Here is a 113,058-nt window from a genome sequence, read left to right on the forward strand (position 1 = left end):
CGCAGGCTGCCGGACGCCGGGATTGTTAAGGGGCGGGCGTACGCCCCTTAACGCGTCCGCCTGAACGGGCAACCTGAAACTCCCCACCGCCTGGCGGGCGTAACCCGCTCAGTGTCAGCCCGCTGCAAAGCTGCCCGCTTCCAGGTGGAAGCTACCGCGCAGCCTGCTGCAAGGCGCAAACCTCACCCCCTCCCATGCGCCCGCTTAACCAGTGTCGGAAATACAAACAGCGACTGCCCCACGCCGCGATTGGTCAGCGACCAGATAGCCACTGAGCAGAGCGAACACAGACCGACTATCGCCACCGGATAGAAGCAAGCCCAGAGAAACGAAAACCACGCCTGCTCAAACAGATGATGACGCTGCGCGAACAGAATCGCAGACATACCAAAGAACTCGATGAAGATACGATGGATAACGTAAATCTGCAGTGTATTGCGGCCAACCCAGTTGAGATAGCGCATGCTGAAATGCTGATTCAGCCAGCGGCACGCGGCAATACTGAACAACACAGCCAGTACGCACAGGAACAGACTCTTATCCAGACCGAAAATCACATGAATCCCCGCGACCGCTGCCAGTAGCGCCCAGGGCATCAGATTCTCGCGCCGCCACTCACTCAGGCGCAGCATGGTCTGACTCCAGAACGCACCTAACAGGAAGAACAGGAAATATTGGGCCAGACTCTGGGGACCCCAGAACGGAATCACTTTTTCCACCGCGAGGTAATTCAGCAGGATCGCCACCAATACCAGGGCCAGCTTATATTGACGAAAAACTTTGGCACAGAGGAAATAGAGCCCCAGCCCATACAAATACCATGACGTACTCATGGCCATAAAGGTCAGTTTCAGGAACTCGAATAGTGAACCCGCATAGGCGGCATTGAGATTCTGGGAAATGCGCTGGCCGGTAATTTCAGTAGAGATGCCTATGATGGACCACCACTGAATAAAGCCCCATAGAATATAGAGATAAAAGAGATTGGTAATACGACTGGTAAACACCTGTTTCCAGGGCCGGTTAATAATGCCATTCGTCGCCAGCAATCCTGAAACAAAGAAAAAGGCAGGCATACGCAGCGGCGACAATACCGTATTAAACTGTATCCATATTTCGGCAGGAATCCATCCGGCAGTGAGATATTTCATGGTTCCTTCAAAGCCGGGTAAAACCGTGTGGTACAGGACCACCAGCAATATGCAGGCGCCCTTAAGGGTATCTACCCATAATATCTGGTCTGACTTAGTCTGGCTCATTCAATGACTCCTGCTGTGTAGGTCAGAATGCTGGAATGTAAAAGCGAGGAAAGCAGTTTTGCTTTTATGGTTATCCAGCGATTATTCGCCATTGAGCCGAAGTTGAATGTAGCGAAACTCTTAAAAGCCGTGGAGTGGCCCTGCTGCTACAGTTATTTACCTGACCGAACGTTTCCTTACACTTATTAATTGATGAAGCGATACGCTTATTACCGCCACCTCACTCAAAGAAAACGATAATATTCCCTGATGATCGCTAAAATACAAATAAGAGAAAGTGGCATCAGTAAAAGCCATTTAATATCCGATGAAAAGAAAAGATTTGTCAGATGTGCCAAAAGGTTTAACGGCTAAATAAATAGTTATGATATTGCGCCGCACACTCAGGAAAAAGCAGTCCATTGCTGCGTTAAAACAGGCGTACGGGAGGGATAAAACTGCCTTCCGGAGAAGGCAGTGGAATTACTGATTAAGGAATTTATCGAGGAACTGACGGGTTCGCGGCTGCTGAGGGTTACTGAACAACGCTTTCGCGTCGCCCTGCTCGACAATACGTCCCTGGTCCATAAAAATGGCGCGGTCCGCAACGTCGCGGGCAAAACTCATCTCATGCGTGACGATAACCATGGTACGTTTCTCCTCGGCCAGGGCACGAATGGTGCTGAGCACTTCGCCTACCAGCTCCGGGTCCAGCGCAGAGGTCGGCTCGTCGAACAGAATGACTTCCGGCCGCATCGCCAGTGCACGCGCAATTGCCACGCGCTGCTGCTGTCCTCCTGACAGACGGCGCGGATAGCTCTCCTCCTTACCATTCAGCCCGACCTTCTCCAGCAGAGTGCGGGCACGGGCTATTGCATCCGCTTTCGGCTCGCCTTTAACAATGACCGGCCCTTCAATAATGTTCTCCATCACGGAACGGTGCGGAAACAGATTGAAGTTCTGGAAGACAAAGCCGACCTGCTGACGCAAACGACGCACCTGCTCTTTCTGCTTGCTCTGCGCCAGCGCGGCATCGACAGTAATCTCCCCGACGCGGATGGTGCCGCTATCCGGCACTTCCAGCAGATTAATACTGCGCAGCAGCGTGGTTTTACCTGAGCCGCTGGGGCCGATAATCGCCACCACTTCACCAGCGGCAACATCAAGGTCGATGTCGTGGAGCACCGTCTGGCCGTTAAACGATTTCACCAGCTTTCTGACTTCAATGGCGCTCATTTCGACTCCGAATCCTGACGATTAACATGCTGTTCCAGCCGGTTCTGCAACGCAGACAACACCGTTGCCATCACCCAGTAGATTAGCGAGGCCGCCAGATACATGGTGAAGACTTCCAGCGTGCGTGAGGTGATCAACTGCGCCTGACGGAACAGTTCCGGCACCTGAATGGTCGCTGCCAGCGAGGTATCTTTCACCAGACTGATAAAGCTGTTGCCCAGCGGTGGCAACGCGGTGCGCGCTGCCTGCGGCAGAATGACCCGGCGCAGCGTTTGCCAGCGCGTCATGCCGATACTGGCCGCCGCTTCCCACTGACCGCGTTCAATCGATGAAATCGCGCCGCGCAGTGACTCTGAGGCGTAAGCGGCGGTATTCAGGGAAAGACCAATCATCGCAGAGGGGATCGGATCCAGTTCAATGCCAAACTGCGGCAGGCCGTAATAGATCATAAAAAGCTGGGCGATTAACGGCGTGCCACGGAAAATCGAGACATAGATCCGCGCCAGCCAGCGAACCGGCCAGAAGCGTGACAGACGCATCAGCGCCAGAATAAAGCCCAGCAGCAGACCAAAGAACATCCCGCCGATGCTGAGCTGCAGCGTAAACAGCGCGCCCTTTAATAAAAAAGGTGCTGAATCCAGCACCAGTTGAAGACTTTCCTGCATTATTTCGTCACATCCGCGCCAAACCATTTCTGAGACAGCTTGCTCAGCGAGCCATCTTTCTGCATATCAGCAATAGCCTGGTTGACCGCTTTCAGCAGATCGTCGTTACCTTTACGCATCGCCACGCCCGATTCCTGACGGGAGAACGCATCGCCCGCGACGGCCATGGTGTCACCGGTTTTCTTCACCAGATCCAGCGCGGCCAGACGGTCAACCAGAATCGCATTCAGACGGCCAGAACGCAGATCCTGATATTTGGTCGGGTCATCATCATAGGTACGGATGTCCACGCCCTTCACATTCTCGCGCAGCCACTGCTCGTAGTTAGTGCCCAGACCCACGCCCACTTTCTTACCGGCCAGATCAGCCGGTTTGGTGATGGTGCTGGCGTTGGCTTTCATGGTCAGTGCCTGAATACCGGAGACTGTGTATGGCGTAGAGAAGTCATACTTCTTCTTGCGCTCATCAGAGATAGTGACCTGGTTGATCACCACATCTATGCGCTTCGCGTCGAGTGACGCCAGCATGCCATCCCACTTGGTGGGTTTAAGGCTCGCTTTGACGCCCATGTGCTGCGCCAGCTGTTCCGCGAATTCCACTTCAAAACCGGTCAGCTTGCCCTTTTCATCCTGAAAGCTGAATGGCGGATAAGTGCCTTCCAGCCCCACCAGCAGCGTGCCGCGCTCTTTAATTTTGTTCAGCAGGTTTTCCGCTGCAAAGGTTTTAACGTTGACGCCTGCAATCAGCGCCACAGCCATAACGCCCATCACCATCTGACGACCTGCACGAGAAAAGGACATATTCACCCCATTATTGACAGTATTGTGTGTGTGTTCTTATAAGGGCAGCACCGCGTATCGCTGCCTGTTCAAAATGATAACGCACGGAGTATAAACTGTTTTATTCGCTTGTCTCAGACTGAAGGATGATAAGCAAATAACGCCGGTGCCCCGCCCGTATGAATAAACAGCAACGGACCTTCACGACGGAAACGATTCTGGCTGATGCCATCCAGCAGTCCGGCCATCGCCTTGCCGGTGTAAACCGGATCCAGCAGGATCCCTTCCAGCTGCGCCAGCAGTTTTACCGCCGCCATACCTTCATCATTCGGCTCGCCGTAGCGTGGCGCAAAATAGTCATCCCACAGGGTGATAGATGCCTTAACCTGTACTTCCAGCTTCTCTGCCAGCGACTGACGCAGCCGCTCAACCAGCGGCAGCTGCGCGTCAACCTGACGTGAAACGGTGACGCCCACCAGCTCGGTTTCCGGCAGCAGATGCTCCAGTCCTACCGCCAGTCCGGCATGGGTGCCAGCACTACCGGAAGCAACGATCACGGCGGCGAAATCAACCACGCCTTCGCTCTGATGCGCGATCTCCTGTGCACACTCCACATAGCCTAGTGCACCCAGCGCATTTGAGCCGCCGACCGGCACGATGTAAGGACGAAAGCCCTGGGCTTCCAGCCGGGTTGCCTCTTCAGCCAGCTGTTCGGTGGGATTGTGCAGCGCATCCACCATGATCACTTCAGCATCCATCAGATCCAGTAACAGACGGTTGCCGTTGCTCAGGTAGTTTTCAGCGTGTGTACCGATCGGGTTTTCCAGCAGCGCTACGCACTTCAGGCCAAGCCGGGCAGCGACTGCCGCCGTCTGACGCACATGGTTGGACTGAATAGCGCCCGCAGTCAGTAACACATCGGCACCTTCACGCAGGGCATCGGCCGCCAGAAATTCCAGCTTGCGCAGCTTGTTGCCACCCATCGCGACAGGCGTGAAGTCATCGCGTTTGATGAAAATATCGCGCCCCAGATAATCAGAAAGCCGTGGCAGATGTTCTAACGGCGTCGGTGCGCCCAGCAGTTCAAGACGAGGAAATTGGTGTAACAAATGCAAAGACAATGCGGCCTCCGTTTGGGCACGGGAATTATCCTTACAGTGTTGCAGAAGATGCGAAAAGGATCACCCTGATTCAGGTGTCAGCAGATGCGGTGTGACGGAAGTGCAGGGAAAAAACCAGGAGGAAGAAGCGCCGTGCTCCCCCGCCCCTTTTTCCCGGCTGGCGGGAAAAGAGGATTGTGCCACAGGCACGCGGGGGAACAATCGGTGCAGATCAGGCTTACGCCTGCTGCCAGCCTAAGAACTGATCGTACTTGCGCAGCGCAATGCGGTAATTGTTATTACCGGCATCGGGCAAATCGCTTTCCAGACACTGATGCCAGCTATTTCCTTTAAGCTTTTCAGCCGGGAAATTTTTGGCTTTCAGCATCTCATCCAGTCGACGGAGACGCACCACATACTCACGAATCGTGCTCGGGCTCATCTCTGTCTGTTCAAACAGATACTGTTTAAACGCCATAATGTCGAAGTAATTAGGATGGGTATTGCAAAAAATATCACTACAAAAACGACAAAGCGCGGTCAGCTCGGGCTGAAGTTTCAGCCACAGCTGTTCATCAATCATCTGGTCCATCCGAGCGATGGCCTCTTTATTGATGATCTGGCCACGAAAAACGAGCGCCATTCGATCTAATACCTTGCCACAGTGTGAACAATTGCTCTGGCTGTGTTTATAGTCTTTAAGATAACGACTTAACGGTCTGGCTTTGGTCTTGGCTCCCATTACTGAGTCCCCGGTTTCTTATAATTTTGAATCGCCAGGAACTGATACTGCTAGCGCGCTCCCGCAAGTCGGGCCCGCAGGCGTTTAATCGCCTGACTGTGCAGCTGGCTGACACGGGATTCACCCACATCAAGCACCGCACCAATCTCTTTCAGGTTCAGTTCTTCCTGGTAGTACAGTGTCAGCACCATCTTTTCACGATCGGGTAACGCTTCGATCGCTTCAATGACGCGCTCACGCAGACTCCCTTCAAGCAACTGGTGAAGTGGATTGGCTTCTTCATGGCCTTCCGTCACCAGCTCCGCGCTGTCGCCGTGCTCTTCCCGATACTCGTCGTAGGAGAAAAGTTGACTGTTGTTGGTGTCCAGCAGGATCTGCCGGTACTCCTCCATTGAAACGTTCAGCTGCTGCGCGACTTCCTGCTCGGAAGCAGAACGCCCCAGCGACTGTTCAACTCTGTGCATTGCGCCAGCCACCTCACGTGCGTTACGACGCACGCTGCGTGGTGCCCAGTCCCGACTGCGAAGCTCATCGAGCATTGCGCCACGAATACGCTGCACGGCGTAGGTGGTAAAGGCTGTACCCTGAAGCGCGTCGTAGCGCTCTACGGCATTTAACAGCCCTATCCCACCTGCCTGCAGCAAGTCGTCAAGCTCAACACTTGCCGGCAGGCGAACCTGCAGACGCAACGCTTCATGACGCACCAGCGGCACGTAGCGCTGCCAGAGCGAATGCTTGTCCATCACGCCTTCGGCGGTATAGAAATCGTTCACGTTGACTACCCTGCGTTAATGAAGTTATCGGCATGATTATGCAATTCTGTAGCGTTTTCGATTGACTGAATAGGCGGGGTAAAACGAGGCTATTTCATTTTGTAACGTCAGAGTGCAGATCCTTCTGCACTCATCAGGGAAAATTAACGACGGGCGCGAAGCCGTTGCCGCGTGGCGGGTGGTACGGCGGCCCACAGGCTGCAGACGCGACCATCCAGCTCCTGATACCAGGGCGCGATATGCTGCCGCGCCTCCTCGCCAGGGTGCACCTGAATCTCTCCCGACTCACCATTTATGCTAATCAGTCGGTTAATAAACAATCGCTGTAAATCGCTGCGTAAAAACAGGCCATTATCGATGCTGTTATCGGCCAGAACGCCGTCATCGCCTTCCTGCGTATCGATATGGCAGGCTTCCACCCACGGCCAGTTATGCCGGTCGGTCAGCTCGGTGCCGGTCATCACACAGGCGCCGTAGCGCGCTTTGACACCGGCGCTGAATTCCGCCTGACTGGCGCGTTGCAGCACCCGCGCTTTAACCTGACGCCCCACTTCCGTCCCCGGCATCACCGCCACAGGGACTTTGTGCTGCGGCGTACTCAGCACCACGATGAACTGAATGCGCTGCGACTGCGGAAAGCAGGGATCGGCCTGCGGACTGAAGAGCTGCCAGTAAGCATCATCATCATCCTGATGCATCAGCACCAGTTTATAGCCACGACTGTTCAACAGGTTTTGTGCCGTGGCGGATTGCGGATCGATCATCGCGAAAACCTGGCTGCTGCCCATCACTTTCCACAGGTTTTCGCGCTTCTCGTTCTCGCTGCGACGGAAATAGAGGAAAGAGAGATTCTGCTTCAGGTAGTGCTCAAAGCGACGCAGGTAATTTTTTCGCTCGTTGTCATGGGAGATGAACAGCAGGTCCTCCAGCGGACTGTTACTCTCCTCCTGTGCAAACACCGCACGAATTTTTAGCGTACGCAGGCCCGTTGAGGGACTGAGTAACGCGCGGGCTGTCAGCTCTTTCTCATCAGGGTATTGCAAAGCATAACGCCGGGCGATCTCGTCGAAGGTCAGCCGCTCGCCCGGTAACAGGTCGTAATTGAAGCGCATAGACACTCCACAAAGTGAAAATCAAAATTGATGTTGTTCTGTAGAGAGTTATCGGCAGGCGTGGGGGGAACTGTAACTGACTGAGTGAATCCGGGGATGAGAAAAGCACTCTGTACCTTATGGTCAGAGAACGCGTTAGCGGTATGCTGCCTGATATCACGTATAAGCGCCCCGGAAAGGCTGGTATGAATAATTGCCAGCATTCCGGAGCGCACTCTTCATGACACGACGATGCCAGACCATGACTGGCAGGGAGATATGGCCGATACCATTTAAAACATCGTTATCTCAGCAGGTAAATCAGCGACAGATCGTCATTGACTTTAACCTTATCAATCTCTTCCAGGAACGCTATTACCGACTGCGGAGTATGTTTTGTTATTGAGTGGTAGCTGTAGATGATATTAATCATATCCTCTTCGTTAACAGTTCCAGTCAGCTCAACATTGGCTGCGATTAGTGACTTAAGCAGGAACCATTCTGCCGTCAGAAGATACAAACTCAGTAACGGGCTGCGCGTTTCGTCATTAGGAAAAAACTCATCATAAATGCGGTACTGAATATAGTTACTCATTATCCATGGGCGCTCAGTAAGCCACGGCATGACCTGATTCTGCCAGACGCTGTCCAGTCGGATCATAGACTGACTGACGTCATCGGTTTTAGCCCCTTCAGCCTGAATGTAGATAAGCTTATTGACGTAGTGATTCAGAGTGGAAAAGGCGCGTTTATCTTTCCTGGTGCCTAACCATGACTGCATTCGTAAAAGTAATGACCATTGCAGATTATAGTCGGGCCTGATATCGGCCAGTTGCTGCCTGATTTCGCCCTGAGCCAGGTTGTTGAGCACGTCACAAAAATGATTCTCCATCTGTTCCAGCCAATCCTCGCCCTGGCTGACTCTTTCAGCGCCCAGCAAGAAAGTGGCCAGCGCGTAAAAAGCTTCATCCAGCTTCTCGCCGCTTAGTTTAACCAGATTGAGACACATCAGATTCAGCAGCTTCTTTTGCTGATTGAGCTCTTTGGCTTTGTTAGCTTCAGCCTGTGGTCTGAGGGCCTGCGCAAAGAGCATCGCATCCGGTGCCGCTAATAACTGACGAGTCGCCTCCGGGCAGGAGAGCGCCAGGGTTTTTTGCTGCTCAGTTTTAAAAAATCGGGACTTTCTGGGATAGCTGGCGCAGGTGTCACTCAGAGCGGAGGCGCCCAGGCTGGCGTGTACTTTGCACAATCGGGCTTCATCCATAAAGCCACAGTTGCCCGCTGCGTTAAGTTTCATGACACCCCAACTAGCAAAACTTTTTCGGGTGATATCAATGTTCTCAACAGCCAGGTTCTTTATTTCAATGACAGAGGATTTTAAATAGCGATTAACTGTAGGTTTATCAAGGGTGACATCCCAGCCCTGACAGCAGTGATCACGACACGCACTGCCAATACATTTAAAGGCGCTGACAAAAAGCGGTTCGACGACAACAATATTTTTCATTATTTATCTGCTCTGCAAAGGCACATTGAGAATGCGATTACTGACCAATATAAATGAATATGGAGAGGTTGATTGACTGAGAAACAGTGAAAAAATGGGCTAATCGTACGCATAAAAAAACCCCACCGAAGCGGGGTTTTGAATGGGGTCAGAAGGCGATTAGCCCTGCAGCAGAGACAGAACCTGCTGTGGAACCTGGTTAGCTTTAGCCAACACTGAGTTACCAGCCTGCTGTACGATCTGCGCTTTAGACATGTTTGAAACTTCAGTAGCGTAGTCAGCATCCTGAATACGAGACTGTGCTGCAGACAGGTTAGTGGTGGTGTTGTTCAGGTTAGTTACCGCTGAGTTCAGACGGTTCTGTACTGCACCCAGGCTTGAACGGAAGGTATCGACAGATGCGATAGCTTTGTCCAGCATTGCCAGTGGATCTGCAGACGCTGCACCAGCGAACTGAGCCGTTGGGGTAGCAGTTGACAGTTCAACAGTAACTTTGTTGTCCGTACCAGTTTTGGTGTTGTCATCAGTCAGAGCAGTACCAGCAGTTGTTGCGTAGTTTTTGCCCTGGAAGGTCACATAACCCTGAGCTGCGCCAGTTGAATCTGTACCCACTTTGATCAGCTGATTAGCCTGAGTCGCTGCGGTGGTTAAACCATTGTCGGTATCGGTATACGCAACATCAGCCTTGTTCAGAGTCACTGCACCAGTGGTGTGGTTGATAGAAGCTGCGTAGAAATCGCTGCCGCTCTGTACAACGAACTGTGCTGATGCTGTGCCATCTGCTTTCAGGGTGTTGTGCAGGCTCAGGCTTGATGCATCAACAGTTGAACCGGTAGCGGTGCTCAGTGAAGTGGCAGCAGCTGACAGGTCAACTGCAACAGGTGCAGTTGCAGCAGCACCAGTAATCTGAGTGATAGAATCGCTAACTTTCAGTGAGTTGCCTGCAACTGAGAAGCCGGCCAGACCCAGAGTAGAAGAGTCAATCTTCTTCAGGTCGATGTCGATAGTCTGACCATCGTTAGCGCCAACCTGGATAGACATTTTACCGTCTTTAGCCAGCACGTTCACGCCGTTGAACTGAGTCTGACCCGATACGCGGTCAATTTCGCTCAGACGGGATTTGATTTCGTCCTGGATTGAGGTTTTGTCAGAATCAGAGTTAGTACCGTTCTGAGCCTGTACAGTCAGTTCACGAACACGCTGTAAGTTGTTGTTGATTTCTGACAGTGCGCCTTCAGTAGTCTGCGCAGCAGAGATACCGTCGTTAGCGTTACGGGCAGCCTGAGTCAGGCCCTTGATGTTAGAGGTGAAACGGTTGGCAATTGCCTGACCAGCAGCGTCATCTTTCGCGCTGTTGATACGTAAACCAGAAGACAGACGCTCCATTGAAGTAGACAGAGCTGACTGGTTCTTGTTGATGTTGTTCTGAGTGATCAGCGAGAGGCTGTTGGTATTAATGACTTGGGCCATGATGAATTTTCCTGTTAATCAAGTCTTTCGGTTAAGGTGTGGGCTTCAACCCGCCGGCTTCAGCGCCGTCAAAGTTGTTATCGTCTGCCGTTTAACAACCTTTAGAATTTTTTTAGTACCAGGCGAATTTTTCTGCTTCAACCTGTCACGTTTTAAGTTATCGCCACCCGTCCGAACTTCTTTAGACTTAATTCATTAATTTTCTAGCCGCTGAATTACCCTTCTCTATAGTGCTTATTTACCTCATTACCCTAAGGCAAATACCCTTAAACTTTCCTTATTCAAGGCCGATAACCCAGGTATCAATTTCTCTGTCGACCTTATAAAGGAATTAACATGGCTAGTATAAGCAACCTTGGTGTGGGCTCCGGCCTGCCACTCAGTACCATGCTTGACAGTTTGACCACCGCTGAAAAAGCTGCACTTACACCTATATCTACCCAGCAGTCGGCTTATACGGCCAAACTCAGTGCCTATGCCTCCCTGAAAAGTTCACTGACGACGTTCCAGACCGCGAACACTAAGCTGAACAGTGCAGATCTGTTTACCGCCACCACCGCAAGCAGCAGCTCGACGGCGTTTAGCGCGACCACCTCTGGCAGTACAGTGGCCGGAAAATATTCTATCAGCGTCACACAGCTGGCGCAGGCGCAGGTCCTGACCTCTTCGGTGCAGAGCAGCAACACTGCTGCACTGGGCGACAGCTCTGTGGCCAGCCGCAGCATCGCGATTACCTTAAAAGATGGCACCAGCAAAAGCATAACGCTCTCCAGCGATCAGACCTCGCTGACTGGCATGCGTGATGCGATTAATGGTGCGAATGCAGGCATCACCGCCAGCATCATAAAGGTGTCAGACGGCAGCTTCCGTCTCTCTATGAGCGCCAATAAAACCGGTAGCGATAATGCGGTAGCAAAGATTGCGGTCACCGGCGACAGCACGCTGCAGGGGATTGTGGGTTTTGACGCATCCGCCAGTAGCAATGTGATGACAGAAAGCGTTAAAGCACAGAATGCCGAGCTCACAGTCAACAACGTTGCGATTGAGAACAGTAGCAACCAGATCAGTGATGCACTGGAAGGCATTACCTTAAATCTGACCGCGACGACGGTTGGCGATCAGTCACTGACGATTACCAAAGATACCTCAAAAGCGTCCAGCGCAATCAGCGGCTGGGTAAGTGCTTATAATACGTTACTGGATCAGTTCAATACCCTGACCAAATACACCAAGGTTGATACGAACAGTGGTTCCCAGGACGCCAGTAATGGTGCCCTGCTCGGTGACAGCACATTGCGCACGATTGAAACGCAGCTGAAAAGCATGCTGACCAACGCGCAAAGCTCCTCTTCCTACAAATCGCTGGGTCAGATTGGCATCACCACCGATCCTCAGACCGGTTCATTGGTCATTGATACGACGAAGGTCAGTGCAGCGCTGGATAAAGATGCCGCTGGTGTGAAAGAGATGATCGTGGGTGACGGTAAAACCACCGGTATTACCACCAAAATCGCAACCAACATCACGGGCTGGTTATCGACCAAGGGGATTGTTCAGGCGGCCACCGATGGCGTCAGCAAGACACTGAATACCTTAACTGCGCTCTATAACACCACCAGCGATCGTATTGATGCGGATATCGCACGCTATAAAACACAGTTTACTCAGCTTGATCTGGCCATCAGTAAACTCAACTCGACCAGTACGTATCTGACGCAGCAGTTCGATACGTCAAGTTCTTCAAGTAAATCCTAGGAGTGACCATGTACAGCGCTACAGGCACCAAAGCCTATGCAAAAATTGGCGTAGAAAGCGCCGTCATGAGCGCCACCCAGCAGCAGCTGGTGGGTATGCTGTTCGACGGCGCACTGAGCGCGTTAATCCGCGCCCGCTTGTTTATGCAGGATGGCAATATTGAAGGCAAAGGCAGTTCTATCTCCAAAGCCATCAATATCATTGAAGCAGGCCTGAAAGAGGGCCTGCTTGAAAACAGTGGTGATGAACTGGCAGACAATCTGCTGGATCTTTACAACTACATGACCCGTCGCCTGCTGCATGCCAACCTGCACAATGATGTTGCAGCGGTCGAGGAGGTCGAAGGCCTGCTGCGCAATATTGCGGACGCGTGGAAAGAAGTAGTTCAATCTCACCTGATTCAGGACGCCGTTTAATGACCACTGCACCGCATCTGATTACCGTTTACCAACAGTTACTCGATCTCAGCCAGGGAATGCTGCGTCATGCAGTACAGGGCGAATGGGATGAATTGATCAGCAGGGAGATGGAGTATGTCAGTGCGGTGCAGAACTTAGCCCAATCGACAGAAGCTGTGTCGCCTTCATCGCAGACGCAGGAGCAGTTACGCCCGGTGCTGCGTCGTATACTGGATAACGAAAGCGAAGTAAAACGTCTGCTGCAGGCGCGGATGGATGAGCTGGCCTCGCTGGTAGGTCAGAACACCCGTCAGAAATCGGTCATGTCTGCCTACAGTAGTCAGGGCGGCCTAGTTATGGTGCCGCGCGAAACGCTCTCCTGATCCCCTTCTCTGCTACGCCGCCAGATTTATTTCTCTGCGCGGCGTCTCTTTTCTGCCGCTTACTCCATACTTGATTCTCATCATCCCCTGGAGTGTGGTACATGCAAAACCCAACGTTATTACAGTTTTTCCATTGGTATTACCCGGATGGCAGCAAACTGTGGCCTGAGGTCGCCGATCGTGCAGCCTGGCTCAGCGAAATTGGAATCAGTATGGTGTGGTTACCGCCCTGCTACAAAGGGGGTTCAGGCGGCTATTCAGTCGGTTACGACAGTTACGATTTGTTCGACTTGGGGGAATTTGATCAAAAAGGCGGTGTTGCCACCAAATATGGCGACAAAACGCAATTACTGGCGGCAGCAGAAGCCCTGCGCAGCCACAACGTTGGGGTACTGCTGGATGTGGTGCTGAACCACAAAATGGGCGCTGATGAGAAAGAGGCGATCAGTGTTAACCGCGTCAACCCGGATAACCGTGATGAAATCTACGAAGAGGTTGTCGAGTGCGAAGCCTGGACGAAATTCACCTTTCCGGCCCGTGCCGGGGAATATTCTAAGTTTGTCTGGGATCACAAGTGCTTTAGCGGCGTAGACCACATTGAGAATCCGGACGAAAACGGCGTGTTTAAAATCATCAATGACTATACCGCCGAAGGCTGGAACGATCAGGTCGATAACGAACTGGGTAACTTCGACTATCTGATGGGTGCCAACATCGATTTCCGTAACAATGCGGTCCGGGAAGAGCTGAAATACTGGGCGCGCTGGGTGATGGAACAGGTGCCCTGCACCGGCTTTCGTCTGGATGCGGTAAAACATATTCCGGCCTGGTTTTACAAAGAGTGGATCGAGCATATTCAGGAGGTCGCTGAGGAGCCGATGTTCATCGTCGCAGAATACTGGTCGTTTGAAACTGAGAAGCTGCAGGAGTATGTGCATCAGGTGGAAGGCAAAACCATGCTGTTCGATGCGCCACTGCACATGAACTTCCATCAGGCCTCAACAGCGGGCAGCGCCTACGATATGAGCCAGATTTTTGCCAACTCGCTGGTCGTGGCTGATCCATGGCATGCCGTAACGATCGTGGCTAACCACGACACCCAGCCGCTTCAGTCGCTGGAAGCGCCGGTTGAAGCCTGGTTTAAACCGCTGGCCTATGCACTGATCCTGCTGCGTGAACAGGGCGTACCGACCATTTTCTATCCCGATCTGTTTGGGGCGACCTATGAAGATGAAGGCGGCGACGGCGAGAAACACAAAATTGAAATGCCGGTGATCCCGGAACTGGAAGGGTTAATCCGGGCGCGCCAGCAATATGGCTGGGGCGTACAGACCGACTATTTTGATCATCCTAACTGCGTGGCATTCAGCCGCAGCGGCACCGAAACGCAGCCAGGCTGTGTGGTGATCATGTCAAATGGCGATGCAGGTGAGAAAAGCGTGCCGATGGGTGAAGGTTTTGCCGGTAAGGTCTGGCGCGATCACCTGGGCAACCGTGAAGAGACAATTACCGCCGACGAGCATGGCACAGCAGTCTTTGCCTGTAACGGTGGCAGCGTCAGCGTCTGGGTCATCGCAGAATAAGTTAGCAACAAAATAAGGGATGCAGTAAAAACGAAAACCGCCCCGGCAGACAAGTGCGTTAACGGCACTCTGCCTGTTGGGGCGGTTTTGCTATGGATCGACTGTTATGACTTCGCGTTATTCTCGGTAATCGCCGTGCGCAGCAGTTGCGGTTCGATGTTCTGAATCACGGCGGTTTTTGGCTGCTTTGCCACTTCTTCCAGTGCCTGCTGGCACTCTACTGTCGGACGCGCCACTTTGCGCAGGGTCATCCTGTCGTAGCTCAGCTCGCCATTATCGACCACCAGCGGCATCACCCGCATTTTACGTGTTACATTCACATAATCGCCATTTAATCGGGTCAGTTTGCCCGGCTTCGCGATCACCCGCATCCACTGACGGCAATCCAGCGTGCTGCCATCGGCATTAATGATCAGACTGGCTATCGCCTTGTCGCTGATCAGGCTGCTCTGTGGGCCGACGGTTTGCCAGGTCCCCTGCAGATCAGCAGGTGCCGGTGTCTGCACCGCATTTTCATAATCGTTGATTTGCGCACAACCACTCAATGCCAGCGCGGCAATCAGCATCCACTTTTTCATGTTTAATCCCTAAGATCACGTCAATGGCGGCTACGTTATAATTTTTCCACCGCGTTACGCAAGATATCTGGATGTTAAGAGGCCACGCAGACGATGATTGCGGCGGAACGAAACCCGTAGTGAGGTCTGCATAAAGCATTTTAACCGGAAAATTGTTGGCGAAGCAGGTTCATCTCTTATCTTTGCCACGCCTGACAAGCAGGAGACAACCCGCTACACTGACGCGCTGCAATAGACTTTCAGGAATATGAATATGAAAACGCCAGAAGCTTACTATGCCCAGGCACGCGAGATGTTTTTTACCGCGCATCCAGACTTTCAATCCGCACTTGACGAATTAACTGAAAGCGATGCCCGCGCCGCCAACCTGTCATTGCGCCAATTGCGCGAATGGCATGCCGAACGTATCTATGCGGCCTTTTTGCGCCAGAAGAATCTGGATGGAATGATCTTCTCCATTCAGCTCGCTGAGCCAGATAAAGCGGTGGCGGCTGAAGCGATCGAGACTTATCTCAAATCTCACGCTGAATCATTGGGTATGAGCTGGGAAGAGTTTTGCATTAAAAACGAACTTTAATACGCGCTGCAGAGAAGAGGCCGGTAAAGCACAACGCCTGCCAGCATGAAAGTAGCTGAAGAATGTGTACCCGGTTAAGAGAGTAGTCACTTTTCCGCAGGACTCGGATCATGACCATCCCTGAACGACGCCTGCGCCTGCACTGCCTCTGAAGATGTTGATAAATATCCATCTCCAGAGGCGAATTTTTCCTGCCCTACTCTCTCTCTTCCGTCGCTTTACCCTTCACTTCAACATAACTTGCCACAGCCAGCAGACGATTAATGTGCGTCAGCAGCAGATCAACATCCGATTGCAGAAACCCGGTCGACGATTGCGAAGCGGTAATGATGGCATCCTGCACCGTTTCTGAAATGGTCAGCGAGTTGTCCTGTTTCGCCTGCACCAGCAGCGCTGCAACCAGCAGGGACTGCGCTTCAAGCTGCGCCGTCAACTCTTTTGCATCGACATCCATCTTTGCCAGTTTTAGCAGAATATCTATTACCAGTTGTCGCATCGCGGACCTCCTGAAAAGTAAGCCGTCATTATGTCGTGATGCGTGCGCATTTTTCCAGTTGAAGATCGTGTTTTACACGACATAAAAATTTACGCGAAATCACGCGCCATGCCTTGCCACTGTTTTTATTTACAGTATTATATGTCAGCGATTTTGCCCTGAATGGATTGCCATCATGTTTGTTGAGTTGATTTATGACAAGCGCAACGTTGCCGGTTTACCGGGTGCCCGCGAGATGATTCGTGAGGAGCTGGAAAAGCGGGTGCATCGGGTGTTTCCTGACATTGAAGTTAAGGTCAAGCCGATGGAACGTAACGCGATTGATACTGATTTGAGTAAGAACGATAAAGCGACGGTTGCGCGGATTGTTGAAGAGATGTTCGACGAAGCGGAGATGTGGCTGGTGGCCGATTAATCCTTTAACGGCCACCGCATCAGTTAGCGGGAGATGACTTAGCTCTCCTGCTCGCTGTGATTAATTTCAATCTCGATGTCCTGAATGGCGGCATCCAAATCTTCCAACAGCTTGCCCTGCTTATTCAGCAATGCATCGATTCGGTCGGCGTTCGTCTTATCTTTGTATTCACCGGCGTCAAACGCTAACCAATGGCTGGACAGCGTTTCGGTGTTGGTCTGCGCATAGTGGCGCATCTCTTTTAGCTGAGACGTCACATCACGCAGATAGTCAGTTTTGGTCTTGGTTTCTGTTGAATCGCTCATGCTAAATTTCCTTCTGGTCAGTTATCCAAAGTGGTTAGGCTTAGCGGTTCATCGACCGGCCAATCATCGGGCCTGCATTCAGGTACAAAATGTTGCCCGGAGATTTAAAACTAGTCGATAATAGCGAAGCCGCACTAAGAATAATCGGAAGTTACGGTGTCTGGCCCGGTTTTGCGGACGTCTGGTTGTCTTCAGAAACGACCTCTTTCACTCTACTCAGTGTTTTATCAGCGGTACGATCCGGTATCACATCAAGCTTATGTTGTAATGCTGTGACCTTTTCCGTCAGCACCTCGACCCTTTCATCACGTAGTGCCGCTATTGCCCGGTAATCCGCCCTAATCTCCTCGACTCGTTTGTTTGCGGTATTACTGACATAAAGAAAAATAATCGTCATCAGGATGCAAATCATCGAACAACTGAGAAGAATGCAGCCGAGGATAACTTTACGCCTGTATGATATTGGAGCCCTGGTATTATCAATCATTGCCATTGCTGCGATCCTCCAGAGTTGAGATAAGCCGATCAACTTCATTACGAAATTTGTCGTTTTGATCGGTTTCGGTCATTGCTAGCAAAATCCCTACCGCATTCTTGATTAACCGAAGATCGGTTTCGAGTGTCGAGATTCGCCGCAAATTCCTGTCGTGCCGTTCGCGTAATTCATCGTTTTCCTCCCGTATCAGCAGGTTGCTCTCTTTCAGCAACACCACCTGCTCTTTGTAGCTGGTAATAATTTCGCCGCCCGCTCGGTTACTGGTTACGATTGACGCGATACCCGCCAATAACGGTTTCCAGAACAGTGCTGCTGCGCCTCCACCCAGAACTAACGCTCCCATACTGGTAATCAGACTACTTTCCATGCCATACCCCTTTTTCCGGTTAGGTCGCTGGAACATATTGCGTGCTGAAAAGCCACGTCCTCCGCTTGAAATTTAATTTTACTTAAATACCATGCTTAAGTATACTTAAATCACTTTCAACCAATATGTCAAGCTTATGAAAAACGAAACGCTGGGTGACCGAATCCGCCTCCGACGGAAATCACTGCAATTAACGCAGAAGCAATTGGCACAACAGGTAAAAGTGTCCCATGTAGCGATTTCGCAATGGGAAAAAGAGGAGACGCTTCCGCGCGGTGAGAATCTGCTACGGCTCGCCGAAGCGCTGGGTTGTGCCCCGGCTTTTCTGATAGATGGGGATGGCCCTGTTTTCAGCGAAAGTGCTTATGGCGGTCTTCACCAGATTCCGCTGCTTAATCAGCGTGATGTGACACGATGGCTGACGGATGACAGTTCAGTCAGACACGAATTGCTGATGCACAACGATATGGCGCTTTCACAACAGAGCTTTGCCTTTCGTGTAGAAGAACAGGCAATGATGCCCGCGATTGTGCGGGATGATGTGGTGATCATCGATCCGCAAGTTTCACCCCAGCCTGGCGATAGCGTGCTGGCATTACAGCAGCAGATTGCTCTGATCCGTACCTGGCGGCAACGTAGTAGTGAAGGTGGCGTTACGCAGTTTGAGCTGGCCCCCATTAACATCAACTTTCCTGAATTGCATTCCAGTCGGGAGAACCTGAAGCTAATTGGTACGGTGGTGGAACTGCGCCGCTACCGGCAGTCATAAAAAAACCCGCCAATGCGGGTTAATTTTTTATCGTACAACAGTGCACAGCGTCCGGGTCTGGTAACTACAGGGCGTCGGTGAGTTGATCCACGACCACATTGCCCTGCAGATCGGTCTGCATAATGCGGTAGTTCACTGGCCATGAGCGGCGGGTACTGAGTTTATCGAACAGTGTGACACCGCCTTTTTTAACGCCCTGACGATTAACGATAATCCACTCGGTCACCTCTTCCTGACCACGATTTCTCAGGCTTAGGGAGCGTTGTTCAATTAACTGATCTTCTGCTTCAATCTTTAAATGGTCTCGTAACATATTTTCTATCTCCTGGTAACGGAGGCCACTATATGCTTTTCATTAATCAGTTCAATCGAATTTATTTATCGATGTTTTTATCGACCTGGAATGTGACCTGTCGCAAGCGATATGGCAAGTTTGTCCATTTCTGCATCAGGCATTTCCCGTTAGCATTGAGCTGCTGTACACCAAAACATCAAAAGATAACATGTTCAGTATGAGAGAAACTCCGATTAGCCCGCTTCTGGCGGGCTTTTTTTTGCCTTTAATTCCATGCTAATGCGGGATCTCAGGGCTGGTCTAGACTTAAACGACTGGGACAACAGGAGTGAATTATGTTTAAGCACAATACGAATGAAGAACGTAAGAAAGAAGGTGATGTCAGCAAAGGCCTGCCCGAAGCAGCACCTAACGCCGGTAATGCGTATGAGGAAGATGATCATCCCGCCACCGATGCACCAAAAGACCATGGTGAAGTGCCGCGGAAAAATGATGACAGTCAGGATGATAAAAAAGATCCCTACAAAGCAACCTGAAGGACGAGAGGCGCGCCCGGTGGGCGCGCTGGTCAGCATCAGGATTTAATAAAATCAGTCAGCTGATGCTGATGTGTAACCAGCCACTCAGGAAAATGTTCAGCGGTAATCGGCAATATTTCCATTCTTCTTGGGCGATTCCAGATATCAATGTTGTTCTCAACGCAGCGCCGGATATGATCCGGGTTATTGAATTCAGGACAGTTATGTTCGGTATGTGAAATCGACGCCATTTTTTCACTTATGCGTTCATCGCTCATCACCCATGAAAAATGCCATCCTCCATCCTTAATGACTTTCGTTCGCAAGCCGAGCCATTTCCAGCGCCACCAGCTGTCGCGTATGGGTGTTCCACGGCGCTTAACGTTGCGCAGTAATTCCGGTTGTCCCATGAAAAAGGTTCGTAATGTTTTAAACGTCACCATTTTTGCCAGTGTGGCACAACGCGGTGTACCGTCATTGTTCAATACACGTACATTATATTTAAAATTGAAATATTGCTGGTGCAATGTTGTACAGAGGTGACGATGGCTAAAGGCTTTAATCGCTTCAGGTCGGGGAATTTCATCGACGTCTGACACAATAATAATATCATCATCCTGCGCGCCAGCCAGACCTTGCATAATCTGATTCCGTGCAGTGGATTCATTCTCCCAGGGATCGGTCTCGCCCGCCTTAACCAGAGAGCTATTCGACTGAAAGGCGTGCTGATAAAATACTGGCGCAATATCGTTGACGACATAAATAATTTTATCGCGAAAACGGTCGAATTTCTCAATGTCAAAATTAAGCTTGCATCGGCGTTTACCCGTAAAGGTATAAAGCGATTCAACAATGACAAACCGGTCAACAACATGCTCAAGCGTGTTCAGACGCATTTCAAGCAAAACATCTTCATCGTAGTATAAAAAACAGTCATAAATCATAGTCATCAGAGGCACTTAAGTAGAAAATTTTCATCAGGACAATGGTGTTAATGGCACTTAACAAACGTCGGCATACCTTTTTATAAGGCTGATTTATATGCGTCTGATAGATGCGGTATTTAACTGCGTTAAACTTTCCGTGTTTATTGTAAGCTGGCTAACAATGTAACAGTAGAATAAATTATTGTTGCAGCTAAAAGATATACGATGCTTTATTTATCAGGCCGGATGTTACATTTACTTAGCGACGCTAGCAATATTAAGCGCAAATTTTTGATTGAAAATCAGCGGAACAACTGAGTTCCCGATGTTAGTTGTCGACAAAATAACGCTTATGATTTAGCAGATGAAGAAGATCATTATTGCTCTGAGCCTGACACTGCTGGCGGACATGGATAGTGAACGGGTTGGGCTGCGCCTGTATACGAAAACGGCTTATTTTGATGGTCTTGCCTTACCGGAGTGGCACAGGACCGGAGATTCAATCTGGAGCAGGATAATCCGCTACTTACTGGTTAAAAGCGGTTTAACATGGTGCAGGATAATGAAACAGTAGCCTGGGTTGAAAGGACAAAGTTAAGTCATCATCAAACCAGTGCGACATTTTACTATGACCCAAAAGCACCAGGTGTCATCACTCCATAGTTGCGATAATCACGGGCATTTGCAGTAATAACTCAACTTACTTAGCTGGCTCGCAATCATAGTCACCCCGAATGCGGATCTGACTCTGACTGGAGCGGACGATTTCTGCCCTTAACAACCCTTTGCCATCGCGGTTCGTCTGCTCCATATCCACCATTCCCGGCGCTTTGCTATTTTTGACCCGGATTTTCACCGTTGCGTTGCTGTAGTCACCCTTCTCTCTGGCAAACGTCACTTTCTGGGTTTTTGCCCGTTCACCATTAACTGAAAACCAGCCACTCTTATCCTGCTTAAGGTAAAAGGGTCCGCACTGCATGGCGGCAATGCCGGGAGCTGATAGGCTAATCAACGATGCGATAAGGATAATTATTTTTAGCACTGTGCTGGCGTCCTGCTGATGGGCGATGAGTCGATAGCGCCGAAAAGTGAGGTGCCCGGTGCGTAACGACTAATAATGAACAGTATAGCCAATGACGCCTGCATTGACGTCAGTACAGGGTCATAGGCTTAGCAAAAGGACTGACATTATTGCTGACATTCAAGTCTGCTTATCTTAAGGCAAACAGAAAGATTTAATGCGCAGGTCAGTATAACTAAACCTGCATATTCATGATTTCGCTGTACGCCGACACCAGTTTGTTCCTGACCTGAATTCCCATCTGCATTGAGATTGACGATTTCTGCAGATCGACCATCACATCATTCAATGCGATGCCGGGTTTCCCCATTTCAAAATCCTGCGCCTGGGTGCGTGCGGTAGTCTGCGTCTCGCTGATCTTATCCAGCGCCGCTTTCATGGTCGCGCCGAAATCGATCTGATTGGGTGCTTCACTGCTGCGATTACTGGCCTGCAGTGAGGTCGCCTGTAGCTGCTGCAGTACGCCGTCAATTGCCTGAATGGACATGAACGATACCTTTTAAAGAGGGTGACATTTTTGATGTGAGCAAAAGTTAGCACGTTGTCAATGAGACAAAGCCGCTAAATAACATCAAAAACCCTACCTTATCCAGCCATCGAATTTTGCTTATCACCTAATAATGCCTGGCATTGAAGTGGAAATTTTATCTACGCAGGTCAGGGAGTCTGTTTTGCCATCTCAACTTACCCGGTCAATTACGTCAGGCAGGAAACGGTCATGAATGCGAGTACAGCCGCCACAACAGAACAAGAAAAGAAAGGCTTCGGTGACCTGTTAGCTCGCCTGCGCGCAAATCCGCGTATTCCTTTAGTCATCGCCGCGGCTGCTGTCATAGCAATCGTGATCGCGATGGTGCTCTGGGCGAAACAGCCATCTTATAGCGTCCTTTATAATAACCTCACTGATGAGGATGGCGGTGCCATCGTCACGCAGCTGACGCAGATGAACATTCCCTATCGCTTCGCCGAAAACGGCGGCGCATTAATGGTGCCTGAAGCGAATGTGCATGAGCTGCGTCTGCGTCTGGCTCAGCAGGGTCTGCCGAAAGGCGGCTCGGTAGGCTTCGAGCTGCTGGATAAAGAGAAGTTCGGTATCAGCCAGTTCAGCGAGCAGGTTAACTACCAGCGCGCGCTGGAAGGCGAACTGGCACGCACCATCGAATCGCTGGGCCCGGTCAAAAGTGCCCGTGTTCATCTGGCGATGCCTAAACCCACCTTATTTGTGCGTGAGCAGAAAGCGCCCTCCGCCTCTGTCACCTTAACGCTGCAACCTGGCCGTGCGCTGGACGAAGGTCAGATTCAGGCCATTGCCCACATGGTCTCAAGCAGCGTCGCCGGTTTACCGCCGGGCAACGTGACGGTGGTCGATCAGACCGGACGCCTGCTGACTCGTTCTGATTCTGCCGGTCGCGATCTGAATGACGCGCAGCTGAAATACTCCTCTGAAGTTGAAGCGCGTTACCAGCAACGTATTGAAGCAATCCTGAATCCGATTCTTGGCCAGGGCAATGTGCATGCGCAGGTTACCGCGCAGATTAACTTCGACACTGCCGAGCAGACTGACGAGAAATATCAGCCTAACGCTAATCCGTCGAACTCAGCGATTCGTTCGCGTCAGACCAGCACCAGCGATCAATCAGGCAGCCCTTATCCGGGCGGCGTGCCGGGCGCACTTTCTAACCAGCCGGCGCCAGCCAACACCGCGCCGGTGACGACGCCGAACAACAATGCAGCCAACGGTCAGGCCGCGAATGGTCAGAATAACGCGGCGAACAACGCCAGCCAGACCACCAGCACTGCACCGGCCAGCTCAGGCCCGACGAATTCACGTCGTGATGACACGGTGAACTACGAGCTGGATCGCACTATCCGTCATACAAAGGTTAACGTCGGCGACGTACAGCGCCTGTCGGTTGCGGTGGTGGTGAACTTCCGTGCAGATGATAAAGGCAAAGCCGTTGCGCTGAACGAACAACAACTGAAGCAGATTGAAGACCTGACACGCGAAGCGATGGGCTACTCCCAGAGCCGTGGGGACAGCATTAACGTGGTGAACTCGCAGTTTAACACCACTGAACCTGTGACCACTGATTTGCCATTCTGGCAACAGCAGTCCTTCTTTGATCAGCTGATGGATGCCGGTAAGTGGCTGCTGGTTGCTCTGGTCGCCTTCGTCCTCTACCGCAAGATGGTTCGTCCGCATCTGGTTCGCAAGCAGGCCGCAGAGAAAGCCGCTGCTGAAGCCGTTGCCGCCCGTGCCGCTACTGATCAGCCGCAGGAAGAAGCCTTTAATGTGCAGCTCAGCAAAGATGAGCTGGATCAGGAACGTAAGTCAAACAACCGCATGAGCGCAGAAGTGATGAGTCAACGCATCCGCGACATGTCAGAAAACGATCCGCGCGTCGTCGCGCTGGTAATTCGCGAATGGATGAGTAAAGAGCTATGAGTCTGACCGGAACCGAAAAAAGCGCCATCCTCATGATGACCATTGGTGAAGAGCGTGCTGCGGAAGTTTTCAAACACCTGAATCAGCGCGAGGTGCAGCATCTTAGTGGTGCGATGGCCAATATGCGTCAGGTGTCGCACAAACAGCTGACAGAGGTGCTGCGTGAGTTCGAAGCAGATGCTGAGCAGTTCGCGGCACTGAGCCTTAACTCTAACGAATACCTGCGTTCAGTGCTGACACGTGCACTGGGCGAAGAGCGTGCCTCCAGCCTGCTGGAGGACATTCTCGAAACGCGCGAAACCACCAGCGGTATGGAAACGCTCAACTTTATGGAACCGCAGGCCGCCGCCGACCTTATTCGCGACGAGCATCCACAGATTATCGCGACCATCCTGGTGCACCTCAAGCGTGCCCAGGCAGCGGATATCGTGGCGCTGTTCGACGAACGTCTGCGTCACGATGTGATGCTGCGTATCGCGACATTCGGTGGTGTGCAGCCAGCCGCGCTGGCCGAACTGACCGAAGTACTGAACGGCCTGCTGGATGGCACCAACCTCAAGCGCGCGAAGATGGGCGGCGTGAGAACGGCAGCCGAGATCATCAACCTGATGAAAACGCAGCAGGAAGAGGCCGTTATCGAAGCGGTACGCGACTTCGATGGCGAACTCGCACAGAAAATTATCGACGAGATGTTCCTGTTCGAAAACCTGGTGGCCGTGGACGACCGCAGCATCCAGCGTCTGTTGCAGGAAGTGGAGTCCGAGCAGCTGCTGGTTGCACTGAAAGGTGCCGAACAGCCACTGCGCGAGAAATTCCTCAAAAACATGTCAGCCCGTGCGGCCGATATCCTGCGCGACGATCTGGCCAACCGTGGTCCGGTTCGGATGTCGGCAGTGGAAAACGAACAGAAAGCAATCCTGCTGGTGGTTCGCCGCCTGGCCGAATCTGGCGAGATGGTGATTGGTGGTGGCGAGGAAACGTATGTCTGATGCATTTTCTGCCCGCCCCTGGCAGCTGTGGCAGCCCAATGATTTAGGCCGTTTTGATGAGCCTGAACCGGCGCTGCAGCCAGAAATCTACGACGCTGAAGATGGCGATGGCGTTGATGAGCAGCAACAGCAGCTTGAACGTCTGCAGCAGCAGATGCGGAAAGAGGCACAGAGTCAGGGTTACAACGAAGGTTATCAGCAGGGTGTGACCGAAGGACAGAAAGCGGGCTATGACGCCGGTTTTCAGCAGGGTCTGGCCGATGCCCAGCAGCAGCAGGCGCCACTTCAGGCGCGGATGCAGCAACTGGTAACGGAGTTCCAGAACACGCTGGAATCCCTGGACAGCGTCATCGCTGCCCGTCTGATGCAGCTGGCGCTGGAAGCGGCTCGCTCGGTGATTGGTCAGGCGACCACGGTAGATGGCACCGCCCTGCTGCGCCAGATTCAGGGTTTACTGCAGCAGGAACCAATGTTCAGCGGCAAACCGCAGCTGCGTGTTCACCCGGATGATTTACAACGTATTGAGCAGACCCTGGGTCCGACGCTGGATCTGCATGGCTGGCGTCTGATCGCTGACAGCACCCTGCATCCTGGCGGCTGCAAACTCAGCGCAGAAGATGGCGATCTGGATGCCAGCGTCGCGACGCGCTGGCAGGAACTTTGCCGTCTTGCTGCACCTGGAGAAATTTAATGACCACCCGTCTGAATCGCTGGCTTGGCTCGCTCGACGCCTTTGAGAAACGGATCGCCCAGGTGCAGCCGGTGCGCCGTTATGGCCGCCTGACCCGCGCCACCGGCCTGGTGCTGGAAGCGACCGGCTTACAGCTGCCACTGGGTGCAACCTGTGTGATCGAACGCAACGATGGCAAAACCATCAGTGAAATCGAAAGCGAAGTGGTGGGATTCAACGGGCAGAAACTGCTGATGATGCCACTGGAAGAAGTGGACGGCATTTTACCGGGTGCGCGTGTCTATGCGCGCCAGAACGGTGAGAACCCGCAGGCAGGCAAACAGATGATGCTGGGCCCGGAACTGCTGGGCCGCGTACTTGATGGCAGCGGTCGACCGCTGGATGGCCTGCCGTCGCCGGATACCGGCTATCGCGCACCGCTGAACACCCCGCCGTTTAACCCGCTGCAGCGTACGCCGATTACCGACGTGCTGGATACCGGCGTGCGGGCAATTAACGCCCTGCTGACGGTCGGTCGCGGACAGCGTATGGGCCTGTTCGCCGGTTCGGGCGTGGGTAAAAGCGTCCTGCTCGGCATGATGGCGCGCTATACCAAAGCCGACGTGATCGTGGTCGGTCTGATTGGCGAACGTGGCCGTGAAGTAAAAGATTTTATCGAGAACATTCTCGGTGCTGAAGGCCGTGCGCGTTCAGTGGTTATTGCCGCGCCGGCCGACGTGTCACCGCTGCTGCGTATGCAGGGTGCCGCTTACGCCACCCGCATCGCGGAAGATTTTCGCGACCGCGGCAAGCATGTGTTGCTGATTATGGATTCCCTGACCCGCTACGCCATGGCGCAGCGTGAGATCGCCCTGGCAATCGGTGAACCGCCCGCAACCAAAGGCTATCCGCCTTCCGTATTCGCCAAACTGCCTGCGCTGGTTGAGCGTGCCGGTAACGGCATCGACGGCGGCGGCTCGATCACTGCCTTCTATACCGTACTGACCGAAGGCGACGATCAGCAGGATCCGATTGCGGACTCTGCGCGCGCCATTCTCGACGGCCACATCGTGCTGTCGCGCCGGCTGGGCGAAGCGGGTCACTATCCGGCCATCGATATTGAAGCCTCGATCAGCCGTGCGATGACGCATCTGATCGATGAGAACCACTATGCACAGGTGCGCCAGTTTAAGCAGTTGCTTTCCAGCTTCCAGCGAAACCGCGATCTGGTCAGCGTCGGCGCCTATGCCGCCGGCAGCGATCCGATGCTGGATAAAGCGATCACGCTCTATCCGCAGATGGAAGCTTTCCTGCAACAGGGCATCTTTGAGCGCAGCGATTATGACGACGCCAGCCTGCATCTGCATGCGCTGTTTGGCTAGTCACACGAATTAACACGAGGTAACGGCAATGAAAACTGCAAATGCCATCGATACGCTGCGCGACCTAGCGGAGCAGGATCTCGAACGTGCCGCCATCTACTTAGGCGATATGCGTCGCGGCCAGCACGCCGCTAACGAGCAGCTGACGATGCTGCTCGACTATCAGGATGAGTATCGCAACAAGCTCAACGACGATATGTCATCCGGTATCGCCAGCACCCGCTGGACCAACTATCACCAGTTTATTCAGACGCTGGAAAAAGCGATCGAGCAGCATCGTAACCAGCTCAATAACTGGAATCAGCGGCTGGAACAGGCGCTGATCAACTGGCGCGACAAACAGCAGCGGCTGAACGCTTATCAGACGCTGATAACGCGTGCAGCAGAAAATGCATTACGACAGGAAAACCGTCTCGATCAGAAACGGATGGACGAATTTGCCCAACGGGCCGCATCGAGGAGAGGCGAATGATTACGCTGCCACATATTGCCACGAAAGCGTCGGTTAAAACCGACGCGGAACCATCAGTTTCAACCGATCTTGCAGCGGGTGAAGACGCGCTGCCTAAGGACTTTCTGACTGCGCTGGGAAACCAGCTGCTCGGCCTGGCGAAACAGCATGGGAAAGTGGCGCAATCCGCTGACGCTAAAGCAGAAAAGACTGATGACGCCCGCCCGAAGGCCCCCCTGAATGCACTGATGGCGGCGCTGGATAATCCTGCTGCGCTGACCGCCCTGTTTAAACCGGAAAATATTAAAGCTGGGTCAAAATCAGCCGATGATAAAGACAAGCCGGACGTGGCACCCTTAAGCGCCACTGACATGCAAAATGTGCAGGCGTTGTTCGCCATGTTACCCGGTGCGGTGACACCGACAGCGACACCGTCGACCCCGGTCAGCAGTGAGGCGGGCGAGCTGATTGCCCAGACCGACACCGGCCGGAAAAGTCAGACATCGCTGACGCAACTGCTGAGCAGCGCACAGCCGGGCCACGAAGCAGGTGACGATGAGAAGGCTGAAGTCAGAAGCGACGCACAAAGCAAACCTGCCGTCGCGACTGCCGCCAGCCAGAGCAACACCGCTGCGCAGAGTGCAACAGGCAATGGCCTGACGCTTGATAGCAGTTTTCAGCAGGCACTGAGCAATATGGTTAAGCAGGATGATCAAGCGATCAAAGCCAGCACCAGCGATAGCACGATCAACGCGATGCCCGTTGCCACCGCCAGCAGCCTGCCCGCCGCGGTGACCGCCTCCGCGACCATCAGCACCCCGTCAACGCCAACGCTGAACTCACAGCTGGGCAGCGACGAGTGGCAACAGGCGCTGAGTCAGCAGATTGTGATGTTCACGCGTAACGGCCAGCAGAACGCGGAATTGCGTTTACATCCGGCAGACCTTGGCGCTATCCAGATCAGCCTGAAACTGGATAACGACCAGGCACAAATTAATCTGGTTTCCGGCCATAGCCACGTCAGAGCGGCACTGGAAGCCGCAATACCGCAGCTGCGCAGTGCACTGGCAGAAAGCGGTATTAACCTGGGCGAGAGCCAGGTGAGCAGTGACAGTTCCGCGCAGGGCCAGCAATTCCAGCAACAACAGGAGGCGCGCCGCGATGGACAGCACGGCCGCTTCTCCCTCACCCAGGACAGCGACACCGACATTACGCCGATTGCCGTTCCCGCCGCCCTTCAGGCTCGTGTTAGCGGCAACAGCGCCGTCGATACTTTCGCCTGACAGCGGCAAACGCTGAAGGTAAGCGTAAAACCCGCGTCTTATCTACCCATTGGTTTGACTTAAGACGCGGATAATCTGTCCCGTGAGCCGAGAGGCTTGCCCATAATTCACAGGAAGTAACTGCAACCATGTCTGATAACGCGAAAGCAAAAGGCCGCAAACGTAAACTCTTAATACCAGTGTTGCTCATTGTAACGCTGGCCGCTTGCAGCGCGGCAGGGTATGCAGTCTGGCGAATGATGAATAAACATGAGGGCGATAAGCCTGAGGTGGCGAAAGTTGAACCGCCTCCCGCTCCGGTCTTTTTTGCACTTGATACATTTACGGTTAACCTGGTCAATCCCGACAACGATCCCGACCGCGTGCTTTACGTAGGCTTTACCCTGCGTCTGGCCGATGAGGATACCCGGCGTCGGTTGAATGACTATCTGCCTGAGGTGCGCAGCCGTTTGCTGCTGCTGCTCTCGCGTCAAAGCGCTGCGACGCTGGCGACAGAGCAAGGAAAGCAGGCGCTTGTTGAACAAATCAAACAGGCGCTGACACCCCCGCTGGTAAAAGGTCAACCTCCGCAGGCTGTAAGCGACGTGCTGTTTACTGCCTTCATTTTGAGGTGAATCAATGGGCGATAGCATTCTTTCCCAGGCTGAAATTGACGCCCTTTTAAACGGCGACAGTGGCAGCGCGGAAGAAGAAAAGAAACAAAACGGACCGGAAGGCGATATTCGTCCTTACGATCCGAATACCCAGCGCCGCGTGGTGCGCGAGCGTTTGCAGGCGCTGGAGATTATTAACGAGCGTTTTGCCCGTAGTTTCCGTATGGCGCTGTTTAACCTGCTGCGCCGTAGCCCGGATATCAGCGTCGGGGCGATCAAGATTCAGCCGTATCATGAGTTTGCCCGCAATCTGCCGGTGCCAACCAACCTGAACCTGATCCACCTGAAACCGTTGCGTGGTACAGCGCTGGTGGTGTTCTCACCAAGCCTGGTGTTTATCGCTGTCGACAACCTGTTTGGTGGCGACGGACGTTTTCCGACGAAAGTTGAAGGCCGTGAGTTTACCCATACCGAGCAGCGCGTTATTCGCCGCATGCTGAAGCTGGCGCTGGATGGTTACAGCGACGCATGGAAAGCCATTTATCCACTGGACGTTGAGTATGTACGTTCAGAGATGCAGGTAAAGTTCACCAACATCACCACTTCACCGAACGATATCGTGGTTAACACGCCGTTCCAGGTGGAGATTGGTAACCTGGTGGGTGAGTTTAATATCTGCATCCCGTTTTCAATGATTGAACCGCTGCGCGAGCTGCTGGTGAACCCACCGCTCGAAAACTCTCGTCAGGAAGATAACCACTGGCGCGACAACCTGGTCAAACAGGTGCAGCACTCTGAGCTGGAATTGATTGCGCACTTTGCCGAAACCTCACTGCGTCTGTCACGGATTTTGCAGCTGAAACCCGGTGACGTGCTGCCGATTGAGAAGCCGGAACGCATTATCGCCCATGTCGATAGCGTCCCGGTCTTAACCAGCCAATATGGCACGATGAATGGTCAGTACGCGCTCCGTGTCGAACACCTGATTAACCCGATTTTGAATTCGCTGAACGAGGAACAGCCCCATGACTGACAGTAATAAACCGTCTGACGATATCTCTGCGGACGATCTGTGGGCTGAAGCGATGAATGAGCAGGTCGGCAGCAGCAGTGCGCCGCAGACCGACGACGTCTTCAAATCATTCGACAGCGGCAACGTTGCTGGATCGCTGCAGGATATCGATCTGATTATGGATATCCCGGTGAAACTCACCGTGGAACTGGGTCGCACCAAAATGACCATTAAAGAGCTGCTGCGTTTAACGCAGGGTTCGGTGGTCTCGCTGGATGGCCTGGCAGGTGAACCGCTTGATATTCTGATCAACGGCTACCTGATCGCTCAGGGTGAAGTTGTCGTGGTGAACGACAAATATGGCGTGCGCATCACTGACATCATCACCCCATCTGAACGTATGCGTCGTCTGAGTCGCTAAGAGTCACACTATGAATAGCCAGAATCAAACGCTGCAACCGGCTGCACCGCACGCTCAGGCGATCTCAACCGGCTCTATGCTGGCTCAGGTCAGCAGCGTATTAGCCGTAATTATCTTATTGATTCTGGCCTGCGCCTGGCTGGCACGCCGTGTCGGCTTCGCGCCGAAAAAGGTCAGCAGCCAGGAGCTTAAACTCACCGCCAGCGTATCGGTGGGCCAGCGTGAGCGGGTGGTGATTATCGATACCGCCGATGCCCGTCTGGTGCTGGGCGTCACCGCACAGCAGGTTACCCATCTGCACACGCTGCCGCCGGGTGAACCGATCACTGTGACGCCGGTGAACAGTGCGCCACAGGATTTTCGTCAGCTGTTACAGAACCTGGTTAAACGTCCCGGAAAACCACAATGATGCGTCGACTGCTTCCTTTACTGCCACTGCTGTTACTGGCACCGGTTGCCCATGCCCAGCTGCCGGGCCTGGTGAGCCACTCACTGCCGAACGGCGGTCAGAGCTGGTCCCTGCCGGTTCAGACGCTGGTTTTTATCACTGCACTGACCTTTATTCCGGCCGTGCTGCTGATGATGACCAGTTTCACCCGTATCATCATCGTGTTTGGCTTACTGCGTAACGCCCTTGGCACGCCCTCGGCGCCGCCTAACCAGGTGCTGCTTGGACTGTCGCTGTTTCTGACCTTCTTTATTATGGCGCCGACGTTCGACAAAATTTATCAGGACGCTTATCTGCCATTCAGTCAGGACAAGATCAGCATGGATGTGGCGATCGATAAAGGCGCCCAGCCACTGCGCGAATTTATGCTGCGTCAGACCCGCGAAGCCGATTTAGCGCTGTTTGCCCGTCTGGCGAATACCGCCCCAATTGCCGGCCCTGAAGCGGTGCCGATGCGCATTCTGTTGCCCGCCTATGTCACCAGCGAGTTGAAGACGGCGTTCCAGATTGGCTTTACCGTGTTTATCCCGTTCCTGATCATCGATCTTGTGGTTGCCAGTGTGCTGATGGCGCTGGGAATGATGATGGTCCCGCCAGCGTCTATCGCGCTGCCGTTTAAACTGATGCTGTTTGTTCTGGTCGATGGCTGGCAACTGCTGGTCGGTTCACTGGCGCAAAGCTTCTACTCCTGATCCCCCTTTTCTTACCGGAGCAACATATGACACCTGAATCAGTAATGGTAATGGGACAGGAAGCGATGCGCGTCGCCCTGATGCTGGCCGCCCCGCTGCTGCTGGCAGCCCTGGTCAGTGGCCTGCTGATCAGCCTGATCCAGGCGGCGACGCAGGTCAACGAACAGACCTTATCCTTTATTCCTAAGATTCTGGCCGTTGCCACCACCGGTATCATTGCCGGTCCGTGGATGCTGAATCTGCTGCTGGATTATATCCGTACCGTCTTTACTAACCTGCCATACATCATCGGCTGATGATTACTCTCGATAGCAGCCAGTTGGTTCATTGGGTCAGCCAGTTCTTCTGGCCTCTGGTGCGCATCATGGCATTATTCGCCACTGCTCCCATCCTCAATGAACGATCTATCAGCAAGCGTGTCAAAATCGGTCTGGCGGTGATGATCACCTGGCTGGTCATGCCGCTGTTACCGGCTGTTAATGTGACGCTGTTTTCACCTCCCGGCTTTCTGCTGCTGATTCAGCAGATGCTGATAGGTATTGCCCTCGGCTTCACCATGCAGTTCGCGTTTGCGGCTGTGCGCCTTGCCGGTGAAGTGATTGGTTTGCAGATGGGCATCTCGTTCGCCACCTTTTTCGATCCCGGCAGCCGCCTGAACATGCCAGTGCTGGCCCGTTTTCTCGACATGCTGGCGATGCTGCTGTTCCTGACCTTTAACGGGCATCTGTGGCTGATTTCGCTGCTGGTGGACAGTTTTCATACGCTGCCGATTGGCGGTGAGCCGGTAAATGCCAACGCGTTCATGGCACTGGTGAAGTCGGGCGGATTAATTTTCCTTAACGGCATGATGTTAGCGCTGCCCTTAATCGTTTTGTTACTCATGGTAAATCTGGTACTGGGTTTGTTAAATCGTGTTTCACCACAGTTATCAATCTTCGCAATTGGCTTCCCTATTACCTTATCAGTTGGAATTTTAACCATCAGCTTGCTGATGCCCCTGCTAGCCCCGTTCTGTGAACGTTTATTCGGAGAAATTTTTGATTTACTCGCCCTGTTCCTGACAGAACTATCCCGTCCCTGAACATTAAGTTTCTAACTACCTTTGCAAAATGACACTTAAGTATCACAAAACCATCCATGCATCTTCAGAACCATGTTTTCCAGAATGCAACTAAGGAAATTCTGATAAACGTGCGCAGAGTCTGAAAATAATTCTTATTAAACCGGGCTTCGCGTATTTTAGTTGGGTGGTTCACAGAAGCGGTCAGACTGTGAATGTGCAGGCTAAATCGGCAAATCACTGTATTTACAAGAAAAAATTCTTTAAGTGATTTTTCTTGTTAAAAAAGTGTTTTTCCGGCATTGTCAACGCACGCTGAGACTTCACACTTTCGTAAAACAAATGTTTTTGAGAATTGTCCTATCAGAAAACGCTTTGTTTTCTAGGATAGTGATACAGCTCTCAAAAATGCGTCTTACTGCTTCCGACACTTCACTGGCACTCCCCCGCCATGGTCGGAGAGTGTGTGACGTCATGGCGGCACAAAATTTTTGCAGAACGGGTCAGGGATGAAGACTTTTACGGGCGGTTGCCTGTTGCCAAACTGCACGAGCAGAATAAAAAGTATCTAAGAAATCTCTCTCGTACCGCAACGCGTATTCATCGTTGATTTAAACGGATAACAAATTGGTGAGGGTCGCTATTATGCCAACTATTATTATGGATTCCTGCAACTACACACGCCTGGGATTATCAGACTATATGTCTTTAAAAGGAGTTAAGAAGAAAAATATCTCTTCTGTCTCCGATATTGAGCAACTACAGCAGAAATGTGAGCAATTAAATCCTGGTGTCGTCTTTATTAATGAAGATTGTTTCATTCATGAGTCAGATTCCAGTGAACGTATTCGCAGTATTATTACGCAGCATCCGGACACACTGTTCTTTATATTCATGGCGATTAGCAATATCCATTTTGAGGAATATCTCTACGTTCGTAAGAACCTGATTATTACATCAAAATCGATGAAGACATCGACCCTGGACTCCTTACTCGGCACCTATTTGCAGAAGAAGCTTAACCAGTCTGCACGCATCTCTTCTGGCATGGATGTTCATCCATTAACGTTGAGCCAGACTGAGTCAAACATGCTGAAGATGTGGATGTCAGGTCATGATACCATTCAGATCTCAGATAAAATGCAAATTAAGGCCAAAACGGTATCGTCACACAAAGGTAATATTAAACGCAAAATCAAAACCCATAATAAGCAGGTTATTTATCATGTGGTGCGTTTGACCGATAATGTGACCTCGGGTATTTACGTTAATATTCGCTGATCGTAAATCCTGAAGAACCGGCCGCTATGGCCGGTTTTTTTTTGCACTAAATTGCGATCCATGTCTCATTCTTACTGCTAACCTTTTTCGCTCTTTTGCCGATGTTATGCCTTATAACAACAGCCTCAAGAGAGCAAGGATATGAACACTGCATTAGATAATGATGGACAGAAAAGCGCTGGCATCTGGCAGAATCTCCGCCTGGTGCCGCTGTTTAGCCTGATCTTCGGCGGCATTTTGCTGCTGTTCGCACTCTGCATTGGTGTCGCCAGTTACTTTCTGATTTTAAGCAACCACTCACTTGATGATGCCACGGACGAAATTCAGGTTCGTATGGGCCTTTCTAACAGTTCAAACCACCTGCGTACTGCGCGACTGACCATTATTCAGGCGGGTGCCGCCGCGCGTATCGGTGAAATGGACGATTTTCGTGCCAATATCGCCGCCGCTGAAAAACGTATTCAACAGGCAAAGCAGGGGTTCGCGGTCTATATGGCGCGTGTAGTGAAGACGCCAGCAGACGTTGAACTGGACGCCACACTGCAGACCCGCTTCAACAATTACATCAATAAAGGCCTGATACCGATGATCGATTCCGGTAAACAGGGCAGTTTTGAGGGCATTATCGCTCAGGAGACGGACGTTACCCGCAAGCTGGATGACGAGTACAACGCGGTATTACTCAAAGCGATCAAGATTCGTACTGACCGCGCCAATGCCATTACCGCTGAAGCGGATCAGCAATCGCGCATCGGCTTTATCTCAATGGCTGTGGCGTTCAGTGCCGCACTGGTGCTGGTGCTGCTGACCTTTGTGTTCCTGCGCCGCGTGGTCATTAGCCCCCTGCGTCAGTCTGTGCTGCGTATCGAGCGTATTGCGCAGGGCGATCTGACCTCCGCCCCCCTGCCCTTTGGTCGCAGTGAGATTGGTACACTGATCCACAATCTGCAGCTGATGCAGCAGTCGCTGGTGACCACCGTGGGTACGGTGCGTGAAGGCGCAGTGGCCATTTATCAGGGTTCCAGCGAAATATCAGCCGGTAACACCGATCTCTCATCCCGTACCGAGCAGCAGGCAGCGGCACTGGAGCAGACCGCAGCCAGCATGGAACAACTTACCGCCACAGTGAAACAGAACGCCGAGAATGCGCATCACGCCAGTCAACTCGCCGCAGATGCCTCAGGCAAAGCGCGCAGCGGAGGCGATCTGGTCAATAATGTCGTGAAAACCATGACCAATATTTCCGGCAGCTCGAAGAAAATCGCTGAGATCACCAATGTCATTAATAGCATTGCGTTCCAGACCAATATTCTGGCGCTGAACGCGGCGGTTGAAGCGGCACGGGCCGGTGAACAGGGACGTGGTTTTGCGGTGGTAGCGAGCGAAGTGCGAAATCTGGCCCAGCGCAGTGCGCAGGCTGCTAAAGAGATAGAATCTTTAATAGCGGAGTCGGTTACGCTGATCAATGACGGTTCGCATCAGGTCGGCGCGGCCGGGAACACGATGGGTGAAATTGTAGAAGCAGTCCGTCGCGTCACCGACATTATGTCAGAGATTGCCGCAGCGTCGGATGAACAGAGCCGTGGCATTCAGCAGGTGAGCCAGGCGGTTACCGAGATGGATAACGTTACCCAGCAGAACACCTCTCTGGTGGAAGAAGCTTCAGCCGCAGCAGCCTCGCTTGAAGATCAGGCCGGTAAATTAACACAGGCGGTGGCCGCATTCCGCCTGCACAATTCCCCCGCTACCGCAGGTGTGGCTCCACGCGCCGCTGCACCACTCAAAACACCGGCACTGGCAGCACGTCCTGCGCTCGCCACCGGTACTGATAACTGGGAAACCTTCTAAGCTCTTCGGCAATCATCCCGGGCGGGCGACGACTGCCGGGGGATTACCAACAGCAAAAAGCCGCGTTTCCGTATACCGGAACGCGGCTTTTTTATTGCGCCTCAGGTTCAGGCATCGTGGCAAGGCTCTACAAAAATGCCATCCGGCTGGTTTGTTTCATTGAAAAACCAGATACCCAATGGGTAATCTTCCAGCGCCACTAAAAACATAGTGCCTTCATTGAATGGCTCCATAGCCAGAATGTTGCCTGTGCGACGTGGGCCGCCATCGGTTTTAACGCTGACGCGGTCATTTACCTTCATTTCGGTTCTCCAGATAATATCCTGAATACAGTCTAAACGAAGAACCGTGCCAATGCAGCGCGTTACCGGCGGGCAATAACCCAGACGGCGTGAATGATGCCCGGGATATAACCACAGATCGTCAGCAGGATGTTCAGCCAGAATGCGCCGCCAAAACCAACCTGCATAAACACGCCCAGTGGTGGCAGCAATATCGCGATAATAATTCGTAAAATGTCCATGACCATTCCTTTAGGTATTGATAAAAATCAGCTTTATTATCAACTATAGCTGAATATGCTCTGTCAGGACATAAAGTCAGGTAAATCTGAGTAAGGATAAAGTTTTGCAGTATTTTAACGTTTTACCGCAAGATTTCTTACGCGCCTCGCCTATACACTTCCCTGACTGCACCACCCCAATAGGTGCAGCCAACATGCAAGTAACAAGGATTTTGCCCGCGCAGCGCGGGCTTTTTTTTGCCTGAAATTTGCCCGCGCCCGCCTTTCTGCATCAGGTTCTATACTCAATATTCTGTTTGCTCTCAGGAGTCAGAAAATGAAAGACGAAATGCAGCACAGCGAGGGTCAGCCTTCAGATTTACAGGTTGATATCGAGGGTTTACTAACGGCTATTCAGGCCAGAACGTCTGGAGAGATTCGGGAGTATATGGATCAGGACCAGCAGCCACGGCTGGAAGTTGAAGGCCGGGTTTTTCACTCCTACACCGAACTGGCAGAGGCGTTTGAGATCGACATTTCGAATTATCGCGCCTGAGAATTTGATGGCTGAAATCGATTTCAAAAAAATACCCGGCGGGAAGGCCGGGTAAAAAACTCATTCGTTACACCAGGGAATTCTTAACACCTCTGCAGATTACCCTATCCCTGGATTGAAACAAGCATCAGATATGCACATTTTTGCAACATGTCAGACAGATATGGAAAAATGTTACCGGAAACACCGCGCCAGCTGGTCATTGCGCCCCGCACACTTCATGCATCCCTCGGATTATTGCGACCTGGTTTTAAGAATTATCCTGGATTTCGGGCCAATGACGCAGGAAAAAAAGTGTGAGCCATATTCAACTATAATATTGAAAAATCGCCGCTTTAGCCGCGAACGTGATGAAAGGAGCCTGTTAATGCCCGATCTCCACCAACCGTTAATGGTTATTACCGATCTGGATGGTTCACTACTGGACCATCATACCTATCGCTGGGATGCGGCCACCGAGTGGCTCAACACGCTGAAACACCATGCGGTTCCGCTGGTGATCTGTTCCAGCAAAACAGCGGCCGAAATTATTCCGCTGCAAAAAAGGCTCGGCATCAGCGGTTCGCCGTTTATTGCTGAGAATGGCGCAGTGATACAGACACAGGATCAACAGCGGATTCGCCTGCCTGATAACACGCTGACTTATGACAACCTCTGTCTGCGCCTGGCTGCTTTAAAAAAAGATTTTCGCTTTACCGGTTTTCATGACTTCTCTGATCCGGAAGTTGCCTCAATGACTGGATTAAGCGAAGCGGAATCAGCGCTGTCCCGTCAGCGCGACGCTTCTGAAGTCATTGTCTGGCGCGACAGTGACGAAGCCTTTGATCGTTTTCATGACGCACTACGCGCTCAAGGCCTGGCGCTGACCCAGGGCGGACGTTTCTGGCATGTCCTGCCCGCCGGGAGCGGCAAAGGCGAAGCGCTACGCTGGCTGCTGGATCACTTCCCCGGAGAGACACGCACCACAATCGGCCTGGGCGACGGGCCTAATGATGCGCCGATGCTGGATGCGGTTGATTATGCCGTGGTGATTAAAGGCTACAGTAAAACGCCGGTGACACTCAGCCGGACCGACCCTGCTCAGGTTTATCACACGGCTCATCATGGCCCTGAAGGCTGGCGTGAAGGGCTGGACTATTTTCTGACTCAATCTCAATAAGCTGCCCACGGGCATTAAAAGGATGATGCGATGAGTGACTTTTACCAGAATGGCGTAATCACTAACTTCCACAACCTTACCCACCGCAGTGTGGAGTCGCTGGAAAAAGAGATGGTACGCTTTGCCCGCAAACGCAAAATGGGGCTGATCCTGCCATCGCTATTTTCTGAACTTGAAGGCCCGGCGCTGACAAAAATCGTTGATGAACTGGCTAAAGTGCCTTATCTGGATGAAATCGTGATTGGTCTGGACCGTGCCGACCGCGACCAGTTCCTGTTTGCCCGCGAATTCTTCTCCCGTCTGCCGCAACGGCATCGCATTCTGTGGAACGATGGCCCACGCCTCAAGGCGATCGATGCGGAACTGGATAAAGAGGGTCTGTCACCCACCAATCCGGGTAAAGGCCGCAATGTCTGGTTTTGTACCGGTTATACCCTGGCGTCGGACCGCACCAGCTGTGTGGCATTGCATGACTGCGATATTGTCACCTATGAGCGCGGCATGCTGGCCCGTCTGCTTTACCCGCTGGCAAACCCGGCGTTTCAGTATGAATTCTGTAAAGGGTTCTATGCGCGGGTTGCGGATGGCAAGCTTAATGGCCGCGTAGGCCGTCTTCTGGTCGGGCCGCTGCTGCGCTCGCTGCAGAAAGTCTATGGCCATTCCGAATATCTGGATTATCTGTCGAGCTTCCGCTATCCGCTCTCCGGCGAGTTCGCTATGCGAACCCATGTGCTGAACGGCATTAAAATCCCCGGCGACTGGGGGCTTGAGATTGGTGTGCTGTCAGAGATTTACCGCAACTACACCACCCGTCAGTCGTGCCAGGTGGAAATCGCCGATAATTACGATCACAAGCATCAGCCACTGGCGGAAGATGATGGCACCGGCGGCCTGAAGCGTATGAGCAGCGATATCGTCCAGTCACTGCTGCGTAAGCTCGCCACCATGGGTGTGCCGTTGACCAGCGACTCGTTTCGTGTTTTGAAGGCAACCTATTACCGTAATGCGCTGGATATGATGGAGACCTATAACCACGAAGCGGCGATGAACGGGCTGAAGTTTGATCAGCATGTGGAAGAGGCAGCAGTAGAGATGTTTACCCAGTCCATTCTGGAAGCGGGCCAGGCTTTTATTGAGCGACCTAACGATAAGCCGTTTATACCGAGCTGGAGCCGTGTCCAGTCTGCTTTTCCGGACGTGCTGCAGCGTATCTATCAGGCCGTTGAAGAGGATAACGACGGGAATGTCTGAAACAGGACGGCACAGGGACGTGCCGGGCCATCAATAAACTTTAAGCGGGCCTGGCGGGTCAATGGACCCACAGGCCTGTATGCTATTAGCTCGCCAGTTGCTCAGGATTCAGGGCGCTCAGCTCATCACTACGAAAGGCTTCACTGCGCACAGCATAACCGTCGTACCAGCGGCATTCCACCATGCCACTCGCGAAGCCGGTCACCACCATCGTCTGTCCCTGTTCCTTGTGCTGCACTTCTTCACTGATTGCGAAAACCATATTGCGCTCCTTTGATTACCTGTGTGTTATTAACCTGAGTGACTATTTTCTTTATAGCAGGCGAAGAAGGTTCCTGCCTGTTAAGGCACGCAAAAAAAGGGCAAATTCGGAATTAATCAGCTGGATATGCGGAAAATAAAAAAAGCGGATAAAAACTTATCCGCTTTGATGAAGTCTTGACGCTGACGTCAGATTTTACAGCCTTCGCAATCGGCTTCGTCGCCGAGATCATCCGGCACTTCGCTGGCTTTTTTCTCCGCTTTCGCTTCAGCCTGCTCAAGTTGTGCGTCGATATCAAATTCAAACATGTCGTCGTTCATCGTCATTCTCCTGACCGTAAATCACAGTGCGCTTTATACCGATTTTCCGCGCACTCTGGCAATAAGGTTAACCACTAACAGCACGATCGACCCAATGATAAAACCAAGCACCAGGTTTGCGCCATTACTCAGGAGCATGGCGATCCAGCCGTTAAAGCCGCTGCTGACTTGCCCGATGAGGTGATGCAGCGGTTCAATGCCATGCACCACGATGCCACCACCCACAAGGAACATCGCGATGGTGCCGACCACTGAAAGAATCTTCATCAACCAGGGCGCTGCAGCCAGCAGCACGCTGCCGATGCCCTGCGCAAGCCGCGAGGTTTTTTCACGCAGCCAGAAGCCAAGGTCATCAATTTTCACGATGGCGGCCACGATGCCGTACACGCCAATGGTGACCAGAATCGCGATGCCCGCCAGAATAATCACCTGGTTAAGCAGCGGTGCGTCCGACACAATCCCTAAGGTAATCGCGACAATTTCAGCAGAGAGAATGAAATCCGTGCGCACCGCCCCTTTGATCTTCTTCTTCTCGAACTCGGCCGCATTCTCTTTAGCCAGTGAGTCAAGTCGCTGCTTGCGCGCTTCCGGTGATTTGCTCTGCTTATCCTGTTGTAGCGTGTGCATGACCTTTTCAACGCCTTCGTAACAGAGATAGGCCCCGCCAATCATCAGCAGCGGCGTGATAAGCCAGGGCGCAAACGCAGAGATGACCAGCGCCATGGGCACCAGGATCAGTTTGTTGAGGAACGAGCCCTTGGCAACGCCCCAGACCACAGGCAGCTCACGATTGGCTTTTACGCCGGTGACCTGCTGTGCATTCAGCGACAGATCGTCGCCCAGTACGCCAGCGGTTTTTTTTGCCGCCACTTTCCCCATGACGGAAATATCGTCCAGAAGTGTTGCAATATCATCAAGTAAAGTCAGTAAACTGGTGCCTGCCAAAATTCTTATCCTTAGTCTGGTTCGTTATGTTGACAACATGGGCAGCGCTCAATTTCCGTAACGGTCATCTCTGCGATGCCCTCACAATCCCACTCCACCCGTACCGTCTCACCTGCTTTGCCTTCAGCATGCAAATATTTGCTGACTGGGCTTTCGGTCATGCCGGTAATCTCCTCCGTGGCAATAAGCCTGTCACCGCAGTAGACCCGCGCAGTCGCTTTGGTGTTAACCATCCGCTCGTCACGAATCTGATAGAGGCGTTTTACCGTCAGTTTTATGCTGCTCATTTAGGCTCCTGGCCACGGAGAAAGCGCAGATCTAACCAATTATGTTACTGATTAGCAATCAGCGTTGTAATGATGAATACCCTGATGGTCGACCTCGGCACTCTCCGACATCGCCATCAGCCACTCCTCCAGCCGCTCCAGCAGATCCTGATCCGTCAGGCGCAGTTTGCCCCGTAGCGCACACTCCCAGATGATCAGTACTTTCCAGCCGCCCTCCTGCAGCTGGCGCACATAGCGCCGATCACGTTCAACATTGCTGTTGATTTTGCCGGTCCAGAACTCTGTTCGCGTCGCCGGCATCTTAAACAGATAGCAGTGATGGCGATGCCAGAAACAGCCATGAACAAAGATGATTGCCTGCTGTTCTGTCAGAACGAAATCAGGCCGACCCGGCAGGTTTTTATCCTGCACGCGAAAGCTGAATCCCCGGTCTTTCAGCAACAGTGCAATACGTTGCTCAATGGCCGTATCCTGAGCGCGAATAGCACGCATATTTTTGCTGCGCGTTTCGCTGGAGTGAACATCAGCCATAACCTCTCCTTTTTTGCTGGTTCTGTAACTTTAGTCTGCGCCACGAAAAGCGAAAGCTGTCGCCGGATGAGTTCGGAGAGTATGCCGCAAAAACAGAACTTTCCGGGGCGCTGGCACGGGGCACATCCCGGCAATTTCCTCATAGCGTCTGGAGTGATAGCATAGGCGCCTTACTGTTAAGGAAAAACGCATGCATTCCGCCGCTCTCGCTGCCCCACTCTCTGCTGCACCCTCATCTGCTGACGCGTCTGAGCTTGTTCAGCAGGTGCTGGCAATCTATTCAGTTCGTGATCTTACGGCCCGCCTGCATCAGGCAGGGTTTTCCTGCTGGACGCCATCACTGCTGAACCGGATCCGTCAGGGTAAAAGCGCCTTGCCGCCGTTGTGCGAGGCGGAGCTGTCGCTGCTGCAAAGTCTGCTGCCGACCCGACCGGCCCATTATGATAATCCTGAGTTTCGTTTCATCGATCTTTTTGCCGGGATTGGCGGCATTCGTAAAGGATTCGAGGCAATTGGCGGCAAGTGCGTCTTCACCAGTGAATGGAATAAAGAGGCGGTTCGCACTTACAAAGCCAATCACTACAGCGATCCGCTGGAACATCACTTTAATACCGATATCCGTCAGGTTACCCAGCCGGAAGGTCTGACCGATGACGACGCGATTTACCGCGCGATTGATGCGGCGATCCCTGATCACCAGGTACTGCTGGCGGGTTTTCCCTGTCAGCCCTTTTCGCTGGCGGGCGTCAGCAAGAAAAATGCGATGGGACGCGCGCACGGTTTTGAGTGTCAGGTGCAGGGCACGCTGTTTTTCGATGTCGCCCGTATTCTGGCCGCCAAGAAACCGCCCTTCTTTGTGCTGGAGAATGTGAAAAACCTTAAGAGCCATGATAAAGGCCGCACCTTCGCCATTATCATGGAGACGCTGGATGAGCTGGGCTATGACGTGGCCGATGCCGGAGCCGGTAGCCCGGACGCCAAAGTGATCGACGCGCGTCACTTTCTGCCACAGCATCGCGAACGCATTGTGCTGGTGGGTATCCGCCGCGACCTGAAGAAGCAGGACTTTACGCTACGCGACATTCGCCGTTTCTATCCGGCGCAGGTGCCCAGCCTGCAGAGCCTGCTGGAGCGCGCGCCAGACGACAAATATATTCTGTCGCCGGTGTTATGGCGCTACCTCTACCAGTATGCGAAAAAACATAAAGCGAAAGGCAATGGCTTTGGTTTTGGTCTTAACGATCCGCGTAATCCTGATTGCTGCGTGCGGACGCTGTCGGCGCGGTACTATAAAGATGGCTCAGAAATTCTGATTGACCGCGGCTGGGACAGCGCTGTTGGCGAAGCAGCGTTTCAGGATGCAGACAATATGGCACGACGGCCCCGTCGTCTCTCCCCGCGCGAGTGCGCCCGTCTGATGGGCTTCGATGTGCCTGGCCGTGAGCCGTTCCGCATTCCGGTCTCGGACACGCAGGCTTATAAACAGTTTGGGAACTCGGTGGTTGTGCCGGTGTTTGCGGCAGTCGCGCAGCTGCTGCTGCCACATATACGTCAGCTGAAATCGTAATGGTTCTGAAATAAAAAAACCCGTCCTGCGACGGGTTTCTGTTTTATTTCTTCTTCTTGCTCTGTTTCTTGAGCAGCAGACGAATCTGCTTCAACTCGCTGGCGCTCAATCCATCGGATTTCACGTCAGTGGCACCTGATCCCTCAGTCCCCTCTTCGGTGATGTCCTGATTATCAATCGCCGGATGGGGATGCGTTTCCAGACTGGCCTGCAAACGTTGCACAATTTCCTGACTCATTGAAATCTGGTTTTCCAGCGCCAGCTGTTTAATCGTTTCTTTCAACTCAGGATCAATTTTAATTGTTAAATTAACAGTTTCGGTCATCGGGCAGCTCCTTTTTGTTATCGCTACACGCTACCGGATGCCCGTTTCGATTAATATACTGTCATAAAAATTTAATATTCAGTTTTCAATGGGGTGAAGTCACGCAGTACGCCCTCATCCAGCCCCACCAGATTGCCCTGCAGTTCGGCATAAAGTTTCGCCATGTAGCGCACCAGGAAATCGGCGTTATGCTCAGCTAACATGCGGCCGGTTTCGGTGTGCATGGTTTCCGGCAGGCGCAACAGCTTCTTCTGAAAATGGTCCAGCGTCCACTTAACATCATTCAGCTCGCGATCTCTGCCCAGCGGGTCCTGACTGTCAAATAACGGGCGATTCAGCGCACCCGCCGTGTAAAAAACGCGCGCCAGTCCGATTGCGCCCAGTGACTCCAGCCGGTCAGCATCCTGGACGATTTTAGCTTCCAGTGTCTGAGGCGGTATGCCAGCACTGAAACTGTGAGTTTTAACGGCATGCATCACCGCATCAATCTTCTCAGCAGGGAAATCGAGAAAGTCCTGCTGCAGAATGCGCTGGGTTTCCGTGGCGGCATAGGTTGAGGCGAGATGACGTTCCGGATGATTTTTTGGCAGATTAACCACATCGTGAAAATAACAGGCGGTGAGCACTACCAATGGATCAGCGGGTGTACCCGTCATGATTCGCTGCGCGCTCATCCAGACGCGCCGTAAATGGGCAATATCGTGCGCGCCGTCGTCGTGGATCCAGTTCGCCTGAAACCAGCTTTCATAGCGAGATTGCCAGAGTGTGAGTGACATAGTCTATCTCCCTGTAGTGACCGACAGCAGATTCTCTGTCGTGTTCAGTGCACGAACGGCAAGCCATCATAGCGACTGGCTAATGACACTTTTTTTACAGTGCTGTTGAAAAGAGCGGCGCTGCCAGTTTTTCGGGCAGAAAAATGAGATCTGGATCATCTGTATAGCATCTCTGTTACACAATAACCGCAATTTCGGCGGTTTTCAGCCTTTCCTCAGTGAATTGCTGCTAAGAAAATTAGTTTAACAGCTGTAATGTTTTGTCGATGTTTAACCGATAATACAGACCCTGTTTAACTTTTTTTTGTCACGTGTTTAATTGTAAAACTGTGCACAAAAGCAGGTGAAAAAGTCTGAAAAGGTTCCTATTTTTATCGTTATAACGTACTGTATCCGGGCTAATCGTCGTGTTGCGTCCATGATATATAAAGCGTTGGTGCGCTTTTTGCATTTTGCGTTTTTTTAATACCCAACGTGACAACTTTAAAGTGACTGTCAGGCGACAAATTATTAAGCAAAATGATTTAAAGCTTTTATGATGACTCTGAGATGTGACGTGAATGGATGTTTACAGCAGTAACCGGGTTCTACTAATAAAAAAGAGGTAATCAATGAAAGAACGGCCGATTCTTTTTTCCGAACAGCGTGTTCGTGCCCTGTTGGTTGGCCAGCAAACGCAAACCCGGCGCATTATGAAAACTCAGGCTTTCGGTCCGGGACAGGATCATCACGAGGGCGTGCACGCCTTCGATGTGAGTGCTAACCATCTGCACGGCTACAAAATGATGTCGATGGCTGACATCAGCTATCAATGCCCCTATGGCAAACCGGGTGACATACTCTGGGTGCGTGAAACCTGGCGTGGCCCAATGGTGCCAGAGAGCGATCTGGCCGAATATGAACGTGACCCGACGCCGTTTCGCCTGCCGGAATATTGCCAGTATCGGGCCGACAGTAATGAGCTGGGTCAGCATGCACTGAGTACGCCAGAGGCCGAAGAGTTTGGCTGGCAGACCGCCATCCATATGCCTCGCTGGGCCAGCCGTATCAACCTCGAAATTACCGGCGTCCGCGCGGAGAAAATTCAGGACATCAGTGAAGATGACATCCGGGCAGAGGGCGTACAGACCGATTCGCACTTCCTGAATAACTTCTTCACCATGAACGCCAACTCAGAATCGCCTAAAGAGGCGTATCGCAAAGCCTGGGAAAAACAGTACGGCGCGACCAGCTGGGAAGTGAATCCCTGGGTCTGGGTCATTGAATTTCAGCGCATCGAACGCAACTAATGCTTTAGCCCTGCGCTTTGCGGGTTGAATCACAGACAACGGTCGCGCTAACGGGTTGAATAGACAGCCTTCAGCCCTGTAGCCAGCAACTGGTGCCAGCATTCGATGCTGGCATTTTTATATCTGCCGCGTCAGGATAGTGAAATAGTCCGATTCTGTGCGGGAGTTGCGATGTTTAAATGGCCCTGGAAAACGCATGACGACATGCTGGCTACATTACCGTGGCAGCAGGGTCTGGCACAGCCGGTATTCAGCCTGCTCAGCAATGACGAGCAACAGGCGTTGGTTGAGCTGGCAAAGCGCTTTCTGCAGCAGAAAAAACTGGTGCCTCTCGAGGGTGCACAGCTTGATGAACTGCGCAGCGTGCGCATCGCCCTGCTCTTTTCTCTGCCTGTCCTGAAGCTGGGTCTGGAGTGGCTGGACGGTTTTCACGATGTGCTGATCTATCCCGAGCCATTCGAGGTCGACGATCACTGGCAGGATGAGCATGGGCTGGTTCACAGTGCGCCTGCCGTTCACTCAGGACAGAGCTGGACACAGGGACCGGTAGTCCTCAACTGGCTGGATATTCAGGACTCCTTTGACCTCTCCGGCTTTAATCTGGTTATTCATGAGGTGGCACATAAGCTGGATGCGCGCGGCAGTGGTTACACCAGCGGTGTTCCGGTGATACCGCTGCGAGACGTGGCGCAGTGGGAAAAGGATTTGCGTGCCGCGATGGCAGAAATTGAGAGTGAGGTCGAGCTGGTGGGCGAACAGGCTGCCACTATTGATCCTTATGCCGCCAGCGATCCGGCTGAGTGCTTCGCTGTGCTCTCAGAATATTTCTTTACGGCCCCGGTTCTGCTGGCAGAACGCTTTCCCGCCATGTATCAGCATCTGCGACAGTTTTATCAGCAGGATCCGCTGACCCGGATCGCTACTGACACGGCGCAAACTGCTTAAATCCCGATCGCTTTGCGTTAAACCTAGCCAGTTGAATGATAATGTATTTTTTGCTGTTGACACCTTAGAGCGACGCCGTTAATATTCGCCTCGTTCAAACGATTCCTCTGTAGTTCAGTCGGTAGAACGGCGGACTGTTAATCCGTATGTCACTGGTTCGAGTCCAGTCAGAGGAGCCAGAATTAGAGAAAGCAGATATCTTCGGATATCTGCTTTTTTGCTTTATACCCGTTGGATATCCCTTCCTTCATATTTATCCCCTTTCAATTAAAAACACGTCATCCCACACCCTTTTTCAGATATGCATTTTGGCAATGGTTGTTCCATTTCATTATTGGCCAATAAGCGGTAGATGCCGTTATGGCACAAACTTGTCACAAAGAAAAAACGCCGGGCTTTTTAGATCTGAGATTGATACTCGTGGCGTAAGAGACGTTCAGGAGACGTCATTATTGTTTTGCCTGAGTGCATTTTTGCCAAATTGAACCTCTACTCATCAACGGACTCAGCCTCTCAATCCCCTTGCGTAAAAAAGCCCGCTCAGATTACGGGTCTTCAAACACACAAAACACAACAACCACTATTTTTCATGATAGCGATGCACAGCCGGATAATATTCCAGCCCATACAGCTGGCTCAGCGGCAGCAGCAGCTCGACATTGATATCATGCCCATGCTGACTCACTCCGGGGCCACTCAGCAGCTGTTCAAACCAGGCTATCAGTTTCTGTTTCATCTCAGGTTCTCCGCATCGGTTGATAACCTGAGTAAACCTGTTTGTGCGCGCAATCTGAAGCAAAAATTTCTGCGCTGCTTATGCCGGAGATGGCATAAGCAGCCTGCCCGGCTGATTAGTCAGCGCCAGAAACAGGTCTGTTACTGCGTAATCAGCGTCACCCAGTTCGCGCCTTTACCAGCAGGTGCTTCAGCGACCCGTTTCAGTTCGCCGCTGGCAGGATCGATAGCGTAACTGCCAATCACGGCACTCTTCTCGCCGCTGACGATCAGCCATTTGCCCTTTGCATCGATAGCTATACTGCGCGGCTGTTTTTCAACCGGCCAGCTGCCGATTAGCGTTAACTCACCGGATTGTTTATCCACCCGGTAGCCGCTGACGGTGCTGGAGGTGCGCTCGGTCACGTAGATAAATTGCCCATCCGGCGTAATTTTGATGTCTGCCGCCCAGATGCGCGGTGTCGGATCGCTGTAACCCGCCGGGCGCTGCTCGCCATGCTGCAGGTTATATTTCTTCGCCACCGCATTTGGCCAGCGTTTCAGCTCTGTCAGTGAGCCATCCGCCGCGCGCCGGAATTGGGTGATGGTGCCGCTCATTTCCGTGAGGTTATAGAGAAAACGATTATCCGGCGAGATCACCGAATGCCGCGCACCGCTGTTCTTCTCTCCCTGAACAAAGCCGGTGCCCAGTGGCGTGATGGCCCCGTCACTGGCAAAGGTATATTGCAGCACCCGATCCGCGCCAAGATTGCCAACGTAGAGTGAATGGTTAGTGACGTCGGTAATTACGGAATGGGCATGGGGCCCGGTTTTCACTTCGCCCGTGACCTGCGCGGTCACAATCCCTTTGTCATCAATCCGGTTGCTGGTGACGATATCGCTGTCATAGGAGGCGGCCAGCAGATAGCGTCCGCTCTTATCAGTGGTAATCCACGGGAAGCTGGCTGCAACCGGCGTTACCGCCAGTTTCTGCAAATCACCCTGCGGCCCGGTAACGCGCCAGCTGATGATCGAATAAGGCGGACTGCGCAGCGCACCATAGAGATGTTTACCATCCGGGCTGGCCGCCAGCGGCATGATTTTTTTTCCGGCCGGCGTATCGCCCCACCATTTCAGGCTGCCGTTCGCCTCACTGAGCTGATAGCGGGAAACGGTGCCGGATTCAGCATTCGACACATAGACAAAGGTTGTCGCCCACAGCGGGCAGCTACACAGCAGCGGCAGAAGTGCCAGCGCCGTTTTGAGACGGATCATAGGGTCACCTTGATAAGTAGTCTCTGCGTCAGTGCGCAGCAGGCATTACGCTAACCCCGTCTGATGAGGCTGGCTTTGTGCAACTGTCTGAATTTAGGACCAGAAGTCTGGAGATGTGACGGAGATGTTATTTTTTGGGGCGGGAATGAGATTTAACGCCTCCCCCAGAATCAGGGAAGGCGTAAGCAGAACGCTAACCGGTTTTGGCGATCATCTTCCGGTAGCGATCGAGCCACTTACCGCTATTGAGCCGCCACCAGAAGAAGATGCCGCGCACCGTCCAGTCGAGGAACATCCCCAGCCAGACACCGGTGACGCCCATCCCAAGCACAATGCCGAGCAGATAACCGGCCACCACACGGGCGCACCACATGCTGAACATTGAGACATACATGGTGTAACGCGCATCACGCGCGCCCTTAAGTCCGGCGGGCAGCACCCAGGACGCGGCCCATAGCGGCATAAAGAGCGCGTTAAGCCAGAGCAGGTGCTTCGTTACGTTTATCACCTCCGGATCGCTGGTATAGAAGCGGGCCAGTAACCCAGCCAGCGGTACGGTCAACAGCGCTATCGCACTCAGACATGCCGTCGCCAGCCAGAAAACATGCCGCACCTGGCGTTCCGCCTGGAACACCTGATTCCTGCCTAATCGTGTGCCAGTAATAATGGTGGATGCAGAGCCCAGCGCATTGCCCGGCAGGTTGATCAGGGATGCAACAGAGAACGCGATGAAGTTACCGGCAATTTCACTGGTGCCCATCCCTGCAACAAAGACCTGGGTCAGGAGTTTGCCGCCGTTGAACAACACAGACTCGATACTGGCAGGCACACCTATGCCTAAAACTTCCATCAGGATGCTGCTGTTCCAGCGCCGGAAATAGCTCGATAGCGTGATTTTCAGCGAGGCGTTAAAGCCGATCATCAGCACGTAAATCACCGCGATCGCCCCGATATAGCGGGTGATGGTAAGTCCGAGTCCGGCCCCGACAAAGCCTAAACCGTCCCACGAGAAGCAGCCATAAATCAGCACGCTACTGATGATGATGTTCAGGATGTTCATGCCGCCGTTAATCAGCATCGGAATTTTGGTGTTGCCTGCACCGCGCAGCGCCCCGCTGCCGATCAGTGTGATGGCCGCAGCCGGATAGCTCCAGGCGGACGTCTGCAGATAGCTCAGCGCCAGTTCTTTCACTTTGGGATCGGCTGCACCGGCGATCGCATCGACAATCAAATGGCCCCAGAACTCAATGGCGATCACCAGCACAAAGGCAAGTATCGTCATCATAGCCAGCGACTGTCGCGTGGCGGCGCGGGCGCGCTTCCCGTTGCGTTTTGCCAGGCTGAACGCCACCACCACCGTGGTGCCGAGATCGATGGCGGCAAAGAATGAGATGATCACCATGTTGAAGCTGTCAGCCAGGCCCACGCCTGCCATCGCCTCTTTACCCAGCCAGCTGACCAGGAAGGTGCTCAGAACGCCCATCAACAACACACAGGCGTTCTCGAAGAAGATAGGCACTGCCAGTGGCGATATTTCACGCCAGTAGAGCGTGCGATAAGAGCGGCGTTTTGGATACCACGCCGTGCGCCTGATCGCCTGCATCACTGCTACGCCGGGATTTTGCAAAGGATTACCAAATCAGAAGTGACTGGATAGGAGATCTAATGATGATAGGGGGCTGAGAAATATGCAAAGTCTTTCCGGCGCAAATTAATCATGGTTACAAACTTTTTAATCCCGTTACGGCAGATTCTGCCTCACCGCCCTGTCCGCTGTAGCAATTCTGATTATTTACCTGACGTTATGATCGATTACCGCCGGCTTGCATAAGGCTGCTTTACGGCGCATTCGTCATCCGTAACGCAGTTAATGACGGCTAATCATCCTGTCTGATAGTAAAGATTTACTTAACGGAACTCAGTGCGACTGACTCATCCTTAAAACCGTACTGCTCAGATTTCCCGCTTCGTTAGCGCGAAAAATCAGCAATCACAGATTCTTCACCAATCTCTGCAGCAAACCCGCTAAGCTTGGGGCAAATTGCGGAAAAAAATGGAAGGAGAAACCATGCCGACACTACGGAAAAACCTGACCAGCCAGCAGGCGCTGGATGAACTTGAACGCCTCTACGACAGTGCCGTTGATGCGCTGCGTGCGGCGATTAAAGTCTTCACCGAAAACGGCACGCTGCCGGATGAGGCCGATCGGGCAGCGGGACTGTTTGTCTACCCCGAGCTTCGCATCACCTGGCACGGCGAAGGCCCGCAGCAGAACCGCACACGTGCCTGGGGACGTTTTACCCACACCGGCAGTTACAGCACCACCGTCACCCGTCCGGCGTTGCTGCGTCACTATATTGCGGAACAGCTGGCAATGCTGGAGAAGGAGTATCAGCTGGAGATTGACGTGGTGCCGTCCAGCCAGGAGATCCCCTATCCTTACGTGATCGACGGCTCCGATCTGTCACTGGATCGCACCATGAGTGCCGGTATTGCACGCCACTTCCCGACCACCGAGCTGTCACAGATTGGCGATGAGACCACCGACGGTCTGTTCCACGCTGACGCCAAATTCCCGCTGTCGCATTTTGACGCACTGCGCACCGACTTCTCGCTGGCCCGCCTGCGTCATTACACCGGCACCAGCGTGGAGCACTTCCAGCCGTTTGTGCTGTTCACTAACTACACCCGTTATGTTGACGAGTTTGTGCGCTGGGCGATTGAGCAGGTACGTGATCCCAATACCCCTTACGACAGCCTGGCCTGTGCCGGCGATGTAGTGCTGACCTCGGACACCGCCGACAGTGAGTCGATGCTTTCTGATCTGGCGTGGAAGAAGCACCAGATGCCAGCCTGGCATCTGACTTCGCCGAATCGCCGTGGTATTACGTTGATCAATATCGGCGTCGGCCCGTCGAATGCTAAAACCATCTGCGATCATCTCGCGGTAATGCGCCCTCACGCCTGGCTGATGATTGGTCACTGTGGCGGTCTGCGTGAGAGCCAGCGAATTGGCGATTACGTGCTGGCCCACGCCTATCTGCGTGACGATCACGTGCTCGACAGCGTGCTTCCGCCAGACATCCCGGTGCCTAGCATTGCCGAAGTGCAGCGCGCGCTCTACGACGCCACAAAAGCTGTGAGTAATATGCCTGGCGAAGAGGTGAAGCAGCGTCTGCGTACTGGCACCGTGGTGACCACTGACGATCGCAACTGGGAGTTACGTTACTCCGCGTCGGCTCTGCGCTTTAACCTGAGCCGCGCCGTCGCAGTCGATATGGAGAGCGCCACTATTGCCGCGCAGGGTTATCGCTTCCGTGTGCCGTATGGCACGCTGCTGTGCGTTTCGGATAAGCCGCTGCACGGCGAGATTAAGCTGCCTGGTCAGGCGAACCGCTTCTACGAAGGGGCGATTTCGGAGCATCTGCAGATTGGCATTCATGCGGTTGAGTTGCTGCGCGCCGAGGGTGATAAGTTGCATTCGCGTAAGTTGCGGACGTTCAATGAGCCGCCTTTCAGGTAAGTTTTTCGCCGCTGGCGAGGGGGAGTGTTCGCTGCGCGAACGGGCGGGCTGCGGAGCTGGGGCTGGTGTTAGTTCGCTGCGCGAACGGGCTATGAGAGGGTTTCGTTCGCCTGGCGGGCTGCGTACGCTAAAGCCAGGGTGTTCGCTGCGCGAACGGGCTATGAGAAGGTTTCGTTCGCCTGGTGAGCTGGCCAGTTTCAGTTACGCCTCTGCAGGCGACCAACAAGGGGGCGCCAGTCGCCGCGCCCCCTTGACCCCGGGCTCCGGCCTGCTTCACCGCCGCTTCGCGGTCCCTTCGCTTCTTCCGGATTTCTTACGGACCGGCGGGACGCGCCATCCCTGGCGCGAACCCGCCTCTTCGCGGCATCCCTGCCGCTCGTCCTGAAATCCCTCATCCGCTCAGCGGTTCTGACGGCCTCCCTTCCCCGCTTTTATCTCTTCTGTTTGTATTGGGTACGTCATCGCTGTAAGTCCGGAGGATTGTCTGCGGCTCTCTGCCTGGCAGGAAGAATGGCTCTTCACCCTATCAAATGTTGCCTCTTCTTTTTAATGCTGGTGCATTGCCGCTGATAGTTTTCAAAATTAGCTCTGGTTTTCAAACCACCAGACAACGCTATGTCCGATAAAAACCAGGATATTAAAGGCGGGGGTTTACCAGAGGCATCCGAAGCGCTGAGGAACAACCGGAGGCAAGGATGAGCCGACAGGACGTCGGCGAAAGGACGGCTCGCGCCAGGGATGGCGCGTCCGGACGGTCCGCGGGCCGCAGGGCGTGACGAAGGTACCCCGCAACGCGGGGCGCGCAGGCTGCCGGACGCCGGGATTGTTAAGGGGCGGGCGTTCGCCCCTTGACGCGTCCGCCTGCACAGGCAACCTGAAACTCCCCACCGCCTGGCGGGCGTAACCTGCTCAGTGGGCAGGCACCGCGCAACGTAACATTGTCATAGCAGGCCCGCTGCAAAGCGAAACCAGTGCAGCTCTTCCCCCGCTTTCAGCGGCCTGAACTCCCCCACCGGGCAGGAAACCTACCGGCTGGGGTTTCCCCGAGGCATCCGAAGCACTGAGGAACAACCGGAGGCAAGGATGAGCCGACAGGACGTCGGCGAAAGGACGGAACGCACCAGGGATGGCGCGTCCGGACGGTCCGCAGGCCGCAGGGCGTGACGAAGGCACCCCGCAACGCGGGGCGCGCAGGCTGCCGGACGCCGGGATTGTTAAGGGGCGGGCGTACGCCCCTTAACGCGTCCGCCTGCACGGGCAAACTGAAACTCCCCACCGCCTGGCGCGCGTAACCTTCTCAGCGTAACCCGCTCAGCGCCAGCCCGCCGCAAGGCGTAACATCCCTGCCGCCAGGCAACAGCTAAGCACTCAGCCATCCCAGCTTAATCACAAACAGAATCGACAGAATCACCAGCGCCGCATTTATCTCTTTCACACGACCGCTCAGCAACTTCACCAGCGTCCAGGTAATGAAACCAAACGCAATGCCGTTAGCAATAGAATAAGTCAGCGGCATGGTCAACGCAGTCACGGTGACTGGCGCAGCGGTAGTAATATCTTTCCAGTCAATATCAGCCAGACCGGATGTCATCAGCACAGCCACAAACAGCAGCGCAGGTGCGGTGGCATAGACCGGCACGCTGGAAGCCAGCGGCGAGAAGAACAGCGCCAGCAGGAACAGCACACCTACTACGATCGCCGTCAGGCCGGTACGGCCTCCAGCACTCACACCCGCCGCCGATTCCACATAACTGGTGGTGGTCGAGGTGCCGAGCAGCGAACCAAACAGTGCAGCGGCACTGTCGGCAATCAGCGCACGGCCCATCTTCGGCACGTTACCCTGCTCATCAGCCAGACCGGCACGTTTGGTCACGCCCAGCAGTGTGCCGGTGTTATCAAACACATCGACAAACAGGAAGGCAAAAATCACGCTGACCAGGCCAACGTTAAATGCCCCGGCAATATCAAGCTGCAAAAAGGTCGGTGCAATCGATGGCGGAGCTGAGAAAACGCCCGCGAACGGCGACAGGCCAATGCCCATGGAGATAAAGGTCACCAGCAGAATGCCGATCAGCACCGCACCGGTTACGCGGCGTGCTTCCAGCACCACGATCACCACAAAGCCCAGCATTGCCAGCAGCGGGCCGGGTTTAGTCAGATCGCCAATACCCACCAGCGTCGCCGGGTTATCAACCACGATGCCTGCCCCTTCCAGCGCAATAATTGCCAGAAACAGCCCGATACCAGCGCCAATCCCGGCACGCAGCGGCAGCGGGATACTGGCAATAATCCACTCACGAATCTTAAACAGTGACATCGCGAAGAAAATTACCGCCGAAAGAAACACCGCACCCAGCGCAATCTGCCACGTGTAGCCCATATGCAGCACCACGGTATAGGTGAAGAAAGCGTTCAGTCCCATACCCGGCGCCAGCGCAATCGGATAGTTGGCAATCAGCCCCATCAGCACACAACCAATCGCCGCCGCCAGACAGGTCGCGACAAATACCGCGCCCTTGTCCATGCCGGTTGCGCCCAGAATGCTCGGGTTCACAAACAGAATATAAGCCATCGCCAGGAAGGTGGTGATCCCGGCGATAATCTCGGTACGAACCGTCGTGTTATGCGCTTTGAGTTTGAATAGTTTTTCTAACATCATCATCTCTCGATACAGGAGACAGGAGTCTCACTTGCCAAAGGGGTTTGCATGCTGATTTATTCTGTTTCCGGGACATTGTCCTGGCCGCTGCATACTTGCTTGCCAGAACCGCCTGAAATCCCTGTGTAACCTGTTGGCCTAAGCAATTGCCATGCCACCTGCCGACGCAATCGATTACCTGGCAGAGCCGGCCACGCCTAAGAAGATTCCGAATCAAAACAGGGCGCGATTATGGTGCAATGCACCGATTCCGCGCAATCGTTTTCCTGCGGCAAATGCGTCACCCTGAAAAACTCTGCGCCAGCGCACGCTTCCGCACTCTCACAGGCGAAGCTGGTCACGTTTCAGCACGCTGCCTCAGCAACCATTTCTGGCCTGTGTAGACTCCAGAATTAACTCCTTCGTAACATTGAGGCCGCGCCATGAAGCCAGCGATTTTGGTGGTGGATGATGATCCTGCTGTCTGCGACGTCCTGCAGGATGCATTAAGTGAACATCTGTTAACTGTCTACAGCTGTCATCAGGGACGCGAGGCGCTCTCCATGCTCAGCGAACACCCGGAAATTTCGCTGGTGATGCTGGATATGATGTTGCCCGATACCAACGGATTGCTGGTGTTGCAGCAGCTCCAGCGTCAGCGGCCGGACGTGCTGGTGATTATGCTGACGGGCATGGGTTCGGAAGCGGAGATGGTCGTGGGTCTGGAGATGGGCGCAGATGACTATATTGCCAAACCTTTTAATCCACGCGTGGTAGTGGCGCGCGCCCGTGCAGCACTGCGTCGCAGCGGACGCATTGCGCAGGCTCACCCCGAACAGGCGGGCTGGCGTTTTGGCGGCTGGCAACTGGACGATGGCCGCTGCCAGCTGTTTAATCCGCAGCATGAACTGGTGCCGCTGACCCAGGGAGAATACAGCCTGCTGCACGCGCTGGTGCGCCATGCCCGCAAAGTACTGACCCGTGATCAGTTGCTGGAGCTGACCCACAGCGAAAGCCTGGACGTATTTGACCGTACCATCGATGTGCTGATCATGCGACTGCGCCGCAAAATCGAAACTAACCCGCATCAGCCCGACCTGATTCGCACCATTCGCGGGCTGGGCTATGTCTTTTCCGCTGACGTGATGAAACCCGAAGCCGCGCTACGCGCCAGCCAGATCGCCTGAATCACTTTACCCGGCCTGCGTTCCGCTGGCCGGTACTCATCCCTCATAACTTCCGCCATAGGCGCGCGGCACCAGATCGACCTGCGCCTCTCCGCTCTGAATGACGGTGAGAATCGTTTCAGCCACGCGCTGCGGCGTATGCGCAATTGCGGCGCTCTGCTGTGCCTGCGCAATCGCAACGTCCTGCCCCGATTTCACCGACTGGTAAAATTCCGAGACGGTCATGAATGGATAAACAGCAGATACCGTTATCCCGGCGTCCGCCAGTTCCAGCCGTGCCACGCCGGAGAGCATATTCAGTCCCGCTTTGGAACTGGTATAGGCCGCCGATCCCGGCCAGGTTGCCAGGGTTGCACCGGAACTGACGTTGATAATGCACCCCTCGCCCTGCGCCCGCATCTGCGGGATCACCGCCTGCATCATCATCAGCGGCGCGATCAGATTCAGGTCGAGCAGCGCTCTGAACTCGCTTGCAGCAATCTCCTCAACCGCCGCGAACAACCCCTGCCCGGCATTGTTGATTAACACATCAATCCGGCCAAAGCGTGCTATCCCCTGCCTGACAGCATCTGCAATCTGCTCTGGCTGCGTCACATCGCAGGCCACAGCCAGTGCTTTGCCTGATTCTCCCACGAGGGCAACCAGGCGGTCTTTGCGTCGTGCCAGTAAAATAACCTGCGCACCCGCCTCCAGCGCCGCACGCGCGGTGGCTTCTCCGATGCCCGACGATGCACCGGTAATCATAATCACGGCGTTCTCAATTCTCATGTCATCCCCTCCAGTAAAATGGTCAGAGAGCGAGAATAATCCTCAGCCGATTGTGCGGCGGCTGTAATCCTGCCTAAAATTTGCCTGTTACTGCTTTTCTCACTCTGCACACGGCAACCGCCGGAGAGGTGTCCCATAAACAGGCTTGATGCGATAAGAGATGAAATGCTGGCATGCACGGCTGATGAACTCACGGCGACGGCGATTCCGCGCGTGGATTTTTACCGCGTCAGTCAGCCGATGCCCCTGCCGCCGGAAATCTATTCGCCTTTCGTCAGCCTGATACTGCAGGGAGAAAAAAGGCTGCAGATGGGCGAACGCTCTCTCCGCTATTCCGCCGGAGAGATGTTCACGGCGTCGTTCGACCTGCCCGCCACAGGCGAAATTACAGAGGCCAGTGAAATCTCACCTTATCTGGCGGTGCGCCTGACACTGGATTTCACTGCTATCAGCGAACTATTGCATCAGATGCCCATGACCGATGCGCCCAAAACAAAGAGTGGCATGTCAGTCAATCGGGTGGATGAGGCGCTGGTGGATGCCTGGCTGCGGATGGTGCGCCTGATAGCAAAGCCTGGCGAGATTAGGGTGATGGCGCCGTTAGTAGAGCGCGAGATTCTTTATCGGCTGTTGCTGAGCCCACAGGGCGGTTTACTGCGTCAGGCAGCAGAGGTGAACGGGTATTTCGCGAAGATCAGAAAGGCGCTGGTCTGGTTGCGTACACACTATGCCGCCGCGCTTCGTATTGAGGATATGGCGGCGATTGCGGGCATGAGTCTCTCAGCCTTTCATCGTGGTTTCCGGGCCAGCACCGGACTTTCCCCGCTGCAGTATCAAAAACATCTCCGGCTTTACGAGGCGCGCAAGACGCTTATGTTACGCCCCGGTAATGTCGCCGCTGTTGCGGCAGATGTGGGCTACGAAAGTCTGACGCAGTTTACCCGTGAATATGCACGCCTGTTCGGTGAGCCCCCCGCCCGCAGTATCAGAAAACTCAGGCTGAATAACGCTGAACACCTCGCGAAATCATTGAGGTGAACACAGCGCACGCTCAGCGCGGCCTGACGCCGTGAGGCCGGCAATGTTGCACTGAGATTTTGCACTGAGATTGATTGAAAAGATTCAGGGAATGAACGCAATAAATGCGGCTCAGAGAAAGGCATGCGCATAGTCATTACACAGCAGCCAGCGCGGCGCTTCATCCTCATCCAGCGGGTTGAAACGGGCCAGCGGTGTCAGAAACACATTGTCGTTCTCGTCATCATTGGGCATCGACACTTCGCCCACCAGCACGTCACCAAAGCCGCTTTCGCCCCAGAAGCTGTGCCAGATCCCCGCCTCCAAAGTCACACTTTCACCCGGTGAAAGCCGCAGCTGTGTTCCGGCCCCATGGGTCTGTCGCATGCCATCCAGCGACACCACCACCGGCGAGTCGGCCAGCCCGTCTCCGTCGCGGTTATGCAGTTCAACAATCAGGTTGCCACCACCGCGATTGATGATGTCCTCCATCTTGCGCGGATGGTAGTGCATAGGTGTCAGTTGCCCTTCACGTACGTGCATAATTTTTTCGGCGTAGGGTTTATGCCAGGGCTGTCCGCCAGGGGAGCCATTACGCAGAGTAAACAGCGTCAATCCGGTCTGAAAAAAATCAGCCGCACCAAAACTGGTGAGATCCCAGCCCAGCCGCAGCGCCAGAATCTCCTGTATCACTTCACGATCCTGCGCGCGCCACTGACGGATGCTGTAATCGGCCCAGGACGGAAGATGCACATCCTGCTGCCGGAAAAATTCGCGGGTATGTTGCAGGTAGTCGTTAACCTCTGAACGTTGCATATTGGCCTCCTGAATGCGGCACCCGAAGGTGCCGCTCTAACGCTTATTTCACCGTCCAGCCCTGATAGCTGCCGATATTATTACGATCGATCAGCTTCACCGGGATCAGCACAGGTTTATCCGGAGCCGGTTTGCCCTGCAGAATGTCATAGCCAATCTCAACCGCTTTGGCAGCCATCACCTGCGGGTCCTGAGCTGGCGTGGCGACAAACAGTGAGTTTTTACGCTTCAATGCCTCTTCCCCGTCCGGCGATCCATCGACGCCCACGATAAAGAACTCGCTGCGCTGCGCCTGTTTCGCCGCTAAATCCGCACCGATAGCCGTCGGATCATTGATGGCAAATACCGCATCAATTTTTGGATTAGCCGAGAGCAGACCGGTCATCACTTCCAGTCCGCCTTCACGACTGCCTTTGGCGTTCTGGTTGGAGGAGAGCAGCTTGATGTCCGGATGGGTTTTCAGCTCGTTCATGCAGCCTTCAACACGGTTCTGCACGGCAGAGACAGGCGGTCCGTTGATGATCACCACATTGCCTTTGTTCTTCAGACGGTCAGAGATATATTTACAGGCCATTGCGCCTGCCTGGGTGTTATCGGAGGTGATGGTCGCATTCGCGCCATCGGCTGCCACGTCAACCGCGACCACTACGATACCGGCGTCACGCGCCCGTTTAACGGCTGGGGCGATCCCTTTTGAGTCGGCGGCGTTGAGGATAATCATGTCGACTTTTGCTGCAATAAAGTTATCAATCTGGCCGACCTGCTGACCAAGATCGTAACCGCTGGAGACCAGCGTGACGTTAACTTTATCGCCCGCCAGCTGACGCGCCTTCATCTCTGCGCCTTTAGTGATCTGCACGAAGAAGGGGTTAGCCAGATCGCCGACCGTTACGCCGATAGATTTGAGTTCTTTTGCCTGAGCCAGGCCGGTGCTGAACAGCGTTGCCGCCAGCAGCCCGGTTACAATCGGATTAAAACGCATAGACCTTCTCCTGCTGTTTTCAAGGTGCCAACCACTTAATGGCGTTTTTTAGGTGGCGGAGGCCAGATAACGCATCCGCCCTTTTAAGCCTCAACTCACATGATGACGGGTACGGTATTTGTCGATCAGGACGGCGATGATGATCACTGCGCCTTTGATCACCAGCTGCCAGAAATAGGAGACACCCATCAGCGTCATGCCGTTATTCAGCGTGGCGATAATCAGTGCGCCAATCAGTGTGCCGGTGATGGTGCCGATACCACCGACAAAGCTGGTGCCGCCGAGAATCACCGCGGCAATCGCATCCAGCTCATAACCGACGCCCAGGTTGCCGTTGGCGCTGTAGAGCCGCGAGGCACTCATCAGCCCGGCCAGCCCCGACAGCAGGCCACTCATGCCGTAGACAAACAGCAGCACGACGCCAACCTTGATGCCCGTCAGGCGTGCAGCCTGGATATTGCCACCGACGGCGTAGATATGGACGCCCAGTGTGGTGCGACGCAGGATGAACCAGCAGATGGCAATCACCGCAAAGGCAATCACAATCAGCCACGGCACCGGCCCGAGATAGCCGTTGCCAATCCATTCAAAGTTAATATCGGAGTTGATCACCGTGGTGCCGTTCGCCAGCAGATACGCCGCTCCGCGCAATGCGGTGTAGGTACCCAGCGTGACAATAAAGGGGGGCAATCCGGCCCAGGCGACCAGGATGCCGTTGAACAGCCCCATCACCAGACCCGCGCCCAGCGCCATCGGAATGGTCAGGGAGGCGAGCATCGGGTCCAGCGACGCCACCAGCGCCACCACCGCCGTGGTGCCCAGCATCGACCCCACCGACAGATCGATACCGCCGGTGAGGATGACGAAAGTCATGCCCGCCGCCAGCACAATGTTGATCGACGCCTGACGGGTAATGTTGAGCAGGTTGGCTTCAGTAAAAAAGTTTGGCGTGACGAAACCAAATACCGCCACGATCAGGATCAGAATCGGCAGGATACCCACCGTTTGCAGCAGATCGCCCATCAGGGCGCGTTTCAGCGTCGGCGCTTTGGTGCGGGCCAGTTGTGTCATGGTGGTCTCCTTAGATTTCGCCTGTTGACGCGCTGTGCGCACCGGTTGCCAGCGTCATAATATTTTCCTGACTGATGTGGCTGCCCTCCAGCTCACCGACGATGGTGCCTTCGTGCATCACGTAAACGCGGTCACTCATCCCGACCACTTCCGGCAGTTCGCTGGAGATCATTAAAATCGCCACGCCCTGCCGCGCCATCTCCTGCATCATGCGGTAGATCTCGCTTTTAGCGCCGACATCGACGCCGCGCGTCGGCTCATCCAGAATCAGGATGCGCGGGCCAATCGCCACCCAGCGCGAGATCAGCAGCTTTTGCTGGTTCCCGCCGGACAGACCGCCCGCCCGGACCTGAGCATGCGGAACACGAATATTGAGTGAGGCGATCGCCTCATTGGCGATGGTCTGCCCTTTGCGTCGGTTGAGCATCCCGTAACTGGCGTCACGTTCCAGCGTCGCCATCACAATATTCTCCTGCGCGGCCATCTCCAGAAACAGTCCCTGCTCTTTGCGGTTCTCGGTGAGGAAGCCGATGCCACGGGCAATCGCATCACGCGGCGAATGAATGGTGACCATCTCACCGTCGATCCAGATCTCGCCCTCTTTCGGCTTATGTACGCCGAAGATCAGCTGCGCCAGCTCGCTGCGACCGGCGCCTACCAGCCCGGCCAGTCCGACAATTTCTCCGGCCCGCACTGCCAGACTGCTGGGATGCACTTTGCCGCCGTCGGTAAGGTGATTCACCGCCAGCCGGATGTCGCCTAAAGGGATCGCGCGGTCTTTGTTAAACAGGTCGCTGAGCGGGCGTCCGACCATCATCCGCACCAGTTCACTGGCGTTAAGCTGGTCACGGGTCAGGCTGCCCACATATTGCCCATCACGCAGCACGCTGACGCGGTCAGACAGCTCATACACTTCCGCCATACGATGGCTGATGTAGATAATCGCCATGCCTTCGCTGCGCAGCCGTTTGATTAATGCAAACAGCTGTTCGGTTTCGCGGTTAGAGAGCGCGGCGGTCGGCTCATCCATTACCAGAATGCGGCTGTTGCGCTGCAGCGCACGGGCGATCTCCACCTGCTGCTGCTCGGCGATGCTCAGACGACTGACTAAATCCCAGGCGCTGAACTGTGCGCCGAGCCGGTCAATGACCCGCTGCGCCTCTTCAGCCATCTGCCGCCGCTTTACCAGCCCGCCGGGTGCAATTTCGCTACCCAGAAAAATGTTCTCTGCCACCGTCAGGTTAGGTGCCAGGTTGATCTCCTGATAAATCAGGGTAATCCCGGCAGCCAGCGCCTCTTTCGGCCCTTTCAGTGCCCAGGGCTTTCCTTCAATTAAAATTTCCCCGCTGCTGGCGGTATAGGCACCAGCCAGAATCTTCATCAGTGTGCTTTTACCCGCGCCGTTCTCTCCCATCAGCGCGTGAACCTCACCGGGATACACCGTGAGATCGACACCCTTCAGGGCATAAAAATTGCCGAAGCGTCGGGTAATTCCCCGCATTTCCAGTATTGGTGTGGCTGTCATCGCCTCGCTCCTGCGGACTGTGGATAGCCGCCAGTAAAACAACGCCAGATAAACGGAAAATGTCAGCGGCCGTTCATATTTGTCATAAACGCCCGACATCACGCTCCTATACTCGGCGCATCGTTGCAGTGATTAAGAGGTCGTGGGATGCAGCGCAGTTATCCGTGGCAGGCCGGGGCGCGTGGACGCCTGTTGATGTTCAATCTGCTGGTGGTGTCGGTTACGCTGATGGTAAGCGTGGTGGCGATCATCGGCTTTCGTCATGCCGGCGCGATTCAGGAACAGGCCCAGGCGCAGACGCTGGCAGATATGAACGGCAGCCTGGCGCTGGCGCGCGATACTGCCAATGTGGCGACGGCGGCCGTGCGGCTGTCGCAGGTGGTCGGGGCACTGGAGTATCAGAGCGAATCACAGCGCCTGCAGCAGAATCAGCAGGCGTTGCAGCAGTCGCTGAGCCTGCTGGCCAGCGCACCGCTGGCGGCCCGTCAGCCGGAGCGCATCGCGCGGATCCGCGCCCGCAGCCTGATGCTGGAGCAGACGATTAATAGCCTGCTGCTGAATGGCCATCAGCGGCATCTGCAGCGCAATAACATGCTGAGTGATCTGTGGCAGACCCAGATTCTGCTCAGCCATATCAACCAGCTGGTGCAGCGGGAACAGCTCATACTGCCGGATGCCGCACTACGCGAACAAACCGAACGGCTGATCACCATCGCCATTCGCACACCCACGCCCATTGCCGTCATTGAACAGCTTCAGCAGGTGATGACGCAGTGGCGCAGCGTGCCGCTGACGGGCGTCACGGGCGAGAACGTGCAGCGACTCCTGATTACCCAGCAACGCCTGCTGCCGCTGGCGGAGGCGCTGGAGCAGAGCGACCTGGCAATCGCCTATGCTACCTACCGGATTAAAGCACTGGTGGCGATGCTGAATGACGATATCAATGCGTCAGTGCAGCAGGTTGCGCTGCAAAGTGAGGCGCGTACCCAGGCCACTCACCACGAACTTGATTCGATCATCGGCTTTATCGCGCTGTTTGTGCTGCTGGCGCTGGCGATTACCGGCTATGCCGGAATCTACATCTACCGCAATCTCGGATCGAGCCTGACAGCGATTGCCGGCGCGATGACGCGTCTGGCGCAGGGCGAACAGAACGTCAGCGTGCCGGGGCTGCAACGGCGTGACGAACTGGGGGAACTGGCGCGGGCCTTTAACGTCTTTGCCCGAAATACCGCCTCGCTGGCCCACACCTCACGGCTGCTGAAAGAGAAGAGTAACCAGCTGGAGTCCACCTTCCTGGCGATGCGCGACGGCTTTGCCCTGTTTGATCACAATGGTCAGCTGGTGGTGTGGAATGCGCAGTATGCCGAACTGCTCGGCCTTTCGCCGCGTGAGGTCCATCGTGGCGTCCACTATCAGCAACTGCTGGCACCGCTGGCGGTGGATCTGCACGATCCCGGTGAGCAGCAGGAGATCCGTCTGGCCGATGGCCGTACGCTGGAACTGCGCTTTAGCCCGATTCCGCGGCGCGGCATGGTCAATACCGTGCTGGACCGCACCTCACGTAAAACCCTGGAAGAAGCGCTCCAGCACAGCCAGAAGATGAAGGCGGTCGGTCAGCTGACCGGCGGGCTGGCGCACGACTTTAACAATCTGCTGGCGGTGATTATCGGCAGTCTGGCGCTGACTGAAGGCCAGCTGATGCCCGGCCCCCTCGCCACCCGCATTGAGCGGGCGCGGCAGGCGGCCGATCGCGCCGCCCAGCTGACGCAGCGCCTGCTGGCCTTCTCACGCAAACAGGCGCTTTATCCGCGCGCGGTGTCGGTGGTGACGCTGGTGGATAACCTGCAGGGGTTGCTTCAGCACTCGCTGCTGCCGGGACAGCAGCTGGTTATTGATGCCCAGCGCCCCGGCTGGCCCGCCTGGATCGATGCCAGCCAGCTGGAAAATGCGCTGATGAATCTGGTGGTGAATGCGCGCGATGCCATGCACCAGCAAAACGGCGAAATCCGGCTGCGCATCTGGAATCAGCGTCGTCTGGAGGGGGGAGAAAAACGTGACCGCGTCACAATTGAGGTGATCGACCACGGCTGCGGCATGTCCGCCGACGTGCGCGAACAGGTTTTCGAGCCTTTCTTTACCACCAAAGCGACCGGCAGTGGCAGCGGGCTTGGACTGTCCATGGTTTACGGCTTTGTGCGGCAGTCAGGCGGACAGATAGAACTGGAAACTGCGCCGGGCCAGGGCACCACGGTGCGTCTCTTGTTGCCGCGCGCAGCGGAAGCCGCCGTTATCGCCCCGCCACCGCCTGTGCCCGGTGAGGCTGACCTTGCAGCAGATGTTGAAGCGGCCAGTAACCGGCTGGTGCTGGTGCTGGATGATGAACCGGCGGTACGGCAGACACTGTGCGAGCATCTGCATCAGCTGGGTTATCTGACGCTGGAATGTGGCGACGGTGAAGAGGCGCTGGCGCTGCTGCGCCAGACACCGGATATCGACCTGCTGATCAGCGACCTGATGCTACCCGGCGAGATTAACGGCGCAGAGGTGATCCGGCAGGCCCATCAGAACTGGCCACAGCTGGCGACATTGCTTATCAGCGGTCAGGATCTGCGCCACCAGCCGGTCACGCTGCCGCTGTGTGAACGGCTGGCGAAACCCTGGCAGCAGGCACAACTGGTGAAGGCGCTACAGCGCGCCTGGCAGCGCAGCGAACGGCTTAATCGCGCGCAGCAGGCTGCCACAACGGCACCGGTTTCCCACTGATGTAGCGCTTACGCAGGCGGCTGGAGATCACATCCATGACCATCACCACCACCACCAGGATCAGCGTCAGGAACATCACCACATCCCAGTTCCACAGGCGCATGTTCTCGGCGTAGACCAGACCGACACCACCCGCGCCGACAAAGCCCAGCACCGCTGCCGAGCGGGTATTGGACTCAATCTGGTAAAGGCTCAGCGCCAGAAACTGCGGGAATGACTGGGTAAAGATGCCGAAGCGGTGTTTCTGCAAACTGTTGGCGCCCACGGCACTCAGTCCGCGACCTGGCGATCGCTCCACCGCTTCGTGCCCTTCGGCGTAGAGTTTGCCGAGCAGACCGACATCCTGCAGGATAATCGCCAGCACCCCGGCCAGCGGCCCCATGCCGACCGCACGCACGAATATCAGCCCCCAGATCGCCATGTCGATGCCGCGTAACACATCGAACACACGGCGCATCAGAAACGCCAGCGGTTTTGCCGCGCCATCGTGCATTACGTTGCGTGCCGCCAGAAACGAGAGCGGCAGCGCCAGCAGCGAGGCGGTCAGCGTCCCGGCGAACACAATCCCCAGGGTAATCCCGACCTGCGAAAAATAGTAGCCAAACGGCCAGTTCATGAAGTCATGCCAGACAAACATTCGCAGGAAATAGCGTCCAAGTTGCTGGCAGCCCATCAGCAGGCGCGACCATTCCAGGCCAAATACGGAAAAGAAAAAAAGATAGTAGAGCAGCACCGCCAGCGCCATCAGCCCTATGCGGCGCAGATAGCGCGGCTGCGCGGCAAAGAGTTCACGATGCTGCTGCTTCATTAGCGTGACATCAGGTACGTGGCTCATCATGTCCGATCTCCTGTCACACGGCGACGAAGCTGGCCAGATAGCGTATCCAGCAGCGATACCACAATCAGAATCAGCAGCAGCGTGATACTGACCTGATCGTAGCGGTCCAGTTTGATATTGGTCATCAGCTCCTGGCCGATGCCGCCCGCGCCAACCAGCCCGAGGATGGTTGAAGAGCGGAAGTTAATTTCCAGTCGCATAAAGCTGTAAGAGAGAAAGACCGGTTTAACCTGTGGCCAGAAGGCGAAGCGCATCCGCTGCAGCTTGCTGGCGCCACAGGCGGCCAGGCCGCGCACCGGCTTATCCGATGCCGACTCAATCGCCTCATAAAACAGCTTGGTCAGGCTGCCCACGGTGTGCAGCGCCAGCGCCAGAAAGCCGGGGATCGCCCCAATGCCAAAGGCCATCACAAACATCACTGCCCACGCCAGTTCCGGCATGGTGCGCAGAAAGGCGACAAAGGCACGAATGGTCATCCGCACGCTGACCGGCGTCTGGGTGTTGTCGGCGGCGAAAAAGGCCAGCACCGCCGCCATGGCCACCGCGATCAGCGTCGAAGCCAGCGCCAGCTGCAGCGTTTCCCAGATCAGTGGCAGCTGAATCGGCAGACGGTAGCCCCAGTAGGCCAGCGAACCTTCGGTTTTGCCATCGGCAAACAGCAGCGGCAGATGCAGCACCGGCAGGATTTCATGCAGATAGTCAAAAAAGTGCGGCAGCGACTGCCAGACGGTGAGCAGATTAAATTCTGCCACCCTGCCCGCCGCCAGATAGAGTGCCACCAGCAGCAGTGACCAGAGCAGCGTGTCACGTTTCTGCTGGCGTCGGATGCGTTGGTAGTAGTGTTCGAATTCGGTCAAAGGAGGATCTCCGGCGCTAAAGCAGCGGGACGCAGGCGGGGTTGCCGCGTCCCGCTCTCCCCGCCTCGACGGGGAAAGTCAGGGCACCGTCGGCCTTAGCCGCGGCTGCCTTTCATCAGGTCACGTTTCATATCGATGATGTTTTTATAGTCAGCGACCGTCGCCTCACCGATATGCTGTTCACCACCCACGGCTTTTACGAAGCAGGCGTGATCGTCCTTATCCAGTTTTTTAATCGCCGACACCACTTTCGCTTTGAAGTCAGCGGGCAGCTTGTTGCTGACCAGCACCGGGCCGTTAGGGATCAGCGGCGACTGCCAGATGATGCGGATCTGCTTCATCAGGTCCGGATGGTCCATGCGGATCAATCGGCCAAAGGCGCCAGAGGTGTAACCGCTGTTGTAGTCACCGACCAGGGACGTCCAGGTGACTGCGCCATCAAACTGGTTATTCAGCACGCCCAGGATGTCCTGCTCATGACCGCCAGAGAAAGTGACGCTGGAGAAGAAGTTGTTATATTTGTCATCCACCGTGCCGCCGAACATCTTCTTAAACGCCTGGTTTGGCATCAGGAAGCCGGACGTCGAATCGGGATCGGCCATACCGAATGATTTGCCTTTCAGGTCTTCCAGCTTTTTATACGGGCTGTCCGCTTTAACGATGACGACAGAGTGGTAGCCACGTGACTGATCTTTGTCATCGACGACAATACCCACCACATCCACCGCTTTCGGGTCCTGAATGTAGACCGACGCAAACGAAGCCGGTGACATGCTCAGCACCATATCGATCTTGCCGCCCAGCAGGCCCTGAATCACGCCGGAATAGTCAGAGGCGTTGCGCATCTGGGTATCCACACCCAGCTCTTTATCCAAGAAGGTTTTTACACACTGATTATCGCCAATCTGCTGGGTGGCGTTCTGCCCGCCCATAATCCCCAGATTAAGCTGTTTCGGCGCATCCGCTGCGCTGACACCAAACGCCATGACACTGGTCAGAAGTGCTAAAGAAGTCAGTTTCATTCGGAATTATTCTCTTGCTGTGGACGTTAATGGATTTGGTTAAGTTCATCGCCGTACAGCTGGTGCAACAGGCTGTCGGTGAGTCGGGAAGGATGGCCATCAAACAGCACGACACCGCGCTGAATGCCAATAACCCGGGTGCAGTAGCTTTTGACCAGCTCAATCGAGTGCAGGTTGACCATCACGCTGATGCCCTGCTCGCTGACCTGGCGCAGCACATCCATAATGCGTTTGGTATTTTTAGGGTCGAGTGAGGCCACCGGCTCATCAGCCAGCAGGATTTTGGGGTTCTGCATCAGGGCGCGGCAGATCGCCACGCGCTGCATCTGTCCGCCTGAGAGATTTTCGGCCCGCTGCAGCGCCTGCGGCAGCATGTTCATCCACTGCAGCAGTTCGATGGCGTGCGCGCGGTCCTGGTCAGAAAAGATTTTGAAGAAGGATTTCAGCGTGCTGGTCTGGCTCAGGCGGCCCAGCAGCACGTTGGTCAGCACGTCGAGGCGCGGCACCAGACAGAAATCCTGAAAGATCATGCCGCACTGACTGCGCCATTCGCGCAGCTGGCGGCTGTTAAGCGTGACCACGTTACGATCTGCTTCGCCCTGATGCAGACTGATAATCGCACCGGACGTCGCGTTAATTGTGCCGTTGAGCATGTGCAGCAGTGTCGATTTACCCGCACCAGAGCGGCCAATCACCGCCACCAGCTCACCGGCGTGCAGGTCGAAACTGACCTGATCCAGCACCTGCGTGTCGCCATAGGCTTTACTCAGTTTCTGCACCGACAACACTTTTTGTCCGCTGAGGCTGGCCGGTGGCAGATCGTTGTCGACCACCGTTTTCAGAAGTGCCTGTGCCATGGTGTTCTCCGTCATCGCTGATTGCGTTCTGCCGGTTATTAAGGCGTGACGCGATGAACACGAGATGACAGCCAGATGATCAAACCGTGACAGGCCAGTGCGCGCCGCACAGCAAAGTCTGGCCGTCACGGGCTGGCAGCACGCCTTCTGGCAACGGGTTTTCGGCTAACCAGTTATCCATCTCATGACTGAGGTGAGTGAGCCAGGTCTGACGCGGCTTGAGCCTCTCTGCTATCGCCAGCGCCTGGGTCAGATCATTGTGATTTCGAGGCTCTGCACGGGGTGGATCGTTGCAGTCAATCACCAGTTGATCCAGCGGCTGGCCGCGCAGGAAGTCGGCGGTGTCGGGCGGCAGTCCGCAGGTATCACACAGCCAGGCGAGCCGGGTGTCATGCCAGTCAAACAGATAACCGTGCGTCAGCTTTGAATGCTGCAGCGGCAGCGGCGTAACCTGCAGCTCGCCAAAGGCATGCGCCACAAAAGGGGTTAAAGCGGGACGGAAATCCAGCAGGCCAGGGTGTTTGTAGAGATCGTCACAGCCACGCGGATCGGGCGGTCCCCAGACCGGAATCGGCGCGCCCACGCCCCAGCGCAGCGCAAACAGGCCCTGAACATGATCCATGTGATAATGCGTCAACAGAATGCGGGTCAGCGAGCCAGGCGGAAAGCGTGATGCCAGCAGCGGCAGACCGGCATCCAGCAGGATGCGTTCGTGGCCAGACTCAATCAGCGCACTGCAGGGCGCCCGTGCATGAGTGCTGTTACGCTGCGCCCGCTGACAGGCGTGACAGTCGCAGCCCGGCAGCGGCGCGGCAGTCACACCGCCAGTGCCAAGAAAAGTGAGTTTCATGGATGCGCTCCTGGTCGCGTATATCGCTGCCGGGCGCTTACTGCCCGTGCCGGAAAAGTCGATGTCATTGATGCGCCTCCAGTATCTGGCGAAGCTGGCAGACGGTTTCCGCCAGCGCGCCGTCGTTGTTGAGGATCAGACAGCCGTCGGGCTGCGGCTGGGCAGCACGCGCCAGCCGCCGGGCAATCTCCGCCTCATCTTCCCGTCCACGCTGACGCAGCCGCGCCGCCAGCACAGCGGGCGACACCTGCAGACAGACCGGCAGCAGCTGTGAGCCAAAGCGGGCCTGTGCCTGAGCCAGATGCAGCCGCGACCCGTTCACCACCACATTCTGTCCACGCAGCAGCCACTGTTCTGTCTCACAGCCAATGCCGTAGCGGAAACCGTGGGCTTCCCAGCTTACGGCAAACAGACCGAGCGCGGCGCGGCGGGCAAACTCCGACTCGGTGAGTGCCACATGGTTTTCACCGCCCGCATCGGCGGCGCGGGTGATGTAGCGATGGGCGATCAACAGTTTGGGCGGCGGTGCCTCCCGCAGCGCATCCAGCAGGCTATCCTTGCCGGAGCCGGAGGGACCGGTGAGCCAGATCAGCCGCGCCATCAGTACACCTGCCGGCCTTTGCTCCAGACGTGCCGCACGTGCGGGTAGCCGTGTGCGGTGTGCGCCAGCACCAGGTCGGCGCGGCAACCTTCCGCGATGACGCCGCGATCCTCCAATCCTAATGCGCGGGCCGGATTACAGGTCACCAGCGCGATGGCCTGCGCCATGCCCAGGCTGTTGCGCTCGTCATCCGCCAGCCGGAACGCGGCATCCAGCAGGCTGGCCGGGTAGTAATCGGACGACAGAATGTTCAGCAAGCCGTGTGACGCCAGTTCCCAGGCGGCGACGTTGCCGGAGTGCGAGCCGCCGCGCACGATGTTGGGTGCACCCATCAGCACCTGCATGTTGCGATAGCGTGAGGCACGTGCAGCTTCCAGCGTGGTCGGAAACTCCGCAATGCGACTGCCTGCCGCATGGGACTCTTCCACATGCGCGGCGGTGGCGTCATCATGGCTGGCAATGGCGATGCCATGTTCCCGGCACAGTCCGGCAATCGCCTGACGATTGGGCTGCGACCACGCTGCCGCGAGGGTGAGCTGGTCATGCTCGAACTGATCCATCTCGGCGTCATTAAGCTGATATTTACCCTGATAATATTCGCGATATTTGGTTAGCGACGCGTACTGACGCTGGCCCGGCGAATGGTCCATCAGCGACACCAGCGCCAGCTCCGGCGTGCCCATCAGCGCTTCAAACAGCGGCGCAGTGGTAGGATGCGGCAGTTCACAGCGCAGATGCAGCAGATGCTCAGCCCGGTTCAGTCCCTTGCGGTTGCTGTCGCGGATGGCGTTGATCATCTTGCTGAGGTTATCCAGCCGGTGCCCGCCGTCGCGCACATCCCCGACGCCGATCGCGTCCAGCACCGTGGTAATGCCGCTGGAAACCATCAGCGCATCGTGGCTGCTCATCGCCGAGTGTGCGGGCCAGTCCACTTTCGGGCGCGGGGTGAAAAACTTGTCGAGGTTATCGGTGTGCAGTTCCACCAGACCTGGCAGCAGCCAGGCACCTTCACCATCCAGCGCACCGGGCTGCTGGCTGGTGGTTTCGCTGAAGCTGCTAATGCGCTCATCGCGGAACTCCAGTGACCCGCTGACCACTTCATTTTCCAGCACCAGTCTGACGTTATTGATGATCATGCCTGCACTCCTGTGTCGATCGGGTGCATCAGGTGCAGCCGGTCGGCGACCCGCTCGCGCACCGCCCGATCGTGAAAAATACCGACGATGGCGGCACCACGTGCGCGCGCCTGTTCAATTAAGCTCACCACCGCCTCGCTGTTGACGTTGTCGAGCGAGGCAGTGGGTTCATCCAGCAGCAGCACCGGATAATCGGCGATAAAGCCGCGTGCGATATTCACGCGCTGCTGCTCACCGCCAGAAAAGGTAGACGGGGCGAGCGACCAGAGACGCTGCGGCACATTCAGCCGGCTGAGCAGTTCGGCGGCCCGCGCTTCGCAGAATTCTCGATCAACGCCGCGCTCCAGCAGCGGCTGCATCACAATCTCCAGCGTCGGCACGCGTGGGATCACCCGCAGAAACTGGCTGACCCAGCCCAGCGTGTCGCGACGCAGGGCGATAATCTGGCGCGCTGATGCCTGCGCCATGTCGATCCATTCACCCTGATGTGCAACCCGTATATGACCGCTGTCGGGCTGATAGTTGCCGTAAAGCGCGCGCAGCAGCGTGGATTTGCCACTGCCGGAATGACCGTGCAGTACCACGCATTCGCCCTCGCCCACCATCAGGCTGGCGTTGTGCAGCACCGGCAGCGCCGCGCCGTTCTGGTTGTGCAGCACAAAGGTTTTACACAGATTTTCTACCCGCAGGCGCGGAGTGAGCGTTGTCATTTAGTTGAGCACCGAAGAGACCAGCAGTTGAGTGTAAGGATGATGAGGATCGTCCAGAACACGGTCAGTCAGACCGCTCTCCACCACCCGCCCCTGTTTCATCACCAGCAGGCGATGCGCCAGCAGTCGCGCCACCCCGAGATCGTGGGTGACAATCACCACCGCCAGATTCAGCTCGCGCACCAGGGTGCGCAGCAGATCCAGTAGTCGCGCCTGCACCGAGACATCCAGCCCGCCGGTCGGCTCATCCATAAACATCAGCTGAGGCTGCGTCACCAGGTTGCGGGCAATCTGCAGACGCTGCTGCATCCCGCCGGAAAAAGTGGTCGGCAGATCGTCGATGCGACTGGCATCAATCTCCACCGCCTGCAGCCAGCGGCTCGCCTCGGCGCGGATGTCGCCATAGTTCCGCTGGCCGGTCGCCATCAGCCGTTCGCCAATGTTACCGCCCGCGCTGACCTGCGCACGCAGCCCGTCCATCGGATGCTGATGCACCACGCCCCACTCGGTGCGCAGCAGGCGACGGCGGTCGCTTTCACTCATCTCATAGAGGTCGCGGTTCTGATAGTGAATGCTGCCCTGCTGCGGCGTCAGACGGGCCGACAGGCTCTTCAGCAGCGTGGTTTTACCGGAGCCGGACTCGCCGACAATCCCCAGTACTTCGCCAGGCCAGAGATCAAAACTGACCTGCTCAAACCCTTTGCCCGGCGCATAAAGATGGGTGAGCTGGTTCACCGCAAGCAGCGGCTGTTCACTGTGCATGTTGCTGTTCCTGCTGCTGATGGCAAAAGTCGGTGTCGGAGCAGACAAACATCCGCGTTCCCTGATCGTCCATCACCACCTCATCGAGGTAGCTGTGGCGCGATCCGCACAGCGCGCAGGGTTCATCCCACTGCTGCACGGTGAAGGGGTGATCGTCGAAGTCCAGGCTCTCCACGCGGGTATAAGGCGGCAAGGCGTAGATGCGCTTTTCACGCCCGGCACCAAACAGCTGCAGCGCGGGCATCATGTGCATTTTCGGGTTGTCGAATTTGGGGATCGGCGACGGATCCATCACGTAGCGATCGTTAACCCGGACCGGATAGGCGTAGGTCGTGGCGATATGGCCATAGCGGGCGATATCTTCATACAGCTTCACCTGCATGATGCCGTACTCCTCCAGCGCATGCATGGTGCGGGTCTCGGTTTCGCGCGGTTCGATAAAACGCAGCGGCTCTGGAATCGGCACCTGGAATATCAGGATCTGGTCTTCCTCCAGCGGCGTTTCCGGGATGCGGTGCCGGGTCTGGATCAGGGTGGCATCGGCGGTGCGTTCGGTGGTTGCGGCCCCGCTGACCCGCTTAAAGAACTGACGTATTGACACCGCATTGGTGGTGTCATCAGCGCCCTGATCGATCACCTTCAGCACATCCTGATCGCCAATCACGCTGGCGGTAATCTGGATGCCGCCTGTACCCCAGCCGTAAGGCATTGGCATCTCGCGTCCGGCGAACGGCACCTGATAGCCGGGGATCGCCACCGCTTTCAGGATGGCGCGACGGATGGTGCGTTTGGTCTGCTCATCGAGATAGCCATTGTTATAGCCGGTGAGTTCAGCCATGGTTGCGCTCCTGATAATCGTGCTGCAGTTGTTTCAGCAACTCCAGCTCAGCCTGGAAATCGACGTAGTGCGGCAGCTTGAGATGCGAGACAAAGCCCGCGGCTTCGACGTTGTCGGCGTGCGACAGCACAAACTCTTCGTCCTGCGCCGGGCTGGTCACGCGCTCATTCTGCTCGCGGCTTTGCAGCGCCCGATCCACCAGCGCCATCGCCATCGCCTTGCGTTCGGCACGGCCAAACACCAGCCCGTAGCCACGGGTAAACTGCGGCGCGGCGTCATCACTGTGGGCGACGCCGTTGACCATTTCACATTCGGTCAGCAGCACTTCCCCAATCTCCAGCTCAAAGCCCAGCTCTTCGGGACAGATGCTGACGCTGAGATAGCCGGTGCGGATCTCGCCGGCAAAGGGATGGGTACGGCCATAGCCGCGCTGGGTCGAATAGCCCAGCGCCAGCAGAAAACCTTCATCGCCGCGCACCAGCTGTTGCAGCCGTGCAGCGCGCGAAGCAGGAAAGCGCATTGGCTCGCGGGTGATATCAACCGGCTCGCTGCCGTCATCACTCTCGGCGGTGGCCAGTCCTTCTTCAGTCATCATGCTGAACATGTGCGGACACTGATCCGGCACCGAACGGTCGTCACGCGGCGCGGCAGGCGTTTCACCGTTTGCCAGCAGGGTGAAGTCGAGCAGACGGTGGCTATAGTCATAGGTTGGCCCCAGCACCTGGCCGCCCGGCAGATCTTTATAGACCGCCGAGATGCGGCGTTCGATGCGCATCGAACCGGTCGCCAGCGGCGTGCTCTCTGCCAGACGTGGCAGCGTGGTGCGATAGGCACGCAGCAGAAAAATCGCCTCGACCAGATCGCCACTGGCCTGCTTAATCGCCAGCGCCGCCAGTTCAGGATCGTATATGCCGCCTTCGGTCATTACCCGATCCACCGCCAGCCCCAGCTGCTGCGCCACCTGATCGCAGCCGAGTTCCGCTACTGCCCGATCGCCCCGTCGCAGATCGGCCTGTAACTGATGGGCATTAGAGATGGCTTTTTCGCCCCCTTTCACCGCGACATACATCAGCACACCTCCACAACGGTGGTGCGCGGCACGGCCATGATCGCTTCGCCACAGGTGAAGATCAGATCCACGCCCTGCGGGAACGGATGCGGACGGGTGCGCAGATATTCCAGCACGCTTTCCGGCAGCTGTGGTGCAATAGCACGGGTTTCCCGCAGGCCAGGGCCGGAGAGGCGCAGCGTTAATCCGCCATTCAGCGACGGCACTTCGATAATCAGCGTGGTGCTTTTCTCCGGCGACATATTGTCACCCGCCGCGAACTGCGTCGGATCGGGCTGCGCTGTTGCATGGCTCAGGGCGAAGGGGGCGTCCTGCTGCGTAGTGATGGGTGCACCGGTATGGAAGCGCAGATTGTTACGCAGCTGTTCATTGTCAATTTGCGCATCCAGCCAGACCGGACTTTCCTGATCGACCAGCGTCAGCAGCAATGCTGTGGCCGCCGGTGACAGTGCGCCCCAGCCCTGCTGCAGCGGCAGCGAGACCATCACGCCCGGCTCGCTCATCGCTTTCAAAATACGGCGAAACGCACGCTGCGCATCCGCGACCGGATGGTTAAAACTTGCCAGTAAAGTCATCAGTTATCTCCGCGAACCAGCGTAAAGAAATCCACTTTGCTGCTGGCGATTTCACGGGCGCGCAGCTGTCGCTGCTCCTCGCGCCACGCCGCCAGCGGGGTAATAATCTTCTCTTCCAGCAACTGCCGTGTTTCCGGCTGCTGCAACAGCGCATCCAGCAGGGCGCAGCGTTCGGCATGGGCTTTGTCGCGCCCCAGCAGATAGCTGTAACCCAGGGTACCGTCGCTCAGTTGCACCACCGCACGTGTCACCGTGGCATCGCCCATGACAAAGCGTTTGCCGGTAGCGCCCATCCGCGCCTGGAGTCGCGTCAGCCCAATCTCTGCCGGACGGACCAGGGTGAATTCGGGCTGGAGGCTAAGCGCCTGCCAGTGCGCTTCAAGCAAGGCGGCGCTGCTGTGCGCCAGTACCGACAGCCAGCGCTGGCGATCTGTTTGCTGTTCCATTAGTGCTCCAGAGTCAGTTCGATCATGTCGCCGCGCGTCAGGCTGACGGAGTATTCCGCCACCGCGCCATCACTGGTTTTGTTGAGCGTCCGCACGCAGAGCAGCGGCGCATGCAGGGCGATGTCGAGCTGCCGGCACTCTTTGGCCTGCGCCCGGCGGGTGCTGATACGCGTCTGAGTGCGCACCAGCTGTTTGCCGGTGTGTTCCACTAAGAAGTCGTGCAGCGAGCCGCTGTTAAATTGCTGAAGCTGCGGCCACCAGCTGAGGTCGGCGAGGAAATGATTAATCAGGCAGAGCGGCACGCCATTGGCGCGACGCAGGGTGCGCAGATGAATGACGTTGTCGCCCTCTTTCACGCCCAGCGCATTGGCGACGTCGTTGCTGGCCGGACGCAGTACCGCCAGCAGCCGTTCGCTGGTCGGGTGACTCCCCTGCTCCATCAGGTTCTGACTGAAGCGCGCCTGGGCATGCAGCGGATAGTCATAAGGACGCATCAATACCAGGATGCCAACACCGTGACGGCGCTGCAGCAGCCCTTTGTGCACCAGCTCATCGACAGCCCGGCGCAGCGTGTGGCGGTTGACCTCGTAGTGATCGGCCAGCTGCTGCTCGGAAGGAAGATAGTCGCCGCAGCGGTAGCGCTCTTTCAGCGCCTGCTCCAGTTGTGCGGCAACAGCCTGATAAACAGTGGTCGGATGTCTGGATAACTCCATCACGATGAAATCCTCACGGGTTACAGAGTGGGAACGCAGTGATAAGACGCTGCGGGATGGTGTTAGCCTGAGGGAAGCAGATGACAGAACCGTGACGCGGGGGTGAAGGAGAGGTGAATGCAGGGGCGTCTACCCTATTAGCGGGACGGTTTCACGCCGGATGCCGTGATTCAAACCAGGGCGTAATGAGCATATGCGGGATTGCCAGTGCGGCCAGTACAGCAAACAATGGCTGAATTCCCGCGTTGTCCACAGGATGCATCACCACAATGGTTCCCGCAGCCAGCAGAAGAGCCGCCGTCAGTACCGGCCAGGTGGCTTGCAGGTAGCGGAGATAGCTGGTGCACTTCAGCTGATCGCGCCGCTGTCGGGTTTGCGGCAGCGCATGTAAAATTAAGAATCCCATTGAAAAACCGACGAAAGGTGGAAGCAGTAACAACGCCAGTGTACCCGTCAGAAGACGCCTGTCCTGACGAACGAAACCCGCAAAAATAAGCCCTGACGCACAGAGTCCCCCTGTAATGGCAATGCCCACAGCAAGAGCGTCCGGCATTGAAAATCCTGGTGCCGCCTCATGCAGAATTGCGCTAAATGCCTGCAGATGCAGTGTCGCTGGGGCCGCTATCATACTTATCCCCCGCGCCAGACGTTCGGGGCTGCGTCCATCAGGGGCGTCTTCAAGCGCAAAATGCAGGGCAGATGCCAGAAGAAAAACGGGCAACGCCAGCGCCGGAGCACCGTGCCACCAGAACAGACAGATCAAGATGACCAGTCCATAGGCGGCAAGAAACGGGAACTGACGCTCGCGTTTAACGACGTCAAGATCGCTGGCACCGTGTGCCATGCCGATAACGCCAATGGCCAGGGTCGCAAACAGCACTTGCCCCGCAGGGGGGCTGAAAGAGGCAGCGAGCGCTGCCCCCCAGAGTCCTGCCCAGCCGAACCGCACCTGGGCTGTCATCTCCTCACAGCACCAACAGGCGTAGTATGAGAGAGCGCTTTTTTCATATTAGCCGCAGCGTAGAAGGCGTAGAAAACTTTAGCGATAATATCCAGAATCAGGAATGCCTGAACAGATGTCGCATCAGTGATGACACTGAGACCTTCCGGACCGACCAGAAAAACGATCGGATAGATAAACCACACGAGGGTCAGCAAGGCTACATTCTTGTTGTAGGCACCTGCCAGCGCGTTGCCTCGCGTCGCGGCCAGTGCGCGCAGTGGCCCCCAGAGCAGATAAACAACGCCCAGAAATGCCGCACACGACCATGAATACCACACCCATTTCGCGACAGGATTTTCCGCCAGGGAAGAGACCAGGCCGGTGATAATCATCATCACATCCAGCACAATGATGGCAGTCAGAAAGCCGCCCATTTCTCCTGGTTTACCCTGTTCATGGAAAGCCAGCATGACCAACCCGGCCAGTAAGAGAGGCGTGGTGATGGACCAGTCAGCGTAACGCGCCAGGTACACTATCGTGCCACTGTCCAGCGTGAGATTGCCAAACCCAAACGCCATGGCCAGATAGGCTGTGGCGGCAATAAACGGCACTGACGCGTGCACGAGTGTATGGTGACCAAAGGGATATTTCTTATCACCGGTCACGTAAATAATCAGTGACGCAATGGCCATGACCGAAAACCCAATCATAAATGCGGTTTGATCCATTTTACTCTCTCCTGTGCTAAAACGCCGGTATGGTGCCAGCCCTGCCGCTATGAATTAGCGTTAATAAAAGACGGTTATATTCGTTCAACGAATATGCTGTCAGTATATGGCGATATAGATAATTTGCCCGGCGAGCGAAATTTACACTGTTAATTTTAAGCAATCTGATTAAATTAACGTCTTTTACTGGCCTTCTGAGCGTCACATAAAAAAACCAATGTAAAGTTATGTTTCTCAGCGTTTCGCTTTCCTACCAAACCTTCCATATAGCCAGGATTCTTACACGCATAACTATTTGATTTAATTGAAATATAATATTCTGAAAATCAGAACTCTTTGCCCCTGCATAAACTGACAAAAATGCAAAAATTTTATTTTTGAGTGGTAAATCTGAAACCAGCCGTTATGAAAACGGCGTCGTGTGACGCTTCACACTGGCGAAACGGCATTAATAAAATCGTTTCTGATTCTCTATGATTGATAATAAAGGGATGAACAGAGAATGAAAATTTTGCGTATTATTTATCCAGACTCTAATAAGCAGCACATCAGGAAACGGAAGTTTTTCACAGACAGAATCTATCCCTCATCATGGTTACATTGTGTCTGTGAAAAGGACAACGGGCATTAGGGTATACACTGGAACGACCTAAAGCCGCACGTAAAGGAGAGAATATGTACGGACCGGATCCGGCCAATCCCCATCCAATGGAAGGCTTCCCACAAGTTTGTTTTATTAAAAACAGGGTGAAAAACCCCAACATCATCATCGGTGATTTTACGTATTATGATGACCCTGAAGGCGCAGAAAACTTCGAGCGCAATGTCCTTTATCACTTCCCGTTTATTGGCGACAAACTCATTATTGGAAAATTTTGCGCTATAGCGAAAGGCGTTCAGTTCATTATGAATGGGGCTAACCACAGCATGACGGGGTTCTCCACTTATCCGTTCTACATCTTCGGAAACGGATGGGAAGCAAGCCAGCCTCACGCCAGTGACCTGCCTGATAAAGGCGATACAGTGATTGGCAATGACGTATGGATTGGTTATCAGGCGCTGATTATGCCAGGCATTAAAATCGGTAACGGCGCGATCATTTCGTTACGTTCTGTCGTCACGTCGGATGTCCCGGCATATTCGATTGTGGGGGGTAATCCAGCCAGGGTTATCAGGCAGCGTTTTAACGATGAGACCATATCCATACTCGAGAAGCTGGCCTGGTGGGACTGGCCTGTGGAAAAGATTACCCAAAACCTCCCGGCAATCCGCTCTGCTAATGTTGAAGCCTTGCCAGATAAATAGCTATGCAGAATCACCCACGTTCGCTGCGGGCAAAGGGTGATGCGCATTCGTAATGTGTATGGATAATCGCGCGCAGCGTGCTCTGCAAACATGTCAGAATTTAACGCTGGAGCGCGGATTTAAACAGGAGTCGTTATGCTGTACATATTCAGTGGCCTTCCCGGTTGTGGAAAAAGCACGGTCGCTAAAATGTTATCTGAAAAATTAAAAGCGGTGTATTTACGCGTCGATACGATCGAACAGGTACTGCGTAATGAATCAGCAGCGTTCAGAGAGATTGGCCCTGAAGGCTATTTCATCCTCTATGCGCTTGCGCGGGAGAATCTCAGACTGGGACTACCCGTTGTCACTGACTCAGTAAATGATCTTAATCTGGTGCGAGATAGTTTTCGTGATATCGCACTATCATCAGGTGTTCCCTTTCTGGAAATCGAAATCCTTTGTTCGGATCCGGAACAGCATCGGGCTCGTGTAGAGAACAGAATCTCAGAAATTCCTGGCTTAAAAGTGCCTGACTGGCAGGCCGTCATGGATCGTGATTATGAACCCTAGAGAAGGGATCATCTGCAGCTGGATACCGCAAAATTATCGCCCGCTGCGTGCGTCGATATAATTCTCAAAGCGAGCCTTCCGTTCTGAGCGCATTTAGCCCGCATCCTTGACGGCAATAAATTTTTTTGACCCTCAGGCTGCACCCTGCCCTACACGGGATTGAAACCGGTAAAACAGGGCCAGTCACGCTATGTTCTCAGCCTGTGCGGTAATAAACGCTGGCTGAATCCGGATTGGCTCAGAGCTTAAATGAGCTGACCTCTGTCAGCAGCCTGCCCGCCTGCTGACTCAGTGAGCCCGCAGCGGCAGACATCTGCTCTACCATTGCGGCATTCTGCTGCAGATTGCTTTCCATCTGCGTGACCGCAATGTTCACCTGGTCGATCCCATAACTCTGCTCTTTAGAGGAAGTATTGACCTGATTAATCAATTGCGTCGTTTCATCAACAACACTCAGAGCTTCATTCATTCGCGACGTCACATTCGCTGCGTATACCACGCCTTTATCCACATTCTGGATTGCTTCTTCAATCAGACCCCGGATATCCTGGGCTGCTACAGAAGAACGCTGTGACAATGAGCGGACCTCGCCGGCGACCACGGCAAACCCCTTGCCCTGCTCCCCGGCACGGGCGGCTTCCACTGCAGCGTTAAGCGCCAGAATGTTGGTCTGAAACGCAATGCCATCAATAATGGAGATAATTTCTGAAACCTTATTTGAAGAGACAGAGATATCGTTGATGGCACTTGTTAAATCATTCAGCTCACGGTTGCTATGGTTGACGATGGATTGCACTTTACCGATGAAGTTATTCGCCTCTGTCGCGTTATCCATATTGTGTTTCACGGTGGCCGACAGCTCGTTCATACTGGCTGCGGTTTGCTCAAGTGAAGAAGCCTGAGACTCTGAGCGTGATGACAGATCATCATTGCTGTGAGCGATTTCCTCTGACGCCGTATCCACCTCTTTGCTGGCATCCCGGACGCCTGACAGAACCTCCCGAAACTTAGTCACAAGGGCATTAAAACTGCCAGCCGTTGCGCCCAGTTCATCTTTTTTATTGAGATTTACCCGAAGAGTCAGGTCCAGGGTTTCCTCGATGGTTTTCATGGTGCTCTGTAAATTCTGCAGGCCTTTTCTGATATAGCTCAGGACAGAGTACGAAGAAAGGGCTGTCATTAACACCGCGGCTGCAATAATGCTGCTCAGAAGCCATAACGTATGCAGATACTCGGCATGATTTTCCGCTGCAAATTTGTTGGCAACCTGATAGTTATAAGCCAGGATGTCCTTCAGATTCTGGCTTACCACAACCGATGCCGCCGCTGTCTCTCCCTGATCGGAAACCATAGCCCTGGCCGCATCAATGCCGCCGGTCTGATAAACGCCCACCATCTTATTCACTTTCTCGAGATAGACGCCGAAATCCTGAATAGTCTGGCTTATCAACTGGCCGTCGTTATCGTCTGTAATCAGGTGAGATTTATAATAATCCATTGCCTCGCGCGTTTTGGTCAGATATTCCTTTGCGGTGACCATATGCTTTTCAAATATCGCTTTATCGGTAACCAGAAGACCCATCAGTATCTGCCGTCTTGCTTCTTCACGAAGCTGAGAGATTTCACTGATTTTGTTAATGCTGGGCAGAGAGTTGGTCGCCACATACTCGAACCGATCCTGTGCGCCGCCCAGAGAGCGGATACTGATAATGCCCAAAAAAAGCAGCGCCAGAAGTGTAAAGGTAAAGACCAGCGTAAGTTTCTTTAAAATTGTCATGAGAGGTTACCCGAGGGAGATGTCAAGATACCTTTCTTTTATCGGCTATCCTAAAACACACTTTATGGTCAGACGGTGAAACTAAGCAGTTATTGTTATGTTTTTTGAGAGATATCGAAGTTTGCACTCATTACGATAATTGACCTTTTCCGGATAATCCGGCGACGCGGCACGACCGGCGACGCCCGTACATGACGCGACACCATGAGAGGAAAAAGCGAGAAACGCTTGCATATCACTGCCGGACACCATAGAGTGGAAAAAAGCTAAAAATCACGTGCAGGTTATAACCTGTCCCTTAAGCGGCTGTCTGAATTAATAAAATTACTGTGAAAAATGGGCTGCATCAGCCTCGGACCCGCTGAATACATCAAAATACTTACTGATATCTTTCAGCGATTTCACAGGCTTGCTTATCCGGACTGATACAGCTTACAGCCGGTAATGCGTTCAGCCACCGGGTCAGCCGTACCCTTTCCCTATGCTCGTCTGAACGAGCCTCGTTGCCAGGAAGATTGAGGATCACAGGAATAAATCTGAATGTTTGTTGCTACAGTAAATCGGGTGCGCCCGATCATTAATGCAGTGCGGAGGTTAACCACGTCCTCTTCAGATCAACCTCTCATCGCACGCAAAATTCTGTCGCCAGGGATTGTAGCAACCCGTTCACTCTCATTTTGTGGCGAACGGGTAAGTGAGCAGGCTGACTGCGCCTGCTATTTCGTTTTGCAGGATGCAGTCAGGTTCTTCATCTAACAACAGACATAGTTGGGCAATGACTTTTGCACGGGTGACTGGCTCGCCATCATAAAAAAGAGCCTCCACCGCCTTACCAATGTGAACATGCAGTGCATTAACGGCGTTATCGTCACACATTTACCACCTCCGATGACATAAACCCGAAAGGAGACCACCGGATGCCAGAAACGACGTCGGGCGGCCCCTCAGAATGCAGGACAACGATGATCAGAAGGTTTCCCAGTTTGCTTTCGACGCCATCAGGGATACTGAGGGTTGTACGTTGCGCCTGGTGGTCTGCGCCCTGGGTGTAAACGCCCCAGAAGACGGCACACGGAAAACGGCAACGGTTTTTTCAAGCTCAAGCGCCTGTTCTTCGAGACTGCTGGCCGCAGCAGAAGACTCCTCAACCAGCGCAGCGTTTTGCTGGGTTGTACTATCCATTTCCGTCATGGCCTGTGCAATCTGGGTAATGCCGCGATTCTGTTCGTCTGATGCAGCGGCAATTTCACCCATGATGTCCCTTACCTGCGTCACGGACCTGACGATACCCTCCATTGTCACGCCGGCGCGGTTTACCAGCTCAGTACCGTTACTCACTCTGTCCAGTGATTCCCGAATCAGCACTTCTATCTCTTTTGCGGCCAGTGAACTGCGCTGTGCAAGATTGCGCACTTCGCCTGCCACAACGGCAAAGCCCCGGCCCTGCTCACCTGCGCGCGCGGCCTCTACTGCCGCATTCAACGCCAGAATATTCGTCTGGAAAGCGATACCGTTAATAACGGTGATGATTTCGCCGATTTTGCCTGAGCTCTGACTTATTCCGCCCATTGTGGTTATCACCTCACTGATGATTTCCCCGCCGCAGCTGGCATTGTGCGACGCCTCCGTGGCCAGCTGACTGGCGTGATGGGCGTTCTCCGCATTCAACTTAACGGTGGAGGTTAATTCCTCCATGCTGGCAGCCGTCTCAACCACGGCAGCCGACTGCTGTTCTGTGCGCGATGAGAGGTCGGTATTTCCTGCTGCAATCTCAGACGAGGCGCGGGCGACGTTATTCACCCCATCCCGGACCCGGGAGATGATGTTACGCAGGCTCAGGTTCATGGCACCCATGGCAGTCATCAGTTCGCCAAGCTCATCAGTACGGGAACTGGTTATTTCGGCGGTCAGGTCACCTTCAGCGATACGCTGTGCCGAAGAAAGCGTCTCTCTCAGCGGAACGGTGATGCTGCGGGTCATTCTCCAGGCAATCAGGAGACTGAGAGTGATACAGACAAGGGTGGCAAAACCAATCTGCCACAGTGCGGTATGCATGTATTTCTGAGCCTGTTCAGACTGAAAGAACGCGAGGTCAGTGATTGACTGATTCAGTTTTCCCGCCGCTGCGGTCATTTCATCTGAGGCGCGTTTTTCGACCTGCACTGACTGGAGATAATTATTTAACAGCGTGGTGCCTGAGGTGGCTTTTTGCGCCACATCGGCCAGAAGCGCACCGAGTGAGGTGTCAGCGAGACCACTAAGCTGACTGACGAGTGGTGAAAAACCGTCTTTGATTTCGTTAAACTTATTCAGTGTGGAAGCATCTGGCCCATGCATGAACGCCTGAACATAAAATGCAGCCTGTTCAGTTTTGAGGCTGAGAGCCAGCAGGGGTGCAGTAAGGTCTGCCGGGACATAAGCCTGTCGGGCAGCCAGTTTTTCCGCCACTGACGTCAGTCCGAGAGCCTGAATATCATTCAGAGAAAGGGCTGCACTGTGGTTGCTTGCGAGAAAGTGCTGACGCTTTTCCTGATACTGAGCCAGAGCAGTATTGAGCGCAGAAAGCTTTTCACGACCGCCTGTTGACCAGGAATATTTCTCAAGATTTTTGTACAAAGCAGACAACTGATTCATCGCCTCACCGTTGAGTTCGATGAATTTAGTGTCGCGGGTGTACTGAAATAGCGTGCGGTTCAGCCTCGCTTTCGCCAGTGCATCAACCATTTGTACCGTGACGTCGCGCTTTTCCGAGTTATCCTGGATTTTTAAAAAACAGAGGGCAGCAAGGACTGATATAGCCAGTGACGCCAGTATAACCAGCAAAAACCCCAGAGTAAGTTTCCTGCCTATATTGAATTTTGACACTTTTTTTATAATATTCATTTTAATAATCCTGGTGTTGAAAAGTACCTGAGACTGACATTTCCTCAGGGTTACGTTACATATCGGCATAGCGACGATATTTATTAGAGCCACTTTCATCACCCGCCCTTAAATAATGATATTTATTGATGCAGATCACCTCCCTTAATATTTGTATCTGGCCGTGTAAATTAAGACCCTGATAATTCACCAAGTTATCATTCAGACTCTAACCTGAAAGGCTCTGCTGAAAAAAAGCGATAACCTATTCCGCACGCTTCTGATTTTATTGTACAAATTAAAAGACATGAGACGGAATAGCATGTTAACTGAATAAATAGAGAGAAATAACCTTCAGATCTTAAGGTTTATTAAGCTTTGTGTTTTTACCTGGAAAGGTATTACCGGAAGGACAGGGGAAAAAGGGCATTTCAGCCTTCTTGTTTTCCAGAATAAGAATACGAGGTCAACGCGTTACTGAATTTTGTAAGCAGCCGATTATGCAAATGAAAAATCATTAACAGGCCTGCTTTTTCATTCAGTCCGGAACCTGCGGGAGGATCTTTTTTCCAGCACGTGCATCAGGGCTAGCGGCACATCCGGTTTAGCGGCTGCCCATCAGCTTTTCAACTTCTTCGGGTTTGTCATGCACACCAAAGCGGTCAACGAGAGTGCGGATCGCCCCGTTCATGCCTCTGACGTCCACCTCGGCACCTTTGCGACGGAACTTAATCACGATGCGGTTCAGCACGCTGACCGACGTGATGTCCCAGAAATGGGCGAGCGACACGTCGATGACCACGCGATCCAGCGCCTCGTGGAAATCGAAGTGATGGATAAACCGGTCAGCCGAGGCAAAGAAGACCTGCCCGGTTACGGTATAGGTGCGTGTCTCGCCCTTCAGCACCGAGGAGACCGCCATAAAGCAGGCCACTTTGGTGGCAAAGTTCAGCGACGCAATCAGCACGCCGGTCAGTACCCAAACGCCAGATTGTGGGTGGCCACCACCACGGCAACGGTCGCTACGCTGCGCTGGATGACTTTTTTCGGCAACAGCGCAATCTGGCTGATTGTGCAGCAGGGTGCCATTGACCTGCCGCAGAGGATCGTGAGCGATCAGACGCTGGCACTGTTCAACTTCCCTGAGCACTTCCCCTTCAGCTCGCTGCTCTCCTTTATTGCCATGGCGATGGTGGCCGTGCTCTTTGTCACCTCTGCGGACTCAGGCGCCAGGGTGGTCGATACGCTGGCATCGGGCGGCACCGACAAGCCCCCCTGTCGGTATGGCCTGTTTAAGGCTTTACGCGTTGACGCCTGTTTGCAACAGTAAACGCCGTTCCGCACCTCAAAACCCGCTATTCAGCTATTTCCCTTGCTGACTTTTCACCCCCGCTATCCGTCAGTGACGCCCTCACCTGTGGCAGGCTTTCCGGGTAATTCTGCTGAATAAACTCAATCATCTTTTCCCGGACGTAACAGCGCAGATCAAAAGCGATTGGCGAGTTCTGGGCAGTCATCAGCATCCTGATGGTCATGGTTTTTTCGGTGGTATCCGTCACCTGAAGTACAGACGTTTCCCCATCCCAGAGTTTGGTTTCACTCAGGACTTTTTCAAACTGCCTGCGCAGCGGCTCCAGCGGCTCCAGCGGCATGGAGTAATCCACGTAGAGAAATACCGATCCTAAAATCTGGGCATTATTACGCGTCCAGTTCTGAAACGGATTCTCAGTGAAGTAAGTAATTGGCAGCACCAGACGGCGCAAATCCCAGATGCGCACCACCACATAGGTCAGGTTGATCTCCTCAATCCAGCCCCACTCTTTTTCCACCACCACCGCGTCATCAATTTTGATAGGCTGGGTAAAGGCGATCTGAATACCGGCAAACAGATTAACCAGCGACTTCTGTAAGGCGAAACCAATAATGATACCGGCAACACCTGCACCGGCCAGAATAGTGGTGCCGAATTTACGGACGCCAGGAAAGCTCAGCAGTATCAGTGAAATGCAGAACAGTACCAGGATGACAATAACCACTTTTTTGACATAGATAATCTGCGTACGAATTTTTCGTGCACGAAGATTATTCGAAATATTAATGTCATAGCGGATATAGAGCATATCCTGCGCCACATTGGTCAGCCGTATCAGGACCGAACAGAATGACATAATAATAAAGACGTTGATGATGTTAGTGATTAACTCAAGCGACTCAGGGTGAAAGTTAATGTAGTTAATCCCGACATTGATCATTAATAGCGGTACGAAAAAGAACATGGACCCGCTAAGGTGCTTCTCAAGGGATTTGAACAGCTTTCTGTCGCGACTCTGCCAGTAGCGGATAAAGGCCAGCAGGATAAGCCGGGCCAGGAAGCCCACGATAAACGAAAGCGAGACGAGTAATACAACAGGCACCCATGACGGGAAACCAGATAACTCACCGAATAACAATGGCATTATTTTCCCTTATAGTCAGCTGGCAACCTCAGGCTGTCAGCGAAGTGACAAACTCAGTAACCGTTGTCTGCACGGCTATCCGTTCGTAACACATTTAGCGCCCATGAGTATGAACCATCGCAGCGAAGTTGGCAGGAAATGCGCGATGATACGGCAGATTTACCTCAATGGCCCAAGCGAGCGGTCGGACTATCCCGCCCGGCGTAGCGGAAAATTCAGTAGCAAGTATTGAATCGATGATGAAGCTGGGTCAGCCCATGGGCCTGGTGGTCACAGCAGAAGGCGTGGAAACACAGGGGCAGATGTCTGCACTGGCGGATGCAGGCTGTAATCAGCTCCAGGGCTATCTGTTCAGTCAGGCGGTGCCCGACCTGAGACGCTGATGAAGAGAGCTGCGCCAGACAGTCGGTATCATCACCTGACGGGATAGCCTGAGCGGAGTTGTACGCTCAGGTTATCCGCCAGAAAGACTAACTGCCCAGGCTGTCCAGCAGTGCGGCAGAGGTGGCAACCGCGCCAAAGATGCCGCCCTGCATATGGATCATACTCAGCGCCGCCTCATGATGACGCCGCTCCGTTGCGGCACAGCAATCAGATAGCACCAGACACTCGAAACCGCGATCGTTGGCTTCACGTAGCGTGGTATGAACGCAGACATCGGTGGTTATACCGGTGAGAATCAGATTACGTATGCCACGACTGCGCAGTATCAGCTCCAGATCGGTGGCGTAAAATGACCCCTTACCTGGCTTATCAATCACGACCTCATCCGGCAACGGGGTCAGCTCCGGAATAATCTCCCAGCCTGGCTCGCCGCGCACCAGAATGCGGCCGCACGGTCCGACATCGCCAATGCCGGCATTCATCCGTCTCGAACGCCACCGTTTATTGGCGGGCAAATCGCTGAGGTCGGGCCGATGCCCTTCACGGGTATGGATAATCGGAAACTGCCGGGCGCGCATCGCGGCCAGCACCTGCTGCAACGGGGCGATGGGAGCGCGGGTCAGGCTGACGTCATAGCCCATGCTATCGACATAGCCGCCGACGCCACAGAAGTCGGTCTGCATATCAATCACAATCAACGCCGTGTCAGCCGGGGTGAAACTGCCGTCAAACGGCCAGGCGTAGGGGGTTGAATTAACGCTGTAATCGGGCATTGGTGTTCTCCATTACCGGGCGCGGCATGCGCATTTTGCTGATCAGGCTGTAGCTGATGGCGGCGGTCACCAGACCAATCACTGCTTCACCGAACTGTGGGAAAGCCACATGGGCGATTACCGCACACAGGCTACCTATTGCCCAGGCGGCAAACGCTGTGCCACGGAATCGCTGCGCCGGACGCTGCTCACTGATGCGCGCCATAAAGATCAAATCCACAATCATCACGGCACCAAATGGTGGCACCACGATCCCGAGCAGGCTGAGCCACTCCAGGAAGTAAGACCAGACGCCCGCCAGTGCCAGCGCGCCACCAATGGCGCCGAGGATCAGCGTCCACAGACGCATTTTGCTGCTGAACAGATGACTGAAGCCCACTGCACCGTTGTAGAGGCAGTGTGTGCAGACCGATCCCAGATTAATAAAGACAAACAGGCAGGCCACCACCGACAGGATGGCACTGTGCCCCATCAGCATCGGCAGGAAGTTACCGCCATTAGTCAGCGGATCCACCGCCGCGCCTGCGGCTACAATTACCACGCCGAACAGATACGAGATGACGTTCGCAACCGGAAAAGCGGAGAAGGCAGCGATGACCGCTGAGCGTCCATTCTTCGACCAGCGGGTAAAGTCAGCGGTCATGGTGCCGGAGTCGGCAAACCCGGCCACCACCATGGTGACGGCGGTGCCCATGCTCATTGCGCCGGCGGCGCTGGCGCTGCCTTTCCACTGCGTCACCACGGAGAAGTCATGCTGTTTGCTGATCAGCCACAGTGCCACCATTCCCAGCACCACAAACAGCGGCGCGGCGATCATCCCCAGCACGGACAGCGCCCGCACGCCCAGGAACGTGATGCCGGTGTAGAGGATCATGGCAAAGGCCGTCACCGCCAGCGCATTCCAGCCGAAGGTCTGATTAATCACCGTGCCGGTAAGGCCGGTCTGGAAGGCATACCAGCCGATCACCACCGTCGAGAGAAAACCCGAGACCAGGATGTAGCCTTTGCTGCCAAAGGTGCGTCTGGCCTGCAAAGCAAAGTTCATTCCGCTGTTTCCGGCGTACCAGCTCAACGCGCCGACATAGGCGAAGAGCACCAGGTTCCCCAGCAGGATGGCGATCAGCGCGGGCCAGAAGCCCAGATGCCAGGTAATGATGCCGCCAAACAGCGCATTGGTGAGGATCATTGGAAATCCAAACCAGACCGCTGAAACAGAGCGGGTTGAATGACGATGCGTCAGCGGCACCGGCTCATGTTCAAATTCCTGCTCCAGCGCAGGTGTGTCAGACGTTTTCATTGGGCGATTCCGGGTTGAAGGTGATTCCACGGCTGAATGCGCTCGAAAGCGGCACTGGCAGCCAGCACTAAAGCATCATCAAGATGACGACCAACAATCTGCATACCGACCGGCAGGCCGCTGGCGGTGAAACCGGCAGGCACTGACGCGGCGGGCTGGCCGGTGAAGTTGAACGGGAAGCAGAATGAGAGCCAGTGATCGTTGCGAACCATGCGACTATCAATGATCTCCGGTCCCTGCATTCCCAGCGGAAACGGCGGCACGGCCAGCGTCGGCGTGATCAACAGATCAAAGCGCTGCATAAAGCGCCACAGGCTATTGCTGACCGCTTTGCGGGTGGCGATGGCATCGGTAAAGTTCTCTGCCCGCCAGTCGCGCTGTAACATAGCGACCAGATGCGGTGACATCGTGCTGCCCTGCTCCACCATCATCTGGCGCATGCCGGTGAGATCACTTTCCATCGCCACCAGTGCGCCAAAAGCGGCTGACGGATCCGGGAAGCCAGGATCGGCCAGCTCCAGTTCCGCACCGATTTCAGCAGCAAATCGCCTTACCGCCGCGCTGACAACAGCGCGGACTTCCGGGTCAACGGCCACATAGCCAAAATCTGCGCTGAATGCGATACGCAACTTGCCAGGCAGATGTTCTGGTGCACCCAGCCAGTCAACGTCGCTGCAGGGGATCGAGTGGCGGTCCCGTATATCCGGTCCTGCCATCAGTGACATCATCAGGGCGGCATCGCGCACGCTGCGCGTCATCGGCCCGATATGCTCCAGCGACTCCCAGCTTGAGACGCCGGGATAGCGTTCATCACGACAGCCAGGCCATAACGGCACCCGCCCCATCGACGCCTTGAAGCCAAAAATGCCGCAGTGCGCCGCCGGAATACGCACTGACCCGCCGCCATCGCTGCCCAGTGCAATCGGGCAAAGGCGTGCCGCCACCGCCGCCCCGGAACCCGCGCTGGAACCGCCCGGCGTCATCGCCAGATTCCAGGGATTGCGCGGCGACGGAAACAGCGGATTGTGTCCAACACCGCTGTAGCCAAACTCCGGCGCGGTGGTTTTACCCAGCAGAATGGCGTCGGCGGCCAGTAGCCGTTCCACCGTGATGTCGTCATCTTCCGGTACGAACTCTTTGTATGCTGCTGAACCGGAGGTAGTGCGGACGTTTGCGGTGCAGATGAGATCTTTTACCGCCAGCGGCACGCCTGCCAGCGCGCCCAGTGTTTCTCCCCGCGCACGTCGGTCATCTATGGCTTTAGCCTGTGCCATCGCAAGCTCGGGTGTCGGGGTGCAAAAGGCCTGCACCGTCGGTTCACGCTGTTCCATCCTCGCCAGCGCCGCAGCGGTCAGTTCGCAGGCTGATACTTCCCCGTTGCGGATCAGAGCGACCATCGTCGTGGCATCGTCGTCTAATAAGGAGTCAAACATGGGTTACCTCGCCAAAAGTGTACCCATGATCTAGTGCATGAAGCGTGCCAGATAGCCGCGAACTCAAGGGGCTGGGTCAGGGATGCGAGGTGGAATACGGGCTGGGATACAAGATCGAATTCTTATGGTGTCAGAAGCGGGTCGCTGTTTATTTTTTCAGCACAGTGATGGCGCAGGGCTGCGCAATAAGGGTGCGTGCCAGGTGAATGGTTTGTGGGCTGGCTTACAGAACGGTGTTGTTAATGCGCAACAGCGGCTGAAATGCTGGAATGAATAACCTCACTTTTACCATGGATGTTTGACGGTGCTGAGCAGGAACTGAAAAATCGAGTTTCAGGGATTCATATGTTACGGCAGGGATGAGAAGTGCGTATTGAAGAAGATATTTATCTCGAAAACTACGAAATCAGACGAAAAAGATTTATTTATGACCGCCAGATTTATCACAGCTACGTTTTTGTTGGCGGCAGCGAAACTTACACTGTCATCGTTGGCGACCGGATAGATGAACAGACCTTTACCCGCATCGGATATCGGATGCCACCCGGTATCTCCTTTCCTGTTAACGGGCTGGCTGAGGTCTGTTTTGACGTGTTCGATGGTCTGGAGTGCATGAGCGATTTTCGCCACATCAGCATTCCCGGATTAGGTAGTGCAGTCGTTTTAAAAAGTGTAGTACTTGCGTTAATGGCACACCATGAAAGCTTCTCTATCGGCGGTTTTGTTTTCCAGCCTGCGTCTGGCGAGATCGTTGAACGCAATCGTCCGACGCCTCTGGAAGAGATCTACGACGTCATGCTTGGGTTAAAAAATGAACTACGCTACAATCGCCGAACAGGGTTGCCGAAGAAAGCGCCGCAACCTTTAATCCCGGACTGTTTCCAGGCTTATAAAGTAGTGACTACAGGGAGAGCTTGCTATGTCGTTTTATGATACACACGATGAAACAACCCCTTTGGCTCCGGTTGAAACCCGATATAAAGAGTTAAGGGCACTTTTGATTGCAGAGTGGCTGGCCCGGCCCGATCTGCCCGCCATTAAAGCTCAGTTAGCTCAGGCGAGAAAACGTTCCTCATCTGCCCTGTTGCGCCGCAAGCTGAAAGAACTGAATGCGCGCGACATGCAGGAAGCAAAGATCCCCGATTAGCACTCAAAGGCCCGATAAACGGGCCTTTCGTATTTTAATAGCTTCTGGTTCACCCGCAGGCGGCTTCCCGCCACCCACAATTCACCTCTATTCCGGAAAATCCGTCTCCACCGACGTCTGTTTCCACGCGTCTATCTCAGCCAGCCGCTCTTTGAGCTTACCTGTCACGGCGTCATGGCCCCAGGCACCCATCACCAGATGACGTGGCGGGTTTTCATGCTCGGTAATAGCAATCATCGCCGCGGCGGCCCGCGCCGGATCGCCCTTCTGAGTGCCGCTGTATTCGGATGTCGCTTTCATCCGCGCGGCGGCGGTCTCCGCATAGTCTGGCAGCGTGCTCGGCGTCTGATGCAGTGAGCGTCCGGCCCAGTCGGTGCGGAACGGACCTGGCTCAACACAGGTCACGTGAATGCCCAGCGGACCGGCTTCCAGCGCCAGCGAATCGGACCAGCCTTCCACCGCATGTTTGCTGGCAGAGTAGTAGCCTGAGCTGGCAAAACCGATTAAGCCTGCCACTGAGGTAATGTTGATCACGTGGCCGCTGCGCGCCTTTCTCATTGCGGGCAGCACGGCGCGGGTCAGGGCAAACAGACCGAAAACGTTGGCATCAAACTGCGCGCGGATTTCGCTTTCCACACCCTCTTCCACCGAGCTCTGATAACCGTAACCGGCGTTGTTTACCAGCACATCAATGGTGCCGAACGTGTCCAGGGCCGCACTGACGGCCTGGTCAATACTCAACTGCTGCGTCACATCCAGCGCTACCGCCAGTGCGTTGTCGTGTCCCTCAACCAGATCGGCAATGGACGCGGTATCACGCGCCGTCACAACCACCTTAAAGCCACGCGCGATGGTCTGCTGCGCCAGTTCACGACCAAAACCGGTCGAACATCCCGAGATTAACCAGACAGGGCTGGAATGAGCAGTCATAACAAGACTCCCGTTGAGAATGATGAAGGGGTTTAAGACCCGGACGCGAGGGCATCCGGGAATAAAGGTTAGTGAGACGCGACCGCCCCACTTAGCCCTTAATGCTTTTTATGAAACAGCTGACTGGCGGTGTCGCTGATGATTTGCGCTGCGCCGCGATCGCCCTTCACCATCGACGCCATAAAGGCTTTCGCCTGCTTAAAGGTGATGTGTGGCGGTAATGGCGCGACTTCCGGATCGGTTTTCACCTCCAGTAATACCGGGCGATCGGCGCTGAGCGCACGCTGCCAGGCACCTGCCAGATCGTCAGGATTGTCGACAAAAATACCGACCATTCCCAGCGACTGCGCAAACTCAGCGTACTTCACATCCGGCAGCTGCTGTGACGCGTCGAAGCGTGGGTTACCCTCCATCACGCGCTGCTCCCAGGTGACCTGATTCAGATCCTGATTGTTGAACACGCAGACAATCAGGCGCGGATCGGCCCACTGCTGCCAGTATTTCTGAATAGTGATCAGCTCGGCCATGTTGTTCATCTGCATCGCACCGTCTCCCACCAGCGCCACCACCGGTTTTTCCGGGTGAGCAAATTTCGCGGCAATCGCGTAAGGCACCGCCGCGCCCATACAGGCCAGACCGCCGGAGAGTGACGCGCGCTGTCCCTGCTTCACCCGATAGTCGCGGGCAAACCAGTTGGCGCAGGAGCCGGAATCCGAGGTGACAATGGCGTTGTCCGGTAACTGAGGTGACATCTCCCACACTACCCGCTGCGGATTGACCGGATTAGCCGGTGCCATGGCACGCTCTTCCATCAGCGTCCACCAGTCACGTACCTGAACCGCAATATCCTCCTGCCAGCTGCGATCCGCTTTATGCTCCAGCAGCGGCAGCAGCGCGCGCAGCGTTTCTGCCGCATCGCCATGCAGGTTCACTTCGCTGGGATAGCGCAGGCCCAGCATGGCGGGATCGATGTCTATCTGCACCGCACGCGCCTTGCCCTCTTCCGGCAGAAATTCCGTCCACGGGAAGCCGCTGCCAATCATCAGCAGGGTGTCGCAGTTTTGCATTAAATCGGATGAAGGTTTCGTGCCGAGCAGGCCAATCGAGCCGGTAACAAACGGCGCGTCGTCCGGCAGCACATCTTTGCCCAGCAGCGCTTTTGCGACTCCGGCACCCAGCACATTGGCAACCTGTACCACCTCAACGGCGGCGTTGCGTGCGCCCGCACCGATGAGAATCGCCACTTTTTTACCGGCGTTAAGCACGTCGGCAGCGCGTTGCAGGTCCGCTTCGTAGGGGATAACTTTGGGACGCTGATAGCCGCTGCCGGAATGGGTGAAGCCATGCAGATGCTGCGGCGGCTGCCACTCTTCATCCTGAATATCTTTAGGGATGATGATCACCGCCACGCCGTTTTGCGCTTTGGCAATGCGCACGCCACGATCCAGCAGATGGCGCACCTGTGTCGGGGTCGAAGCTTCCTGAACGAAGTTAGCGACGTCCGAGAAGATGCGGTCCAGGTTCATCTCCTGCTGATAGCTGGCTCCCCGCGCAGTCGCTTCTGCCTGTCCGGCAATTGCCAGCACCGGCGCATGGTCCATTTTGGCGTCATAAAGCCCGGTCAGCAGATGGGTTGCGCCCGGCCCGCCAGTTGAGAGACAGACGCCCAGCTCCCCAGTAAACTTCGCGTGCCCGGCCGCCATAAAGGCCGCCATCTCCTCGTGCCGCACCTGAATAAATTCGATGCCGTCACCTTTAGCGTTAGCGCGCTGGATAGCTCCCAGCACGCCGTTAATCCCGTCACCTGGATAGCCGTAGATGCGTGTGACGCCCCACTCTTTCAGGCGCTGGACAAAAAAATCACTGGTTTTCATGCTCATCGTCGCGTTGCCTTCATAGTCCATGCAGACTTAAAGCGTAGTCGACGATGCGCACTCTCCGTTAATTGTTCGCCATGGCCGGGTATCGCTGATGCAAATCACTGAATATTTGATTCATATCCGCCGTTTCGCCTATCTCCGCTACCGCCCGGAATACCTGGGTTTTCAGGAAATGACGCCAGCTGACCGGTGCGCCTGCCAGAAAAGCGGTCAGCAACTGGTAACGCTGAGGTGTCCAGAGCGTTTCAAAGCGATTCCGTGCCTCGCCGTGCTCAAAATGCTGCGCAGCGCGTTGCGGCATCGCGGCGCGCAGGCGTGCTGTGGCTGACTCATCCACACCGTCATCAACGATCACTACGCCATACTGCGCCCGGGCTGCTGCGACGCTGAGATAACCACAGCGCACATCCTGCATGACCGCCTCAGTCTCGCGCTGTGACGGCAGGCCATAACCGCCCGCGCCAGGGCCGCGCACTTCGACCACGTCACCCGGCTGGCAGTGGATTACGTCTGTGTTGCCGTGATTGATAACCTCGCCATCGCGCCGGGTGCGGAAGTAAGAGAGCGCCCCGTTCTGCCCGCCCACCACACCCGCCGAGGCAAACACTGACCGGTTACGGTTGCGCGCGGTAATCGTGGTGTTGGGCGAGAAAATCTCAAATGCCATTTCGGTCGCTAAGCCGCCGCGATAGCGACCTGGGCCGGCGCTGTCCTGAGCCAGCCCGTAACGATGAAAACGGATCGGGACTTCCGCTTCGTTGATCTCAATGGGGGTGTTTTTCAGGAAGGCAGACAGCCCGCCAGAGCCGTCAGGCCCGTCATGACGCGGCGTACCGCCCGCGCCACCACCCACTGGACCCAGAGAAGCAACCACGCTGCGGTTATGCGTCTGCGTGCGGATGTTCATGATTGAATTACCGCCCGGTGAATTGGCGGGAAGACGGTCCGGCATCGCCAGCGAGAAGACGCCGATTGTCGCAATCTGCGACAGTGCACAGGTCAGCGAGCGCATCCCCACCGCCGCCGGTGCTTCACAATTCATCACCGTACCCGGCGGCAGGATCGCCCGGGTCGGTCGCAGTGTTCCCGCGTTCAGCAGCAGCGAACGATCCAGTGTGGAGAGCACATAAGTGACGCCCACCAGCGCCAGCGGATGCCGTTCACGGCCGCCGGTCGGCATGTTCAGTGACGAGGCCAGCTGCGGGTCGCTGCCGGTGTAGTCCAGCTCCAGCTGATCGCCCTGCACCCGCAGTGTAATGGCGATACGGCAGGGATAACCGCCCTCGCCATCTTCATCGGCGTAGTCGGCATAAAAATACTCCCCATCGGGAATGGTGCTGATAATGCTGCGGGCCTGTGCTTCGGCGTAATCGAGAATCCCTTCTATGCCCTGTAAAAAATCGTCGATACCAAAACGGGCGATAATGTCGTGGATTTTACGCTCACCGACGTTAACTGAAGCCAGCTGTGCTTTGAAATCACCCCAGTTCTGGTCCGGCACCCGCACGTTGAGCCGCATGATACTGGCGACCTCTTCATTGAGCTGCCCCTGCCGCATGATTTTCAGTGGCGGGATGCGGATCCCCTCCTGCACGATATCGGTCAACGAGCGCGACAGTGAGGCGGGCACCGCGCCGCCGACGTCGGTGTTATGAATGTGCCCCACCACGAAGCAGACAATTTCGCCCTGGTAAAACACCGGCTTCCAGATGTGGATATCGGGCGAGTGCGTTGCCACATTGCCGGCGTAGGCGTCATTAGTAATGCAGATATCACCGTCGGCGTAATCGTCAATCAGTGCCAGCACCGGCGCATAGTCGATGCCGCTGTACCAGGGTGCGCCAAAACTGCGCGGCGAGGCAAACGCCAGTCCGGTGCGGCTGACAATCTGGCAGGAGAAATCTTCCGTCTCTTTAACAAAGGTGGAGTGCGCGGTACGCATCAGGGTAAAGGCCATCGCATCGGCAGCAGCGGCGCAGTAGTTCGCCAGGATTTGTAAGTTACGTCCATCAATCGCCATATTATGCCTCGTTCGCCGTGATCAGCAGGTTACCAAAGGAATCGACCGTCACGCCCATACCGGGCGGCACGCAGGTGGTGCAATCGTTCTGCGCAATGATGACCGGACCCCGTAACTGATGGCCGGCAAGCAATACGGTTCGCAGCACCACATCCACCTGATGCCATGCGCCGTCGATCCATGCATCGGTCTGTTTCAGCACTGGCACCGGTTCTGTCGCCGTTGCGAGCCGGTTAATCACCGGTTTTGGCGTGGGTGAGGCGATCACCAGCCGCAGGTTAATCAACTGCACCGGTGCCTGCGGGTCACTGTGACCAAACAGCTGCTGATGCTGGCGATCAAAGGCGTCATGCAGCGCAGTGAAATCTGCCTGCGTCAGCCAGCTCGCCTCCAGCGGCACGTCGATTTCAAACGACTGTCCGTGATAGCGCATATCCGCGCTGAACTGCAGGCTATAGGGCATGTCGCTGCCGTGCTCCTGCGTCAGCCAGTTGCAGGCGCGCTGCTGCAAGGCTTCGGCTTCACTGGCTAATGTGTCAGCCAGCGCAGGCGTCAGGTCGCCGTAGAGTGTGCGGATAAAATCGTTGCGGATGTCCGCTACCAGTCCGCCTAATGCGGAGAGCACGCCTGGCGTAGGCGGAACAATCACCCCTTTCATGTTCAGTTCGCGGGCAAGAAAACAGCCCATCATCGGGCCCGCTCCGCCAAAGGCGAGGAACCAGAATTCACGTGGGTCCAGGCCAAAGCGGGACAGCAGGCCACTGGTGTCGCTGTACATGCTGGAGATCGCCAGTTGAATAGCGGTTTCCGCGGTCTCCTCGACCGAAATAGTGAGCGCATCGGCCAGGGGCTGCCAGGCCGCCCGGGCGGCGGCAACATCCACCGTCACGGCGTTATAACCCAGCGCGCCGTGGCCCATCATGCCGCAGGCGGCAAAGGCATCGGTGGCCGTCGGCTGTGTGCCGCCGCGCTGGAAGCAGACCGGACCCGGCAGCGATCCGGCACTGTCCGGTCCCATCTGCAATACGCCCTGCCCGTCAATCCACGCCAGCGAGCCGCCGCCTTGCCCCACTGAGGTGACGGCGACAGAAGGAATAAAGATCGGGAAATCGCCGATGATTTCGCCGTTGCCCTGCGCCACTTTGCCGTCAATGATCACCGCTACGTCGGCGCTGGTGCCGCCAATATCCAGGCTGAGGATTTTGTCAAAACCGCAGGCGCTGGCCAGATAGCTGGCTCCGATTACCCCGGAGGCGGTGCCGGAGAGCACCATCTGGACGCATTCGCGTTTCGCCTGCCCGACGCCCATTACCCCACCGTTGGATTTGGTGATGCGCGGCGGCGGCTTTACGCCAAGCCGTTTCAGTGCCTGCTCAAAGGATTCCAGGTAGTGAATGACCATCGGCTGCACGTAGGCATTAATAGTGGCGGTGATGGTGCGTTCATACTCACGAATAATCGGCCAGATGTCAGCGGAACAGGAGGTCAGCAGCTCAGGCGCGACTTCCTCAATAATCGCTTTAACTGCTGCTTCATTATGCCGGTTGCGATAGCTGTGCAGCAGCGACACGACAATACCCTGACAGCCTGCGGCGCGTGCCTGCTCAATGGCGTCCAGCACGCTCTGACGATCAGGCGCGTGCAGCACATTGCCGTGGGCGTCAATGCGTTCGCGGATGGCAAATACCCGGTCGCGGGTAATCAGCGGTGCGGCGCGCCGGGAGAAAAGATCATGGATATGCGGAATTTTCAGCCGCGCCAGCTCCAGAACATCGCAGAAGCCCTCGGTAGCAAACAGCGCCAGCCGCACACCGCGCCGCTGGATCACCGCGTTAATCCCTACCGTCGTGCCGTGGGTAATGTAGCCAATTTCAGCGGGATCAATGCCCTGATGCTGCTGAAATTGCGTCAGCCCGGTCTCGATTTCGCTGCCAGGTTTGTCCGGGCGTGACAGGACTTTGAGGGTATGGATCTGGTTCGTTTGCTGGTCCAGCACGGCGAAATCAGTAAAGGATCCACCAATATCCACGCCAACGCGGTATCGCATATCGGGTTAACTCCAGAGTTATGAGAGCGGAAATTCCATCAGCGTCTCGGGATGCTGCACAACACGCCAGCCGAGTCGCTGGTAGACCTGATGGGCATCCTGGGTTGAAAGCATCCAGCGGTGCACCGTTTGCAGCTCCGGATGTTCACGGACGCAGGTCGCCAGCCAGCTGCCCAGCCCGTGACCGCGCCAGTTTTCATCAATGATCACGTCGCACAGCCAGCCAAAACGGGTGTAGTCAGTGATCAGTCGGGCAAAACCTATCTGAGTCTGCTGGTGATAAAGACCAAACGGCAGCGAACCGGCAATCGCCCGCGTGGTTTTGGCCTGCGGCTGACCTTTGGCCCAGTAGGACTTCTCCGCCAGCTGAATATGGATCCAGGCAAGGTCCAGCCGCTGGCGATCGGTAGAAATGGTGAACATATCGCGCTGCCACTGCTGATCAGCAATCTGTAATGAGTCCATGGCAACTCCTTGTATCGGTTGAAATCATTTTAAAAGGGTTCGCACGACGGTTGAGGCTGTAGCGCGCCCTGAAACCGGGTGCAGCCACTGAATTTTGTAACGGAAAAAAATTTTATGCTGAGGGAAGATTGGGCAGTTCAAAGCGGTATAGAGGTAACGGGATAACGGGTCAGGCAGGCAGCCAAAAAGCGGGATGGGTGTGACGGCCCTCTCTCCGGTGGACGCAGGAGAGAGGCGACGCCGGGCAGACATTTATACGCCGAACTCCACAGTGTGCTTGCCGATGAGCGATCGTAACGGCACGCTGCTTTTCATGATCGGGGATTTAATCACGATATAGCTGAAGTACTTATCAATGCCGATCTGCGCATCCAGCATCTTCTCAATCACTTCCTGATAATGTTCAATGCTGCGGGTAATAAAGCGCAGCAAATAGTCATAGCCGCCAGTGATCAGATGGCACTCCATCAGCTCATCGACGTCGCGCATCGCACTTTCGAACTTCATAAAATCTTCACGGCGATGGCCTGACAGGGTGACTTCGGTAAAGACGGTCACCGAATCGGTAATGCGGGTGAGATTAATGTGCGCTTCATAACCGGTGATAAAACCAGCCTGTTCCAGACGTTTGACCCGTTGCAGACAGGGACTGGGCGAGAGACCGACGGCGTCGGCGAGGTTAACGTTGCTGATACGGCCATCTTTCTGGAGTTGCACCAGGATGTTGATGTCGATGCGGTCAAGTTTCATTAAGCCGTTCATAGCACCCCCCTCATTGTCAGAGCCTGTTGGGCCAGGCGCTTAATCAAATGTTCAGAACCTCCCGAAGATATAACACGCTTTACCGTAAACGCGCCAGCGCTTCGCAGTGGTTATACCAGCGGGAGGCTTTCAAATTATTCTAACAAAATCAATGAGGAATGCAGATTTAACCCAACCGGCCCGTGGCGCGGGCCAGCGCAATATCAAAGATATGCAGTGCCTCTTCCAGTTGTGAGTCGGTTGTGACCAGCGGCGCCAGGAAACGGATGGTGTTGCGATGCAGGCCGCATTTGATCAGCAGCAATCCTTCCTGGCAGGCGCTGTCGAGGATCTTCTGGGTAAGCGCCGCATCGGGACGCCCCGTTTCGAAGTCGAGAATTTCCACCGCCTGCATAAAGCCCACGCCGCGCACATCACCAATGCAGGCATATTTGTCCGCCAGCTGTCGCAGACGGGCGTTGAGCTGTTCGCCGAGCTGACAGGACCGCTGCAACAGGTTCTCATGTTCAAACAGATCCAGTACCGCCAGCGCCGCCGCACAGCCCAGTGCGTTGCCGCCGTAGGTGCCGCCTAACCCGCCTGGCGTTGGCGCATCCATGATCTCTGCACGGCCAACCACACCGGAAATCGGCAGACCGCCGCCGAGGCTTTTCGCCAGGGTAATTAAATCCGGTTTGATCCCCAACTGCTGGAAGGCAAACATGGTGCCGGTACGCCCAAAGCCGGATTGCACTTCATCGCAAATCAGCAGAATGCCGTGCTGGCTGGTGATACGACGCAGCGCCTGCATAAAGGCCGGTCCGGCTGGCAGGAAGCCGCCATCGCCCTGTACCGGCTCGATGATAATCGCAGCCACACGCTCAGGCAGGATCTGCACGGCGAAGAGCTGATCCATCGCCTTCAGGCAGTCCGCTTCGGTGATGCCGTGCAGCGGGTTCGGGAATGGCAGACGATAGATGTCGCCAGGGAACGGACCAAAGTTCTGTTTGTAAGGCGCGGACATACCGGTCAGGGTGACACCCAGCAGGGTACGCCCATGAAACGCACCATCAAACGCGATGATGCCAGGCCGCTGGGTGTGCGAGCGGGCAATCTTCACCGCATTTTCCACGGCTTCGGCGCCGCTGGTGAAGAAGACGCTTTTGTATGCCTCATCGCCGCCGACCAGTTTGTTCAGCCGCTGTGCCAGTTCAATGTAGCCCGGATAGGCCACCACCTGAAAACAGGCGTGAGAAACCAGACCCAACTGCCTGGTGACCGCATTGACCACCGCAGGGTGATTGTGGCCGACGTTCAGCACGCCGATGCCGCCAACAAAGTCGAGATAGCGATTGCCCTCCACATCCCATACTTCACTGCCTCTGGCGCGTTCGATCACCAGCGGATGGGCGGTCACTACACCGCGCGGCACATTCTGCTCACGTGCCTCCAGTAACAGGCTGTTATCGGAATATGCTTGCTGCTCTGCCATGACATTCTGCATTTTAAACCCTCATCCACGTAACGTTCGGTTGGCTCAAGTATCGCAACCTGCTGGTTTCTTACGCTGCCGTAATTCCCCAGGCAGCGGCATTTCCTGTCAAAATCCCGCTGCATTCAGCAGGGAAATTTCTCTGCCAGCGCCTGACGAATCAGGGCGACAAAAACGTTAATGCCATGCGGGATCAGCGCATCATTGAAGTCGTAAGCGGCATGGTGCAGCGGCTTGCAGGGTGCCGATCCCAGCCACAGATAGGCACCGGGGCGCGCCTGCAGCATAAAAGCAAAATCTTCTGAGGTCAGCGCGGGCTGTGGTGCGAGGTCAGCCGGGATGCCCGCCTGCTTTAGCGCCTCAAGGGAAAACTGCGCTTCCGTTGCGCTGTTGATCGTCGCCGGGTAGTAGCGCCGATAGCTGACCTCTGCGTGCAGGCCGTGGGCGGCGGTGATGTGCGCCGCCATCTGGCGCAAACGCGCTTCAATCGTATCCTGTGCAGTCGGGCTGAAGGTGCGCACCGTGCCGGTGATGTTCGCCTCTGCCGGGATCATGTTGTGTGAAAAGCCACCCTGCATTCGGGTAACGGTGAGCAGCGCGGTTTCGCATGGGTCGAGTGCGCGTGAAACCAGGGTATTCAGCTGCACCACCAGCTCACTGGTCGCCAGCAGCGTATCGCATGTGAGATGAGGCTGCGCAGCGTGACCGCCGCCACCCAGCACCCGAATATCAAAGCGGTCGGCTGCCGCCATGATGGCGCCGGGCCGGGTCTGCACCTGACCGAGGGGCAGTTCAGGCCAGTTATGAATGGCGTAGACCGCCTCACAGGGAAAGCGGCTGAAAAGGCCATCCTCGATCATCGCCTTTGCGCCCGCCTGCCCCTCTTCGGCAGGCTGAAAGATAAAGCAGACGCTGCCGTCAAAGCTGACGTCGCGCGCCAGTTTTTCGGCGGCCCCCAGCAGCATCACAGTATGACCGTCATGGCCGCAGGCGTGACTCACCTGCTCTGCCTGGCTTTGCCACTCTGTGCCGCTCTGATCCTGCATCGGCAATGCATCCATATCGGCGCGCAGGCCGATCATGCGGTCACTGCTGCCCTTTTTCAGTATCCCGACCACGCCGGTTTTACCGATGCCGCGATGCACCTCCATGCCCAGCTGTTGCAGGAAATTCGCCACCATCTCGCTGGTGCGCTGCTCCTGAAAGCCGAGCTCCGGGTGCGCATGCAGATCGCGGCGCAGTGCCACTAAATGTTCCATCTTAATATCCTCGCGAACGGTCAATCTCACCGTGCAGCGGTTCGCCACGCTGGTAGCGCCGCAGGTTTTCCAGCAGTGCCGCAATGGCGCTCTCATTCTGCGTCTGGCTGGCGATGTGTGGGGTGAGCCAGATGGCGGGATGGTGCCAGAACGGATGGCCCTGAGGTAACGGCTCCGGGTCGGTGACATCAATCACGGCAGCACGGAGCTGACCGCTCTCCAGCGCGCCGAGCAGATCGTCATGGTTCAGTTGCGGGCCGCGACCGGCCTGCACCAGCGCCGCGCCCTGGGGTAATTGATTAAACAGGCTGTGGTTCAGCAAACCCCGCGTCGTGTCGGTCAGCGGCAGCAGGCAGATCAGAATTTCGCTGTGGGCCAGGAAGTCAGCGAGCTGATCTGCGCCGTGCCAGCAGCGTACGCCAGGAAAGTGGCGTGGTGTGCGGCTCCAGCCTGCGCAGTCAAAACCCAGCGCCACCAGTTGTGCTAACGCGGCCTGACCCAGTTCGCCCAGCCCCATCACGCCGACCCGCCGCTGTGAGGCGGGTAATGCCACGTGCGCCAGCCACTGCTGCTGGCGCTGCTGATGAAAATAGCGCGGCATATCACGATGCAGCCCGAGCACCGCAAAGGTGACATATTCCACCATGCCCTGCGTCAGACCCGGTTCGATCATCCTGATTACTGGCAGGTCGGGCGGCAGCGCACTGAAGTCAAACTGATCGGCGCCGGCACCCACCGAGAAGAGCAGTTTCAGGTGTGGAAACCGCGCCGGAATGTCTGCCGGAGGCTGCCAGGCAACCAGCGCCTCAACCTGGTCTGGATCACCGGTCTCTGGCCAGATATGCAGGTGAATGTCAGGTGCATGTTCTGCCAGCCAGCGCTGCCAGATCCGCCCACGTTCAGGCTCCGATTTATAGACGATATGCATCAGGCCATCGCCTGCGTCATCAATCCAAACGCCTGCATACCCTGCGGTGTCCAGGGCGTGCCGCGCACCATTGTGGTGGGCGCATCGACCTGAGGAATACCGAGAGAGGTTAGCCAGGCAGCCATCGGCAGCGCGGCGTCGGTGTCGATTCGCAGGAATTCACCCTGTAACGACTGCATCAGCGAGGCGACCAGCGCCTGCGCGATCGCAAAGTCAGCGGCGATTACCGGGCCAATTGCCCAGCCGTGCCCAAAGCGGCGCAGGCTGGCGAAGCCCTGAATCTGCTGTAATGCGTCCTCTAAAATCACCGTCTGACAGTCGCGCAGTAAATGCGCAATAAGCGCCGGGCGATGCATACCGTGTGCCTGCTGATCCAGCGTCACCAGCGTGCTGTGATCGGCCAGTGTCGCCGGGCGCAGCTGGCATCCCGCCGGGATCACAACGTCTGGCAGCGTGGTGACTTCACGGGTCTGGTGCTGACGAATCTCACCACAGCTGACAAACCCGAGCTTTTCATACAAGCCTTTGCCCATTTCAGTGGCGTGCAGACGCACGTTGTAATCCGGTACTTTTTCCAGTTGCGCCAGCATCAGCTGTTTGCCGAGGCCACGCCCCTGCTGCTGGTTATCGACAATCACCAGACCCAGCGTGGCGGCACTGTCGCCCCAGCGCCAGAGCACGGCACTGCCGATCAGCCTGCCCTGCTCTTCAATCACTGTGCCCTCGCCCAGCTGCAGCGCCAGCGCCCAGTCTTCGCGTCGGTGGGGCCATTTCAGTGCCTGCGTCATGCTGAAGCACGGGTCAAGATCGTCTGGCGTCATTGCGCGTATTGTCAGGCTCATTAAAACTCTCCTTACATCATGCCTGGTGTTTCAAGTCCGCTGCCGTCCACCAGACGGCTGTAGCGGTACGGCGTTGGATCAACGATAGGGGTGGCTTCGGTGGCAAGATCCGCCGCCAGTCGACCGGCTCCCGGTCCGATACCGAAGCCGTGGGCGCTGTACCCTGCAGACAGCACCAGCCCCGGCAGTTTCGCCACGGTAGAGATCACCGGAATTGCGTCCGGGGTACTGTCGATCATGCCGCCCCACGACTGCGCCAGCCGGAGGTTCGCCAGCGCCGGGTATTCACGCCGCATCGCCGCCAGCCCCTCTTCCACGATTTTTGCATCGGCAGCCGGATCGAGAATACGCATGCGCTCAAATGGCGACTCGCGGTCAAATGCCCAGCCCCCCATCGCTTCCGGGCCGTTGAAGAACGGCGACAGTCCAAGGTTCAGGGTGAGATTCTTGCGGCGACTTTTGAATGTGGGATAGAACTGACGAGCGTAACGCAGCCCCTGTGCGCCTGGCTCCAGACGCCCGCGACCCGAGACGGAGACGGTGTAACTGCCATCCATCTGCGGCCGGCAGGCAAAGCCCGGCGTGTAGAGCGGCATGGCGATCGCCTGCTCGATAGGCTGAGTACGGAAAGCGGTGCCAATAACGTTGCCCAGCGGCAGATCAATGCCATGACGACGGCAGAACATCGAGGTCCACGCTCCGCCGGCACAGATAACCCGGCTGGTTTTGATCAGACCGCGTTCGGTCCAGACGCCGCTGACACGGCCGCCAGCGATATCCAGCCCGCGCACCGCACACTGCTGAAACAGCATTGCGCCTTTTTTCAGCGCGCCCGCCACCAGCCCAGGCGCAGCGAGGCGCGGTTCGGCGTGACCGTCGGTCGGCGCTGAGAGACCGCCCCGCCACGGAGTGGTGCTGCCCGGCGTCATTGCTTTGGCCTGCTCCGCCGTGAGAATCGAACTGTTTACGCCATAGCCCTTTGCCATCTGGATCCACTTATCCCAGGCCGCAATGTCCGACTCTTCCTGCGTGGCGTAAACCAGCCCGCTGCGGCGGAACCCAAGCTCTTCGCCGGTTTCATCATTTAGCTCACCCCAGCGTTGCAGCGCATAAATAATCAGCGGCAGTTCGCGCTCATCGCGGTTCTGCTGACGACACCAGCCCCAGTTGCGGCTCGACTGCTCTGCCCCTACCAGGCCTTTCTCAATCAGCACAACCTTCACTCCCTGCTTTGCCAGCTCCCAGGTGGCTGCGGCACCGGCAATACCGGCGCCAATCACCACCACATCGGCGGAATCAGGGAAATTCGCACTGTCCTGTACATAACGAATGGGTGCAGGCATAACACAATAACCTCTGTTGTCAGTATCGGGTCTGGCGCAGGGCAATATCGCCGCTGTGCGTAAGTACGTCGCCTGCGCAATGCATCACTGCACTGCAGGCGGGTAAATCAGAGCGCGCTAACTCACTCTGCTTTTAAAATCTCTTCATGCTCATCCAGCCAGCCCTGACGCAGCTCCGGCACCGCGCGCTTCAGCCGCTCGAAATAGAGTTCACTGGTCGGCTTGTCGTAGTCGTTGCGCGCCAGCTGGGTGACAATACGACCGCTCTTCATTACCACAATCTCATCGCACACCGCGCGAACGGCATGCATGTCGTGGCTGATAAAGATCACCGAGAGCCCCAGCTCACGGCGCAGCTCGCTGATTAAGTCGAGTACGGCGGCGGCAACCACGGTATCGAGCGCCGAGGTCACTTCATCACACAGAATCAGGTCCGGTTCAGCCGCCAGCGCACGCGCAAGGTTGACGCGCTGCTTTTGCCCGCCAGAAAGTGCCCAGGGACGCCGCCACAACACGCTGCGTGGCAGCTGTACCAGATCCAGTAGCTGATAAAGTCGCTGCTGGCGGGCCGAACCGCTCAGGCCGTGAAACAGCGTCAGCGGTCGCGACAGGATACGTTCAACGCTGTGGGCCGGATTCAGTGCGGTATCCGCCATCTGGAACACATACTGAATGCGCCGCAGCTCGTTGTCAGGACGTTTTTGCATATCGCCCGCAATGTAGTGGCCGTTAAACAGGATGTGGCCGTGACTGGGGGCATTAAGTCCGGCAATGGCGTGCGCCAGGGTGGTTTTGCCCGAGCCTGATTCACCGATAATGCCAATCGCCTGTCCTTTCCACAGTTTGAGGTTGATCTCCTCAAGAATGCGCACTTTCGAATGGCCGTCGCTGCCGCGCGGGCCATAACCTGCGTTGAGGTCGCGCACCTCCAGCAGCGGCTGAATATCGGCAGCGGCCGGGCACCAGTTGCTGGGCCGCTCTTTCTGCCGCGCGGCGTCCATCAGTAAGCGGGTGTACTCTGCCTTAGGCGCGCCAATCAGATGCGCCGTGCTGCCATACTCCGCCATTTTGCCGCGCAGCAGCACCAGAATCCGGTCAGCCATCTGTGCCACCACGGCCAGATCGTGACTGACGTAAATCGCGGTGACGCCACGCTGCACCACCACGCGGCGAAACGCTTTCAGCACTTCCACCTGGGTGGTCACATCCAGTGCGGTGGTCGGTTCATCGAGGATCACCACATCCGGATCGCCAATCAGCGCCATCGCCGTCATCAGACGCTGTAGCTGTCCGCCCGATACCTGGTGCGGGAAACGGTCGCCTATCGTCTCAGGATTGGGCAGCGCCAGTTCGCGAAACAGGCCTATGGCCTTCTCTTTCGCCGCCTTACGCGTCAGGGTGCCGTGAATAACCACCGGCTCAATGACCTGATCGAGAATCTTCATGCCCGGATTAAACGATGCCGCCGCGCTCTGGGCGATATAGGCGACGTTGTTGCCGCGAAAGGCGCGTAACTGGCCTGGCGTCAGGCTGTTAACATCGGTGCCAGCAACGTGAATGTTACCGTCGGCAATGCGGCAACCGCTGCGGGCATAGCCCATCAGTGCCATGGCGATGGTGGTTTTACCTGAGCCGGATTCGCCAATCAGCGCCAGCACCTCTCCCTTCTGCACGGTAAAATGAATGTCGGAAACCAGGTCAATCTCTTCGCCGCGATCGGTCTGCGCGGTGACGCGCAGTTTATCCACCGATATCACTGGCATGGCGGTATGTGGTGTCACGTTCATGCTCCCTCCTTCGCCAGCGTCATCGGACGCATCGCCTGAAGGCTGTCTATAAACAGGTTGGCGCCAATGGTCAGGCTGGCAATCGCCAGCGCGGGCATCAGGACGGCAGGCGAACCGTCAAATAGCCCCTGCATATTTTCACGCACCAGCGTGCCCCAGTCGGCATACGGCGGCTGAACGCCCAGACCGAGGAAACTCAGCCCGCTCAGCAGCAGCACGATATAGACAAAGCGCAGGCCAAAGTCCGTCAGCATCGGGTGCACCATGTTAGGCAGGATGTCGTGAATGGCGATATACCAGCGGCTTTCGCCCCGCAGCCGTGAAGCACGGACGTAATCCATGCTGCGCAGCGAGCTGGCCATGGCAAAAGCGATACGAAATGCACCCGGCCAGTAGGTGAAAACCGCCGTCAGGATCAGCATCGGCAGCGAGGAGCCAAATACCGCGACGATCATCAGCGACAGCACTTTGCCTGGCAGCACCAGCAGCGCGTCATTGACACGGCCCAGTAACTCCTCCAGCCAGCGTCCCGTGACCGCGGCCAGCAGCGCCAGCAGCGTGCCGATCAGACTGGCCAGCAGCGCCGCACTCAGTGCCAGGCCGATAGAGAATTTCGCGCCGTAGAGAATACGGCTCAGCATGTCGCGTCCCAGATAGTCGGTGCCCAGCAGGTTATCCGCCGTCAGGCCACCCATCAGCGGGCCGCCGCCGATGTCATCAATGCTGTGTGGCGCCAGCGATGTGCCGAATACCGCCATCAGAAGCCAGAACAGCGACATCATCAGACCCAGCCGACCTGACCAGGAAAGAGACTGAAAGAAACGCCAGGGCAACAAGAGAGTATTCATGCGCTTCTCCATTTCGGGTTAAAGGCGATAGTCAGAATGTCGGCCGCCAGCAGCAGCACCAGATAGCAGGCGGCGAACAGCATCACGCAGAGCTGCACCACCGGCAGGTCGCGGTTACTGACCGCATCCACCAGCTGACTGGCCAGACCGGGATAGCTGAAGATGGTTTCGATGATGATCACTCCGCCAAACAGATAGGAGAGACTGAGTGAAATCGCGTTGGCGATAGGGCCGACCGCATTGGGCAGCGCGTGGCGCAGCACGGCGCGGAGCGGCGACACCCCTTTCAGCAGCGCCATCTCCAGATAGGGGCTGTCGAGCTGATTGATAATGGCGGCTCGCGTCATGCGTGCCATCTGCGCCACCAGCACGCAGCAGAGTGTCAGCACCGGCAGCGCGTATGCTTTGAGGTAGCTCAGCAGGTCGCTGTCCGGACTGCCGAACGACATCGCCGACACCCAGTGCAGTTTGACGGCGAAAATCAGCACCGCCACGGTGGCCACCAGAAATTCCGGTACCGCAACCGTCGCCATCGTGCCGATAACCAGTGCCCGATCGAGCCGGGAACCGCGATTCATCGCCGCGATGATGCCGATGATCAGCGCCATCGGCACGCAGATCAGCGTGGTGATACCCGCCAGTTCAAAGGTGGCGGGGATACGCTGCGCCACCAGCTGTGAGACCGGCAGATGGCTGGCAAACGAGGTGCCGAAATCGCCCTGCACCATGCCGGTCAGCCAGTGGATATAGCGCATCAGCAAAGGCTGATCGAGACCCAGCTGCTGCCGTAACGCCGCCACCGTTTCCGGCGTGGCGTTCTGGCCGAGGATCATCTGTGCCGCGTCACCCGGCAGCAGGCTGGTGATGAAAAACACCACCGCCGAGACGATAAGCAAAGTCAGGATGCCGGCGCCAATCCGCCGGGCAATCAGGAACATCATGTATCGGTTCATCGGCGTACTCCTTAAAAGAGCCTGTTGGGCCAGGCGGGGATCAGGCTGACAGCCACGCAAACTCATGGAAGCGATAACCCATCATCATGCCCGACGGCCAGGCCTCTACCCCTTTAACCTTCCTGTTATAACCATCGGTGGAGCTGATAAAGGTGGGGATAATCGTGCCGCAGTGGTCATAGATCAGAGCCTGCATGTCGCCATACATCTGCTTGCGTTTTGCCTGATCGCGCTCACCGCGTGCGGCGACCACCAGCTGATCAAACTGGGGATTTTTCCAGCCCGATTCGTTGTTCGGAGCCGTAGAGAGGTAGAACTGGGAAAAGAGCATATCAAGCGTTGGACGCGGGTTTATCGAGCCATATCCGATCGGATCTTTCATCCAGTGCGAAGACCAGTAACCGTCATAGGGCACGCGGCGTACTTTCACGTTGAGACCCGCCCCACGCGCCATCTGCTGAATCAGCTGTCCGCCTTCGTTCGCGCCTTCGATATTCGGCGTGGTGATGATCTCTACCGTGGAGCCTGTCATGCCTGCCTTTTTGATATGAAATTTCGCTTTTTCAACGTCGAGCGGGCGCGGCTTGAGGTCGGCGTTGTAAAGCGGATGCCACGGCGGAACCGGGGTGTCATTACTGACGTCGCCGTATCCCTGCAGTACGGTTTTCACCAGCATTTCGCGCGGCTGCAGGTATTTCATTGCCAGCACGAAATCTTCGTTGTTACCTGGCTTAACATCGGTGCGGATGATCAGGTTGGTATACATGCCCGATTTACTCTCCAGCACACCAAATTCATTGCTGCCTTTAAGGCGCTTGCAGTCAGCGGCGGTCAGTGTCGACACTATCTGCAGATCGCCCGACATCAGGGCATTGACGCGTGCCGCGCCGTCGGTGACACCAATCAATTCCACCTCATCCAGATGGGGCAGTCCGGGCTTGTAGTAGTTGGGGTTTTTCGTGCCGATGGTGCGCGTCCCCGGCATAAACGTTTTGCAGACAAAGGGACCGGTGCCGATGCCTTTGCTGAAATCGGTGGTGCCATCCTTCACAATTAAAAACGGTGGCGTTGCCAGCATGTAAGGGACATCGAAGTTGGCACTGTTGAGCTCCAGCTGCACCTCATTGTCATTCACCGCACTGAACGATTTAAACTGATCGGCCAGCTTAAAAGCGATAGAGGCGATGGCAGGATCTTTGTGGCGGCTGAGCGAGAAGATCACATCTTTCGCGGTCAGCGGTTTGCCATCGTGAAAGGTCACCCCTTTACGCAGTTTGATATGCCAGGTGATGCCGTCGCTGGATTCAATCGATTCGGCCAGCGCCGGTTTCGCCATCAGGTTTTTATCCAGTTCGGTCAGGCCGCTGTAGAACATAAACTGACGGGTGTAATCCGCACTGTTGTTACTTTTGGCAGGATCGAGCGTGTCGGTGGCTGACGCATTCGACATCGCTGCCCGCAGTTTTCCGCCTTTAACCGGCTTGTCATCCGCCAGTGCTTTCCCTGAAAAACCGATCAGGCCGCTGCTCATCGCTGCTCCCGCGGAGAGGATTTTCATCAGGCTGCGACGTGACAGTGAGCCTTCAGTGATCATGCGCGTCAGTGCCGGATTTACCGCATCAGCATCGTTATTATCAAATTTACTCATCTCTCTACCCTCAATAGTCAGGCGAACCGGGAATGATGTTCTGGCGGTGCTGGTGACCTGGCGGCCAGCACCCGACGGGACGTTATGAAAGGCGATCCTTTGCTTTGTAATAGAGTCCTGCGAGCGGTAAAAACCATGGCTTGCCGTGATAACCGGGTAGCGCGGGCCATGTGTCGCGCTGCCAGGGATTTTCAGTGCGCTTTTCGGTCAGCAGATCGGCCATCACCCGCCCCATCCACACCGACATCTGCGTGCCGTGACCGCTGTAGCCCAGCGAATAGAACAGGCCATCCTGTTCGCCCGCGTGCGGCAGACGGTCGGCGGTCATGTCAACCATGCCGCCCCAGCAGTAATCCACCTCTGCCTGCCCCAACTGCGGCAGCATCTGCGTCATGGCGCGGCGCAGGATCTCGCCGCTGCGCGAATCAGACGTGGGGTTACTGACGGCAAACCGGGCACGGCCGCCAAACACCAGACGGCTGTCAGCAGTCGTGCGAAAGTAGTTGCCGATATTCAGCGAGGTGACGTAAGTCCGATTGTTGGGCAGCACCTGGCGCAGCAGCACCGGGTCCAGCGCTTCGGTCACCACAATAAAGCTGCCGACCGGCACAATGCGGCGCTGAAACCAGGGGAAAGGACCGACGTTGGAGCAGCCGGTCGCCATCAGGACTTTATCCGCCACAATGGTGCCCTGCGCCGTGTGTATCCGGTGCTGATAGCCTTTGAGTCGCTCTAACTTCGTTACCGCGTGATGCGGAAAAATCTTCGCCCCGCTTCGTGCAGCGGCTTCAGCCAGCCCGACGCCAAACTTACCCATGTGCATTTGACCGCCCCGTTTCTGCAGCAGGCCGCCGTGGAAATCGTCGCTGGCGATCTCGTCGCGCACCGCCGTTTTGTCGAGCAGTTCGATCTCCGGGTCCACAGTGCGACGCATCAGTTCATACGCCTCCCGCAGTCCGGCCACGTGCGACGCTTTGCTGGCGAGCTTAAGCTTGCCGCACAGCCGGAAGTCACAGTCGATGGCTTCATCCTGGATCAGTTTCTGGACATAGCTCACCGCATCGTCGAACGCCCGATAGAAGCGGCTGGCCTGTTCCAGACCCTGACTTGCCACCAGCGAGGCGAAGTTCTGCGCTACACCGGTGTTGCAATGGCCGCCGTTGCGCGCCGAAGCCTGGCTCATCACGTCACCACTCTCCAGCAGCACCACACTGATGCCGCGGCGCGCCAGGTTAAGCGCCGCCGAGACGCCGGTGAAACCGCCGCCAATCACTACCACGTCCGCCTGTACGGGCAGCGGTTCGCGGGCGGCGCCGGTAAAGGCGGGAGCGGTGGCCTGCCAGAACGATTCCAGTTTCATGGGGTGTTCCTCAGAGTCCGACGACGCCAGGCAGGCCGCCGATATCTTTGATTTCGGTGTACTGGTAGTAGGGATTCGCCGGTTCATGGCCGCGATTGACCCAGACCTTGTTTTTGATGCCGAGATCGTAGGCGGTCATCAGGTCATAGCGGAAGCTGGAGGAGACATGGAGGATCTCCTCCGGGCCGCAGCCGAGCTTATCCAGCATGTATTCGAAACCTTTCATCTGGGGTTTATATGCGCCCGCTTCTTCAGCGGTGATGGTCAGGTAGATGGGTGCACCCAGACGCGGTTCATGGTGTGGGATCAGGTCTTTCATCGAATTGGTCAGCAGCACCAGCGGAAACTCCTTAGCCACTTTTGCCAGCCCGGCGGGCACATCAGGATGCGGTCCCCAGCTGGCGCAGTCAGTGTAGATAAAGTCGCTGTCGGCTTTGCTCCATGTCACGCCCCACTTTTTGCAGGTGC

Annotated in this window: 113 protein-coding genes, 1 tRNA gene and 4 pseudogenes (1 of these 118 only partly in view); 40 read left to right on the forward strand and 78 right to left on the reverse strand. The window is 55.4% G+C overall.

Features of this window, described 5'->3' with window-relative positions:
- Positions 1-182 precede the first annotated feature (182 nt).
- The 10 genes from H7K52_RS00005 to H7K52_RS00050 form a co-directional block, all read right to left on the reverse strand.
- Positions 183-1,259, reverse strand: coding sequence for an acyltransferase family protein (locus H7K52_RS00005; RefSeq protein WP_008926847.1), 1,077 nt, complete (start codon positions 1,257-1,259; stop codon positions 183-185).
- Between the two features lie 462 nt (positions 1,260-1,721).
- Positions 1,722-2,474 carry an L-cystine ABC transporter ATP-binding protein TcyN gene (gene tcyN, locus H7K52_RS00010; RefSeq protein ID WP_003854542.1) on the reverse strand — a complete coding sequence of 251 codons (753 nt, stop codon included), beginning with the start codon at positions 2,472-2,474 and terminating at the stop codon, positions 1,722-1,724.
- Positions 2,471-3,139, reverse strand: coding sequence for a cystine ABC transporter permease (tcyL, locus tag H7K52_RS00015; RefSeq protein WP_003854540.1), 669 nt, complete (start codon positions 3,137-3,139; stop codon positions 2,471-2,473). Before tcyL ends, tcyN begins: the two co-directional genes overlap by 4 nt.
- The gene (gene tcyJ, locus H7K52_RS00020; RefSeq protein WP_033743520.1) at positions 3,139-3,939 is read right to left on the reverse strand and encodes a cystine ABC transporter substrate-binding protein; all 801 of its coding nucleotides are present in this window, start codon (positions 3,937-3,939) and stop codon (positions 3,139-3,141) included. Before tcyJ ends, tcyL begins: the two co-directional genes overlap by 1 nt.
- Before the next feature lie 113 nt (positions 3,940-4,052).
- Entirely contained in the window at positions 4,053-5,039 is a 987-nt protein-coding gene (locus H7K52_RS00025) for a D-cysteine desulfhydrase (RefSeq protein WP_008926850.1), read from the reverse strand.
- Positions 5,040-5,256: 217 nt separating this feature from the next.
- On the reverse strand, positions 5,257-5,760 hold the full coding sequence (gene fliZ, locus H7K52_RS00030; RefSeq protein ID WP_008926851.1) for a flagella biosynthesis regulatory protein FliZ: 504 nt from the start codon (positions 5,758-5,760) through the stop codon (positions 5,257-5,259).
- A 50-nt stretch (positions 5,761-5,810) separates the two neighbouring features.
- Entirely contained in the window at positions 5,811-6,533 is a 723-nt protein-coding gene (locus H7K52_RS00035) for an RNA polymerase sigma factor FliA (protein WP_003854529.1), read from the reverse strand.
- Between the two features lie 143 nt (positions 6,534-6,676).
- Positions 6,677-7,645, reverse strand: coding sequence for an HNH endonuclease signature motif containing protein (locus H7K52_RS00040; protein ID WP_182629474.1), 969 nt, complete (start codon positions 7,643-7,645; stop codon positions 6,677-6,679).
- Between the two features lie 283 nt (positions 7,646-7,928).
- Positions 7,929-9,131, reverse strand: a complete 1,203-nt coding sequence (gene fliB, locus H7K52_RS00045; RefSeq protein WP_182629475.1) for a flagellin lysine-N-methylase — start codon at positions 9,129-9,131, stop codon at positions 7,929-7,931.
- A 159-nt stretch (positions 9,132-9,290) separates the two neighbouring features.
- Positions 9,291-10,601, reverse strand: coding sequence for a FliC/FljB family flagellin (locus H7K52_RS00050; protein WP_039659994.1), 1,311 nt, complete (start codon positions 10,599-10,601; stop codon positions 9,291-9,293).
- Positions 10,602-10,937: 336 nt separating this feature from the next.
- Here H7K52_RS00050 and fliD point away from each other — a divergent pair, with 336 nt between their 5' ends.
- The 4 genes from fliD to amyA all read left to right on the forward strand — a co-directional run bounded on the left by fliD (position 10,938) and on the right by amyA (position 14,720).
- The gene (fliD, locus tag H7K52_RS00055) at positions 10,938-12,356 is read left to right on the forward strand and encodes a flagellar filament capping protein FliD (RefSeq protein WP_039659992.1); all 1,419 of its coding nucleotides are present in this window, start codon (positions 10,938-10,940) and stop codon (positions 12,354-12,356) included.
- 8 nt (positions 12,357-12,364) lie between these two features.
- A complete protein-coding gene (fliS, locus tag H7K52_RS00060) occupies positions 12,365-12,772 on the forward strand; it encodes a flagellar export chaperone FliS (RefSeq protein ID WP_039659990.1) in 408 nt (135 codons plus the stop codon).
- Positions 12,772-13,137 carry a flagella biosynthesis regulatory protein FliT gene (gene fliT, locus H7K52_RS00065; protein ID WP_039659989.1) on the forward strand — a complete coding sequence of 122 codons (366 nt, stop codon included), beginning with the start codon at positions 12,772-12,774 and terminating at the stop codon, positions 13,135-13,137. Before fliS ends, fliT begins: the two co-directional genes overlap by 1 nt.
- A 101-nt stretch (positions 13,138-13,238) precedes the next feature.
- Positions 13,239-14,720 carry an alpha-amylase gene (gene amyA / locus H7K52_RS00070; RefSeq protein WP_182629476.1) on the forward strand — a complete coding sequence of 494 codons (1,482 nt, stop codon included), beginning with the start codon at positions 13,239-13,241 and terminating at the stop codon, positions 14,718-14,720.
- 104 nt (positions 14,721-14,824) lie between these two features.
- On the opposite strand, the gene yedD is transcribed toward amyA, so the two are convergent.
- A complete protein-coding gene (gene yedD / locus H7K52_RS00075) occupies positions 14,825-15,298 on the reverse strand; it encodes a lipoprotein YedD (RefSeq protein WP_182629477.1) in 474 nt (157 codons plus the stop codon).
- Between the two features lie 253 nt (positions 15,299-15,551).
- Here yedD and H7K52_RS00080 point away from each other — a divergent pair, with 253 nt between their 5' ends.
- Positions 15,552-15,875, forward strand: a complete 324-nt coding sequence (locus H7K52_RS00080) for a DUF6388 family protein (RefSeq protein ID WP_008926858.1) — start codon at positions 15,552-15,554, stop codon at positions 15,873-15,875.
- Positions 15,876-16,071: 196 nt separating this feature from the next.
- Here the strand turns inward: H7K52_RS00080 and iraP are convergent, their stop codons facing one another.
- Entirely contained in the window at positions 16,072-16,371 is a 300-nt protein-coding gene (iraP, locus tag H7K52_RS00085; protein ID WP_003854510.1) for an anti-adapter protein IraP, read from the reverse strand.
- 175 nt (positions 16,372-16,546) lie between these two features.
- On the opposite strand from iraP, the gene H7K52_RS00090 reads away from it, so the two are divergent.
- A complete protein-coding gene (locus H7K52_RS00090; RefSeq protein ID WP_003854508.1) occupies positions 16,547-16,786 on the forward strand; it encodes a DinI-like family protein in 240 nt (79 codons plus the stop codon).
- Between the two features lie 38 nt (positions 16,787-16,824).
- Here the strand turns inward: H7K52_RS00090 and H7K52_RS00095 are convergent, their stop codons facing one another.
- The 3 genes from H7K52_RS00095 to H7K52_RS00105 all read right to left on the reverse strand — a co-directional run bounded on the left by H7K52_RS00095 (position 16,825) and on the right by H7K52_RS00105 (position 17,954).
- A complete protein-coding gene (locus tag H7K52_RS00095) occupies positions 16,825-17,091 on the reverse strand; it encodes a hypothetical protein (protein ID WP_003854505.1) in 267 nt (88 codons plus the stop codon).
- A 151-nt stretch (positions 17,092-17,242) separates the two neighbouring features.
- Positions 17,243-17,584 carry a hypothetical protein gene (locus tag H7K52_RS00100; RefSeq protein ID WP_182629478.1) on the reverse strand — a complete coding sequence of 114 codons (342 nt, stop codon included), beginning with the start codon at positions 17,582-17,584 and terminating at the stop codon, positions 17,243-17,245.
- Positions 17,571-17,954 (reverse strand): hypothetical protein, encoded by a 384-nt coding sequence (locus H7K52_RS00105; RefSeq protein ID WP_008926860.1) that lies wholly within the window; start codon positions 17,952-17,954, stop codon positions 17,571-17,573. Before H7K52_RS00105 ends, H7K52_RS00100 begins: the two co-directional genes overlap by 14 nt.
- Positions 17,955-18,090: 136 nt before the next feature.
- Between H7K52_RS00105 and H7K52_RS00110 the strand changes: the two genes are divergently transcribed.
- Positions 18,091-18,723: a helix-turn-helix domain-containing protein gene (locus H7K52_RS00110; protein WP_008926861.1), complete on the forward strand. Its 633-nt coding sequence runs from the start codon at positions 18,091-18,093 to the stop codon at positions 18,721-18,723.
- Between the two features lie 64 nt (positions 18,724-18,787).
- On the opposite strand, the gene H7K52_RS00115 is transcribed toward H7K52_RS00110, so the two are convergent.
- Positions 18,788-19,036 carry a hypothetical protein gene (locus H7K52_RS00115; protein WP_039659986.1) on the reverse strand — a complete coding sequence of 83 codons (249 nt, stop codon included), beginning with the start codon at positions 19,034-19,036 and terminating at the stop codon, positions 18,788-18,790.
- A gap of 317 nt (positions 19,037-19,353) precedes the next feature.
- Here H7K52_RS00115 and H7K52_RS00120 point away from each other — a divergent pair, with 317 nt between their 5' ends.
- Positions 19,354-19,554: a hypothetical protein gene (locus H7K52_RS00120; protein ID WP_003854493.1), complete on the forward strand. Its 201-nt coding sequence runs from the start codon at positions 19,354-19,356 to the stop codon at positions 19,552-19,554.
- Between the two features lie 38 nt (positions 19,555-19,592).
- On the opposite strand, the gene H7K52_RS00125 is transcribed toward H7K52_RS00120, so the two are convergent.
- From H7K52_RS00125 to fliE, 3 genes are all read right to left on the reverse strand, one after another.
- Positions 19,593-20,480 carry a glycosyltransferase family 17 protein gene (locus H7K52_RS00125; RefSeq protein ID WP_182629701.1) on the reverse strand — a complete coding sequence of 296 codons (888 nt, stop codon included), beginning with the start codon at positions 20,478-20,480 and terminating at the stop codon, positions 19,593-19,595.
- A gap of 682 nt (positions 20,481-21,162) precedes the next feature.
- Entirely contained in the window at positions 21,163-21,441 is a 279-nt protein-coding gene (locus H7K52_RS00130; RefSeq protein ID WP_259400556.1) for a hypothetical protein, read from the reverse strand.
- A gap of 277 nt (positions 21,442-21,718) precedes the next feature.
- Positions 21,719-22,030, reverse strand: coding sequence for a flagellar hook-basal body complex protein FliE (gene fliE / locus H7K52_RS00135; protein WP_003854485.1), 312 nt, complete (start codon positions 22,028-22,030; stop codon positions 21,719-21,721).
- Between the two features lie 231 nt (positions 22,031-22,261).
- Between fliE and fliF the strand changes: the two genes are divergently transcribed.
- The 15 genes from fliF to H7K52_RS00210 all read left to right on the forward strand — a co-directional run bounded on the left by fliF (position 22,262) and on the right by H7K52_RS00210 (position 36,119).
- Positions 22,262-23,989, forward strand: a complete 1,728-nt coding sequence (gene fliF / locus H7K52_RS00140; RefSeq protein WP_008926873.1) for a flagellar basal-body MS-ring/collar protein FliF — start codon at positions 22,262-22,264, stop codon at positions 23,987-23,989.
- Positions 23,986-24,978, forward strand: coding sequence for a flagellar motor switch protein FliG (gene fliG, locus H7K52_RS00145; protein ID WP_003854483.1), 993 nt, complete (start codon positions 23,986-23,988; stop codon positions 24,976-24,978). Before fliF ends, fliG begins: the two co-directional genes overlap by 4 nt.
- On the forward strand, positions 24,971-25,669 hold the full coding sequence (gene fliH / locus H7K52_RS00150; protein WP_039659975.1) for a flagellar assembly protein FliH: 699 nt from the start codon (positions 24,971-24,973) through the stop codon (positions 25,667-25,669). The genes fliG and fliH overlap by 8 nt, the downstream gene beginning before the upstream one ends.
- Positions 25,669-27,030: a flagellar protein export ATPase FliI gene (gene fliI, locus H7K52_RS00155; protein ID WP_003854480.1), complete on the forward strand. Its 1,362-nt coding sequence runs from the start codon at positions 25,669-25,671 to the stop codon at positions 27,028-27,030. The genes fliH and fliI overlap by 1 nt, the downstream gene beginning before the upstream one ends.
- Before the next feature lie 28 nt (positions 27,031-27,058).
- Positions 27,059-27,502, forward strand: coding sequence for a flagellar export protein FliJ (fliJ, locus tag H7K52_RS00160; RefSeq protein ID WP_003854478.1), 444 nt, complete (start codon positions 27,059-27,061; stop codon positions 27,500-27,502).
- Positions 27,499-28,764 carry a flagellar hook-length control protein FliK gene (locus H7K52_RS00165; protein WP_182629480.1) on the forward strand — a complete coding sequence of 422 codons (1,266 nt, stop codon included), beginning with the start codon at positions 27,499-27,501 and terminating at the stop codon, positions 28,762-28,764. The genes fliJ and H7K52_RS00165 overlap by 4 nt, the downstream gene beginning before the upstream one ends.
- 128 nt (positions 28,765-28,892) lie before the next feature.
- Positions 28,893-29,378, forward strand: a complete 486-nt coding sequence (fliL, locus tag H7K52_RS00170) for a flagellar basal body-associated protein FliL (RefSeq protein ID WP_003854474.1) — start codon at positions 28,893-28,895, stop codon at positions 29,376-29,378.
- 4 nt (positions 29,379-29,382) lie between these two features.
- The gene (gene fliM / locus H7K52_RS00175; RefSeq protein ID WP_003854473.1) at positions 29,383-30,390 is read left to right on the forward strand and encodes a flagellar motor switch protein FliM; all 1,008 of its coding nucleotides are present in this window, start codon (positions 29,383-29,385) and stop codon (positions 30,388-30,390) included.
- Positions 30,383-30,790 carry a flagellar motor switch protein FliN gene (gene fliN / locus H7K52_RS00180; RefSeq protein WP_003854471.1) on the forward strand — a complete coding sequence of 136 codons (408 nt, stop codon included), beginning with the start codon at positions 30,383-30,385 and terminating at the stop codon, positions 30,788-30,790. Before fliM ends, fliN begins: the two co-directional genes overlap by 8 nt.
- Before the next feature lie 10 nt (positions 30,791-30,800).
- On the forward strand, positions 30,801-31,199 hold the full coding sequence (gene fliO / locus H7K52_RS00185; RefSeq protein ID WP_182629481.1) for a flagellar biosynthetic protein FliO: 399 nt from the start codon (positions 30,801-30,803) through the stop codon (positions 31,197-31,199).
- Positions 31,199-31,930, forward strand: a complete 732-nt coding sequence (fliP, locus tag H7K52_RS00190; RefSeq protein WP_031593200.1) for a flagellar type III secretion system pore protein FliP — start codon at positions 31,199-31,201, stop codon at positions 31,928-31,930. The genes fliO and fliP overlap by 1 nt, the downstream gene beginning before the upstream one ends.
- A 26-nt stretch (positions 31,931-31,956) precedes the next feature.
- Entirely contained in the window at positions 31,957-32,226 is a 270-nt protein-coding gene (fliQ, locus tag H7K52_RS00195; protein WP_003854466.1) for a flagellar biosynthesis protein FliQ, read from the forward strand.
- Positions 32,226-33,011, forward strand: coding sequence for a flagellar biosynthetic protein FliR (gene fliR / locus H7K52_RS00200; protein ID WP_003854464.1), 786 nt, complete (start codon positions 32,226-32,228; stop codon positions 33,009-33,011). Before fliQ ends, fliR begins: the two co-directional genes overlap by 1 nt.
- A 624-nt stretch (positions 33,012-33,635) precedes the next feature.
- Positions 33,636-34,271 carry a transcriptional regulator RcsA gene (gene rcsA, locus H7K52_RS00205; RefSeq protein ID WP_008926881.1) on the forward strand — a complete coding sequence of 212 codons (636 nt, stop codon included), beginning with the start codon at positions 33,636-33,638 and terminating at the stop codon, positions 34,269-34,271.
- Between the two features lie 141 nt (positions 34,272-34,412).
- Positions 34,413-36,119 (forward strand): methyl-accepting chemotaxis protein, encoded by a 1,707-nt coding sequence (locus H7K52_RS00210; RefSeq protein ID WP_182629482.1) that lies wholly within the window; start codon positions 34,413-34,415, stop codon positions 36,117-36,119.
- 107 nt (positions 36,120-36,226) lie between these two features.
- On the opposite strand, the gene dsrB is transcribed toward H7K52_RS00210, so the two are convergent.
- Both dsrB and H7K52_RS00220 read right to left on the reverse strand, forming a co-directional pair.
- Positions 36,227-36,421, reverse strand: coding sequence for a protein DsrB (gene dsrB / locus H7K52_RS00215; RefSeq protein WP_039659969.1), 195 nt, complete (start codon positions 36,419-36,421; stop codon positions 36,227-36,229).
- A 62-nt stretch (positions 36,422-36,483) separates the two neighbouring features.
- Positions 36,484-36,642, reverse strand: a complete 159-nt coding sequence (locus tag H7K52_RS00220; RefSeq protein WP_003854456.1) for a YqaE/Pmp3 family membrane protein — start codon at positions 36,640-36,642, stop codon at positions 36,484-36,486.
- 316 nt (positions 36,643-36,958) lie between these two features.
- On the opposite strand from H7K52_RS00220, the gene H7K52_RS00225 reads away from it, so the two are divergent.
- From H7K52_RS00225 to H7K52_RS00235, 3 genes are all read left to right on the forward strand, one after another.
- Positions 36,959-37,177 (forward strand): DUF2525 domain-containing protein, encoded by a 219-nt coding sequence (locus H7K52_RS00225; RefSeq protein ID WP_003854453.1) that lies wholly within the window; start codon positions 36,959-36,961, stop codon positions 37,175-37,177.
- Between the two features lie 367 nt (positions 37,178-37,544).
- On the forward strand, positions 37,545-38,336 hold the full coding sequence (locus tag H7K52_RS00230; RefSeq protein WP_110411317.1) for a mannosyl-3-phosphoglycerate phosphatase-related protein: 792 nt from the start codon (positions 37,545-37,547) through the stop codon (positions 38,334-38,336).
- Positions 38,337-38,366: 30 nt separating this feature from the next.
- Positions 38,367-39,587 (forward strand): glycosyltransferase family protein, encoded by a 1,221-nt coding sequence (locus tag H7K52_RS00235; protein ID WP_003854447.1) that lies wholly within the window; start codon positions 38,367-38,369, stop codon positions 39,585-39,587.
- Positions 39,588-39,672: 85 nt separating this feature from the next.
- Here the strand turns inward: H7K52_RS00235 and H7K52_RS00240 are convergent, their stop codons facing one another.
- From H7K52_RS00240 to H7K52_RS00255, 5 genes are all read right to left on the reverse strand, one after another.
- On the reverse strand, positions 39,673-39,849 hold the full coding sequence (locus tag H7K52_RS00240) for a YodC family protein (protein WP_003854445.1): 177 nt from the start codon (positions 39,847-39,849) through the stop codon (positions 39,673-39,675).
- 188 nt (positions 39,850-40,037) lie between these two features.
- Positions 40,038-40,169, reverse strand: a complete 132-nt coding sequence (locus H7K52_RS18885) for a hypothetical protein (protein ID WP_003854444.1) — start codon at positions 40,167-40,169, stop codon at positions 40,038-40,040.
- Between the two features lie 33 nt (positions 40,170-40,202).
- Positions 40,203-41,114: a DUF808 family protein gene (locus H7K52_RS00245; RefSeq protein WP_003854441.1), complete on the reverse strand. Its 912-nt coding sequence runs from the start codon at positions 41,112-41,114 to the stop codon at positions 40,203-40,205.
- A gap of 11 nt (positions 41,115-41,125) precedes the next feature.
- The gene (locus tag H7K52_RS00250; protein WP_003854439.1) at positions 41,126-41,401 is read right to left on the reverse strand and encodes a hypothetical protein; all 276 of its coding nucleotides are present in this window, start codon (positions 41,399-41,401) and stop codon (positions 41,126-41,128) included.
- A gap of 51 nt (positions 41,402-41,452) precedes the next feature.
- Positions 41,453-41,932: a very short patch repair endonuclease gene (locus tag H7K52_RS00255; RefSeq protein WP_003854438.1), complete on the reverse strand. Its 480-nt coding sequence runs from the start codon at positions 41,930-41,932 to the stop codon at positions 41,453-41,455.
- Between the two features lie 190 nt (positions 41,933-42,122).
- On the opposite strand from H7K52_RS00255, the gene dcm reads away from it, so the two are divergent.
- Positions 42,123-43,499 carry a DNA (cytosine-5-)-methyltransferase gene (gene dcm / locus H7K52_RS00260; RefSeq protein WP_039659965.1) on the forward strand — a complete coding sequence of 459 codons (1,377 nt, stop codon included), beginning with the start codon at positions 42,123-42,125 and terminating at the stop codon, positions 43,497-43,499.
- 43 nt (positions 43,500-43,542) lie between these two features.
- Here dcm and H7K52_RS00265 read toward each other — a convergent pair whose 3' ends face one another.
- Both H7K52_RS00265 and H7K52_RS00270 read right to left on the reverse strand, forming a co-directional pair.
- A complete protein-coding gene (locus H7K52_RS00265) occupies positions 43,543-43,824 on the reverse strand; it encodes an Arc family DNA-binding protein (RefSeq protein ID WP_003854433.1) in 282 nt (93 codons plus the stop codon).
- A 71-nt stretch (positions 43,825-43,895) separates the two neighbouring features.
- Positions 43,896-44,600 carry a phosphohydrolase gene (locus tag H7K52_RS00270; RefSeq protein ID WP_003854432.1) on the reverse strand — a complete coding sequence of 235 codons (705 nt, stop codon included), beginning with the start codon at positions 44,598-44,600 and terminating at the stop codon, positions 43,896-43,898.
- Between the two features lie 611 nt (positions 44,601-45,211).
- Here H7K52_RS00270 and H7K52_RS00275 point away from each other — a divergent pair.
- The 3 genes from H7K52_RS00275 (at position 45,212) to H7K52_RS00285 (ending at position 47,013) form a co-directional block, all read left to right on the forward strand.
- The gene (locus H7K52_RS00275) at positions 45,212-45,889 is read left to right on the forward strand and encodes an ASCH domain-containing protein (protein ID WP_003854430.1); all 678 of its coding nucleotides are present in this window, start codon (positions 45,212-45,214) and stop codon (positions 45,887-45,889) included.
- Positions 45,890-46,060: 171 nt separating this feature from the next.
- Positions 46,061-46,834 carry a DgsA anti-repressor MtfA gene (mtfA, locus tag H7K52_RS00280; protein ID WP_008926889.1) on the forward strand — a complete coding sequence of 258 codons (774 nt, stop codon included), beginning with the start codon at positions 46,061-46,063 and terminating at the stop codon, positions 46,832-46,834.
- A 103-nt stretch (positions 46,835-46,937) separates the two neighbouring features.
- Positions 46,938-47,013, forward strand: a tRNA-Asn gene (locus H7K52_RS00285).
- Between the two features lie 401 nt (positions 47,014-47,414).
- Here the strand turns inward: H7K52_RS00285 and H7K52_RS00290 are convergent.
- From H7K52_RS00290 to H7K52_RS00300, 3 genes are all read right to left on the reverse strand, one after another.
- The gene (locus tag H7K52_RS00290) at positions 47,415-47,570 is read right to left on the reverse strand and encodes a hypothetical protein (RefSeq protein ID WP_003854427.1); all 156 of its coding nucleotides are present in this window, start codon (positions 47,568-47,570) and stop codon (positions 47,415-47,417) included.
- Between the two features lie 140 nt (positions 47,571-47,710).
- Positions 47,711-48,823, reverse strand: a complete 1,113-nt coding sequence (locus H7K52_RS00295) for a lactonase family protein (protein WP_105099042.1) — start codon at positions 48,821-48,823, stop codon at positions 47,711-47,713.
- A 193-nt stretch (positions 48,824-49,016) separates the two neighbouring features.
- The gene (locus tag H7K52_RS00300) at positions 49,017-50,426 is read right to left on the reverse strand and encodes an EmmdR/YeeO family multidrug/toxin efflux MATE transporter (protein ID WP_003854424.1); all 1,410 of its coding nucleotides are present in this window, start codon (positions 50,424-50,426) and stop codon (positions 49,017-49,019) included.
- A 465-nt stretch (positions 50,427-50,891) separates the two neighbouring features.
- Here H7K52_RS00300 and H7K52_RS00305 point away from each other — a divergent pair, with 465 nt between their 5' ends.
- Entirely contained in the window at positions 50,892-52,346 is a 1,455-nt protein-coding gene (locus H7K52_RS00305) for an AMP nucleosidase (protein WP_008926890.1), read from the forward strand.
- Between the two features lie 1,360 nt (positions 52,347-53,706).
- Here the strand turns inward: H7K52_RS00305 and H7K52_RS00310 are convergent.
- Positions 53,707-55,005, reverse strand: a complete 1,299-nt coding sequence (locus H7K52_RS00310; RefSeq protein WP_008926891.1) for an NCS2 family permease — start codon at positions 55,003-55,005, stop codon at positions 53,707-53,709.
- 422 nt (positions 55,006-55,427) lie between these two features.
- On the opposite strand from H7K52_RS00310, the gene H7K52_RS00315 reads away from it, so the two are divergent.
- Entirely contained in the window at positions 55,428-56,171 is a 744-nt protein-coding gene (locus H7K52_RS00315) for a response regulator (RefSeq protein ID WP_003852465.1), read from the forward strand.
- Positions 56,172-56,207: 36 nt separating this feature from the next.
- Here H7K52_RS00315 and H7K52_RS00320 read toward each other — a convergent pair whose 3' ends face one another.
- Positions 56,208-56,939 (reverse strand): SDR family oxidoreductase, encoded by a 732-nt coding sequence (locus H7K52_RS00320; RefSeq protein ID WP_008926892.1) that lies wholly within the window; start codon positions 56,937-56,939, stop codon positions 56,208-56,210.
- A 165-nt stretch (positions 56,940-57,104) separates the two neighbouring features.
- On the opposite strand from H7K52_RS00320, the gene H7K52_RS00325 reads away from it, so the two are divergent.
- On the forward strand, positions 57,105-57,977 hold the full coding sequence (locus H7K52_RS00325; protein WP_003852463.1) for an AraC family transcriptional regulator: 873 nt from the start codon (positions 57,105-57,107) through the stop codon (positions 57,975-57,977).
- A 111-nt stretch (positions 57,978-58,088) separates the two neighbouring features.
- Here the strand turns inward: H7K52_RS00325 and H7K52_RS00330 are convergent, their stop codons facing one another.
- From H7K52_RS00330 to H7K52_RS00345, 4 genes are all read right to left on the reverse strand, one after another.
- Entirely contained in the window at positions 58,089-58,772 is a 684-nt protein-coding gene (locus tag H7K52_RS00330) for a D-lyxose/D-mannose isomerase (RefSeq protein WP_008926893.1), read from the reverse strand.
- Between the two features lie 43 nt (positions 58,773-58,815).
- Positions 58,816-59,754, reverse strand: coding sequence for an ABC transporter substrate-binding protein (locus H7K52_RS00335; protein ID WP_008926894.1), 939 nt, complete (start codon positions 59,752-59,754; stop codon positions 58,816-58,818).
- Positions 59,755-59,844: 90 nt separating this feature from the next.
- On the reverse strand, positions 59,845-60,825 hold the full coding sequence (locus tag H7K52_RS00340) for an ABC transporter permease subunit (protein ID WP_008926895.1): 981 nt from the start codon (positions 60,823-60,825) through the stop codon (positions 59,845-59,847).
- A 10-nt stretch (positions 60,826-60,835) separates the two neighbouring features.
- Complete coding sequence (locus H7K52_RS00345; RefSeq protein ID WP_182629483.1) at positions 60,836-62,350, reverse strand: sugar ABC transporter ATP-binding protein; 1,515 nt, start codon at positions 62,348-62,350, stop codon at positions 60,836-60,838.
- A gap of 147 nt (positions 62,351-62,497) precedes the next feature.
- Between H7K52_RS00345 and H7K52_RS00350 the strand changes: the two genes are divergently transcribed.
- Positions 62,498-65,116, forward strand: a complete 2,619-nt coding sequence (locus tag H7K52_RS00350) for an ATP-binding protein (protein ID WP_182629484.1) — start codon at positions 62,498-62,500, stop codon at positions 65,114-65,116.
- Here H7K52_RS00350 and phnE (H7K52_RS00355) read toward each other — a convergent pair.
- From phnE (H7K52_RS00355) to H7K52_RS00430, 16 genes are all read right to left on the reverse strand, one after another.
- Entirely contained in the window at positions 65,070-65,954 is an 885-nt protein-coding gene (gene phnE / locus H7K52_RS00355; protein ID WP_140916202.1) for a phosphonate ABC transporter, permease protein PhnE, read from the reverse strand. The genes H7K52_RS00350 and phnE (H7K52_RS00355) overlap by 47 nt on opposite strands.
- Entirely contained in the window at positions 65,951-66,811 is an 861-nt protein-coding gene (gene phnE / locus H7K52_RS00360; protein ID WP_105099037.1) for a phosphonate ABC transporter, permease protein PhnE, read from the reverse strand. Before phnE (H7K52_RS00360) ends, phnE (H7K52_RS00355) begins: the two co-directional genes overlap by 4 nt.
- A gap of 95 nt (positions 66,812-66,906) precedes the next feature.
- A complete protein-coding gene (gene phnD / locus H7K52_RS00365; RefSeq protein ID WP_008926899.1) occupies positions 66,907-67,833 on the reverse strand; it encodes a phosphonate ABC transporter substrate-binding protein in 927 nt (308 codons plus the stop codon).
- A 26-nt stretch (positions 67,834-67,859) separates the two neighbouring features.
- A complete protein-coding gene (gene phnC, locus H7K52_RS00370; protein WP_003852452.1) occupies positions 67,860-68,690 on the reverse strand; it encodes a phosphonate ABC transporter ATP-binding protein in 831 nt (276 codons plus the stop codon).
- Positions 68,691-68,769: 79 nt separating this feature from the next.
- Positions 68,770-69,540: a phosphonate metabolism protein PhnP gene (gene phnP / locus H7K52_RS00375; RefSeq protein ID WP_008926900.1), complete on the reverse strand. Its 771-nt coding sequence runs from the start codon at positions 69,538-69,540 to the stop codon at positions 68,770-68,772.
- 64 nt (positions 69,541-69,604) lie between these two features.
- Entirely contained in the window at positions 69,605-70,141 is a 537-nt protein-coding gene (phnN, locus tag H7K52_RS00380) for a ribose 1,5-bisphosphokinase (RefSeq protein WP_182629485.1), read from the reverse strand.
- Positions 70,141-71,277 carry an alpha-D-ribose 1-methylphosphonate 5-triphosphate diphosphatase gene (gene phnM / locus H7K52_RS00385; RefSeq protein WP_182629486.1) on the reverse strand — a complete coding sequence of 379 codons (1,137 nt, stop codon included), beginning with the start codon at positions 71,275-71,277 and terminating at the stop codon, positions 70,141-70,143. The genes phnN and phnM overlap by 1 nt, the downstream gene beginning before the upstream one ends.
- The gene (gene phnL / locus H7K52_RS00390) at positions 71,274-71,987 is read right to left on the reverse strand and encodes a phosphonate C-P lyase system protein PhnL (protein ID WP_182629487.1); all 714 of its coding nucleotides are present in this window, start codon (positions 71,985-71,987) and stop codon (positions 71,274-71,276) included. Before phnL ends, phnM begins: the two co-directional genes overlap by 4 nt.
- Complete coding sequence (gene phnK, locus H7K52_RS00395) at positions 71,988-72,749, reverse strand: phosphonate C-P lyase system protein PhnK (RefSeq protein ID WP_182629488.1); 762 nt, start codon at positions 72,747-72,749, stop codon at positions 71,988-71,990.
- Complete coding sequence (locus H7K52_RS00400) at positions 72,739-73,587, reverse strand: alpha-D-ribose 1-methylphosphonate 5-phosphate C-P-lyase PhnJ (RefSeq protein WP_008926903.1); 849 nt, start codon at positions 73,585-73,587, stop codon at positions 72,739-72,741. Before H7K52_RS00400 ends, phnK begins: the two co-directional genes overlap by 11 nt.
- Positions 73,580-74,656 carry a carbon-phosphorus lyase complex subunit gene (locus H7K52_RS00405; RefSeq protein WP_078805173.1) on the reverse strand — a complete coding sequence of 359 codons (1,077 nt, stop codon included), beginning with the start codon at positions 74,654-74,656 and terminating at the stop codon, positions 73,580-73,582. Before H7K52_RS00405 ends, H7K52_RS00400 begins: the two co-directional genes overlap by 8 nt.
- On the reverse strand, positions 74,656-75,231 hold the full coding sequence (gene phnH / locus H7K52_RS00410; RefSeq protein WP_008926905.1) for a phosphonate C-P lyase system protein PhnH: 576 nt from the start codon (positions 75,229-75,231) through the stop codon (positions 74,656-74,658). Before phnH ends, H7K52_RS00405 begins: the two co-directional genes overlap by 1 nt.
- On the reverse strand, positions 75,231-75,677 hold the full coding sequence (gene phnG, locus H7K52_RS00415; RefSeq protein ID WP_008926906.1) for a phosphonate C-P lyase system protein PhnG: 447 nt from the start codon (positions 75,675-75,677) through the stop codon (positions 75,231-75,233). Before phnG ends, phnH begins: the two co-directional genes overlap by 1 nt.
- On the reverse strand, positions 75,677-76,390 hold the full coding sequence (gene phnF, locus H7K52_RS00420) for a phosphonate metabolism transcriptional regulator PhnF (protein ID WP_003852432.1): 714 nt from the start codon (positions 76,388-76,390) through the stop codon (positions 75,677-75,679). The genes phnG and phnF overlap by 1 nt, the downstream gene beginning before the upstream one ends.
- Positions 76,391-76,541: 151 nt before the next feature.
- Entirely contained in the window at positions 76,542-77,351 is an 810-nt protein-coding gene (locus tag H7K52_RS00425) for a Brp/Blh family beta-carotene 15,15'-dioxygenase (RefSeq protein WP_008926907.1), read from the reverse strand.
- A complete protein-coding gene (locus tag H7K52_RS00430) occupies positions 77,348-78,061 on the reverse strand; it encodes a bacteriorhodopsin (RefSeq protein WP_003852428.1) in 714 nt (237 codons plus the stop codon). Before H7K52_RS00430 ends, H7K52_RS00425 begins: the two co-directional genes overlap by 4 nt.
- A gap of 675 nt (positions 78,062-78,736) precedes the next feature.
- On the opposite strand from H7K52_RS00430, the gene H7K52_RS00435 reads away from it, so the two are divergent.
- Positions 78,737-79,366, forward strand: coding sequence for a Vat family streptogramin A O-acetyltransferase (locus H7K52_RS00435; RefSeq protein WP_003852426.1), 630 nt, complete (start codon positions 78,737-78,739; stop codon positions 79,364-79,366).
- Positions 79,367-79,501: 135 nt separating this feature from the next.
- Positions 79,502-80,005, forward strand: a pseudogene (locus H7K52_RS00440) (P-loop nucleotide/nucleoside kinase family protein).
- A gap of 151 nt (positions 80,006-80,156) precedes the next feature.
- On the opposite strand, the gene H7K52_RS00445 reads toward H7K52_RS00440, so the two are convergent.
- The 4 genes and pseudogenes from H7K52_RS00445 to H7K52_RS18830 all read right to left on the reverse strand — a co-directional run.
- The gene (locus H7K52_RS00445) at positions 80,157-81,695 is read right to left on the reverse strand and encodes a methyl-accepting chemotaxis protein (RefSeq protein ID WP_003852423.1); all 1,539 of its coding nucleotides are present in this window, start codon (positions 81,693-81,695) and stop codon (positions 80,157-80,159) included.
- 672 nt (positions 81,696-82,367) lie between these two features.
- Entirely contained in the window at positions 82,368-82,571 is a 204-nt protein-coding gene (locus H7K52_RS00450; protein ID WP_003852422.1) for a hypothetical protein, read from the reverse strand.
- Positions 82,572-82,661: 90 nt separating this feature from the next.
- Positions 82,662-84,578: a methyl-accepting chemotaxis protein gene (locus H7K52_RS00455; RefSeq protein ID WP_182629489.1), complete on the reverse strand. Its 1,917-nt coding sequence runs from the start codon at positions 84,576-84,578 to the stop codon at positions 82,662-82,664.
- 583 nt (positions 84,579-85,161) lie between these two features.
- Positions 85,162-85,583: pseudogene (locus tag H7K52_RS18830) on the reverse strand (STAS domain-containing protein); the annotation flags it as partial.
- Between H7K52_RS18830 and H7K52_RS18835 the strand changes: the two are divergent.
- Positions 85,582-85,857 (forward strand): annotated as a pseudogene (locus H7K52_RS18835) (BCCT family transporter); the annotation flags it as partial. The pseudogenes H7K52_RS18830 and H7K52_RS18835 overlap by 2 nt on opposite strands.
- A gap of 55 nt (positions 85,858-85,912) precedes the next feature.
- Here the strand turns inward: H7K52_RS18835 and H7K52_RS00465 are convergent.
- Entirely contained in the window at positions 85,913-87,013 is a 1,101-nt protein-coding gene (locus H7K52_RS00465; protein WP_182629491.1) for a mechanosensitive ion channel family protein, read from the reverse strand.
- 200 nt (positions 87,014-87,213) lie between these two features.
- On the opposite strand from H7K52_RS00465, the pseudogene H7K52_RS00470 reads away from it, so the two are divergent.
- Positions 87,214-87,396: pseudogene (locus H7K52_RS00470) on the forward strand (EAL domain-containing protein); the annotation flags it as partial.
- 87 nt (positions 87,397-87,483) lie between these two features.
- Here H7K52_RS00470 and biuH read toward each other — a convergent pair.
- Genes biuH through H7K52_RS00485 form a run of 3 tightly spaced genes read right to left on the reverse strand, consistent with a single transcriptional unit; the run spans position 87,484 to position 90,900 of the window.
- On the reverse strand, positions 87,484-88,170 hold the full coding sequence (gene biuH, locus H7K52_RS00475; RefSeq protein ID WP_182629492.1) for a biuret amidohydrolase: 687 nt from the start codon (positions 88,168-88,170) through the stop codon (positions 87,484-87,486).
- A complete protein-coding gene (locus H7K52_RS00480; protein ID WP_182629493.1) occupies positions 88,151-89,467 on the reverse strand; it encodes a purine-cytosine permease family protein in 1,317 nt (438 codons plus the stop codon). Before H7K52_RS00480 ends, biuH begins: the two co-directional genes overlap by 20 nt.
- Positions 89,464-90,900, reverse strand: coding sequence for an amidase (locus H7K52_RS00485; RefSeq protein WP_182629494.1), 1,437 nt, complete (start codon positions 90,898-90,900; stop codon positions 89,464-89,466). The genes H7K52_RS00480 and H7K52_RS00485 overlap by 4 nt, the downstream gene beginning before the upstream one ends.
- A 366-nt stretch (positions 90,901-91,266) precedes the next feature.
- On the opposite strand from H7K52_RS00485, the gene H7K52_RS00490 reads away from it, so the two are divergent.
- Together H7K52_RS00490 and H7K52_RS00495 are read left to right on the forward strand one after the other, a co-directional pair.
- Positions 91,267-91,833: a hypothetical protein gene (locus H7K52_RS00490; protein ID WP_182629495.1), complete on the forward strand. Its 567-nt coding sequence runs from the start codon at positions 91,267-91,269 to the stop codon at positions 91,831-91,833.
- Positions 91,820-92,047: a hypothetical protein gene (locus H7K52_RS00495; RefSeq protein ID WP_003852400.1), complete on the forward strand. Its 228-nt coding sequence runs from the start codon at positions 91,820-91,822 to the stop codon at positions 92,045-92,047. The genes H7K52_RS00490 and H7K52_RS00495 overlap by 14 nt, the downstream gene beginning before the upstream one ends.
- Before the next feature lie 87 nt (positions 92,048-92,134).
- Here H7K52_RS00495 and H7K52_RS00500 read toward each other — a convergent pair whose 3' ends face one another.
- From H7K52_RS00500 to H7K52_RS00580, 17 genes are all read right to left on the reverse strand, one after another.
- Positions 92,135-92,977 (reverse strand): oxidoreductase, encoded by an 843-nt coding sequence (locus tag H7K52_RS00500; protein ID WP_003852399.1) that lies wholly within the window; start codon positions 92,975-92,977, stop codon positions 92,135-92,137.
- Positions 92,978-93,075: 98 nt separating this feature from the next.
- The gene (locus H7K52_RS00505; protein WP_003852397.1) at positions 93,076-94,857 is read right to left on the reverse strand and encodes a thiamine pyrophosphate-requiring protein; all 1,782 of its coding nucleotides are present in this window, start codon (positions 94,855-94,857) and stop codon (positions 93,076-93,078) included.
- Positions 94,858-94,918: 61 nt separating this feature from the next.
- The gene (locus H7K52_RS00510) at positions 94,919-96,877 is read right to left on the reverse strand and encodes a hydantoinase B/oxoprolinase family protein (protein WP_182629496.1); all 1,959 of its coding nucleotides are present in this window, start codon (positions 96,875-96,877) and stop codon (positions 94,919-94,921) included.
- 1 nt (position 96,878) lies between these two features.
- Entirely contained in the window at positions 96,879-98,924 is a 2,046-nt protein-coding gene (locus tag H7K52_RS00515; protein WP_182629497.1) for a hydantoinase/oxoprolinase family protein, read from the reverse strand.
- Positions 98,925-98,942: 18 nt separating this feature from the next.
- Positions 98,943-99,389 carry a GNAT family N-acetyltransferase gene (locus tag H7K52_RS00520; protein WP_003852392.1) on the reverse strand — a complete coding sequence of 149 codons (447 nt, stop codon included), beginning with the start codon at positions 99,387-99,389 and terminating at the stop codon, positions 98,943-98,945.
- Between the two features lie 252 nt (positions 99,390-99,641).
- Entirely contained in the window at positions 99,642-100,151 is a 510-nt protein-coding gene (locus tag H7K52_RS00525) for an Lrp/AsnC family transcriptional regulator (RefSeq protein ID WP_003852391.1), read from the reverse strand.
- A 166-nt stretch (positions 100,152-100,317) separates the two neighbouring features.
- A complete protein-coding gene (gene gabT, locus H7K52_RS00530) occupies positions 100,318-101,634 on the reverse strand; it encodes a 4-aminobutyrate--2-oxoglutarate transaminase (protein ID WP_182629498.1) in 1,317 nt (438 codons plus the stop codon).
- A 113-nt stretch (positions 101,635-101,747) separates the two neighbouring features.
- On the reverse strand, positions 101,748-102,881 hold the full coding sequence (locus tag H7K52_RS00535) for a M20 aminoacylase family protein (RefSeq protein WP_182629499.1): 1,134 nt from the start codon (positions 102,879-102,881) through the stop codon (positions 101,748-101,750).
- Position 102,882: 1 nt separating this feature from the next.
- A complete protein-coding gene (locus H7K52_RS00540; protein ID WP_182629500.1) occupies positions 102,883-103,809 on the reverse strand; it encodes a 2-hydroxyacid dehydrogenase in 927 nt (308 codons plus the stop codon).
- Positions 103,809-104,651, reverse strand: a complete 843-nt coding sequence (locus tag H7K52_RS00545) for a GNAT family N-acetyltransferase (protein WP_182629501.1) — start codon at positions 104,649-104,651, stop codon at positions 103,809-103,811. The genes H7K52_RS00540 and H7K52_RS00545 overlap by 1 nt, the downstream gene beginning before the upstream one ends.
- 11 nt (positions 104,652-104,662) lie before the next feature.
- On the reverse strand, positions 104,663-105,994 hold the full coding sequence (locus H7K52_RS00550) for an NAD(P)/FAD-dependent oxidoreductase (protein ID WP_003852381.1): 1,332 nt from the start codon (positions 105,992-105,994) through the stop codon (positions 104,663-104,665).
- Between the two features lie 122 nt (positions 105,995-106,116).
- Entirely contained in the window at positions 106,117-107,781 is a 1,665-nt protein-coding gene (locus H7K52_RS00555; protein WP_039659902.1) for an ABC transporter ATP-binding protein, read from the reverse strand.
- The gene (locus H7K52_RS00560; protein WP_003852377.1) at positions 107,778-108,629 is read right to left on the reverse strand and encodes an ABC transporter permease; all 852 of its coding nucleotides are present in this window, start codon (positions 108,627-108,629) and stop codon (positions 107,778-107,780) included. Before H7K52_RS00560 ends, H7K52_RS00555 begins: the two co-directional genes overlap by 4 nt.
- Complete coding sequence (locus H7K52_RS00565) at positions 108,626-109,582, reverse strand: ABC transporter permease (RefSeq protein ID WP_003852376.1); 957 nt, start codon at positions 109,580-109,582, stop codon at positions 108,626-108,628. Before H7K52_RS00565 ends, H7K52_RS00560 begins: the two co-directional genes overlap by 4 nt.
- 40 nt (positions 109,583-109,622) lie before the next feature.
- Positions 109,623-111,230: an ABC transporter substrate-binding protein gene (locus tag H7K52_RS00570; protein ID WP_003852374.1), complete on the reverse strand. Its 1,608-nt coding sequence runs from the start codon at positions 111,228-111,230 to the stop codon at positions 109,623-109,625.
- 82 nt (positions 111,231-111,312) lie between these two features.
- Complete coding sequence (locus H7K52_RS00575) at positions 111,313-112,590, reverse strand: NAD(P)/FAD-dependent oxidoreductase (protein ID WP_182629502.1); 1,278 nt, start codon at positions 112,588-112,590, stop codon at positions 111,313-111,315.
- A 10-nt stretch (positions 112,591-112,600) separates the two neighbouring features.
- Positions 112,601-113,058, reverse strand: the 3' portion of a protein-coding gene (locus tag H7K52_RS00580) for a haloacid dehalogenase type II (protein WP_003852370.1). 211 nt of this gene lie beyond the right edge of the window; 458 of the gene's 669 nt are visible here — the last part of the coding sequence; its start codon lies off the right edge, out of view — the gene reads right to left on this strand; the stop codon is at positions 112,601-112,603.

Source organism: Pantoea hericii (assembly GCF_014155795.1).
Classification (GTDB): Bacteria; Pseudomonadota; Gammaproteobacteria; order Enterobacterales; family Enterobacteriaceae; genus Pantoea; species Pantoea eucalypti.

Bases quoted from the DNA above. Each gene is read 5' to 3' on its own strand.
- H7K52_RS00005 (WP_008926847.1), bottom strand. From the start codon at position 1,259: ATGAGCCAGACTAAGTCAGACCAGATATTATGGGTAGATACCCTTAAG.
- tcyN (WP_003854542.1), bottom strand. From the start codon at position 2,474: ATGAGCGCCATTGAAGTCAGAAAGCTGGTGAAATCGTTTAACGGCCAG.
- tcyL (WP_003854540.1), bottom strand. From the start codon at position 3,139: ATGCAGGAAAGTCTTCAACTGGTGCTGGATTCAGCACCTTTTTTATTA.
- tcyJ (WP_033743520.1), bottom strand. From the start codon at position 3,939: ATGTCCTTTTCTCGTGCAGGTCGTCAGATGGTGATGGGCGTTATGGCT.
- fliZ (WP_008926851.1), bottom strand. From the start codon at position 5,760: ATGGGAGCCAAGACCAAAGCCAGACCGTTAAGTCGTTATCTTAAAGAC.
- H7K52_RS00040 (WP_182629474.1), bottom strand. From the start codon at position 7,645: ATGCGCTTCAATTACGACCTGTTACCGGGCGAGCGGCTGACCTTCGAC.
- fliB (WP_182629475.1), bottom strand. From the start codon at position 9,131: ATGAAAAATATTGTTGTCGTCGAACCGCTTTTTGTCAGCGCCTTTAAA.
- H7K52_RS00050 (WP_039659994.1), bottom strand. From the start codon at position 10,601: ATGGCCCAAGTCATTAATACCAACAGCCTCTCGCTGATCACTCAGAAC.
- fliD (WP_039659992.1), top strand. From the start codon at position 10,938: ATGGCTAGTATAAGCAACCTTGGTGTGGGCTCCGGCCTGCCACTCAGT.
- fliS (WP_039659990.1), top strand. From the start codon at position 12,365: ATGTACAGCGCTACAGGCACCAAAGCCTATGCAAAAATTGGCGTAGAA.
- fliT (WP_039659989.1), top strand. From the start codon at position 12,772: ATGACCACTGCACCGCATCTGATTACCGTTTACCAACAGTTACTCGAT.
- amyA (WP_182629476.1), top strand. From the start codon at position 13,239: ATGCAAAACCCAACGTTATTACAGTTTTTCCATTGGTATTACCCGGAT.
- yedD (WP_182629477.1), bottom strand. From the start codon at position 15,298: ATGAAAAAGTGGATGCTGATTGCCGCGCTGGCATTGAGTGGTTGTGCG.
- H7K52_RS00080 (WP_008926858.1), top strand. From the start codon at position 15,552: ATGAAAACGCCAGAAGCTTACTATGCCCAGGCACGCGAGATGTTTTTT.
- iraP (WP_003854510.1), bottom strand. From the start codon at position 16,371: ATGCGACAACTGGTAATAGATATTCTGCTAAAACTGGCAAAGATGGAT.
- H7K52_RS00090 (WP_003854508.1), top strand. From the start codon at position 16,547: ATGTTTGTTGAGTTGATTTATGACAAGCGCAACGTTGCCGGTTTACCG.
- H7K52_RS00095 (WP_003854505.1), bottom strand. From the start codon at position 17,091: ATGAGCGATTCAACAGAAACCAAGACCAAAACTGACTATCTGCGTGAT.
- H7K52_RS00100 (WP_182629478.1), bottom strand. From the start codon at position 17,584: ATGGCAATGATTGATAATACCAGGGCTCCAATATCATACAGGCGTAAA.
- H7K52_RS00105 (WP_008926860.1), bottom strand. From the start codon at position 17,954: ATGGAAAGTAGTCTGATTACCAGTATGGGAGCGTTAGTTCTGGGTGGA.
- H7K52_RS00110 (WP_008926861.1), top strand. From the start codon at position 18,091: ATGAAAAACGAAACGCTGGGTGACCGAATCCGCCTCCGACGGAAATCA.
- H7K52_RS00115 (WP_039659986.1), bottom strand. From the start codon at position 19,036: ATGTTACGAGACCATTTAAAGATTGAAGCAGAAGATCAGTTAATTGAA.
- H7K52_RS00120 (WP_003854493.1), top strand. From the start codon at position 19,354: ATGTTTAAGCACAATACGAATGAAGAACGTAAGAAAGAAGGTGATGTC.
- H7K52_RS00125 (WP_182629701.1), bottom strand. From the start codon at position 20,480: ATGATTTATGACTGTTTTTTATACTACGATGAAGATGTTTTGCTTGAA.
- H7K52_RS00130 (WP_259400556.1), bottom strand. From the start codon at position 21,441: ATGCAGTGCGGACCCTTTTACCTTAAGCAGGATAAGAGTGGCTGGTTT.
- fliE (WP_003854485.1), bottom strand. From the start codon at position 22,030: ATGTCCATTCAGGCAATTGACGGCGTACTGCAGCAGCTACAGGCGACC.
- fliF (WP_008926873.1), top strand. From the start codon at position 22,262: ATGAATGCGAGTACAGCCGCCACAACAGAACAAGAAAAGAAAGGCTTC.
- fliG (WP_003854483.1), top strand. From the start codon at position 23,986: ATGAGTCTGACCGGAACCGAAAAAAGCGCCATCCTCATGATGACCATT.
- fliH (WP_039659975.1), top strand. From the start codon at position 24,971: ATGTCTGATGCATTTTCTGCCCGCCCCTGGCAGCTGTGGCAGCCCAAT.
- fliI (WP_003854480.1), top strand. From the start codon at position 25,669: ATGACCACCCGTCTGAATCGCTGGCTTGGCTCGCTCGACGCCTTTGAG.
- fliJ (WP_003854478.1), top strand. From the start codon at position 27,059: ATGAAAACTGCAAATGCCATCGATACGCTGCGCGACCTAGCGGAGCAG.
- H7K52_RS00165 (WP_182629480.1), top strand. From the start codon at position 27,499: ATGATTACGCTGCCACATATTGCCACGAAAGCGTCGGTTAAAACCGAC.
- fliL (WP_003854474.1), top strand. From the start codon at position 28,893: ATGTCTGATAACGCGAAAGCAAAAGGCCGCAAACGTAAACTCTTAATA.
- fliM (WP_003854473.1), top strand. From the start codon at position 29,383: ATGGGCGATAGCATTCTTTCCCAGGCTGAAATTGACGCCCTTTTAAAC.
- fliN (WP_003854471.1), top strand. From the start codon at position 30,383: ATGACTGACAGTAATAAACCGTCTGACGATATCTCTGCGGACGATCTG.
- fliO (WP_182629481.1), top strand. From the start codon at position 30,801: ATGAATAGCCAGAATCAAACGCTGCAACCGGCTGCACCGCACGCTCAG.
- fliP (WP_031593200.1), top strand. From the start codon at position 31,199: ATGCGTCGACTGCTTCCTTTACTGCCACTGCTGTTACTGGCACCGGTT.
- fliQ (WP_003854466.1), top strand. From the start codon at position 31,957: ATGACACCTGAATCAGTAATGGTAATGGGACAGGAAGCGATGCGCGTC.
- fliR (WP_003854464.1), top strand. From the start codon at position 32,226: ATGATTACTCTCGATAGCAGCCAGTTGGTTCATTGGGTCAGCCAGTTC.
- rcsA (WP_008926881.1), top strand. From the start codon at position 33,636: ATGCCAACTATTATTATGGATTCCTGCAACTACACACGCCTGGGATTA.
- H7K52_RS00210 (WP_182629482.1), top strand. From the start codon at position 34,413: ATGAACACTGCATTAGATAATGATGGACAGAAAAGCGCTGGCATCTGG.
- dsrB (WP_039659969.1), bottom strand. From the start codon at position 36,421: ATGAAGGTAAATGACCGCGTCAGCGTTAAAACCGATGGCGGCCCACGT.
- H7K52_RS00220 (WP_003854456.1), bottom strand. From the start codon at position 36,642: ATGGACATTTTACGAATTATTATCGCGATATTGCTGCCACCACTGGGC.
- H7K52_RS00225 (WP_003854453.1), top strand. From the start codon at position 36,959: ATGAAAGACGAAATGCAGCACAGCGAGGGTCAGCCTTCAGATTTACAG.
- H7K52_RS00230 (WP_110411317.1), top strand. From the start codon at position 37,545: ATGCCCGATCTCCACCAACCGTTAATGGTTATTACCGATCTGGATGGT.
- H7K52_RS00235 (WP_003854447.1), top strand. From the start codon at position 38,367: ATGAGTGACTTTTACCAGAATGGCGTAATCACTAACTTCCACAACCTT.
- H7K52_RS00240 (WP_003854445.1), bottom strand. From the start codon at position 39,849: ATGGTTTTCGCAATCAGTGAAGAAGTGCAGCACAAGGAACAGGGACAG.
- H7K52_RS18885 (WP_003854444.1), bottom strand. From the start codon at position 40,169: ATGAACGACGACATGTTTGAATTTGATATCGACGCACAACTTGAGCAG.
- H7K52_RS00250 (WP_003854439.1), bottom strand. From the start codon at position 41,401: ATGAGCAGCATAAAACTGACGGTAAAACGCCTCTATCAGATTCGTGAC.
- H7K52_RS00255 (WP_003854438.1), bottom strand. From the start codon at position 41,932: ATGGCTGATGTTCACTCCAGCGAAACGCGCAGCAAAAATATGCGTGCT.
- dcm (WP_039659965.1), top strand. From the start codon at position 42,123: ATGCATTCCGCCGCTCTCGCTGCCCCACTCTCTGCTGCACCCTCATCT.
- H7K52_RS00265 (WP_003854433.1), bottom strand. From the start codon at position 43,824: ATGACCGAAACTGTTAATTTAACAATTAAAATTGATCCTGAGTTGAAA.
- H7K52_RS00270 (WP_003854432.1), bottom strand. From the start codon at position 44,600: ATGTCACTCACACTCTGGCAATCTCGCTATGAAAGCTGGTTTCAGGCG.
- H7K52_RS00275 (WP_003854430.1), top strand. From the start codon at position 45,212: ATGAAAGAACGGCCGATTCTTTTTTCCGAACAGCGTGTTCGTGCCCTG.
- mtfA (WP_008926889.1), top strand. From the start codon at position 46,061: ATGTTTAAATGGCCCTGGAAAACGCATGACGACATGCTGGCTACATTA.
- H7K52_RS00290 (WP_003854427.1), bottom strand. From the start codon at position 47,570: ATGAAACAGAAACTGATAGCCTGGTTTGAACAGCTGCTGAGTGGCCCC.
- H7K52_RS00295 (WP_105099042.1), bottom strand. From the start codon at position 48,823: ATGATCCGTCTCAAAACGGCGCTGGCACTTCTGCCGCTGCTGTGTAGC.
- H7K52_RS00300 (WP_003854424.1), bottom strand. From the start codon at position 50,426: ATGCAGGCGATCAGGCGCACGGCGTGGTATCCAAAACGCCGCTCTTAT.
- H7K52_RS00305 (WP_008926890.1), top strand. From the start codon at position 50,892: ATGCCGACACTACGGAAAAACCTGACCAGCCAGCAGGCGCTGGATGAA.
- H7K52_RS00310 (WP_008926891.1), bottom strand. From the start codon at position 55,005: ATGATGTTAGAAAAACTATTCAAACTCAAAGCGCATAACACGACGGTT.
- H7K52_RS00315 (WP_003852465.1), top strand. From the start codon at position 55,428: ATGAAGCCAGCGATTTTGGTGGTGGATGATGATCCTGCTGTCTGCGAC.
- H7K52_RS00320 (WP_008926892.1), bottom strand. From the start codon at position 56,939: ATGAGAATTGAGAACGCCGTGATTATGATTACCGGTGCATCGTCGGGC.
- H7K52_RS00325 (WP_003852463.1), top strand. From the start codon at position 57,105: ATGCTGGCATGCACGGCTGATGAACTCACGGCGACGGCGATTCCGCGC.
- H7K52_RS00330 (WP_008926893.1), bottom strand. From the start codon at position 58,772: ATGCAACGTTCAGAGGTTAACGACTACCTGCAACATACCCGCGAATTT.
- H7K52_RS00335 (WP_008926894.1), bottom strand. From the start codon at position 59,754: ATGCGTTTTAATCCGATTGTAACCGGGCTGCTGGCGGCAACGCTGTTC.
- H7K52_RS00340 (WP_008926895.1), bottom strand. From the start codon at position 60,825: ATGACACAACTGGCCCGCACCAAAGCGCCGACGCTGAAACGCGCCCTG.
- H7K52_RS00345 (WP_182629483.1), bottom strand. From the start codon at position 62,350: ATGACAGCCACACCAATACTGGAAATGCGGGGAATTACCCGACGCTTC.
- H7K52_RS00350 (WP_182629484.1), top strand. From the start codon at position 62,498: ATGCAGCGCAGTTATCCGTGGCAGGCCGGGGCGCGTGGACGCCTGTTG.
- phnE (WP_140916202.1), bottom strand. From the start codon at position 65,954: ATGATGAGCCACGTACCTGATGTCACGCTAATGAAGCAGCAGCATCGT.
- phnD (WP_008926899.1), bottom strand. From the start codon at position 67,833: ATGAAACTGACTTCTTTAGCACTTCTGACCAGTGTCATGGCGTTTGGT.
- phnC (WP_003852452.1), bottom strand. From the start codon at position 68,690: ATGGCACAGGCACTTCTGAAAACGGTGGTCGACAACGATCTGCCACCG.
- phnP (WP_008926900.1), bottom strand. From the start codon at position 69,540: ATGAAACTCACTTTTCTTGGCACTGGCGGTGTGACTGCCGCGCCGCTG.
- phnN (WP_182629485.1), bottom strand. From the start codon at position 70,141: ATGGCGCGGCTGATCTGGCTCACCGGTCCCTCCGGCTCCGGCAAGGAT.
- phnM (WP_182629486.1), bottom strand. From the start codon at position 71,277: ATGATCATCAATAACGTCAGACTGGTGCTGGAAAATGAAGTGGTCAGC.
- phnL (WP_182629487.1), bottom strand. From the start codon at position 71,987: ATGACAACGCTCACTCCGCGCCTGCGGGTAGAAAATCTGTGTAAAACC.
- phnK (WP_182629488.1), bottom strand. From the start codon at position 72,749: ATGCACAGTGAACAGCCGCTGCTTGCGGTGAACCAGCTCACCCATCTT.
- H7K52_RS00400 (WP_008926903.1), bottom strand. From the start codon at position 73,587: ATGGCTGAACTCACCGGCTATAACAATGGCTATCTCGATGAGCAGACC.
- H7K52_RS00405 (WP_078805173.1), bottom strand. From the start codon at position 74,656: ATGTATGTCGCGGTGAAAGGGGGCGAAAAAGCCATCTCTAATGCCCAT.
- phnH (WP_008926905.1), bottom strand. From the start codon at position 75,231: ATGACTTTACTGGCAAGTTTTAACCATCCGGTCGCGGATGCGCAGCGT.
- phnG (WP_008926906.1), bottom strand. From the start codon at position 75,677: ATGGAACAGCAAACAGATCGCCAGCGCTGGCTGTCGGTACTGGCGCAC.
- phnF (WP_003852432.1), bottom strand. From the start codon at position 76,390: ATGGAGTTATCCAGACATCCGACCACTGTTTATCAGGCTGTTGCCGCA.
- H7K52_RS00425 (WP_008926907.1), bottom strand. From the start codon at position 77,351: ATGACAGCCCAGGTGCGGTTCGGCTGGGCAGGACTCTGGGGGGCAGCG.
- H7K52_RS00430 (WP_003852428.1), bottom strand. From the start codon at position 78,061: ATGGATCAAACCGCATTTATGATTGGGTTTTCGGTCATGGCCATTGCG.
- H7K52_RS00435 (WP_003852426.1), top strand. From the start codon at position 78,737: ATGTACGGACCGGATCCGGCCAATCCCCATCCAATGGAAGGCTTCCCA.
- H7K52_RS00445 (WP_003852423.1), bottom strand. From the start codon at position 81,695: ATGACAATTTTAAAGAAACTTACGCTGGTCTTTACCTTTACACTTCTG.
- H7K52_RS00450 (WP_003852422.1), bottom strand. From the start codon at position 82,571: ATGTGTGACGATAACGCCGTTAATGCACTGCATGTTCACATTGGTAAG.
- H7K52_RS00455 (WP_182629489.1), bottom strand. From the start codon at position 84,578: ATGAATATTATAAAAAAAGTGTCAAAATTCAATATAGGCAGGAAACTT.
- H7K52_RS00465 (WP_182629491.1), bottom strand. From the start codon at position 87,013: ATGCCATTGTTATTCGGTGAGTTATCTGGTTTCCCGTCATGGGTGCCT.
- biuH (WP_182629492.1), bottom strand. From the start codon at position 88,170: ATGCCCGATTACAGCGTTAATTCAACCCCCTACGCCTGGCCGTTTGAC.
- H7K52_RS00480 (WP_182629493.1), bottom strand. From the start codon at position 89,467: ATGAAAACGTCTGACACACCTGCGCTGGAGCAGGAATTTGAACATGAG.
- H7K52_RS00485 (WP_182629494.1), bottom strand. From the start codon at position 90,900: ATGTTTGACTCCTTATTAGACGACGATGCCACGACGATGGTCGCTCTG.
- H7K52_RS00495 (WP_003852400.1), top strand. From the start codon at position 91,820: ATGTCGTTTTATGATACACACGATGAAACAACCCCTTTGGCTCCGGTT.
- H7K52_RS00500 (WP_003852399.1), bottom strand. From the start codon at position 92,977: ATGACTGCTCATTCCAGCCCTGTCTGGTTAATCTCGGGATGTTCGACC.
- H7K52_RS00505 (WP_003852397.1), bottom strand. From the start codon at position 94,857: ATGAGCATGAAAACCAGTGATTTTTTTGTCCAGCGCCTGAAAGAGTGG.
- H7K52_RS00510 (WP_182629496.1), bottom strand. From the start codon at position 96,877: ATGGCGATTGATGGACGTAACTTACAAATCCTGGCGAACTACTGCGCC.
- H7K52_RS00515 (WP_182629497.1), bottom strand. From the start codon at position 98,924: ATGCGATACCGCGTTGGCGTGGATATTGGTGGATCCTTTACTGATTTC.
- H7K52_RS00520 (WP_003852392.1), bottom strand. From the start codon at position 99,389: ATGGACTCATTACAGATTGCTGATCAGCAGTGGCAGCGCGATATGTTC.
- H7K52_RS00525 (WP_003852391.1), bottom strand. From the start codon at position 100,151: ATGAACGGCTTAATGAAACTTGACCGCATCGACATCAACATCCTGGTG.
- gabT (WP_182629498.1), bottom strand. From the start codon at position 101,634: ATGCAGAATGTCATGGCAGAGCAGCAAGCATATTCCGATAACAGCCTG.
- H7K52_RS00535 (WP_182629499.1), bottom strand. From the start codon at position 102,881: ATGGAACATTTAGTGGCACTGCGCCGCGATCTGCATGCGCACCCGGAG.
- H7K52_RS00540 (WP_182629500.1), bottom strand. From the start codon at position 103,809: ATGCATATCGTCTATAAATCGGAGCCTGAACGTGGGCGGATCTGGCAG.
- H7K52_RS00545 (WP_182629501.1), bottom strand. From the start codon at position 104,651: ATGAGCCTGACAATACGCGCAATGACGCCAGACGATCTTGACCCGTGC.
- H7K52_RS00550 (WP_003852381.1), bottom strand. From the start codon at position 105,994: ATGCCTGCACCCATTCGTTATGTACAGGACAGTGCGAATTTCCCTGAT.
- H7K52_RS00555 (WP_039659902.1), bottom strand. From the start codon at position 107,781: ATGAACGTGACACCACATACCGCCATGCCAGTGATATCGGTGGATAAA.
- H7K52_RS00560 (WP_003852377.1), bottom strand. From the start codon at position 108,629: ATGAATACTCTCTTGTTGCCCTGGCGTTTCTTTCAGTCTCTTTCCTGG.
- H7K52_RS00565 (WP_003852376.1), bottom strand. From the start codon at position 109,582: ATGAACCGATACATGATGTTCCTGATTGCCCGGCGGATTGGCGCCGGC.
- H7K52_RS00570 (WP_003852374.1), bottom strand. From the start codon at position 111,230: ATGAGTAAATTTGATAATAACGATGCTGATGCGGTAAATCCGGCACTG.
- H7K52_RS00575 (WP_182629502.1), bottom strand. From the start codon at position 112,590: ATGAAACTGGAATCGTTCTGGCAGGCCACCGCTCCCGCCTTTACCGGC.